This window comes from Streptacidiphilus fuscans (assembly GCF_015690355.1).
Lineage (GTDB): Bacteria > Actinomycetota > Actinomycetes > Streptomycetales > Streptomycetaceae > Streptacidiphilus > Streptacidiphilus fuscans.
In genome coordinates this window covers 189,031-304,373 of sequence record NZ_JADPRT010000009.1, presented here as the reverse complement: position 1 = coordinate 304,373, position 115,343 = coordinate 189,031, and the positions used below count along the sequence as shown (strand labels likewise).

The 115,343-nt window shown below is 70.9% G+C and carries 96 protein-coding genes, 6 tRNA genes, 1 other RNA gene and 3 pseudogenes (1 of these 106 running past the window's edge); 62 read left to right on the top strand and 44 right to left on the bottom strand.

The annotated features are described in order from the left end of the window. Nucleotides 1-539 carry the 5' portion of a glycerophosphodiester phosphodiesterase gene (locus tag I2501_RS22645; protein WP_196195972.1) on the bottom strand. It extends 286 nt beyond the left edge of the window, so the window shows 539 of its 825 coding nt (coding positions 1-539); its start codon is at nt 537-539; its stop codon lies off the left edge, out of view. 78 nt (nt 540-617) lie between these two features. Beyond that, nucleotides 618-2,072, bottom strand: coding sequence for a purine-cytosine permease family protein (locus tag I2501_RS22640; protein ID WP_196195971.1), 1,455 nt, complete (start codon nt 2,070-2,072; stop codon nt 618-620). Between the two features lie 460 nt (nt 2,073-2,532). Here I2501_RS22640 and I2501_RS22635 point away from each other — a divergent pair, with 460 nt between their 5' ends. The 3 genes from I2501_RS22635 (at nt 2,533) to I2501_RS22625 (ending at nt 5,586) form a co-directional block, all read left to right on the top strand. Then, a complete protein-coding gene (locus I2501_RS22635; RefSeq protein ID WP_328806534.1) occupies nt 2,533-4,119 on the top strand; it encodes a S1C family serine protease in 1,587 nt (528 codons plus the stop codon). A 66-nt stretch (nt 4,120-4,185) separates the two neighbouring features. Beyond that, a tRNA-Ser gene (locus I2501_RS22630) sits at nt 4,186-4,272 on the top strand. A 246-nt stretch (nt 4,273-4,518) separates the two neighbouring features. Further along, entirely contained in the window at nt 4,519-5,586 is a 1,068-nt protein-coding gene (locus I2501_RS22625) for a hypothetical protein (protein WP_196195970.1), read from the top strand. 191 nt (nt 5,587-5,777) lie between these two features. Here I2501_RS22625 and I2501_RS22620 read toward each other — a convergent pair whose 3' ends face one another. Further along, nucleotides 5,778-7,496 carry a DEAD/DEAH box helicase gene (locus I2501_RS22620; RefSeq protein ID WP_196195969.1) on the bottom strand — a complete coding sequence of 573 codons (1,719 nt, stop codon included), beginning with the start codon at nt 7,494-7,496 and terminating at the stop codon, nt 5,778-5,780. Nucleotides 7,497-7,821: 325 nt separating this feature from the next. On the opposite strand from I2501_RS22620, the gene I2501_RS22615 reads away from it, so the two are divergent. The 7 genes from I2501_RS22615 to I2501_RS22585 all read left to right on the top strand — a co-directional run bounded on the left by I2501_RS22615 (nt 7,822) and on the right by I2501_RS22585 (nt 16,139). Continuing rightward, a complete protein-coding gene (locus I2501_RS22615) occupies nt 7,822-8,124 on the top strand; it encodes a hypothetical protein (protein ID WP_196195968.1) in 303 nt (100 codons plus the stop codon). Nucleotides 8,125-8,262: 138 nt separating this feature from the next. After that, complete coding sequence (locus I2501_RS40680) at nt 8,263-9,642, top strand: OB-fold domain-containing protein (RefSeq protein WP_328806533.1); 1,380 nt, start codon at nt 8,263-8,265, stop codon at nt 9,640-9,642. Continuing rightward, nucleotides 9,639-10,823, top strand: a complete 1,185-nt coding sequence (locus I2501_RS22605) for a lipid-transfer protein (RefSeq protein WP_196195967.1) — start codon at nt 9,639-9,641, stop codon at nt 10,821-10,823. Before I2501_RS40680 ends, I2501_RS22605 begins: the two co-directional genes overlap by 4 nt. Before the next feature lie 114 nt (nt 10,824-10,937). Next, the gene (locus tag I2501_RS40310) at nt 10,938-12,020 is read left to right on the top strand and encodes a GNAT family N-acetyltransferase (protein WP_196195966.1); all 1,083 of its coding nucleotides are present in this window, start codon (nt 10,938-10,940) and stop codon (nt 12,018-12,020) included. Nucleotides 12,021-12,141: 121 nt separating this feature from the next. Continuing rightward, the gene (locus I2501_RS22595; protein WP_328806532.1) at nt 12,142-12,999 is read left to right on the top strand and encodes a DUF1906 domain-containing protein; all 858 of its coding nucleotides are present in this window, start codon (nt 12,142-12,144) and stop codon (nt 12,997-12,999) included. Between the two features lie 277 nt (nt 13,000-13,276). Continuing rightward, entirely contained in the window at nt 13,277-14,965 is a 1,689-nt protein-coding gene (locus tag I2501_RS22590) for a long-chain fatty acid--CoA ligase (protein ID WP_196195965.1), read from the top strand. A gap of 217 nt (nt 14,966-15,182) precedes the next feature. Continuing rightward, nucleotides 15,183-16,139 carry a TolB-like translocation protein gene (locus I2501_RS22585; RefSeq protein ID WP_196195964.1) on the top strand — a complete coding sequence of 319 codons (957 nt, stop codon included), beginning with the start codon at nt 15,183-15,185 and terminating at the stop codon, nt 16,137-16,139. Nucleotides 16,140-16,226: 87 nt separating this feature from the next. On the opposite strand, the gene I2501_RS22580 is transcribed toward I2501_RS22585, so the two are convergent. Then, nucleotides 16,227-20,135, bottom strand: a complete 3,909-nt coding sequence (locus tag I2501_RS22580; protein WP_196195963.1) for a PAS domain-containing protein — start codon at nt 20,133-20,135, stop codon at nt 16,227-16,229. A 231-nt stretch (nt 20,136-20,366) separates the two neighbouring features. On the opposite strand from I2501_RS22580, the gene I2501_RS22575 reads away from it, so the two are divergent. The 6 genes from I2501_RS22575 to I2501_RS22550 all read left to right on the top strand — a co-directional run bounded on the left by I2501_RS22575 (nt 20,367) and on the right by I2501_RS22550 (nt 25,297). Beyond that, nucleotides 20,367-20,457: transfer RNA gene (locus I2501_RS22575), tRNA-Ser, on the top strand. A gap of 376 nt (nt 20,458-20,833) precedes the next feature. Beyond that, nucleotides 20,834-20,906, top strand: a tRNA-Arg gene (locus I2501_RS22570). Nucleotides 20,907-21,199: 293 nt separating this feature from the next. Next, a complete protein-coding gene (locus tag I2501_RS22565; RefSeq protein WP_196195962.1) occupies nt 21,200-23,452 on the top strand; it encodes an eCIS core domain-containing protein in 2,253 nt (750 codons plus the stop codon). Between the two features lie 89 nt (nt 23,453-23,541). After that, nucleotides 23,542-23,617: transfer RNA gene (locus tag I2501_RS22560), tRNA-Arg, on the top strand. Between the two features lie 94 nt (nt 23,618-23,711). Then, nucleotides 23,712-24,674 (top strand): aminoglycoside phosphotransferase family protein, encoded by a 963-nt coding sequence (locus I2501_RS22555; protein WP_196195961.1) that lies wholly within the window; start codon nt 23,712-23,714, stop codon nt 24,672-24,674. 65 nt (nt 24,675-24,739) lie between these two features. Next, nucleotides 24,740-25,297: a DUF4240 domain-containing protein gene (locus I2501_RS22550; protein WP_196195960.1), complete on the top strand. Its 558-nt coding sequence runs from the start codon at nt 24,740-24,742 to the stop codon at nt 25,295-25,297. Nucleotides 25,298-25,412: 115 nt separating this feature from the next. On the opposite strand, the gene I2501_RS22545 is transcribed toward I2501_RS22550, so the two are convergent. After that, complete coding sequence (locus I2501_RS22545; RefSeq protein WP_196195959.1) at nt 25,413-26,921, bottom strand: S53 family peptidase; 1,509 nt, start codon at nt 26,919-26,921, stop codon at nt 25,413-25,415. A 310-nt stretch (nt 26,922-27,231) separates the two neighbouring features. Between I2501_RS22545 and I2501_RS22540 the strand changes: the two genes are divergently transcribed. From I2501_RS22540 to mscL, 3 genes and pseudogenes are all read left to right on the top strand, one after another. Continuing rightward, nucleotides 27,232-27,807, top strand: a complete 576-nt coding sequence (locus I2501_RS22540) for a MarR family winged helix-turn-helix transcriptional regulator (protein ID WP_196195958.1) — start codon at nt 27,232-27,234, stop codon at nt 27,805-27,807. 35 nt (nt 27,808-27,842) lie between these two features. After that, nucleotides 27,843-29,441: pseudogene (locus I2501_RS22535) on the top strand (MDR family MFS transporter); the annotation flags it as partial. Between the two features lie 118 nt (nt 29,442-29,559). Continuing rightward, the gene (gene mscL / locus I2501_RS22530) at nt 29,560-30,000 is read left to right on the top strand and encodes a large conductance mechanosensitive channel protein MscL (RefSeq protein ID WP_196195957.1); all 441 of its coding nucleotides are present in this window, start codon (nt 29,560-29,562) and stop codon (nt 29,998-30,000) included. A 42-nt stretch (nt 30,001-30,042) separates the two neighbouring features. Here the strand turns inward: mscL and I2501_RS22525 are convergent, their stop codons facing one another. The 3 genes from I2501_RS22525 to I2501_RS22515 all read right to left on the bottom strand — a co-directional run bounded on the left by I2501_RS22525 (nt 30,043) and on the right by I2501_RS22515 (nt 32,482). Then, the gene (locus I2501_RS22525) at nt 30,043-30,696 is read right to left on the bottom strand and encodes a nucleoside/nucleotide kinase family protein (RefSeq protein ID WP_196195956.1); all 654 of its coding nucleotides are present in this window, start codon (nt 30,694-30,696) and stop codon (nt 30,043-30,045) included. A gap of 16 nt (nt 30,697-30,712) precedes the next feature. Beyond that, entirely contained in the window at nt 30,713-31,663 is a 951-nt protein-coding gene (locus I2501_RS22520; protein WP_196196043.1) for an aldo/keto reductase, read from the bottom strand. A gap of 168 nt (nt 31,664-31,831) precedes the next feature. Continuing rightward, the gene (locus I2501_RS22515; RefSeq protein ID WP_196195955.1) at nt 31,832-32,482 is read right to left on the bottom strand and encodes a bifunctional 4-hydroxy-2-oxoglutarate aldolase/2-dehydro-3-deoxy-phosphogluconate aldolase; all 651 of its coding nucleotides are present in this window, start codon (nt 32,480-32,482) and stop codon (nt 31,832-31,834) included. A 221-nt stretch (nt 32,483-32,703) separates the two neighbouring features. Between I2501_RS22515 and I2501_RS22510 the strand changes: the two genes are divergently transcribed. Continuing rightward, on the top strand, nt 32,704-32,901 hold the full coding sequence (locus I2501_RS22510) for a hypothetical protein (RefSeq protein ID WP_196195954.1): 198 nt from the start codon (nt 32,704-32,706) through the stop codon (nt 32,899-32,901). Nucleotides 32,902-32,955: 54 nt separating this feature from the next. Here I2501_RS22510 and I2501_RS22505 read toward each other — a convergent pair whose 3' ends face one another. Next, the gene (locus I2501_RS22505; protein WP_196195953.1) at nt 32,956-33,744 is read right to left on the bottom strand and encodes a hypothetical protein; all 789 of its coding nucleotides are present in this window, start codon (nt 33,742-33,744) and stop codon (nt 32,956-32,958) included. Between the two features lie 177 nt (nt 33,745-33,921). Here I2501_RS22505 and I2501_RS22500 point away from each other — a divergent pair, with 177 nt between their 5' ends. Then, nucleotides 33,922-34,764, top strand: coding sequence for a tyrosine-protein phosphatase (locus tag I2501_RS22500; protein ID WP_196195952.1), 843 nt, complete (start codon nt 33,922-33,924; stop codon nt 34,762-34,764). 155 nt (nt 34,765-34,919) lie between these two features. Here I2501_RS22500 and I2501_RS22495 read toward each other — a convergent pair whose 3' ends face one another. The 4 genes from I2501_RS22495 to I2501_RS22480 all read right to left on the bottom strand — a co-directional run bounded on the left by I2501_RS22495 (nt 34,920) and on the right by I2501_RS22480 (nt 37,609). Further along, nucleotides 34,920-35,723 (bottom strand): RNA polymerase sigma factor SigF, encoded by an 804-nt coding sequence (locus I2501_RS22495; protein WP_328806543.1) that lies wholly within the window; start codon nt 35,721-35,723, stop codon nt 34,920-34,922. Nucleotides 35,724-36,005: 282 nt separating this feature from the next. Continuing rightward, the gene (locus tag I2501_RS22490; protein WP_196196042.1) at nt 36,006-36,845 is read right to left on the bottom strand and encodes an RNA polymerase sigma factor SigF; all 840 of its coding nucleotides are present in this window, start codon (nt 36,843-36,845) and stop codon (nt 36,006-36,008) included. Nucleotides 36,846-37,041: 196 nt separating this feature from the next. Continuing rightward, complete coding sequence (locus tag I2501_RS22485; protein ID WP_196195950.1) at nt 37,042-37,335, bottom strand: Dabb family protein; 294 nt, start codon at nt 37,333-37,335, stop codon at nt 37,042-37,044. Nucleotides 37,336-37,444: 109 nt separating this feature from the next. Continuing rightward, entirely contained in the window at nt 37,445-37,609 is a 165-nt protein-coding gene (locus I2501_RS22480; RefSeq protein WP_196195949.1) for a hypothetical protein, read from the bottom strand. Between the two features lie 516 nt (nt 37,610-38,125). Here I2501_RS22480 and I2501_RS22475 point away from each other — a divergent pair. The 3 genes from I2501_RS22475 (at nt 38,126) to I2501_RS22465 (ending at nt 41,486) form a co-directional block, all read left to right on the top strand. After that, nucleotides 38,126-39,043, top strand: a complete 918-nt coding sequence (locus tag I2501_RS22475; protein ID WP_196195948.1) for a pentapeptide repeat-containing protein — start codon at nt 38,126-38,128, stop codon at nt 39,041-39,043. A 71-nt stretch (nt 39,044-39,114) separates the two neighbouring features. Beyond that, the gene (locus I2501_RS22470) at nt 39,115-40,494 is read left to right on the top strand and encodes an acyltransferase family protein (protein WP_196195947.1); all 1,380 of its coding nucleotides are present in this window, start codon (nt 39,115-39,117) and stop codon (nt 40,492-40,494) included. Nucleotides 40,495-40,505: 11 nt separating this feature from the next. After that, a complete protein-coding gene (locus I2501_RS22465) occupies nt 40,506-41,486 on the top strand; it encodes a transaldolase family protein (protein WP_196195946.1) in 981 nt (326 codons plus the stop codon). Here I2501_RS22465 and pabB read toward each other — a convergent pair. Continuing rightward, nucleotides 41,437-43,557 carry an aminodeoxychorismate synthase component I gene (gene pabB / locus I2501_RS22460; protein WP_196195945.1) on the bottom strand — a complete coding sequence of 707 codons (2,121 nt, stop codon included), beginning with the start codon at nt 43,555-43,557 and terminating at the stop codon, nt 41,437-41,439. The genes I2501_RS22465 and pabB overlap by 50 nt on opposite strands. Nucleotides 43,558-43,578: 21 nt before the next feature. After that, nucleotides 43,579-44,277, bottom strand: coding sequence for a methyltransferase domain-containing protein (locus tag I2501_RS22455; protein ID WP_236046907.1), 699 nt, complete (start codon nt 44,275-44,277; stop codon nt 43,579-43,581). Between the two features lie 371 nt (nt 44,278-44,648). Here I2501_RS22455 and I2501_RS22450 point away from each other — a divergent pair, with 371 nt between their 5' ends. The 7 genes from I2501_RS22450 (at nt 44,649) to I2501_RS22420 (ending at nt 53,364) form a co-directional block, all read left to right on the top strand. Next, nucleotides 44,649-46,523, top strand: coding sequence for a helix-turn-helix domain-containing protein (locus tag I2501_RS22450; protein ID WP_236046904.1), 1,875 nt, complete (start codon nt 44,649-44,651; stop codon nt 46,521-46,523). Between the two features lie 227 nt (nt 46,524-46,750). Beyond that, nucleotides 46,751-48,094: a sugar phosphate nucleotidyltransferase gene (locus I2501_RS22445; RefSeq protein ID WP_196195942.1), complete on the top strand. Its 1,344-nt coding sequence runs from the start codon at nt 46,751-46,753 to the stop codon at nt 48,092-48,094. Nucleotides 48,095-48,119: 25 nt separating this feature from the next. Continuing rightward, complete coding sequence (locus tag I2501_RS22440) at nt 48,120-48,821, top strand: SDR family oxidoreductase (RefSeq protein WP_196195941.1); 702 nt, start codon at nt 48,120-48,122, stop codon at nt 48,819-48,821. Nucleotides 48,822-49,006: 185 nt separating this feature from the next. Then, entirely contained in the window at nt 49,007-50,164 is a 1,158-nt protein-coding gene (locus I2501_RS22435) for an IS701 family transposase (RefSeq protein WP_196195940.1), read from the top strand. Beyond that, nucleotides 50,161-51,612, top strand: a complete 1,452-nt coding sequence (locus I2501_RS22430) for a maltokinase N-terminal cap-like domain-containing protein (RefSeq protein ID WP_196195939.1) — start codon at nt 50,161-50,163, stop codon at nt 51,610-51,612. Before I2501_RS22435 ends, I2501_RS22430 begins: the two co-directional genes overlap by 4 nt. A gap of 109 nt (nt 51,613-51,721) precedes the next feature. Continuing rightward, entirely contained in the window at nt 51,722-52,411 is a 690-nt protein-coding gene (locus I2501_RS22425; RefSeq protein WP_196195938.1) for a mycothiol-dependent nitroreductase Rv2466c family protein, read from the top strand. Nucleotides 52,412-52,440: 29 nt separating this feature from the next. Next, complete coding sequence (locus tag I2501_RS22420) at nt 52,441-53,364, top strand: NAD(P)/FAD-dependent oxidoreductase (protein WP_196195937.1); 924 nt, start codon at nt 52,441-52,443, stop codon at nt 53,362-53,364. A gap of 109 nt (nt 53,365-53,473) precedes the next feature. On the opposite strand, the gene glgA is transcribed toward I2501_RS22420, so the two are convergent. The 6 genes from glgA to I2501_RS22390 are packed head-to-tail and all read right to left on the bottom strand — an operon-like array spanning nt 53,474 to nt 60,666. Further along, nucleotides 53,474-54,664 carry a glycogen synthase gene (gene glgA, locus I2501_RS22415; protein WP_196195936.1) on the bottom strand — a complete coding sequence of 397 codons (1,191 nt, stop codon included), beginning with the start codon at nt 54,662-54,664 and terminating at the stop codon, nt 53,474-53,476. 47 nt (nt 54,665-54,711) lie between these two features. Continuing rightward, entirely contained in the window at nt 54,712-55,680 is a 969-nt protein-coding gene (locus I2501_RS22410) for an aldo/keto reductase (protein WP_196195935.1), read from the bottom strand. Nucleotides 55,681-55,683: 3 nt separating this feature from the next. Next, nucleotides 55,684-57,309, bottom strand: a complete 1,626-nt coding sequence (locus tag I2501_RS22405) for an MFS transporter (RefSeq protein ID WP_196195934.1) — start codon at nt 57,307-57,309, stop codon at nt 55,684-55,686. Continuing rightward, a complete protein-coding gene (locus tag I2501_RS22400) occupies nt 57,309-57,992 on the bottom strand; it encodes a type 1 glutamine amidotransferase domain-containing protein (RefSeq protein WP_196195933.1) in 684 nt (227 codons plus the stop codon). The genes I2501_RS22405 and I2501_RS22400 overlap by 1 nt, the downstream gene beginning before the upstream one ends. A 57-nt stretch (nt 57,993-58,049) precedes the next feature. Next, on the bottom strand, nt 58,050-59,222 hold the full coding sequence (locus tag I2501_RS22395; protein ID WP_196195932.1) for a ferritin-like protein: 1,173 nt from the start codon (nt 59,220-59,222) through the stop codon (nt 58,050-58,052). 49 nt (nt 59,223-59,271) lie between these two features. After that, entirely contained in the window at nt 59,272-60,666 is a 1,395-nt protein-coding gene (locus tag I2501_RS22390) for an MFS transporter (RefSeq protein ID WP_196195931.1), read from the bottom strand. A gap of 213 nt (nt 60,667-60,879) precedes the next feature. On the opposite strand from I2501_RS22390, the gene I2501_RS22385 reads away from it, so the two are divergent. The 17 genes from I2501_RS22385 to glgB all read left to right on the top strand — a co-directional run bounded on the left by I2501_RS22385 (nt 60,880) and on the right by glgB (nt 78,514). After that, complete coding sequence (locus I2501_RS22385) at nt 60,880-61,587, top strand: DJ-1/PfpI family protein (RefSeq protein WP_196195930.1); 708 nt, start codon at nt 60,880-60,882, stop codon at nt 61,585-61,587. Nucleotides 61,588-61,617: 30 nt separating this feature from the next. Continuing rightward, complete coding sequence (locus I2501_RS22380) at nt 61,618-61,959, top strand: putative quinol monooxygenase (RefSeq protein ID WP_196195929.1); 342 nt, start codon at nt 61,618-61,620, stop codon at nt 61,957-61,959. Beyond that, nucleotides 61,956-62,453 (top strand): VOC family protein, encoded by a 498-nt coding sequence (locus I2501_RS22375; protein WP_196195928.1) that lies wholly within the window; start codon nt 61,956-61,958, stop codon nt 62,451-62,453. The genes I2501_RS22380 and I2501_RS22375 overlap by 4 nt, the downstream gene beginning before the upstream one ends. Further along, nucleotides 62,450-63,958 carry a mycofactocin dehydrogenase MftG gene (gene mftG / locus I2501_RS22370; protein WP_196195927.1) on the top strand — a complete coding sequence of 503 codons (1,509 nt, stop codon included), beginning with the start codon at nt 62,450-62,452 and terminating at the stop codon, nt 63,956-63,958. Before I2501_RS22375 ends, mftG begins: the two co-directional genes overlap by 4 nt. A 157-nt stretch (nt 63,959-64,115) precedes the next feature. After that, nucleotides 64,116-64,532 (top strand): ester cyclase, encoded by a 417-nt coding sequence (locus I2501_RS22365; RefSeq protein ID WP_196195926.1) that lies wholly within the window; start codon nt 64,116-64,118, stop codon nt 64,530-64,532. Between the two features lie 4 nt (nt 64,533-64,536). Next, on the top strand, nt 64,537-65,154 hold the full coding sequence (locus I2501_RS22360; protein ID WP_196195925.1) for a DJ-1/PfpI family protein: 618 nt from the start codon (nt 64,537-64,539) through the stop codon (nt 65,152-65,154). A 35-nt stretch (nt 65,155-65,189) separates the two neighbouring features. Continuing rightward, on the top strand, nt 65,190-65,573 hold the full coding sequence (locus I2501_RS22355) for an SgcJ/EcaC family oxidoreductase (protein WP_196195924.1): 384 nt from the start codon (nt 65,190-65,192) through the stop codon (nt 65,571-65,573). A 5-nt stretch (nt 65,574-65,578) separates the two neighbouring features. After that, entirely contained in the window at nt 65,579-66,808 is a 1,230-nt protein-coding gene (locus I2501_RS22350) for a low temperature requirement protein A (RefSeq protein WP_196195923.1), read from the top strand. Nucleotides 66,809-66,851: 43 nt separating this feature from the next. After that, on the top strand, nt 66,852-68,690 hold the full coding sequence (locus I2501_RS22345; protein WP_196195922.1) for an AGE family epimerase/isomerase: 1,839 nt from the start codon (nt 66,852-66,854) through the stop codon (nt 68,688-68,690). Continuing rightward, the gene (locus tag I2501_RS22340) at nt 68,687-69,028 is read left to right on the top strand and encodes an STAS domain-containing protein (protein WP_196195921.1); all 342 of its coding nucleotides are present in this window, start codon (nt 68,687-68,689) and stop codon (nt 69,026-69,028) included. Before I2501_RS22345 ends, I2501_RS22340 begins: the two co-directional genes overlap by 4 nt. After that, on the top strand, nt 69,025-71,220 hold the full coding sequence (glgX, locus tag I2501_RS22335) for a glycogen debranching protein GlgX (protein ID WP_236046902.1): 2,196 nt from the start codon (nt 69,025-69,027) through the stop codon (nt 71,218-71,220). The genes I2501_RS22340 and glgX overlap by 4 nt, the downstream gene beginning before the upstream one ends. 85 nt (nt 71,221-71,305) lie before the next feature. After that, a complete protein-coding gene (locus I2501_RS22330; protein WP_196195920.1) occupies nt 71,306-71,617 on the top strand; it encodes an STAS domain-containing protein in 312 nt (103 codons plus the stop codon). A gap of 100 nt (nt 71,618-71,717) precedes the next feature. After that, nucleotides 71,718-72,152 (top strand): ATP-binding protein, encoded by a 435-nt coding sequence (locus I2501_RS22325; RefSeq protein WP_328806529.1) that lies wholly within the window; start codon nt 71,718-71,720, stop codon nt 72,150-72,152. Next, entirely contained in the window at nt 72,145-73,386 is a 1,242-nt protein-coding gene (locus I2501_RS22320; protein ID WP_196195919.1) for a PP2C family protein-serine/threonine phosphatase, read from the top strand. Before I2501_RS22325 ends, I2501_RS22320 begins: the two co-directional genes overlap by 8 nt. Nucleotides 73,387-73,458: 72 nt before the next feature. Beyond that, on the top strand, nt 73,459-74,226 hold the full coding sequence (locus I2501_RS22315; RefSeq protein ID WP_196195918.1) for a MinD/ParA family ATP-binding protein: 768 nt from the start codon (nt 73,459-73,461) through the stop codon (nt 74,224-74,226). 197 nt (nt 74,227-74,423) lie between these two features. After that, the gene (locus I2501_RS22310; protein WP_196195917.1) at nt 74,424-76,577 is read left to right on the top strand and encodes an alpha-1,4-glucan--maltose-1-phosphate maltosyltransferase; all 2,154 of its coding nucleotides are present in this window, start codon (nt 74,424-74,426) and stop codon (nt 76,575-76,577) included. Then, a complete protein-coding gene (gene glgB / locus I2501_RS22305) occupies nt 76,460-78,514 on the top strand; it encodes a 1,4-alpha-glucan branching protein GlgB (protein ID WP_196196039.1) in 2,055 nt (684 codons plus the stop codon). Before I2501_RS22310 ends, glgB begins: the two co-directional genes overlap by 118 nt. A gap of 109 nt (nt 78,515-78,623) precedes the next feature. Here glgB and I2501_RS22300 read toward each other — a convergent pair. From I2501_RS22300 to I2501_RS22285, 4 genes are all read right to left on the bottom strand, one after another. Next, nucleotides 78,624-78,710, bottom strand: a tRNA-Ser gene (locus I2501_RS22300). A 74-nt stretch (nt 78,711-78,784) separates the two neighbouring features. Beyond that, nucleotides 78,785-79,390, bottom strand: a complete 606-nt coding sequence (locus I2501_RS22295; RefSeq protein ID WP_196195916.1) for a nucleoside deaminase — start codon at nt 79,388-79,390, stop codon at nt 78,785-78,787. A 109-nt stretch (nt 79,391-79,499) separates the two neighbouring features. Then, nucleotides 79,500-80,069, bottom strand: a complete 570-nt coding sequence (locus tag I2501_RS22290) for a tRNA adenosine deaminase-associated protein (protein WP_328806542.1) — start codon at nt 80,067-80,069, stop codon at nt 79,500-79,502. A 226-nt stretch (nt 80,070-80,295) separates the two neighbouring features. Then, complete coding sequence (locus tag I2501_RS22285) at nt 80,296-80,589, bottom strand: hypothetical protein (RefSeq protein ID WP_196196052.1); 294 nt, start codon at nt 80,587-80,589, stop codon at nt 80,296-80,298. Nucleotides 80,590-80,729: 140 nt separating this feature from the next. Here I2501_RS22285 and upp point away from each other — a divergent pair, with 140 nt between their 5' ends. Further along, complete coding sequence (upp, locus tag I2501_RS22280) at nt 80,730-81,368, top strand: uracil phosphoribosyltransferase (protein ID WP_196195914.1); 639 nt, start codon at nt 80,730-80,732, stop codon at nt 81,366-81,368. Between the two features lie 103 nt (nt 81,369-81,471). Here the strand turns inward: upp and I2501_RS22275 are convergent, their stop codons facing one another. From I2501_RS22275 to I2501_RS22260, 4 genes are all read right to left on the bottom strand, one after another. Beyond that, on the bottom strand, nt 81,472-82,230 hold the full coding sequence (locus tag I2501_RS22275; protein ID WP_196195913.1) for a LytR C-terminal domain-containing protein: 759 nt from the start codon (nt 82,228-82,230) through the stop codon (nt 81,472-81,474). Between the two features lie 128 nt (nt 82,231-82,358). Then, nucleotides 82,359-82,655, bottom strand: coding sequence for a type II toxin-antitoxin system VapB family antitoxin (locus I2501_RS22270; RefSeq protein ID WP_030253738.1), 297 nt, complete (start codon nt 82,653-82,655; stop codon nt 82,359-82,361). Nucleotides 82,656-82,670: 15 nt separating this feature from the next. Next, nucleotides 82,671-83,864, bottom strand: a complete 1,194-nt coding sequence (locus I2501_RS22265; RefSeq protein WP_196195912.1) for a hypothetical protein — start codon at nt 83,862-83,864, stop codon at nt 82,671-82,673. Between the two features lie 127 nt (nt 83,865-83,991). Then, entirely contained in the window at nt 83,992-84,243 is a 252-nt protein-coding gene (locus I2501_RS22260) for a hypothetical protein (RefSeq protein WP_196195911.1), read from the bottom strand. A 184-nt stretch (nt 84,244-84,427) separates the two neighbouring features. Between I2501_RS22260 and I2501_RS22255 the strand changes: the two genes are divergently transcribed. Continuing rightward, nucleotides 84,428-85,900 carry an MFS transporter gene (locus I2501_RS22255; RefSeq protein WP_236046900.1) on the top strand — a complete coding sequence of 491 codons (1,473 nt, stop codon included), beginning with the start codon at nt 84,428-84,430 and terminating at the stop codon, nt 85,898-85,900. 60 nt (nt 85,901-85,960) lie between these two features. Beyond that, entirely contained in the window at nt 85,961-87,835 is a 1,875-nt protein-coding gene (locus I2501_RS22250; protein WP_196195910.1) for a S9 family peptidase, read from the top strand. 258 nt (nt 87,836-88,093) lie between these two features. On the opposite strand, the gene I2501_RS22245 is transcribed toward I2501_RS22250, so the two are convergent. From I2501_RS22245 to ffs, 10 genes are all read right to left on the bottom strand, one after another. Next, complete coding sequence (locus I2501_RS22245; protein ID WP_196195909.1) at nt 88,094-88,894, bottom strand: SURF1 family protein; 801 nt, start codon at nt 88,892-88,894, stop codon at nt 88,094-88,096. A 20-nt stretch (nt 88,895-88,914) separates the two neighbouring features. Next, entirely contained in the window at nt 88,915-90,390 is a 1,476-nt protein-coding gene (locus tag I2501_RS22240) for a hypothetical protein (protein WP_196195908.1), read from the bottom strand. Next, entirely contained in the window at nt 90,387-91,031 is a 645-nt protein-coding gene (locus I2501_RS22235) for a SigE family RNA polymerase sigma factor (RefSeq protein WP_196195907.1), read from the bottom strand. The genes I2501_RS22240 and I2501_RS22235 overlap by 4 nt, the downstream gene beginning before the upstream one ends. A gap of 185 nt (nt 91,032-91,216) precedes the next feature. Then, a complete protein-coding gene (locus I2501_RS22230) occupies nt 91,217-92,302 on the bottom strand; it encodes an aspartate-semialdehyde dehydrogenase (RefSeq protein WP_196195906.1) in 1,086 nt (361 codons plus the stop codon). Continuing rightward, nucleotides 92,299-93,585 (bottom strand): aspartate kinase, encoded by a 1,287-nt coding sequence (locus tag I2501_RS22225; RefSeq protein ID WP_196195905.1) that lies wholly within the window; start codon nt 93,583-93,585, stop codon nt 92,299-92,301. The genes I2501_RS22230 and I2501_RS22225 overlap by 4 nt, the downstream gene beginning before the upstream one ends. A gap of 517 nt (nt 93,586-94,102) precedes the next feature. Continuing rightward, the gene (locus I2501_RS22220; RefSeq protein WP_196195904.1) at nt 94,103-94,807 is read right to left on the bottom strand and encodes a DUF5063 domain-containing protein; all 705 of its coding nucleotides are present in this window, start codon (nt 94,805-94,807) and stop codon (nt 94,103-94,105) included. After that, complete coding sequence (gene recR / locus I2501_RS22215) at nt 94,800-95,399, bottom strand: recombination mediator RecR (RefSeq protein WP_196195903.1); 600 nt, start codon at nt 95,397-95,399, stop codon at nt 94,800-94,802. Before recR ends, I2501_RS22220 begins: the two co-directional genes overlap by 8 nt. A gap of 250 nt (nt 95,400-95,649) precedes the next feature. Continuing rightward, entirely contained in the window at nt 95,650-95,991 is a 342-nt protein-coding gene (locus I2501_RS22210; protein WP_196195902.1) for a YbaB/EbfC family nucleoid-associated protein, read from the bottom strand. A 193-nt stretch (nt 95,992-96,184) separates the two neighbouring features. Then, nucleotides 96,185-98,434, bottom strand: coding sequence for a DNA polymerase III subunit gamma and tau (locus I2501_RS22205; protein WP_196195901.1), 2,250 nt, complete (start codon nt 98,432-98,434; stop codon nt 96,185-96,187). Between the two features lie 45 nt (nt 98,435-98,479). Then, nucleotides 98,480-98,576: signal recognition particle sRNA small type (gene ffs, locus I2501_RS22200), an RNA gene on the bottom strand. A 120-nt stretch (nt 98,577-98,696) separates the two neighbouring features. On the opposite strand from ffs, the gene I2501_RS22195 reads away from it, so the two are divergent. Beyond that, a tRNA-Ser gene (locus I2501_RS22195) sits at nt 98,697-98,781 on the top strand. Between the two features lie 365 nt (nt 98,782-99,146). Further along, nucleotides 99,147-99,980, top strand: coding sequence for a hypothetical protein (locus I2501_RS22190; RefSeq protein WP_196195900.1), 834 nt, complete (start codon nt 99,147-99,149; stop codon nt 99,978-99,980). Between the two features lie 86 nt (nt 99,981-100,066). Here I2501_RS22190 and I2501_RS22185 read toward each other — a convergent pair. Then, a pseudogene (locus tag I2501_RS22185) lies at nt 100,067-101,324 on the bottom strand (tyrosine-type recombinase/integrase). A gap of 200 nt (nt 101,325-101,524) precedes the next feature. On the opposite strand from I2501_RS22185, the pseudogene I2501_RS22180 reads away from it, so the two are divergent. Then, nucleotides 101,525-102,184 (top strand): annotated as a pseudogene (locus I2501_RS22180) (Dyp-type peroxidase); the annotation flags it as partial. Nucleotides 102,185-102,222: 38 nt separating this feature from the next. On the opposite strand, the gene I2501_RS22175 reads toward I2501_RS22180, so the two are convergent. The 3 genes from I2501_RS22175 to I2501_RS22165 form a co-directional block, all read right to left on the bottom strand. Further along, the gene (locus I2501_RS22175; protein ID WP_196196037.1) at nt 102,223-103,467 is read right to left on the bottom strand and encodes a vWA domain-containing protein; all 1,245 of its coding nucleotides are present in this window, start codon (nt 103,465-103,467) and stop codon (nt 102,223-102,225) included. 131 nt (nt 103,468-103,598) lie between these two features. Beyond that, nucleotides 103,599-104,906, bottom strand: coding sequence for an AAA family ATPase (locus tag I2501_RS22170; RefSeq protein ID WP_196195899.1), 1,308 nt, complete (start codon nt 104,904-104,906; stop codon nt 103,599-103,601). Nucleotides 104,907-105,036: 130 nt separating this feature from the next. Then, nucleotides 105,037-106,608 (bottom strand): hypothetical protein, encoded by a 1,572-nt coding sequence (locus I2501_RS22165; RefSeq protein WP_196195898.1) that lies wholly within the window; start codon nt 106,606-106,608, stop codon nt 105,037-105,039. A gap of 180 nt (nt 106,609-106,788) precedes the next feature. Between I2501_RS22165 and I2501_RS22160 the strand changes: the two genes are divergently transcribed. The 3 genes from I2501_RS22160 (at nt 106,789) to I2501_RS22150 (ending at nt 109,937) form a co-directional block, all read left to right on the top strand. Further along, nucleotides 106,789-107,325 carry a hypothetical protein gene (locus I2501_RS22160; RefSeq protein ID WP_328806525.1) on the top strand — a complete coding sequence of 179 codons (537 nt, stop codon included), beginning with the start codon at nt 106,789-106,791 and terminating at the stop codon, nt 107,323-107,325. Beyond that, nucleotides 107,322-107,864 (top strand): SMI1/KNR4 family protein, encoded by a 543-nt coding sequence (locus I2501_RS22155; protein WP_196195897.1) that lies wholly within the window; start codon nt 107,322-107,324, stop codon nt 107,862-107,864. Before I2501_RS22160 ends, I2501_RS22155 begins: the two co-directional genes overlap by 4 nt. 507 nt (nt 107,865-108,371) lie before the next feature. Then, a complete protein-coding gene (locus I2501_RS22150) occupies nt 108,372-109,937 on the top strand; it encodes an ABC transporter substrate-binding protein (protein WP_196195896.1) in 1,566 nt (521 codons plus the stop codon). A 71-nt stretch (nt 109,938-110,008) separates the two neighbouring features. Here I2501_RS22150 and I2501_RS22145 read toward each other — a convergent pair whose 3' ends face one another. Continuing rightward, complete coding sequence (locus I2501_RS22145) at nt 110,009-110,317, bottom strand: hypothetical protein (RefSeq protein ID WP_196195895.1); 309 nt, start codon at nt 110,315-110,317, stop codon at nt 110,009-110,011. Between the two features lie 305 nt (nt 110,318-110,622). Here I2501_RS22145 and I2501_RS22140 point away from each other — a divergent pair, with 305 nt between their 5' ends. The 5 genes from I2501_RS22140 to I2501_RS22120 all read left to right on the top strand — a co-directional run bounded on the left by I2501_RS22140 (nt 110,623) and on the right by I2501_RS22120 (nt 115,224). Continuing rightward, nucleotides 110,623-112,443: an alkaline phosphatase family protein gene (locus I2501_RS22140; RefSeq protein WP_196195894.1), complete on the top strand. Its 1,821-nt coding sequence runs from the start codon at nt 110,623-110,625 to the stop codon at nt 112,441-112,443. Between the two features lie 116 nt (nt 112,444-112,559). Next, nucleotides 112,560-113,207 carry a sigma-70 family RNA polymerase sigma factor gene (locus I2501_RS22135; RefSeq protein WP_236046897.1) on the top strand — a complete coding sequence of 216 codons (648 nt, stop codon included), beginning with the start codon at nt 112,560-112,562 and terminating at the stop codon, nt 113,205-113,207. Next, nucleotides 113,204-113,434 carry a hypothetical protein gene (locus I2501_RS22130; protein ID WP_196195893.1) on the top strand — a complete coding sequence of 77 codons (231 nt, stop codon included), beginning with the start codon at nt 113,204-113,206 and terminating at the stop codon, nt 113,432-113,434. The genes I2501_RS22135 and I2501_RS22130 overlap by 4 nt, the downstream gene beginning before the upstream one ends. 99 nt (nt 113,435-113,533) lie before the next feature. Beyond that, nucleotides 113,534-114,682: a lactonase family protein gene (locus tag I2501_RS22125; RefSeq protein ID WP_196195892.1), complete on the top strand. Its 1,149-nt coding sequence runs from the start codon at nt 113,534-113,536 to the stop codon at nt 114,680-114,682. A 71-nt stretch (nt 114,683-114,753) separates the two neighbouring features. Further along, the gene (locus I2501_RS22120; RefSeq protein ID WP_196195891.1) at nt 114,754-115,224 is read left to right on the top strand and encodes a redoxin domain-containing protein; all 471 of its coding nucleotides are present in this window, start codon (nt 114,754-114,756) and stop codon (nt 115,222-115,224) included. Nucleotides 115,225-115,343 lie beyond the last annotated feature (119 nt).

Sequence of the window (115,343 nt, the reverse complement as noted above, 5' to 3'; positions counted from 1 at the left end):
CGCAGTGAGAGCTGCGAGAAGCTCATCACCCGTACCGGGGACGGACCTTCGCCCTTGTGGGGGACGAGTCCGAACCGGCGCAGCAGCTCCATCAGCCGCTTCTCGACCAGCCCGGCGTAGCGGGTCGGGTGCTTCGTCTCGATCGCCAGCTCGATGGGACGGCCCGCGTCGGCGTGGAGTTCGAGCAGGCGCTCCAGGGTGAGCACCGACGTGTGGTCGGCCGTCGTCCAGTCGGTCTCCTCGACCTCGCCCGCCTTCCAGCCGCCGAAGTCGAGCTCGGACAGCTGCGCGAGTTCGAGCGTGGAGACGACGCCGCGCCCGTTCGACGTCCGGTTGACGGTGCGGTCGTGGACGCAGACGAGGTGACCGTCGGCGGTCAGCCGGACGTCGCACTCCAGTCCGTCCGCACCCTGCTCGATCGCCAGCTTGTACGCGGCAAGCGTGTGCTCGGCGTAGGTGCCGGAGGCGCCGCGGTGGGCGATGACGCGGGTGGTGGACCGGTTGGGGACGGACGCGGTCGGGCCTGGCTGGGGATGCACGCCCCCACCATAGGTGGCGTGCGTGTACCCCAGGTGAACGCGGTCGGCGTCCCCTCCCGCGTCACGCCCTTCCGCGTCTCACGCCTCCGTCGCGGCATCCCCGGCCGTCGGGTCCCCCGCCGTCGGGTCCTTCGGCGGCGCGTCCTTCGACGCGACCGCCTCCGCGTTGGACCGCTTCCGCAGCACCGGGGTCAGTGCCAGCGTCACCGCGCCCGCCGCGAGGAAGGAGAAGAGCGAGGCCGAGGTCCAGAACGTCGGGTGGATGTGAGTGTCCGTCTGCGCGTCCGCCCAGAAGTTGGTCCACCACGACCACGGGAACGCGGCGGGCGAGATCAGCTCGTAGAGCAGGAAGCCGATCGCCCACGGCAGCAGCACCAGCCAGCGCGTCGGCGCCTGCTCGGACATGTCCCAGCCGTCCCGGCCGCGGCCGAGGAAGAAGTCGACCGCCAGCACCGCGAGCAGCGGCACGAAGACCGCGCCGATCAGGCCGAGGAAGGTCTGGTAGTTCGCACCGAGCGTGGTCACCTTGAGCGCGACCGCCGTGACCAGCACGCCGATCCCGCCGGCCAGCCAGCGCCGGTCCACCCTCGGGAAGAGGTTGTGCAGCGACATCGCGGTCGAGTAGACGTTCGCGAAGGACTGGTCGGCCTCACGCAGCACCAGCACCAGGAAGAAGACCCACCCGGCGGTCAGCCCGGTGAAGGTCGAGAAGATCTTGTTCGGGTCGCCGCCGACCTGGGTCAACGCGATCGCTCCGACGATGTAGCACCAGATCTGCGCGACCGTGTAGCCGGTGAAGGTGCCCCAGAACGAGCCCTTCACGGTCCGCGAGTGCCGGGTGTAGTCGGCGGCCAGCGGCACGAAGGAGATCGAGACCGCGATCACGTAGTCGGTCGCGGAGAGGAAGCCGTTCCAGTTGTTCCCACCGGGGTTGTGCACACCGTGGCGGACCAGTTGGACGGTGAAGAAGAGCATCGAGACGCCGACCGCGATTGCCACGTAGCGGCGCAGCACCGCGATCGAGCCCAGCGGACGGATCGTCATCGCGGTCGTCAGCGCCCCGGCGGCCAGCACGTAGACCCAGCGCGGCACGCCGCCGTAGAGCGCCTGCGCGCCCTGGGTGATCACGGTCAGCTCGTAGACGCCCCAGCCCACGCACTGGACGATGTTCAGCACGGTGGGGACGTAGGACAGCCTGGTCCCGAACAGCCCGCGCAGCACGGCCATGGCGGGTGCGCCGGTCCGCGTGCCGATGATCGCCGCCAGCGCCAGCATCAGCGTGCCGATGACCGTGCCGACGATGATCGCGGTGAACGAGGCGGCCAGCGCCAGGTCCTTGTTGCTGGAGTTGACCATCACCGTCGCGGCGCTGGAGAAGCCGATCAGGCTGACGCCCAGGTTGGCCCAGAACGCGCCCTGCTCGCGGAAGCCGAGGGTGCGGGGCGGGGCGGTGTCGAGGACCAACGGCGCCTCGGCGGCGTGCGCGGACGCGGCGCCCAGGTGGTCGGGGTCGTGCTGAAGGGTTGCGGACATGGCCGTCTGCAGAGCTCCCTACGCCGGCATTACCCGGTCAGGTTCAGGCGGTCGGCTGCCCTGCCGCCTGCCGGCGGCCTGCTGCCCTCTCAGCCTGGAATGAGGTCCAAGCTCCCGCGCGCGTGATTGCGTGTGACTGCGTATGAATATGGTGCAGGTTCAGCACCCGTCGCCGCGTGCTGGTACGTGCTGGTACGTGTTTTCGAGGAATGGTACGGCCTGTACGGTGACCGTCCAAGGGCTGTCCAGGGGCTGGGCGTCCGGTGGGGACGCCGGTCAGGCCGGGCCGCAGCCGGTTCGGGCTCTCCCGGTCAGCGCGGAACACGGCGCGAACAGCCCGGGAACAAGGCGGTCGCCGCCGTGGGGCCGGGGTGCCAGGCGCACGGCTGGGACTTACGATGCCCCGACAGCGTCTGCGGAATGCTAGGGCCCGTTGGTCCGGTATCAAGGAGGTCGATTCGTGAGCACCGAGCACGAGGGTGGGCCCGACGGGTCGGAACGCCCCGCCCCCGATGCGACTCCGGCGGATCGTCCGGCGGAGCAGGCGCCCGCGAGCGGCCCGGTCGCTCCCCCGGTCGACCCCGACCTCGCCGGCTTCCCCGCGCCCCCGGCGCGCCCGCCGGTCGCGGACGCGCCGCCGACGGCTCCGGCCGAGCCTGAGGCACCCACCGCGCCGCTGCCGCCGTTCGTCGAGCCGCCCGCGCCGCCGGCTGCTCCGCCCGTTGCTCCGGCACCCGCGCCGGCTGCGGCTCCGGCTCCCGCCCCTGCCGCTGCCCCTGCCCCTGCGCCGATGGCCCAGGCTCCCGCCGGGCCGCCGCAGCCTCCGCAGCAGCCGCCGATCTGGCAGGCCGCGCCCATGCCTCCGCTCCCGGAGGCCCCGGTCGGTCCCTTCGGCGCAGGTCAGATCGTCGAGAAGCCGAAGTCGGCGGGCAGCCGTCGTGGCGTCTTCATCGCGCTGCTCGCTGCCACGGCTATCGTCGCGGGCGCGGTCGGCGGTGGCATCGGCTCCTGGCTGGAGGGCCGCAACACCGCGGGCTCCTCCAGCACCACGGTGACGGCCGCCAGCAACCCGAACGGCCTCAGCCGACCGGCGGGCTCCATCGCCGCGATCGCGGCCAAGGCGCTGCCGAGCGTGGTCACCATCGAGGCGAGCGGTTCCTCCGAGTCCGGCACGGGGACGGGCTTCGTCTTCGACACCCAGGGCCACATCCTCACCAACAACCACGTGGTCGCCCCCTCGATCGGCGGCGGCAAGCTGACGGTGAAGTTCGCCGACGGCTCCAGCTACAACGCGTCGGTGGTGGGTCGCGCCCAGGGTTACGACGTCGCGGTGATCAAGCTCGACTCGGTCCCCAAGGAAAAGCTGGTCCCGCTCCCGCTCGGCGACTCCGACGCGGTCCAGGTTGGCGACACGACCATCGCGATCGGCGCACCGTTCGGGCTCTCCGGCACGGTCACCTCGGGCATCGTCAGCGCCAAGAACCGCCCGGTCGCCTCGGGCGACCAGTCGACCTCGCAGACGTCCTACATGAACGCGCTGCAGACGGACGCGTCGATCAACCCGGGCAACTCCGGCGGGCCGCTGATGAACGCTTCGGGCCAGGTCATCGGCATCGACTCGGCGATCCAGTCCACCAGTTCCAGCACGAGCGGCGGCCAGTCCGGCAGCATCGGCCTGGGCTTCGCGATCCCGATCAACCAGGCCAAGTGGGTCGCCGCCCAGCTGATCCAGACGGGCGTCCCGACCTACCCGATCCTCGGCGTCCTCCGCGACGACAGCTACCAGGGCGACGGCGCGAAGATCTCCTCCACCCCGGTCCAGGGCACCCCGGCCGTCACCCCCGGCGGCCCTGCCGACCAGGCCGGCCTCAAGCCGGGCGACGTGATCACCCAGCTCGACGGAGTCCTGATCGACTCCGGCCCGACCCTGGTCAGCGAGATCTGGGCCCACCACCCGGGCGACAAGGTCGCCGTCGTCTACACCCGCAACGGCCAGTCCCACACGACCACGGTCACCCTGGGCAAGCGGGTCGGCGACAACCAGTAATCATCGCCACACCGCGCCGAAGTCGTGAGAAGATCCCTGGCGTGGACGACAAGCTCGCCCACACCAGGAGTCTTGCCCGAGCGGCCTAAGGGAACGGTCTTGAAAACCGTCGTGGCAGCGATGTCACCGTGGGTTCAAATCCCACAGACTCCGCAATAGAACAGCCCCCGACCAGCAGCAACGGTCGGGGGCTGTGTCATGTCTGTGTGCGGTGCCGGTTGGGAGGGGTGCGGTTGGGACGGAGCCCGGCAGGGGTCCGTGCCGAGGTCCGCAAATGGGGCAAACACGCTGCTGGTCAGCGGCTTTACACCCTCGGAAATTCGAGGATGCGTGGCGATCTTCGAGCGTATGGTGATCGCCGATCGGGACCGTTCGGTCCCCAACAAGAGAGTTGGCTTCGTGGATTCTGCCTTCACTCCTCGGCCGAGCATCACACGCACCCTCGCGACCACCGCGGCACTCGGCATGCTGGTCGCCGTCGCCGGCGTCGTGCAGCCCGTCGCTGCCTCCGCGGCACCGCTGGCACCGGCTGCCGGCGTTCGCAGCGCCGCCGGAACGTCAGCGACGTCGGCTCCCGACCTCACCGACGGGGACCTCACCGGTGACGGCATACCGGACCTGGTCACGGTCGGTGCGCAGAACGGCCTGCCCTCGGGTCTGTGGCTGGCGCCGGGAACAGGCAACGGGCACGCGGCCGTGTCGCCCATCGACATCGGCGTCAACGGCGCCGGGTTCAACAGCACCGGCTCGCCGTCCGACTTCGACGGGGCGACCGCGATCACGGGACGCTTCACCGGCGGCGCGAACCAGGACGTCCTGATCTACTACCCCGCCGGGATCCACGCGGGGGGCGGCGTGATCCTTGCCGGCAACGGCAACACCTCCCCGCTCGCCGCCGGTGGGAACCTCCTGATGGGCGGGTCGCTTGCGAACCTCAACGGCGACAACCCCACCCAGGTCGCCAACGGCGGCAACACCTCCGGCCTGAACACCGGCATCCCGGATCTGCTCGGCGTCCTGGGGGACAGCACCAACGGGTACGGGCTCAACATCTACACGGCGAACGTTCCCGCCGGGTACGGGCTTCCGGTCACGCTGAACGTCAACACGCCCGACGGCACGGCCGACTGGAACAACTGGACCATCGCCACCACGCAGTTGCCGGTCACCGGCGGTGGCGCCACCACTGCGATGTTCCTGTGGAAGCAGTCCACCGGCGAGCTGGACCTGTGGGAGAACCTCCAGGCCAACACCACCACGGGTGCGCTCACCTACACCGCGTACCCGGTCGCCACCCGGTGGAACACGGGCGCGACCCTCACCCTGCAGGCAGCCGACATCAACGGCGACGGAGTGCCGGACCTGTGGACGGTCGGCGCGAACCGGAAGGTCACCGCCAACCTCTTCAGCCACCTCTCGACGACCAAGGCGGCCACGCTGGCCAAGGTCACGGAGACGCTCAACTGAGTCCTGCACGGTCATCGGACAGACGGACGAAGCGGTGACAGAGCGGTGCCGGCAGGCTCGTAAGTAGAGCCCGCCGAGCGACGGGGTCGCCCGCACGGCACGCACGGTGAAGGACGGCCCCGGGGTGCGGGAGGGGCCGTCTGCCCCGTAGTCACCGTCCTACCCTTCGAGCGGCCCGCCGCGGGCGGCGGTCAGCGGTTCTGGTCCCGTTCGCGGCGGACGTTGGCCTTGCGGCCCTTGATGGTGGTGCCGCGCAGGGCGCGGATCACGGATTCGGCGGCGTTCTCGGGGACCTCGACCAGGGAGAAGCGGTCGGCGATCTCGATCGAGCCGATCTCGCGTCCGCTCAGCCGGGACTCCCCGGCGATCGCTCCGACCAGGTCCTGCGGGCGGATGCCCGCGCTGCGGCCGGCGGCGACGAACAGGCGGGTCATGCCCTGGGAGGGGCGGCCGCCGCCCTTGCGGCCGCGCGGGGCGCGTTCGCGGCCGCGGTCCATCGGCGCGACCTCGGGGATCTCCTCCTCGTCGAAGGCGGCGCCGCCCGACTCGTGGGCCAGCTTCACCGCGGCGAGCGCGACATCCATGATGTCGAACTCGTCCGCCAGGCTCTCCACCACGACGCGGAACCGGTCCAGATCCTCGTCCTCAAGGACGCTCTCGTAGAGCGCGGCCCGGGTCAACTCCAGTCGCCTGGCCCGGAGATCAGCCACCGAGGGGACCTTCTCCACCGGGATCCTGCGCCCGGTCGCCCGCTCGATCGCCTTGAGCATCCGGTGCTCGCGCGGTTCTGCCAGCGTGACGGCCACGCCCTCCCGGCCCGCGCGGCCGACCCGGCCGATCCGGTGCACGTACGACTCCGTGGCGGAGGGCACGTCGTAGTTGATCACGTGGGTGAGGTGCTCGATGTCGATGCCGCGCGCGGCGACGTCGGTGGCGACCAGCAGGTCCGCGGTCCCGCCGCGCAGCCGCGCCATCACCCGGTCCCGCTGCTCCTGGCTCAGGCCGCCGTGCAGCGCCTCGGCCCGGTAGCCGCGTCCGTTGAGGCTCTCGGTGAGCTGGTCGACCTGCTCGCGGGTCCGGCAGAACACGATGGCCGCCTCCGGCGCCTCCACGTCCAGAATCCTGCCGAGCGCGGCGGCCTTCTGCGGCCGGGCCACCACGAAGGCGGTCTCCCTGACGCTCGGGGCCTCGCCCGGGGCCGGGGCCTCCCGCTCGATCTGCACCCTTACCGGGTTGCGGAGATGACGCCGCGCCATGGAGTCGATGCGGGAGGGCATCGTCGCGGAGAACAGCACGGTCTGGCGCTCCTCGGGCGCGCTCTCCAGGATGGCGGTGATGTCCTCGGCGAAGCCCATGTCGAGCATTTCGTCGGCCTCGTCGAGGACGACGGTCTCGACGTCGTCGAGGCGCAGGGTCCCACGGGAGATGTGGTCGAGCGCCCGGCCCGGGGTCGCCACGACCACGTCGACCCCCTGCCCCAGGGCGCGCAGCTGCCGACCGATGGGCTGGCCGCCGTAGACGGGCAGGACGCGGGTGCCCAGCTCGCTGCCGTAGCGGTGCACGGCCTCGGACACCTGGATGGCCAGCTCCCTGGTGGGCACGAGCACCAGGGCGGCCGGGCCGGACCGTTTGCGGTCCCGCCCGGAGAGGCGCTGCAGTATCGGCAGGGCGAAGGCGGCGGTCTTCCCGGTGCCGGTGGCGGCCTGGCCCAGCAGATCGCTGCCCTCCAGCAGGGGAGGAACGGCCTCGCGCTGGATCGGCGTCGGCTCCTCGTAGCCCAGCGCGGAGAGCGCCCGCAGGAGCTGCGGAGCGAGGCCCAGGGCGGCGAAGTCGACCTCTTCGGCACCGGCTGGGGTGTCGGCTTCCGTACTCGCGTCGGTGCTGGCACGGGGACTGGCGCCTGTCGTCATCGTGGTTCCTCCGGACTCATGCAGACTCATGCAGAGGGGACATGCGACCCGCCAATTGTCCCTCTTACGGCCCGGCGGCACATTCCGACCGGGGGTGCGACGGGTGTCGGGAACGGCCCCCGGAGCCCGGAGGATTCGGCGGCCGGGAACGGGGCAGGTGGCCCGCTCGGACACCGTTCATGCATCGACTTCCGCAGTCCACACCATAGGGCGAAATGGGCCTGGAGGTCTGGTTCTTTGTCGATTCATTGAGGAATTCTGATGGTGCGACGTCGCAGTCCGCACTCGGAAGTCCGCAGTAGTCAGCAGCACTCAGGAGGACCGCATGTCCCGTATCCGCACCGCTCTCGTCGCTGTTCCGCTCGCTGCCGCCGCGCTGGTCATCGGGGCCGGGGTGGCGTCCGCCGACTCCAACGGGGCCTTTGCGGGTGGTGGGTCGAACAGCAGCATCGTGAACGACAACGGCACCGGCAACCTCTCCGGCTGGGTCGACGGGAACTCGAACTGGACCCAGCAGACGGCCACCGGTTCGGGCGCCTCGAACGCGAACAACACGCTGGGGGTGAAGGACAACAGCGGAGCGGTCTTCGCCGACCAGTCGAACACGAACGTCCGCATCATTTTCTGAACCGCTTTCTGATGATACGTCACTCATGAGCGCCGACAAGGCGTAGCACGGCAGCGCAGGGCCCCGGGGATCGCGCCGACCCGGGGCCTTGCCCCGTTGTCTTGACAGTCACAACGGATCTGACGCAGTGTCAGATCCGTGAACCCTCAGGATTGGACCGGGCTTCCCTCGGTGAGCGGCGGTGTCGCACCCGACCCCGTCAACGCGCCGATGATCCGCCACTGGTGCGAGGCGATGGGTGATGCCAACCCCGCCTACACCGGCGCCGACGCCGTCGCTCCGCCCGCCATGCTGCAGGCGTGGACGCTGCCGGGACTGGGTCTGCGCTCCGGCGGTGGCAGTGGCGGACGCAGCGAGCACTTCGACGCGTTGATGGCCGCGGTGGAGGCGGACGGCTGCACCTCCGTCGTCGCGACCGACTGCGAGCAGGAGTACCTGCGTCCGCTGTGGATCGGGGAGCGAGTGCTCTTCGACGCGGTGATCGAGTCCGTCTCGGACGAGAAGCGCACCGCCCTCGGCGCCGGCCGCTTCGTCACCACCCGCATGGACCTGCGCGCCTACGACGAGGCCGCCGGCGAGAAGCCCGGGGACGCGACGCCGCTGGGCTCGCACCGGTTCCGGATCCTGAAGTTCAGCCCGGTCGCGCGGGCGGACAGGCCCGAGCGGGCTGACAAGCCTGAGCAGAGCGAGCCGGAGGGCACGAAGGCGAAGCCGCTGCACCCCCGTCCCGTGGTCAACCGCGACAACGCCGGGTTCTGGGACGGTGTGGCCGCCGGAGAGCTGCGGTTCCAGCGGTGCGACGACTGCGATACGGCGCGCTTTCCCTGGCTGCCGGGATGCAACGCCTGCGGCGGCGACCGCTGGCACGCCGAGGCCGCGTCCGGTGACGGCGTCGTCTACTCCAAGGTCACCGTGCACCACCCCATGCCCGCCGCGTTCGGCGCGCCCTACGCTGTCGCGCTGGTCGAACTCGCCGAGGGCGTACGGGTCGTGAGCAATGTGGTGGACGTCCCGCCGGAGCGGGTCGCGATCGGGATGCCGGTGCGGCTCGGATTCCGGCGATTCGACGACGAGTTGGCGCTGCCGGTCTTCCACCCCGCCGGTCCCGACCGGCTGCCGCCGCTGCGGGTGCCGATCACGCGGACGCTGGTCGTCGCCGGTGCCATCGCCTCGCGGGACTACCAGGACGTCCACCACGACGCCGAGTTGGCGCGTGCCAAGGGCGCACCGGACATCTTCATGAACATCCTGACCACCAACGGCCTGGTCGGCCGGTACGTCACCGACTGGGCCGGGCCCGACTCCCGTATCGAGGCGATCGCGATCCGGCTCGGAGTCCCCGCCTATCCCGGCGACGAGCTGCGGTTCAGCGGCGAGGTGACCGAACGCGCTGAGGACGGACGGCATCTGGTGCTCGCGATACGCGGGAGGAACCGGCTCGGCGTGCACGTCAGCGGAACGGTGCGGCTGCTGCTCGAAGAAGGCCACGGACGACGGGACCAGGAGGGGCGCGCATGAGTCTGCACCGGGCCGACAGCCTCGGCGGACGGGCCGCGATCGTCGGGATCGGGGCGACCGAGTTCTCCAAGGCCTCCGGCCGCAGTGAGTTGAAGCTCGCGGTCGAGGCCGTCCAGGCCGCACTCGACGATGCCGGGCTGACACCCGCCGACGTCGACGGGATGGTCAGCTTCACCATGGACACCAACCCCGAGATCACCGTCGCCCAGGCGGCCGGGATCGGGGAGCTGTCCTTCTTCAGCCGCATCCACTACGGCGGTGGGGCCGCCTGCGCGACCGTGCAGCAGGCGGCCATGGCGGTGGCGACCGGGGTGGCCGAGGTCGTGGTCTGCTACCGCGCGTTCAACGAGCGCTCGGGGCACCGGTTCGGCTCCGGGCTGCAGGCGCGGCAGCCGTCGGCCGAGGGCGTGGCGATGGGCTGGACGATGCCGTTCGGGCTGCTCACCCCGGCCTCCTGGGTCGCCCTGCACGCCGCCCGCTACCTGCACACGTACGGGCTGACGCCGGACGCGTTCGGCCCGGTCGCCGTCGCGGACCGGCGGCACGCGGCGACGAACCCGGCCGCGTACTTCTACGAGCGGCCGATCACCCTGGAGGAGCACGCCGCGTCCCGCTGGATCGTCGAACCGCTGCGGCTGTTGGACTGCTGCCAGGAGACGGACGGCGGGCAGGCGATCGTGGTCACCTCCGTGGAGCGCGCCCGGGACCTGCCGCATCCGCCCGCCGTCGTCGCGGCGGCGGCCCAGGGCGCGGGCCGGGCGCAGGAGGCGATGACCAGCTTCTACCGCGACGACCTCACCGGACTTCCCGAAATGGGCGTGGTGGCATGGCAGTTGTGGCGGACCAGCGGACTGCGGCCGGACGAGGTCGACACCGCCGTGCTCTACGACCACTTCACCCCGTTCGTGCTGATGCAGCTGGAGGAGTTCGGCTTCTGCGGCAAGGGCGAGGCCGCCGACTTCGCCGCCGGGGGCGCGCTGGAGCTGGGCGGACGGCTGCCGGTCAACACCCACGGCGGACAGCTGGGGGAGGCGTACCTCCACGGGATGAACGGCATCGCGGAGGGCGTCCGGCAGGTGCGCGGCAGCTCGGTCAACCAGGTCGTGGGCGCGGAGAAGGTGCTGGTCACGGCGGGGACCGGGGTGCCGACCTCGGGGCTGGTGCTGACAGCGGACAGGTGAGCGGGCCGGTGGGCGGACCGATCAGCGGCGGGTGGGTGGACCGGTGGCGTGTACCGACGCGGCCGGCCTGTAAATCCTTTGCTGTGCCCACGGCCGAGGGCAACAATCCGAAGCATGAGCGCTGACCGGGAAGCTGACCGTACGGGCGAGGACCCGAGCCGCTACGTCTGGCGTCCGATCGAGACCACCGACGTGGCTGCCTGGGTGCGGCTGATCGACGCGATCGAGGCGGACCAGGGGACCGACGACAACTCCTCGGAGCAGGGCCTGCTGGAGGAGTTCGACAGCCCCAACCAGGACTTCCCGCGCGGCAGCATGGGCGTTTGGGACGGCGACCGCATGGTCGGCTGCGCCGTGCTTGTGGCCAGAAGCGCGACCAACCCGCTGCACGAGTCCCGGCAGCGGGGCGGCGTCGACCCGGAGTACCGGGGCCAGGGCATCGGTGCGGGTTTGCTGCGCTGGGCGGAGCGGGCGGTGCTGCCGCTGCACGAGGAGCGCTTCCCGGGGCAGGGGTTGGCGCTGAACACGGGCTGCCCGGTCGACATGGAGCCGGCCATGGCGTTGTTCCAGGAGCTCGGTTACCAGCAGATCCGGTGGTTCTACGACATGAGGGTCGCCGACCTGGCCGGGGCCGTCGCCGAGTTGTCCCCGATGCCCGCACCGCGCGGTGTCGTGGTCCGGCAGTTCACGTCGGAGCGGTCGGCGGACGCCCGGCAGGTACGCAACGACTCCTTCCGCGACCACTTCGACTACACACCCATGGACCTGGACAGCTGGCGCCGCTTCGTCGAGGGTTCCGCGTTCCGCCCGCAGTACAGCGTCATCGCCTACGACGAGGTCAGCGGGGCGCCGCTGGGGATCGTGCTCGCCGAGGAGTTCGAGAAGCACCGGGAGGTCACCGGCAAGCGCGACCTCTATGTCGCGCTCGTCGGCACGGCGCGCGCGGGCCGCAAGCGCGGCATCGCCTCGGCGCTGCTGGGGCACGTGCTGCGGATCGCGCAGGCGGACGGATTCGACACCGCGTCGCTCGGCGTCGACGCGGACTCGCCGACTGGCGCGCCCTCCGTCTACCAGCGGCTCGGCTTCCGGCCCGCGAAGACGTGGGTGGCCCAGCGCAAGCTGATCAAGGAAGCCGAGGGGTCCGCGTCGGAGGGGTCCGCGTTGGAGGGGTCCGCGGCGGAGGACGCGGAGGGCTGAACGCCCACGACGTCGCGGGCGGTCGCGCGCGACACATACGGGTAAGGAGTGTCTGAACGGCAATGTCCTTACCCGGGCGTGGCATATCGTCAGATAACGGACAATCAGCTCACGATCGAATGTGACCAAACCGCGAACCGCTCTGCGCTCTCTTCTCTGCACGATGCTCGCGCTGCTCTCCGTACCGGCGCTGGCATCCCCGACCCAGGCCGCCGTGCCCGTGTACCGAGGACCACAGGTCTTCCACGGGCAGGCCTTCGACACCTGCTCGGCGCCCGCTCTCTCCCTGCTCCGCGCCTGGCGGAGATCCTCGCCCTACGGAGCGCTCGGCATCTACATCGGCGGCACCAATCGCGGCTGCTCGCAGCCCCGGCTCAACCGCGCGTACGTGCAGCAGGCCACCGCGATGGGCTGGCGGCTGCTCCCGCTCTACGTGGGCGCGCAGGCCCCGTGCGTCGCGAGCCCGCACGGCCGCGGCGAGCGGATCGGTTACTGGTCCGGTTTCACCCAGGGGCAGAACGAGGGCGCCGACGCGGTCAGGGCGGCCCGCGCGCTCGGGCTTGGCGCGTCGAGCCCGGTCTACCTGGACATGGAGGCGTACGTCCGCGACCGGGGCAGGTGCAGCCTGGCCGTGCTCCGCTACACCACGGCGTGGTCCCGCATCGTCCACTCCGGCGGCTACCTGGCCGGCTTCTACAGCTCCGCGAGCTCCGGCGTGGCGGACCTGGCCTCGCTCTCCGCCTACCGGGAGGCGGCGCTGACCAGCACCGCCCAGCAGAACGGCCTGCCGGACGTGATCTGGTACGCGCGCTGGGACCGGCGCGACTCGACGGACGGCTACCGCGCGCTCGGCGCGGGCCAGTGGTCCGGGCACCGACGGCTGCACCAGTACCTCGCCAACCACGTCGAGGACCACGGCGGTCAGGGCCTGCTGATCGACCGCAACGCGGTCGACGCCCCGGTCGCCGTCGTCGGCTGAGGTCGCTCGTCGGCTGAGACCGCCCGGCCGTCGCCCGAACCACCTCGTTGCCCCCGTTGCGACCTGCCGCAGCGGCGGCACTGTGCGGGTGCACTCGTATCCGGGCCGATGTCCGGCGTTCCGGCCATTGCCTGGGACCTGGGCCGGGACGAGAATCTTCCGGTACGCCCCTACTCGCCAGTAGGACGCGCGGTCGAGGCCGCCCGGACCACCATGGTGGGAGGAGGGGGAGCCGGCTCCGACCAGCTCAGGCGTGGTCAGGTCAAGGAGGACCCAGGTGCTCAGCACGATGCAGGACGTTCCGCTCACGGTAGGCCGGATCCTGGCCCACGGTTCGACCTTCCACGGCGGATCGACCGTGGCCACCTGGAACGGCGAGAGCGCCGAGAGCCGGACCTTCGCCGAGGTCGGGGCCCGTGCCGCACAGCTCGCCCACGCGCTCCGCGACGAGCTGGGCGTCACCGGCGACCAGCGCGTCGCCACCCTGATGTGGAACAACACCGAGCACCAGGAGATCTACCTGGCGGTGCCCTCCATGGGCGCGGTCCTGCACACCCTCAACCTGCGCCTGCCCGCCGCCCAGCTCTCCTACATCATCAACCACGCCGGCGACCACGCGATCTTCGTCAACGGCACCCTGCTGCCGATGCTGGCCCCGCTGCTGCCGCAGCTCGAACCGACGCTGCGTCATGTCGTGGTCGTGGGACCGGCGAGCGCCGAGAGCACGGCCCTGCTCGACGCCTTCACGGCGCGCGGGATCGCGGTCCACACCTACGAAGAGCTGATCGCGGACCGGCCGACCAGCTACCCCTTCCCGACCGACCTGGACGAGCGCACCGCCGCCGCGATGTGCTACACCTCCGGGACCACCGGCGACCCCAAGGGCGTCGTCTACAGCCACCGGTCGATCTACCTGCACTGCCTCCAGGTCATCTCCGCCGAGGACTTCGCCATCACCTCGGCCGACAAGGCGCTGCCCGTCGTTCCGATGTTCCACGTCAACGCCTGGGGCCTGCCCCACGCCGCGTTCATGGTCGGCACCTCGCTGCTGATGCCGGACCGCTTCCTGCAGCCCGAGCCGCTGGCGCGGATGATCCAGGCGGAACGCCCCACCGTCAGCGCGGCGGTGCCGACCATCTGGACCGGTCTGCTGGGCGAGCTGGACGCGCACGACTACGACACCTCGTCGCTGCGCCGCGTCGTGATCGGCGGCTCCGCCTGTCCGCCGTCGCTGATGAAGGCGTTCGAGGAGCGCCACCGGATCACCCTGGTCCACGCCTGGGGCATGACCGAGACGTCCCCGCTGGGCTCCTTCGCCCTCCCGCCGGGCGGTCTGACGCCCGAGGAGGAGTGGCCCTACCGCCTCACCCAGGGCCGCTTCCCCGCCTCCGTCGAGCCGCGCATCATCGGCCCCGACGGCACCCCGGCCCCGCACGACGGCGTCGCCACCGGCGAGTTGGAGGTCCGCGGCCCGTGGATCGCCGGGTCCTACTACGGCGACGAGCAGCTCTCCTCGGACAAGTTCAGCGACGACGGCTGGCTCCGCACCGGCGACGTCGGCACCATCAGCCCCGACGGCTTCCTGACCCTGACCGACCGCGCCAAGGACGTCATCAAGTCCGGCGGCGAGTGGATCTCCAGCGTCGAGCTGGAGAACCACCTGATGGCCCACCCTGACGTCCTGGAGGCCGCCGTCGTCGCCGTCCCGGACGACAGGTGGGGCGAGCGCCCCCTCGCCACCGTCGTCCTCCGCCCGGACGCCCACGTCGGCTTCGCCGACCTCCGCGCCTTCCTCGCGGAGCGCGTCGCCTCCTGGCAGCTCCCGGAGCGGTGGTCGGTGATCGAGTCGGTGCCGAAGACCAGCGTCGGCAAGTTCGACAAGAAGGTCATCCGGGCCGAGTACGCGGCTGGTGAACTGGACGTGACCTGGGAGGACAGCAAGCCCGCCAAGAACGGGCAGGCCTGAGGCGCTGAGGCGCTGAGGCGCGCTGAGCTCCTGAGGTACGGAACACCGGGAGACGCCTGCCGGCGCCGGGGACGGTGGACAACGCGCCGGCTGTTGCAAGCCGGTGACGTCAGCCTCACAGTTCCACGGTCATTCGCTGACAGGATTCTCTTGTCGCAGTGAGCGACTCCCGCGGTTTCCGCATCGCGACGACCGCCGTACCAGGGGAGGCAGAGCCATGTCTGTTCGTCATCGCCGCACCGCAGCCGCCGTCGTGATCGCCGCTGCCGCCGTCGCCGGTGCGTTTGCGCCCACCGTCGCCGACGCGGCCTCGCGCGGGATGTCCACCGCGGCCCCGACGTTCTTCGTCGGTGCCGCGAGCAGCGGCGTGAGTGGTGCCAGCGGACTGACCGTCAGCGACGGTTCGCCGTGGGTGCTGATCAACGGCACCTGGGTCGACTTCGGTACCGACGTCCGCGACCTCGCCTGGAACCCGAGCGGCACCAAGGCTGCGTTCGTCGACAGCTCGGGCAACCTGGACGTCGCGAACCCGAACGGGAGCGGCCGCGTCGTCGTGGCCAAGAACCCCGGTGGGCAGACCTGGTCCCACCCCACCTGGCAGGTCGCGAAGGCGGACACGGCGGACGGGATCCCCGCCAAGGACAACCTGGTCTTCGTCGCCTCCAAGAGCGGCACCGCGCGTCTGGAGACCGTCGCCGCCACCGCACACAACGGCACGCCCGCCCTGCTGCGGCTGGAGCCGTACGCCGGGGATCCGGCCCTGCCCACGACCAGCAACAACTGGCCGAACGCGGGCGGTGCCTACGGATCGATGGTGTACGACAACACCCACACCGGCGACGTCTACATCCGCGACGACTACATCCGCCAGCAGGGCAGCGCGGTCGTCCAGGGCTCCGAGCCCGCGCTCTCGCCCAACGGCGACGAGATCGTCTTCGTCCGCTCGGTGGGCGGCCACGACCACATCTTCGAGGCCACCTTCACCACGTCGAAGCCCGTCGTCCAGGACCTGACGCCGCACGCCACGACCGACTACACCGAGCCGACCTTCTCGGCGAACGGCGCCGACATCGCCTTCCGTACCCCGACCGGCATCGACGTCATGCTTGACCACGGCCGCAGCGCACCGGTCAGGGCCACCACCCACGTCGGCCTTCCGGCTTTCCGGGGCTGACGGACCGATCTGAGCTGCTCCCGACCGGGACTGATGCGCCTCGCATCGGTCCCGGTTCGTTTTCATGCACCGTGAACTGACGATTCGTCAGGCCTCGCCCAGGGAGCCGATCCTGCCGAGCAGGTCGACGATCCGGGCCTGGACCTCCGGGGAGGTGGAGCGTTCGGCGAGGAAGAGGACGGTCTCGCCCGAGCGCAGGCCCGCGCGCTGTTCCGCGCCGTCCACGGAGGTGTAGACGACGAGGGGCGTGCGCTGGAGCCGGTTGTTGCTGCGCAGCCAGTCGACGATGCCCATCCGGCGACGGCGGATCAGCATCAGGTCCATCACGACCAGGTTGGGCTGGACGCTTGCGGCACGCGAGACCGCGTCGCTCTCCGACGCCGCGTGCTCGACGTGCATGCCGCGACGTTCCAGCGTCGCCGTGAAGGCGGCGGTGATGTGCGGGTCCTGCTCGACCAGCAGCACGCGGGGTGCGTGACGCTCGCTGTCGCGCGGCGCGAGGGCGCGCAGCAGGATCGCCGGGTCCGCGCCGTAGGCGGCCTCCGGGGTGGCCTGGCCGAGTCCGGCGGTGACCAGCACCGGGACGTTGGCGTCCCCGGCGGCCGTGCGCAGGGACTGCAGCGCGGTCCGGGTGATCGGCCCGGTCAGCGGGTCGACGAAGAGCGCCGCCGGATAGCCGGTGACCTGCGCGTCCACCTCCTCGCGGGAGCGGACGATGACGGGCCGGTAGCCGCGGTCCTGGAGCGCCTGACGCGTCGACGGGTCCGGCTCGGGCCAGACCAGCAGCCGACGCGGGTGGCCGTCGGACGCGGGGGTGACCATGGTCGGGTAGTCGGCCCCGGCGATGAACTCCGGTCCGTTCTCGGGGCTCTGCCCCTCGTTGCCCTGCGGCTGCTGCTGGTTGCCCTGAGGCCCCTGCTGCTGCGGGAGGTGGGACTGCGGCGGGCCGCCGTACGGGTCGGCCTGACTCTGACTGTTCGTCAGTTGCGTTCCCCGGGGCGGGGTCTGCACCGACTGGAGCGGCGACTGGGACAGGCTCATCACGCCCGTGTTGCCGCCGAGCGTGCCTCCGCCGCCGGGCGGCAGGGGGATCGGGACGCCGCCGTGCGTGCCGTTGCCGCGCTGGCGGGCCTGCGACGGCACGCCCGGCCCGAGGGCGAGCGGGCCGCGTTGCTGGCCGCCCGACATCTGCGCGTCGGCCTGTGTCTGTCCCTGTCCCTGCGGCTGCGCCTGCTGCGCGGCGTGCGCGCGACGGCGCTGCGCCGGGGCCTGGTTCGGGTGCTGGCTCGCGCCCTGGCCCTGGCCGTTCGCCCCGTTCTGGCCGTTCATGGAGTTGACGCCGTTGCCCTGGTGCTCCGGCTGCTGTTGCTGTTGCGGCTGCTGGCCGAAGCGCCCGCCGAACGGCTCCGGCAGTGCGGGGTCGGCGGCGTGCGGGAGGTCGCTGTCCGGCGACATGTCCGGCAGGCCCATCTGCTGCACCGGCTCCAGCGCGGGTGAGGCGGAGGCGGGCGTCGCGTCACCGGTCGCCGGGCCGAGGGCCAGACGCCGACGGCGGCCGTTGCCGTTGTTGGCCGGGCGGCGCGGTTCGGGCTGGACCATGCTCCCGGCGGGCGGCAGCGCGTGCTCCAGGCCCGGGTAGACGGGACCGCCGATCAGCCCTGGGAAGTCGCCGGAGCCGGAGCCGGACCCGGAGCCGTCGCCGGAGCCTTGCGCCCGTGCCTCGCCGCGTGCTTCGGCCGCAGCGGCCGCCGCGAGCTCCGCCTCTGCCTCGGCTTCGGCCTGCGCCTGAGCGGCGGAACGCGGCGGGCGGACCACCTCGGGCGCGGGCAGGCGGTTGCGTCGGCGCGACCGGTCGGTGCCCTGGGAGGGCGTGGCCGTGGTCGGGACCTCCGCAGGTCCGCCTGCGGCTCCGTCCGCGAGGTCCGCCCGCTCCGACGCGGGGCCGTTGTCGTGGGACGACGGTCCAGGGGGCAGCGCGGGCAGCCCGGCTCCGTCCGAGGCGGCGTCCGACGCCGTCGTGCCCGCCGACTCGGCGCGGCCGCCGGCGTTCGCGGCGCGCGCAGCCTGAGCGGCCTGCGCGGCGTCGGCGGACTTCCCGGCCCTGGCCGCGGCGCGGCCCGTCCGGCCCTCGCGACCTTCAGCGCCCTCGCCGGTGCCGTGTTCGCGGGCTTCGCGGCCCTGCTGGCCCTCGTGGCTCGCGTGGCCCTCGCCGATGGCGGCGAGCTCCGGCGGCAGGTCCGGCAGGATCGCCGTCGCGTTCTCGCCGGGCGCGGGCAGCGGGCGGGTCACGGCCACGTTGTCCGGGTCCAGCGGGAGCTCGACCACGTAGGTCAGCCCCTCGCGCCCGGGGAGTTCGTACGACTGCAGCACACCGCCGTGGTGCTCCACCACGCCGCGTGCGATGGGCAGGTGGGCCGCCGCGCCGCCGATGCCAGGGCCGCGGATCTCGATCCGGGCCACCTCGCCGCGCTGCGCCGCCGCTATCACCACGGCCGTCTCGGGCCCGTTGCCCCGGTGACGTCGCCCGGAGAGCCCGGACGCCATGCCGACCGCCATGCCGAACAGGTCGCCGCCGCGGCCGTTGCTGCCACGCCCACCCGCGCCGCGTCCGCCGCCGTTCCGGCCGGCGCTGCCACGGTGGCCGGAGCCGCCGTTGCCGTCCTCCCCGCCCGCCGACGCCGAGTCCGGCGGCAGGGCCACGTCCGCGATCAGGTGGGCGATCGCGGACGCGAGGCGCTTCTCGTCCACCTCGACCTCGACCGGCGAGGGGTGCACCGAGAACTCGACCCGGCCCTCGCCCAGCAGCGTCGTGGCCTCGGAGATCGCCTCGGTGAGCACCTTCTCCAGCGCGACCGGCTCCCGCTGCAGCTGCTCCCGGCCCGCGTCCAGCGCGGCGTCGAAGCGCTGGTACTCCAGCACCCCGTCCAGCATCTGCGAGGTGCGACGGCACTCGTCGGCGAGGCGGCGCAGCACCCAGTTCGCCTCCGGCCACAGCTGGCCGGCGGGGTCGCGGGCCAGCTGCTCCAGCGTCTCGTTGAGCCGGTCCAGCGGGCTGCGCAGCTCCTGCTCCATCACGGCGGTCAGGTGCTCGTGGCGGGCTTCGAGCGCCAGGTACGCGGTCCGGTCGGTGAACGTCATCACCGCGCCGACGAACTGCTCCCCGTCCCGCACCGGGGCGGTGGACAGCTCGACCGTGACCGGCTTGCCGTCCTTGCGCCACAGCGTCGCCTCGCGGACCCGGTGCCGACGGCCCGAGTTCAGCGTGTCCGACAGCGGCGACTCCTCGGGCGGCAGCGGCGAGCCGTCCGCGCGCGAGTGCATCACCAGCGGCAGCAGCTCCTGGCCGCCCAGCTCACCGGCCCGGTGGCCGAGGATGTGCGCGGCGGCGGGGTTGACCAGCACCACCCGGCCGTCGGTGTCGACGCCGACGACGCCCTCGGCCGCGGCGCGCAGGATCATCTCGGTCTGCTTGTGCTGACGGCGCAGCTCCGCCTCGACCTCGAGCCGGGGCTGGAGGTCGCGCACCACGATCAGCAGCAGTTCGCGTTCGCTCGGCGAGGCGATGGTCACGGTCGCGCCGTAGTAGCCGCCGCCTCCGCCGAGGCTGCTGCTCCCGAGGCCGCCGCCGGTGCCGCCGCCGGACGCGTAGGTCCGTCCGTCGTCCTCGAACTCGGCCGCCTGCACCTCGACCGGGAACGCCGACCCGTCCGTGCGCCGCGCGGTCATCCGCACGGGTGCGTCGTCGTCCACGTCCGACCCGTCGCGGCTCTTGCCTCGCGGGCGCATCGAGCCGGGGATCCGACTGGGGTCGAAGTCCGGGAGTAGGTCCAGCACGCCCCGGCCGACCAGCGACGTCCCGGGGGCCTGCATGCTCTGCACCGCTGCGTCGTTGGCGTCGACGACGGTGCCGTTGCTGTTCACCAGCAACAAGGCGTCGGGGAGGGCGTCGAGTATCGCGGCGAGGCGAGCAGTGCCTCGGGTCGGCCTGCTGCTCACGACGGGAGGTCCTCCTAGCTCGCATCCGTGCTGCCTTGCTGGCTGGTTCCCGGACGAGCGGGCACCGGACGGGTCCGACGCCGGGATTCGGCCAGCTAGCACTATCGCATTGTTTTTGCGATCGCGGCGACCCGCCTAGTAACGTTGTCGAGGGTTAGCCGCGACCCCCCGGGTTGTGGCATCATCCATGCAGACGGACGTGATCGCCAGTCGGCGGACACGACTGCCTGAGGAGGCTTCGCCTAGTCCGGTCTATGGCGCCGCACTGCTAATGCGGTTTGGGCCTTAAAGCCCATCGAGGGTTCAAATCCCTCAGCCTCCGCTCCCTGAGCAGGGCCCCGACCTCACCGAGGTCGGGGCCCTGCTGCTTTCCGCGGCGCTTCTCCGCCGGGTTCCTCCTCCGAGTCCTCCCATTTCCTCTCCCATACCTCCCCTGAATGCGAACCGGGTCCGGGCGTGGTGCGCCGCGTCACTCGCCGACAACCTCCGCGCCGACGGGCGCGCCTTGACGGCCTCCCTCGGTGGCGGGGCCGGGCCTGGCGATCGATCGCCAGGTGTAAGCCGCAGGTGGGGGCGGGTGACGGGGGAGCGAAAACTCGATTTCGTCTCGGGCTGGCGGTCGTGTAATGTTCTTCCCGTGAGGCCGCGAGGGGCGGACGAGAGAAAGCCCTGAGGGACCGAGCAGAACAACAGAACATGCGCTCGTAGCTCAACGGATAGAGCATTTGACTACGGATCAAAAGGTTGCAGGTTCGAATCCTGCCGAGCGCACAAGATCAGAAGGCCCGCACTGAAGAGTGCGGGCCTTCTGCGTTTCCTCGGTGTTCTCGGGCGGGATCCCCGGCCGTGGGGTGTGTCGTGCGTCTCACCTGCGGGGCCGCAGACGGGTGTTCCTGCCCGGTCGGCCCCCGTACCTGATCGGGCATCAACTATGTGCCCGTTCCGTCCTTCCGGCGTGCCCGAGCGCGGTGCTGCCCGTCCTTGTGCGGCCCCGAAGGCGCAACTACGGTGAAGAGAGCCCCTGTCGGTACAGCGCCTCGGACCAAGGGATCACAAGGATCACGATGAGCACGTACGAGGAGAGTCGCGCCAACAGGCAGCGCGCAGCCCAGCAGGGACGAGCGCCGCAGCCGTCGTCGCCCGCACCGTCGACCTGGGTGGGCTCGTTGCAGGGCGCGGCCGGGAACGCCGCCGTGGTCCAGATGCTTCAGCGCTCCGGGCGTCTCGCCGAGCCGGACGCCGTGCAGGAGGTGGCGCCCGAGCCGGACGCCGGGGCGGCGATCCGAGACGTGACGTCCAGGAGCGGGGCGCCCCTGGATCCGGTGCTTCGCCAGAAGGCCGAGTCGGTGTTCCAGGAGGACTTCTCCGACGTGCGGCTGCACACCGACGTGGTGGCCCAGCGGTCCGCCGAGAGCGTGGGGGCGCGCGCGTACACCGTGGGCAACGCCATCGTCTCCGGTACCAGCACGGTCGATAACCGCACGCTGTTCCACGAGTTGACCCACGTCTCGCAGCAGCGCAAGGGGCCCGTCGCGGGTGCCGACCGCGGCGACGGCGTCCGCGTCTCGGACCCCGGGGACCCCTTCGAACGGGCGGCGAGCGCCAACGAGCGTCTGGCGGATGCGACCGCGCCCGCTCCCGTGTCCACGCCTGCGGCCGCATCCGCCTCCGACGGCGCGGTGCAGCGCAGTACCGCCCAACGCAGCGCGGCGGGGACGGCCACCGTCCAGCGCGTGCGGCGGAACGGCGACGACGCGGAGGACGCGGCCGCAGGCCCCCGTCGCAAGGTGCTGGTGGTCTGCGACGAGAGCGGGCTGGGTCTCGGCGGCGTTCCGGTCTTCAACATGGAGCTGGTCAAGGGGCTCAACCACGACCACGACGTCACCCTGCTCACGGTCGACAACCACGAGGACTACGACCACGGGAAGATGACCCGCCAGCACGGCGGCGCGAGGATCGTCAACGCCTCCGTCCCCGGCGTGGAGGAGGGGCGTGACCGGCTCGACGTCCTGGCGAAGGGCACTCCGGCCGACCACGGCCTGCCCGCCGCGCGGGACGCGTTCGACATCATCGTCGGCCACTCCCGTTTCTCCGGTCCCGCCGCGCAGAAGATCCGCGAGAGCTGGTACCCGGGCGCCCGGGTGGTGCACTTCCTGCACACCAGCCCGGCGCGGCTGGACAAGATCAAGCGTCAGCCGGAGAAGGGGGCCAAGAAGGCCACCACGGAACGCAGGTTGATGCACAAGGCCGACCTCGTGGCGGGCGTGGGCCCGCTGCTGGCCAAGGAGGCCGAGCGGCTCTCGGAGCAGATCCTGCGGGTTCCCGCACTGCACGGTTTCGTGCCGGGGACCGAGATCGGGACGCCGGTCGAGCCGTCGATGCTCAACAAGACCAAGTACCTGCTGCACCTCCCGAGGAAGCTGAAGCTGCTGCTCCCCGGACGCGCGACGGACGAGATCAAGGGCGTCGAGGCGGCGGTCCAGGCCGTCGGCATCCTGCGCCGGCCGCGGGCCAAGGGCGGCCACGGCCTCGACGTCCGCCTGACAATCCGCGGCGGACCGGACCCGGAGAAGAACGCGGCCGAGCACGCCAAGTGGATGGGCATCATCGCCGCGCATGGCGAGGGCGGCGTCACCATGCTCCCCTTCAGCAAGAACCCGGCGGACCTGGAGCAGGACCGGGAGCGCACCCACGCGCTGATCATGCCGTCGCTGCACGAAGGCTTCGGCCTGGTCGCCACCGAGGCGGCGGGCCGCAGCATCCCCGTCCTGGTCAACGGGGAGAGCGGCGCGGCGCAGTTCCTGAAGCAGGTGACCGACTACAGCGACGGCATGACCGTCGACGCGCCGTTCAACATCGACTCCGCGAGCGGCAACGAGGCCGACGGCGGCAGCGACCAGCGGGCGCAGGCGTGGGCCGCGGCGATCGCGACGCTGCACCGCAGGCTGCCGGCCGCGCGCGGCGACGCCGATCGGCTCTACGAGGTCCTGAAGAGCTTCACCTGGCGGCATGCCGCCCAGGCGCTGGTGACCGCGACCATGGACACGGCCGCGCCGCTGCAGTCCGGCGAGAACCCCGAGGACCACCCCCACCACGGTGCGGTCACCCAACAGGCCCCGGGCGGCCGCGTGGAGAAGCTGAGGAGCCGCGGCGACTGGCAGGCCCACGACTTCTGGGACGGCTCGACCCCGGAGCCGACCACCGGCCTCTGGAGCGAGGCGGAGCAACTCGCCCGGCTGTCGGAGCTGGCGGGCGTCCTGGACCTGAGCGGAGCGCCTACCGCACCGTCCTCGCTCGAACGGCGGTCGACGCGGTAGGGCTGGGCGGTCGTGTAAAGTTCTCTCCGTAAGGCCGCAAGGGACGGACGCGAGAAAGCCCCGGGCAGCCGAGCGGAACAACAGAACACGCGCTCGTAGCTCAACGGATAGAGCATTTGACTACGGATCAAAAGGTTGCAGGTTCGAATCCTGCCGAGCGCACCAGCCCTGAGGCCCCTCCCGATTCGCCCGGGAGGGGCCTCAGGCGTTTCCTGCCCGGGGGCCGGACGGCCGCCACCGCCAACTATCGTGGTCGCGCATGACGGTGAGCGAGACCGAGATCACAGCCGAGCTGGTCGGGGCACTGCTCCGCGACCAACACCCCGACCTGGCCGACCGGCCCGTGAGGCTCGGCGCCCGTGGGTGGGACAACCAGCTGTGGCGGCTCGGGGACGATCTCGCCGTGCGACTGCCCTGGGCGACGGAGACCGCGGACGCGTTGTTGCGCAAGGAGTACGCGTGCCTGCCCGCTCTCGCTCCGCGCCTGCCGCTGCCGGTACCCGTGCCGCAGCGGCTCGGTGAGCCGTCCGCACGGTTTCCGCGACCGTGGATCGTCACCACCTGGGTGCCGGGCGAGCCCGCCGACCGGGTCCCCGCGACCCGCGCGGCGGAGGCGGCGGACGCGCTTTCCGGTTTCCTGACGGCTCTTCACCGGCCGGCTCCCGTCGGAGCGCCTCTCGGCCGCGACCGTGGTGGGCCGTTGGCTGAGCACGACGAGGGGTTCGTCGAGGGGCTCTCCCACGCCGCCGGGCTGGGCTTGATCCCGGACCCGGCCGCCGTCCGCGCCGTCTGGGACGACGCGGTCGCCGCGCCGGCGTGGGCGGGTCCGCCGCTGTGGCTCCACGGCGACCTGCACCCGGCCAACGTCCTCACCGCCGACGGCACGTTCTGCGGCGTGATCGACTTCGGCGACCTGTGCGCGGGCGACCCCGCCTGGGACCTCGCCTCGGCGTGGCTGCTGCTGCCGGACGGCGGCGTCGACCGCTTCCTCGCCGGATACGGGCGGACCTCGGGCGCAGGGACCCTCGACCCGGGAACCCCCGTCGCGGGAACCCTCGACGCGGCGACTGTGCGCCGTGCCCGGGGCTGCGCGGCGGGGAAGGCCCTCGCCTGCATCCTCATCGGAGACGCCGGTGACCACGGCCGCCCCGGCGGCAAGCCCACCTGGGGCCCTCCCGGCCACGCCGCGCTGCGACGGCTGACGGCAACGGCCCACCGCTGACGGCTGACCGCTCACCGCTGGGCCGGGGCCCCGGGATTGTCAGTGGTGCGTGCCATGCTCCGGATATGGAGTCGCGGGAAGCGTGGTGGCAGCTCATCGACGAGGCGCGGGCGCGGGTGGCCGGCGCGGGGGTGGACGAGATCGCGGGGGCGGCGACGCGGTTGCTGGCCGAGCGGGGCGTGGGGCAGATAGTCGCCGCGCAGCGTGAGCTGTGGTCGTTGATGGCCGAGTCGTACCGGAGCCCGCTGTGGGCGGCGGCGTATCTGATCAACGGGGGGTGTTCCGACGACGGGTTCGACTACTTCCGGGGGTGGTTGATCCTGCAGGGGCGGGAGGTGTTCGAGCGTGCGGTTGCGGCGCCGGACACTCTCGCTCAGCTCCCGGCGGTCCAGGCCGCTGCGCGCCACCGGGAGGAGCTGGACGGCGAGGAGGCGCTCGGCATCGCCTGGCGGGCTCATCTCGCCGCGACCGGTGAGGAGTTGCCGCCCGGTTCGTTCAGCGTGCGCTTTCCGGAGCTGGACCAGGCGTGGAACTTCGACTTCGACGACCTCGGCGAGATGCGCCGCCGCCTGCCGCGGCTGACGGCGCTCTACGCGGGCGAGGAGCGGGAGGCGGCGGTCTGAGCGACCGCCGGAGCGATCGGCGGGTGATCGGCGGGTGACCGCCGCATGCGCGCGCCCCCGGCCGGGGGGACGGGGGCGCGCTGGGGGGAGGGAACAGGTGGAGGCAGGGCCGCCGTCAGTGCGAGGCGGCGACCAGGTCGGGCAGCAGCAGCGCCGCGTTCGGGGTGCCGAGGCCGGTGACCGGGTCCCAGCCGGTCGACGCCGGGTAGCCGGGGACGGTGGTGCTGGTGGTGTTGTTGCCGACGGTGATGTCGTTGAAGTCGGCCGCGTACTGCGTCGGGTTGGCGGCGACCTTGTACAGCGCCGGGTTGATCGGGCCCAGCCCGCCGCCGTTGATCTGGTCCGCGATGGCGACCAGGCCCGCCCACTGCGGGCATGCCAGCGAGGTGCCGCCGATGTCGTACCAGCCGCTGCTGCACGGCGTGGAGCCGCAGCTCAGGCCGCTGCTGCCGTCCGGCGGGAGGGAGACGTAGACCAGCCCGCCGGTGGAGGAGCTGGCCTGGAGCGAGATGTCGGGGACGCCGCGCATCGCGCCGATCGCGGTGCTGCCCGCCGGGAGGGTGTCCTGGTAGGACGGGCGGCTGAAGATCGCGCTGTAGCCGCCGCCGGAGTCCGTCCAACCGACCTCCGCCTGACCGACGTTGGTCTGGCAGGCGGCCGGGTTGCTGGTGCTGTCGACGGTGCGTCCGCTGGTCGCGGTCGCGTCCGTGCAGAGGTAGGTGCCGCCGACGCCGGTGACCAGCGGGTCGGAGGCGGGCCACTCCACGCTCGGGTAGGGGATGGGCGTGCCGCCCTTCTTCACCGGGCTCTTGGTGGAGTCCGAGGTCCCGTTGTCGCCGGAGGACCCGAGCACGGTGACGCCGTTGGCCGCCGCGTCCTGGAACGCGTAGCGGAGGTTCTGCAGCGCCGCCGTGCTGCTGAACGCGCCCTCGGCGGAGGCGAAGGACTGCGAGATCACGTTGGCCAGGTGGTGCTGCACCACGTAGTCCTCGGCGGCCATCATCTGCGGCATTCCCTGGACGCCCAGGGTCTCCGCGGTCGGTGTGGTCACCAGCAGGATGTTGGCGCCGGGGGCCATCGCGTGCGCGGTCTCGACGTCGAGGGAGACCTCCAGGTCCCAGCCGGCCTTGTTCTCCTGGCCGGTGCCCTTGCTCTGCGGCGGCGGGGCGACGGTCGCGGGCGAGCCCTGGAGACTGAGCTGGCTGAAGGTCGGCATGCCGGAGGCGCAGCTGACGGACTCCTCGCCGCACATCGGGGCGACGCCGAAGGCCTGGTCGTAGACGTGCAGGTCGTGGGCGATGGTGTCGCTGCCGTAGGAGTCGACGATGGCGATGGTCATCCCGCGACCGTCGTAGCCGGCCGCGGTGAGCGGGCCGGTGTTGTACGCGGCGTGCACGGACGCCGGGTCGAAGCAGCGGCGACCGGCCGAGGAGCACTGGGCCTCCGTCGGCGGGGTGGTGCCGGTGGTCATCTGCGTGTACTCGGCGACCGTCGGCCGGAGCAGGGGATACGCGGCCGGGCCGGCCGCCGACGCGGCGGTGCCCGCACCGATGCCTGCGCTCGGAACGGCCAGGGTGAGGCCGCCGACGACCACCGCCAGCAGGCGGCGCACGGGTGGAACCATGGAGAACCCTCCAGAGGGGTGTGAGGGAGCATCAGGTTCGTGCGGGCCAACGGTAGAGGCGGCCGGGGACGTCTGGGTCGTAGATGTCAGAGATGACACAGGAGCTGACACAGACGTGCAACACGCCCGTTCGATCGCTCCCCGTCCCTCGTCATCACTCCCAATCACTCCCGATCACTCCCGCCCCAGGGCAGCACAACGCGCCGTGGTGGCACTCCTTGATCCTTTGGCTTATTGGGTTTGCCAACCGAAAGATGTGGAGTACATTTACTTGCTAGGAACAAGCAACTAAGCACCTGAGGGGGTCGGCATGGCCGCGCAGCAGACGCAGCAGACCGCCACCGCCGACGAGGCCGCGGCGCAGCTCGGTGAGCAGCTCGGACGGTTCTTCCGTCTGATCGCCGCCTGGAAGCACCGCTCGCGCGACGAGCAGGGCGGCGACCGCCTGCTGCTCGCCACGCTGGTGCGCTGCGGGCCCAAGCGCGCCACTGATCTCGCCGCCGAGACCTATCTGGACCTCTCCACCGTCAGCCGTCAGATCCGCTCGCTCGTGGACCGCGGCCTGGTGGAGCGCACGCCCGACCCGGAGGACCGCCGCGGCGTCGTGCTGTCGGTCTCGCCCGAGGGCCTGGCGGCCTTCGAGGGCTACCGGGACCAGCGCAACGACGAACTGGCCGGGATGCTCCAGGAATGGCCGGGGGAGGACCGCCACGACCTGGTGCGCCTCTTCACCCGCCTGAACGACGACTTCGCCCGTCACCACGACGAGTACTTCAGCCAGCACCACCCCCAGCACCACCACTCGCACCATGGCCAGCAGCACGCGAGCGCGCACCCCGCGACCAGCTCTGCCGGAGCCCAGGGAGCCAAGGGAGCAGCCCAGTGAGCAACAGCAGTACGGCCGCGGCACCAGAGCGGTCCATATCCGACGACGCCGCCAAGAACGGCCTGACCCATCGCCAGATCCTGACGATCCTGTCGGGTCTGATGATGGGCATGTTCCTGGCCTCGCTCGACCAGACCATCGTCAGCACCGCGATCCGGACCATCGCCGACGACCTGCACGGTCTGAGCGAGCAGGCGTGGACCACCACCGCGTACCTGATCACCTCGACCATCGCGACGCCGCTCTACGGCAAGCTGTCCGACATCTACGGACGCAAGCCGTTCTTCCTCGCCGCGATCAGCATCTTCGTGGTCGGCTCGATCGCCTGTACCTTCTCGACCTCGATGATCGAGCTGTCCGCGTTCCGTGCCTTCCAGGGCATCGGCGCCGGTGGTCTGATGTCGCTGGCTCTGGCGATCATCGGCGACATCGTGCCGCCGCGTGAGCGGGCCCGCTACCAGGGCTACATCCTCTCGGTCTTCGCCACCTCGACGGTGCTCGGCCCGCTGGTGGGCGGCTTCCTCGCCGGTCAGGGCAGCATCCTCGGGATCACCGGCTGGCGCTGGGTCTTCCTGGTCAACGTGCCGATCGGCCTGGCCGCGCTGTTCGTCGTCTCCAAGGTGCTCAACGTCCCCCACAACCGCCGCGAGCAGCGGATCGACTGGTGGGGCGCGGTGACCATCGCCATCGGTGTGGTGCCGCTGCTGCTCGTCGCCGAGCAGGGGCAGACGTGGGGCTGGTTCTCCGCCAGGTCGCTGGCCTGCTACGGCATCGGCGTCGTCGGCACGCTCGCCTGGATCCTCGTCGAGCGCCGGATGGGCGATGCGGCGCTGATCCCGATGCGCCTCTTCTCCAACAAGGTCTTCAGCCAGACCAGCCTGCTGTCCGTGCTCGTCGGTATGGCCATGTTCGGCGCGATGCTGATGATCCCGCAGTACCTGCAGATCGTGAAGGGCGCGAGCCCGACCAAGTCCGGTCTGATGATGCTGCCGCTGATGCTCGGCATGATGATCACCTCGATCGTCGTCGGCCGAACGATCGCCCGGACCGGTCACTACAAGGTCTTCCCCGTCGTCGGCACCGCCGTGATGATCGTCGCGATGCTGCTCTTCCACTTCGAGGTGCAGTGGAACACTCCGCTCGCCCCGACCATGGCCTACATGGCGCTCTTCGGCATCGGCCTCGGCTGCGTGATGCAGACGCTGACGCTGTCGGTGCAGAACGCCGTCCCGGCGCAGGACATGGGTGTGGCGACGGCCTCGTCGACCTTCTTCCGTCAGCTCGGCTCGACCGCCGGTACCGCGGTCTTCCTCTCGGTGCTCTTCAGCACGGTCGGCGGCAAGATCACCTCGGCCTTCAAGACGGCTGAGACCACCCCGGCCTTCCAGCACGCGGTGGCGCAGAACCCGCACGCGCTCGCGGGAGCCAACTCGTCCTCGGTGCTGAGCGACTCCTCGTTCATCCAGAAGCTGCCCGACGCGCTGGCCGCGCCGTTCAAGATGGGCTTCGCGGACTCGATGCACCTGGTCTTCCTGCTGGCCGCGGGCATCGCGGTGGTCGCCTTCCTGCTGACGCTGATCATCAAGGAGGTGCCGCTCCGCAAGGTGTCCGGCATCCAGGCCCAGGCTGCGGCGGCCGAATCGGAAATGATCTGACAGACCGAACAAATGCCGCATTGATGGCAAGTGTGGATCACTCGACCGTGGTCGGACGCCCCTGTCTGGTCACGGTCGAGTGGTACGGTGACGCGCCATGAAGGGTTTCCGGAAGTTCCTCCTCCGCGGCAATGTGGTCGATCTGGCCGTCGGTATCGTCATCGGTGCGGCGTTCACCGCAGTGGTGAATGGTTTCGTCACCGCGTTCCTGACGCCGATCATCGGCCTGGTCACCCGGCAGTCGGGCAACTTCAACAACGCCGTGTTCAACGTCAACGGCGTGAAGTTCCCCTACGGGGCGTTCATCGGTGCGGCCATCAGCTTTGTGATCGTCGCGGCGGTCGTCTACTTCTGCGTGGTGCTGCCCGTCAACAAGCTGACGGAGAAGTTCACCCCCGCGTCCGAGGACGTCGAGGCGCCGAAGAAGGACTGCCCCGAGTGCCTCAGCTCCATCCCGGTCGCCGCCACCCGCTGCTCCTTCTGCACGGTCGAGCTGGCCGAGGCGCGGCAGCCCGCCGTGAGCCTGCCCAAGCAGTAACCAGCACGAACGAGAGCAAGCGCGGGCTGGAACCGGCCCGGATCACGCCCTGACCACGAGTGCGGGTCGACGAGGATCGTCGGCCCGCACCGTCATGTCCGCGGCCTGTTCGGGCTGGACCTCCGCGTCGTAGCGGGCGAGCGCGGGCAGGGTCCAGTGCTCGTCGGCAGCGGTCCGCCGCTCCAACGCGGCGGCGGAGAGCCGCAGATGGACCGTCAGGTCCAGCGGGAACCAGCGGCCCAGCAGCATCGGCCCGTCCAGCAGCACCACGCCGCCCGGCGGCAGCGCGAGCCGGGCGGCGCGGGTGGCCCGGTCGGCGACCGGGTCCCACAGGGACGGCAGGACCTCGCCGCTGCCGCCCGGCTCGGTCGGGTCGAAGACCTCGCGGAAGAGCGCGCCCGCGTCCAGCCAGCGGTCCAGGTAGGCGTCGGGGTCCCGGTGGCCGAACTCGAAGCGCAGCGAGGCCGGGCGCAGGAAGTCCCGCGCCCGGATCCGCTGCACCGGCCGCCCGCGCAGCCGCAGCGGCTCGACCAGCGCGTCGGCCAGCTCGCCCGGACGCGCGGCGTCCGCGCCGTCGACCGCCACGCGCAGCCACGACGGCTCGCCGTGGTTCCCCTCGGACGCGGCTCCCAGAGTGTCGATCCGCTCCGCCAACTCCTCGGCGAGCAGCTCGGGTGTCAGCGGGCGGACCTGCATGGGCGGGACCTCCCGCTCAGGCGGACGCGGCGGTCAGCGCGGCCAGCTCGTCGGCAGTCAGGGCCAGCTCCGGGAACGAGACCAGGGCGGGCAGCTGCTCGACCGTGCGGGCCGAGGCGATCGGCGCGGCGATGGTCGGCTGTGCGGCCAGCCACGCCAGCGCGACGGTGGCCTGCTGGACACCGTGCGCCGAGGCGACCGTGTCCAGTGCGGCCAGGACCTTGCGGCCGCGCTCGGTCTCCAGGTGCTTGGCCGCTCCGCCGGCCCGGACGCTGTCGACCGCCGGGCCGTCCGCGCGGTACTTGCCCGTCAGGAAGCCGGCGGCCAGCGCGAAGTAGGGGACGGCGGACAGCCCGTACTCGGCGGCGACGGCGGCCAGTTCGCCCTCGTAGGTGTCCCGCGAGACCAGGTTGTAGTGCGGCTGAAGCGCGACGTAGGAGGCGAGCCCCTCGGCCTTGGCGAACTCCAGCGAGGCGCGCAGACGCGCGGGCGAGATGTTGGACGCCGCGATCTCGCGGACCTTGCCCTGGCGGACCAGCCCGTCGAGGGCGGTCATGATCTCCTCGACCGGCGTCGACTCGTCGTCGAAGTGCGTGTACAGCAGGTCGATCTGCTCGACTCCGAGGCGCTTGAGCGACTGCTCGGTGGCGGCCTTGATGTTCTCCGCCTTGAGGCCCTTGAACTCCGGGTGATGGCCGACCTTTGTCGCCACCACGACCTCGTCGCGGTTGTCGCGGGCGGCCAGCCAGGCGCCGATCACGGTCTCGGACTCGCCGCCGGAGTTGCCCGGCGCCCAGGCCGAGTAGACGTCCGCGGTGTCGACGAAGTTGCCGCCCGCGGCGACGTAGGCGTCCAGGACGGCGAAGGACTGCTCCTGGTCGGCGCTCCAGCCGAAGACGTTGCCGCCGAGGGCGAGCGGGAAGACGGACAGGTCGGAACTGCCGAGCGTGGTGCGGGGAAAGGTCATGTAGGGGTGCAACTTCATGGCGGGGACGGCTGATTCCCGGAACTGGCCAAGATCGTCAAATGTCACACGCGTGACAGTTGGTGATCTTGGTTCGGCGGTGCTGAGCTGCGCAGACGCGGCCCGCTCGGCTGGGCCGCCGCCGCCCCAGGACCGCCGTCACCGCTCCGCTCATCGGCGGATCGCCCGGGGGCGGGCGGACGCGAGGTAGTCGCGGGCACGGCGGGCGAGGCCGTCCTGCGCCTCCCAGCCGGTGTCCCCGGCCGCCGGGCCGAGCAGCGGCGAGCCGACGCCGACCGCGAGCGCGCCCGCGTCCAGGTACTGCGGTACGTCGGTCAGTTCCACGCCGCCGATGGCGATGAACTCGGTCCCCGGGAAGGGCGCGCGCAGATCGCGCAGGTAGCGCGGGCCGCCCATGGCGCTGATCGGGAAGACCTTGACCGCGGCCGCGCCCAACCGCACCGCCGCCATCACCTCGGTCGGCGTCAGCGCCCCGCACAGCACCGGAACGTCCAGCGCCCGCCCGACCGCCAGCACCTCCTCCGCCACGCCGGGCGTGACCAGAAAGCGCGCACCCGCCTCGACGGCTGCCTGAGCCTGCGCGCCGTCGAGGACGGTGCCCGCACCGAGCAGCACCTCGCCGGCGAGCTCGGCGTTGCAACGACGCAGCGCGTCGAGTCCTGCTGGGCTGGAGAGAGTGAGTTCCACCACTCGGACGCCGGAGTCGGCGAGGACGGACGCGCAGGACACCAGCGCGTCGGCATCGGTACCGCGCAGGACGGCCAGCAGCCGGTCCTCGCGGAGGAGTTCGAGTATCGGCACGCTCGGCACCCTACGGCCGAGCCGGGGATTGGTACAGACCTCCTGCGTGCGCTGCGGGCTCGAACGGCCCGCGCGTCCACGGCACTTCTGCAGTTCGTCCCCTGCTCGTCCACGCGTCGTCCGCCGGACGTTCCCACCGGTTCCCTCAGCCGGGCGGCTATTACAGATCTGGGACAGACGGGGGTCCAGGTTCCGGGTCGGATTGGCTAGAGTCAGGCCCCATGTCGAACTACCAGAACTTCCCGCCTGCCAACGAGGACGGCGCCGCGAGCACCCAGATGTTCCGCGCCTTCGTCGACGAGCCCGCCGCGCAGCCGCCGACGGCGCCGAACGAGGGCCGTCGTACCGGCGTGATCGCGCTGTCCGTGATCATCGCCCTGGTCGTCGTGGCCGGTGTCGTCTACCTGGCGATGAAGTAGTCACTCGCACGAGATCATTTCGCGGTCGCTCGGGGGTCAGCGGTCGCTTCGGGGTCAGCTGAGCGTGGCCGCCTCGGTGTCCAGGTGCATGCCCGCCGGGACGCGCCAGGAGTCCAGGCAGACGGTCCAGGTCTCGTCGACCGTGGCGTGCCCGGGAACGGGCGCGGTCAGCGCCTGGCTGGTCTGGTAGGTCCACCAGTCGATCCCCAGCAGGCCGATGACGTGGGTGGCGAAGGTCACCGTCGTGCCGGTCGCGGGGGCGGTCAATCCTCCGCTGTTCACCAGTTGCAGCGTCACCCGCTGGCACCACCGGTCGGCGGTCGCCGCCGTGCTCAGCTTGGCGACCGCGAGGTTGGCCGGCGACTGCGGCGTGGACGAGCTGGGCGGCGCGGACGGCGGCGGGCTGCCGCCGGTACGCCCGTTGCCGCCGCCGGAGCCGCTGCCGTTGCCCGAGCCGCCGGAGCCGGTGCCTGCGGGCGGCGGTGTCGTCGGCGCCGCGCCCCCCGCACTTCCCGTGCTGCCCGTGCTGCCGGTTCCGCCGGAGGCGCCGTTCGGCGCGCCTCCGGCTTGAGTGGTCCCCGTGCCGCCGCTGCCGGTCGTGGTGCCCGAGGATCCTGAAGATCCGGAGGGCGCAGCGGATCCCGAGGGCGCCGACGGGTCCAGGGGGACGAACACCACGCCCTTGCCGGACGGCGTGGACGCGACCGGAGCTGGCGTGCCGCCCCCGACCGCGATGGTCCCGCCGCCGTCGGCGGCACAGGCGGTGAGCCCCAGCAGGGAGGCTCCCAGCAGTCCGCCGACGAGCATGCGCCCGACGAGCAGGCCGGTCACGGGACGCGCCATCGTCGGTCACCCTCCCCAGGAGTCCGGCCCCGGAAGTCCGGGGTCCGTCCGATGTCCGATGGCCCAGTTTACTGATGGGTCGTCAGATGAGAAGAGTCACCGTTGGCCCAGCTCGGCACCGGCCTAGACTTGCGAACGCACGTCCGAGCCCGCCCGAGCCCGCGTTGAGGAGTCCACGTGATCGACCAGGACCGCGTCGCCGACCGCACTCCCGACCGTGCTCCTGGTCGCAGCCTGGGCCTGCAGGGGGCGGTGAACGCCCGTGACCTGGGCGGATACCGCACTGCCGACGGCCGCACCCTCCGCTTCGGCGTCGCCCTGCGCGGCGACGCGCTGCACCGCGCGACGGACGAGGACATAGCCGTCCTGGAGTCGCTCGGCGTCCGCACGGTGGTCGACCTGCGCGGCGGCAACGAGATCGCCGAGAACGGCGCCGACCGCGTGCCCTCCGGCGCGGAGTTCGAGGCCCAGCCGGTCTACGCGACCGACCACGACATCTACGGCGCCCTCCGCGACAGCCTGGCCGGCAAGAACGCGGAGCAGCAGCACGCGCTGCTGGCGGACGGCGGCGCGGAGCGCCTGATGATCGACATGTACCGCTGGTTCGTCGACGAGCCGGAGATCCGTGCCCGCTTCGCCGCGACGGTCAAGGCGCTGTGTCGCCCGGAGCGCGTACCGGTCTTCTTCCACTGCACGGCGGGCAAGGACCGCACGGGCTGGACGGCGGCGATCGTGCTCACCGCACTCGGGGTGGACCGCGAGACGGTCTACAAGGACTACCTGCTCACCAACCCCCGCACGGCGGACCTGATCGACCGGATCCTCGACGCGATGCGCACCCAGGAGATCATGCGCGAGCCCGAACTCATGCTCCCGATCATGCGCGCCGACCGCCGCTACCTCGACGCGGCGTTCGCCGCGGTGGCGGCCGGCTGGCCGAGCTTCGACGCGTTCCTCGCAGACGGCCTGGGTCTCACCGACGCCGACCTCGAAGGCCTGCGCAAGAACCTTCTCGTCTGAGCGCGTGTGGCCTGTGCTCCCGCGGCTGGTTGCACTGTCCAGGGGCGCGAGGAACTGCGCGACAAGCCACCGGCGTGCGGTTGGTCCTCAACGTGCAGGGCCATCCGCGCAGGGTGGTTTCTCGCGCAGTTCCTCGCGCCCCTGGCGAAGTGCAACTAGCTCTCCGAGATCAGCCCTTCCCGGAGGGTGGACAGCGTCCGGGTCAGGAGTCGGGAGACGTGCATCTGCGAGATGCCGATCTCCTCGCCGATCTGGGACTGCGTCATGTTCCCGAAGAACCTGAGCATGATGATCCGCCGCTCCCGGGCGGGCAGTCGGGCCAGCAGGGGCTTGAGGGACTCGCGGTACTCGACGCCCTCCATCGCCGCGTCCTCGTAGCCCAGGCGCTCGGCCAGCGGGCCCTCGCCGTCCTCCTCGGCGGGCGCGCTGTCCAGCGAGGACGCCGTGTACGCGTTGCCGACGGCCAGGCCCTCGACGACGTCCTCCTCGCTGACGCCCAGGCACTCGGCCAGCTCGGCGACGGTGGGGGAGCGGTCCAGGCGCTGGGAGAGCTCGTCGCCCGCCTTGGTCAGCGCCAGGCGCAGCTCCTGGAGGCGGCGCGGGACGCGGACCGACCAGCTGGTGTCGCGGAAGAAGCGCTTGATCTCACCGATGATCGTCGGCATCGCGAAGGTCGGGAACTCGACGCCGCGCTCGGAGTCGAACCGGTCGATCGCCTTGATCAGGCCGATCGTGCCGACCTGGACGATGTCCTCCATCGGCTCGTTGCGGCTGCGGAAGCGCGCCGCCGCGTAGCGGACGAGCGGCAGGTTCAGTTCGATCAGCGTGTTGCGGACGTAGGCGTAGTCCGGGTGCGCCGGCTCCAGCTCCGCGAACCGCAGAAAGAGTGAGCGCGAGAGGGTGCGGGTGTCGAGCCCGTCCTCCTCCGCGCCGGCCGCCCGAGGGGCGGGGAGGACCACAGCGCTGTGGACGCGAGCATCGGACACGCTCGTACCCCCTTCAGCTCAGCCGACGCGCTATGCAGCTCGGCGTACCTGCCATCGATGAGTCGACATGGCGACGACTCCGTACCTCCACTGGGATACCGGCGCAGCAACCCCGGCAAACCCCGCGAGGGGCAGATGTCACGGAGTGGAAACCCACTGTCACGAGCAACCAGGGGCTTTGATTTGTCCGACAATTAGTGCAATTGACGGACTGTCGACTACGCACAGCGACAGGGCCGTTGACGGCCCGTCGGGTCAGTTCTCCCAGTGGTTGCCGCTGCGCAGGCGGGCGAAGATCCGTGCGAGCAAACGGGAGACGTGCATCTGTGACATGCCGAGCTCGGTGGAGATCTGCGACTGCGTGAGATTGCCGAAGAAGCGCAACATCACGATCTGTCGCTCCCGGTCCGGGAGCTGGACCAGCAGATGCCGGACCATGTCCCGATGCTCCACATGGGTGAGGGCGGAGTCCTCGTAGCCGAGGCGGTCGAGCAGGGCCAGGCCGCCGTCGTGCTCCTGCTGTGCCTCCAGCGAGGTGGCGTTGTAGGCGCGGCCGGCGTCCAGGCAGGCGCGCACGTCCTCCTCGGGGATCCGCAGCGACGCGGCGATCTCCGGGACCTTGGGCTGGCGGCCGTGGACGACCGTCAGCTCCTCCATGGCGCCGCTGACCTGGACCCACAGCTCCTGCAACCGCCGCGGCACGTGCATGGTGCGGACGTTGTCGCGGAAGTAGCGCTTGATCTCGCCGAGGATGGTCGGCAGCGCGTAGGTGGGGAACTGGACGCCGCGGCTGAGGTCGAACCGGTCGATGGCGTTGATCAGCCCGATGGTGCCGACCTGGACGACGTCCTCCATCGGCTCGTTCCGGCCGCGGAAGCGTGCGGCCGCGTAGCGGACCAGCGGCAGGTTGACCTCGATCAGCGCCGCGCGCACCCGCTCGTGCTCCGGTGAACCGGCCGGGAGTTCGGCCAGCCGCTCGAACAGGACCCGGGTGAGTGCGCGTACGTCCACCCGGGACTGCTCGATCGCGGTGGGCAGCGTCAGTGGCTCCCCGGGCGGTTCGGGCGAACTGCCCTGCGTGCCCTGTGCCTGCATCGCCACGCCGCCCCTCGTGTGCTCCTGCGAGCCAGTCCGGTGCCAGTCCCATATCTGGCAAAACTGGTCATAGCATCACAAGCCGGTACGGATGCGGGCAAGCACCAGCCTTACGCGTGTTGGTGGAATCAGTGCTTCCGCTAAGCCACCGGAGGGAATGTCACCTCCAATGGCCCTGCGTATCGGTGACGTCTGATCAGACCTCGAAGTCCGCGATCACCCAGGTGGCGAACTCGCGCCACAGACCGGCGGCGGTCTGGTGGTCGGGGTGGGCCAGGTAGACCTGGAGCGCCTCACGGTCGTCGACCAGGCTGTTGATGGCGAAGTCGTAGGCGATGTCGCGGTCGGTGATGTTCCAGCCGAGCTGCCACTCGCGCAGCTCCTTGACGGTCTCGCCGACCTTGTCGAAGGCGGCGACGGCGGCCGGGACGCGCGGATCGTCCTTGGTGACGCCGTCGTTCAGCTTGAAAAGGACCAGGTGGCGGATCATCGCGGCACTCCTTGTCGGTTCGAGTGCCCCGAGGGTACTTCACCTGCGGTGTTGCCCGACCGGGCCGCCCAGCAGGTGGCCGGAGAGGCGGCCGGGCGGGCCGACCGGCTCACTTGATGAGGCTGGTCATGAACGTGCCGACGGCCTTCGCCGCGTTGGAGATGCCGGTGAAGCCGACCTGGACCAGATCGGCGGCACGCGTCGGCGACGTGATGATCGTGTAGAACACGAAGATCACCAAGGCCCAGGTGATGATCCTCCTGGCCTGTCCCATGGTGCCCCGCCCTCCCGTGCCGATGCCTTGCTCTCGCCGATCCCGTGCCTGCGGTCGTGCGCCGCCCATGTGCCCGTGTCCCGCGCGCCTGCGCACACCTGATGGACATTCACTCTTATGGCCGAAGCCTAGCGCTGTCGACGGCCCCGGCCGGGTTGCGCCACCTAATTGCCGCGTCAACTCGAAGGGACCTAGGTCCCTTCACAACAGGTCCAACGCTGCATGCGTCCGGCCGCGTTCCGGAGCAGAGTGGAAGACGTACCGAGCAGGTCTGGCAGGAACCGCACGGTGCGTGGATCCGGAGCCCCCGCTGTGGGATCGGTCGACGTGTCTCCCCCGGCGCGTCACCGATTGTGGGGCTCCGCCGGGGGAGCGGCCGTCCCCCTTGCTGCTCCCCCTTCTTCGTGGAGGCCCTGCTCGCGGACCTGGGTGGTCAAGACCGCGAGCAGGGCCTTTCCTCTGCCCGGGCCGGAAAACCGGGGCCTGCGGCTTCCCGGCTCTGGAAAAATCGTCCGTATGCCCGCCGAACCGCCCACCCCCGCGCCCGCACCCGAGCCGACTCCCGAGCCCGCTCCCGCTCCGGGCGCCGACCCGCTGCGCTCCGACTGCGGCAGCTGCTTCGGTCTCTGCTGCGTCGCGCTGCCCTTCGCCAAGTCCGCGGACTTCGCCGTCGACAAGCGCGCCGGGACGCCGTGCGCCAACCTGCTCGACGACTTCGGCTGCGGCATCCACGCGCGACTGCGCGACTCCGGCTACCCCGGCTGCACGGTCTTCGACTGCTTCGGTGCGGGACAGAAGGTCTCCCATGTCACCTTCGGCGGCGTGGACTGGCGGCGTGACCCCGACTCCGCACCCGCGATGTTCGCGGCCTTCCCGGTCATGCGACAGCTGCACGAACTCCTGCGCCACCTGCGGGAGGCGCTCGCCCTTGCCGCGGAGACCCCGCTGCACCCCCGCGTACGCCGCGCATACGACGACGTCGACGCGCTCACGCGCGGGGACGCGGCGGCGCTGGCCGCGCTGGACGTCGCCGCCGTGCGCGGGGGCGTGAGCGAGCTGCTGCTGGAGGTGAGCGAACTGGTTCGCGCCCGCGTGCCGGGCCGCAAGCGCAACCACCGCGGCGCGGACCTGATCGGCGCCAAGCTCGCCGGTGCCGTGCTGCGAGGCGCGAACCTGCGCGGGGCGTACCTGATCGCGGCGGATCTGCGCGGTGCCGACCTGCGCCGGGCCGATCTCGTCGGCGCGGACCTCCGCAACGCCGACCTGCGGGGCGCGGATCTCACCGACGCGCTCTTCCTCACCCAGCCTCAGCTGGACGCGGCCCGGGGTGACGCGGCCACCCGCATCCCGTCCGACCTCGCACGTCCCGCGCACTGGGCGGAGACGGACACCTTCACAGGCGGCGCACAAGTACCTGCGCGTAAGAGAAAATAGGGAGAACAGTCACTCGGACGATCGGTTTGCACGGGTTCCTCGGCAAAACGCCGCTGGGGTAGGTTCTCGGTGTGAATATCACCGGAGCGCCGCCCAAGCCCGCAAGCCGACTGGGGTGGCTGGACGTGGTCCGGGGTATCGCCGCGATCGCCGTGGTGTTCCAGCACCTCGGCTTCACGATGCTGGTGAAGCCTTCCGCCGCCGTGCACCGCCACTTCGACCTCGGCATCTACGGCGTGATGACCTTCTTCCTGGTCAGCGGGTACATCGTCCCCGCCTCGCTGGAGCGTCGGGGCGACGTCCGCGAGTTCTGGATCGGCCGCCTGTTCCGGCTCTATCCGCTCTGCATCCTCGTCTACGTGACGGCGGTCGTGTTCCTCGGCCCGTTCCACGCCGGTGGGGTCGGGCCCGCCGTCTACTCACAGCCGCTGCTCAGCTCGCTCGGCAACGCCACGATGCTGGAGGACCTGCTCGGCAGCTACAACGGTCTCTCGGTGATGTGGACGCTCACCTACGAGATGCTCTTCTACTACCTGGTCACCGCGCTCTTCGTGTTCGGCCTGCAGCGCCGCAGCGCGCCGATCGCGACCGGGCTCGGGGTCGCCGGACTGCTGCTCGGCCCGATCCTGCCGCTGGGATACCTGATCACACGGACCGGCGCGATGACGCTGACCGTGATCACCCTGGTGGTGATCGCGCTCGGCCTGACCGGCCTGCTCAGCGGACGCCGGCTGCCGACCCGGGCGGGGGCCGCGCTGCTCGGCGGCTACGCGCTGGTCCTGGTCTTCCTCAACAGCCGCTCGACCGGCTGGGAGACGCTCTTCATCCTGGCGACGATGTTCTCCGGCACCGCGATCTACCGCGCCGAGCAGCGTCAGATCCACCGTGGCTGGGCCGCTCTCGCGGTCGGCACGGTCCTGGTCTGCGGCGTGGCGGCGGGTGCCCTCTACAACACGGGCGCGAGCGTCAACCGCACCTGGACCTACGGTCCGATGTCCTGGTACCTGGCGTTCGCCGCGGCGTGGCTCACCTTCGGAGCGGGGATGCTGCTGCGCAAGCGGCGGATGCCCGCCGTGCTCACCTGGCTCGGCCGGATCAGCTACTCCAGCTACCTGATCCACGTGCCGCTGATAGCCGCTCTCTGGCTGGTGATCGCGCACTTCGGCCGTCCGCACAGCCTGCTGCAGGAACTCCCGTGGTTCTTCGCGTTCTTCGCGATCCTGCTGACCCTCAGTCAGCTGACCTACCGCTACGTCGAACTCCCGATGCAGAACCTCGGCCGCCGCGTCGCCCGCTCCCGCCGCGGCCCGTCGTCCGGCGACCCCGGCCGCCTCCCGGTCCCGCGCGCTGCGGGAGATGCGGACCGCGTCTCCGGGCCAGATCCGGTCACACCGGTCCCGACCTCACAAAGCACAAACGGAATGTCGGCAGCGGGCTTCGGGTCTCCCTAGTCTTCGTAGTCATGATGAGTCAGGAGGCCAGAGCGCTGCTCGGGCGGCTTGCCGCCGAAGGAGTCTCGCCCTGGCTGTCCGACGGCGGGGGCTCACGGACGTCGGCCGAACTGCTGCGTTCGCTGGCCGAAGAGCCCGGATTACTCGGGTTGTTCGCCGGATCGGCCGCCTCCCGGTCCGATGTCCGGGCGTTCTGCGACGCGCTGCGCGCGGTGTTCGATCTGACCGGCGGCAAGGACGGATGGGTCTCGACGGGGTTGGGGGCGCACCTCACGGATGACGCCGCGACGCTGGTCGCCGCAGCCGAGCAGGTGTGGTCCGAGGTGGACCGTCCGAACGTCCAGGTGCGGATGCCGGCGACGCCGGAAGGACAGCGGGCCCTCACGCTGTGTCTGGCCCGGGGGATCAGTGTGGAGTCCACCCCCATCCTTTCGGTGGGCCGGCTCGGCGACGTCCTGGACGCCTATGTGGAGGGTATGGAGCGCGCGTTGGCGAACGGCGTGCGCCTGGAACGGCTCGCCTTCACCGCGTCGCTGCCGATCGGACTGCTGGACGTGGCGGTCAACGCCCGCCTGGGGCGGCTGCCGGTGGGCTCCGGCGGCTCGCCCCAGGCCGACGTGGCGGCGCTCGCGGTGGCGAGGCTGGCCTATCGGGCGCGCGAGAAGCGGCTGGACGACCGCTGGTGGAGCGTGCTGCGGCGGGCCGGTGCCGCCTCGCCGCGGCTGGCGTGGATGGGCCTCAGGTTTCGGCACATCAACTCGGTCGTGGGCTGGAACACCGTCCAGGAGGTCTCCGTGGAGTCCCTGGAAGCGGCGGCTCGGGAGCACGCCCTGCGGGGGGACACCCTGCTGAACGCCTCCGGTGACGGACATCGCGCCCTGGTGGCCCTGAAGCGGCACGGGATCGACGTGGCGGAGGTCGCGTCGGCGCTGGAGTCGACTCTCACGGAGTCGTCACCGGCCGGACGAGACCCGGGAAGCACGCCCCGGTGAGGGTCAGCAGCGGCGCCGCCTTGACCCGGGTCTCCTCGAACTCCGCAGCGGGGTCGGACAGCGCCACGATGGCTCCGCCGATCCCGTAGCGGACCTGCCCCCGCGCGACCACGGCGGTGCGGATCGCGATGCTCAGGTCGGCCGCGCCGGAGAGTGAGAGATAGCCGATGGCCCCGGAGTAGACCCCGCGCGGGCCGGACTCGAGGTCGTCGATGATCTGCATCGTCCGGAGCTTCGGCGCGCCGGTCATCGAGCCGCCGGGAAAGGCTGCGCGGACGCAGTCCACGGCGCTGAGCCCCTCGCGCAGCTGGGCGCGCACCGTGCTCACCAGTTGGTGGACCGTGGCATAGCTCTCCACGTCGAAGAGCTGCTTCGCCTCGACCGTGCCGGGAACCGCGCACCGGCCCAGGTCGTGCCGGACCAGATCGACGACCATCAGGTTCTCCGAGCGGTCCTTCTCGTCGTGGCCGAGCTCCGCGGCCAGCGCGGCGTCCTGCTCCGGGGTCGCTCCGCGGGGACGGGTCCCCTTGATCGGCCGGGACTCGGCCACGCCGTCCGCGGAGACCTGGAGGAAGCGCTCGGGCGAGGTGCTGAGCACCGAGAGCTCCTCGAACTGGAGCAGGGCCGCGAAGGGGACCGGGTGCGCGCGGCGCAGTCGGCGATAGCCCTGCCAGGGATCGAGGTCGTGCTCGGCCTCGGCCATGTTGGTCAGGCAGACCTCGTAGCTCTCGCCCGCGGTGATCTCCTCGTGGCAGCGGTCGATCAGTCGCAGGTACTGTTCGCGCGGATGCCGCAGCCCGATGTCCGCCGAAGGCGTCGCAGCGACAGCGCCGGGTTCGCTCCTGAGCACTCCGGTCAGTCCGGCGAGCGCCGCCGTGGCGTCGTCCAGCCAGGCCGTGGCCTGCTCCTTCTCGTCGTCCTCGGCCAGCGCGAGCAGATGGGTCGTGCCGGCGAAGTGGTCGACGACCAGGGCCCGGTCCGCGAAGACCAGGACCGCGTCCGGCTCGGACGACCGGTGCCGCAGCTCGCCGCCGCACTGCGCCTTCAGCTCGTAGCCCAGGTAGCCGACCCAGCCCAGGGCGAAGTCGAAGGGCAGGGCCGGCAGGTCCGTCCGGATGCGGCGCAGGTCCTGGTCGAGCCAGTCCAGCAGGTCCGCGGCGACGACCTCGGTGGCGTCGACGGATTCCACGGTCACGGTCCCGCTCCAGACGTCCGCTCGCACGGTCCTGGCGAGCGGACCTGAGGCGTCGCCCATGACCGAGAACCGGCCCTGGACCGGGTCCGGACGGCTGCTGTCGAGCCAGTAGGAGTTCTTTCCGCCTCGGAACAGCCGGTCGTAGGCGACTTCGGCGTCCCACCGGGTGGGCAGCTGCCTGGTGAGCACCCGGAGCCGCCGACGGACCGGGGCCGGCGCGACGGCAGCGGTGGCAGCGGTGGCGACGTCAGCAGCGGCGGCTGCGACGGGACGGCGGCGACCACGGGTCCGTGACGCCCGCCACCGGGCAGTCAACTCGGCGAAGTTGGCCAGCAGGTCGTGTCCGTACTGGGTGCAGATCGACTCGGGGTGGAACTGCACGCCCCACATCGGTCGCTCCCGATGCCGCAGTCCCATCAGCACCCCGTCCGGGGTCCAGGCCGTGGCCTCCAGCACGTCCGGCAGGTCGGAGACGGCCAGGGAGTGGTACCGGACCGCCTCGAAAGGGGAGGGGAGGCCGGCGAAGAGGCCCTCCCCGTCGTGCAGGACCGGCGACGTGCGCCCGTGCCGCGGCTCGGGAGCGAGCCCGACCGTGGCCCCGTGTGCCAGGCCGATCCCCTGGAAGCCGAGGCAGATGCCGAGCACCGGCAGGTCGGCCCGCTCCAGGATCTCGCGGCAGATGCCGAAGTCCGCGGCGCGCCCCGGAGTGCCCGGTCCCGGGGAGATGACGACGCTGTCGTACTCCTCCAGGTGTTCCGTCCGCCAGGTGGGGGCGTCGTTCCTGACCACCTCCGGCTCGTGGCCGGTCACTTCGGTGAGTTGGTGGAAGAGGTTGTAGGTGAACGAGTCGTAGTTGTCGATGAGCAACGTGCGCATGCTGTTCCCCCCGGGGCATGCTCAGTCGGCGACGGCCGAGATCTCCAGCAGCAGGTGCTCGACGACGTGGTCGCCGTACTCGGACTCGCGCGCCTGGATGGACTTCAGGGTGCGCAGCTCGCGCCCGCAGTCCGCCGCCAGGCGGTGCAGTTCGGCGAGGTCCCCTCGACTGCTGAAGTGGAGCAGCGCTGATCCACCGTCAGTCGTCCGCTTCGGCGCCTCGGTCAGGTAGACGCGGTGGGCCCGGTAGTCGGCGTCCACGTAGGCGGCTTCGTGCAGGCTCTTGTAGACGTAGTCCTTGGGCGCGCGGACGTAGTTGGAGCTCCAGAAGACGGTGTCGAACCGCTCGCCGTCGGCCAGTTCGGAGAAGAGGTCTCCCTGGAGCACGGTGACCCGGTCCTGGACGCCGTGGCGCGCGGCGTTCAGCCGGGTGTTGGCCACGGCCTGCGGATTGATGTCCGAGCCGACCACCCGCCCCTCGCCGGTCAACGCGGCCATCACCACGGCGACGCCGGCTCCGCAGCCGATTTCCAGAAGGGAACCATTTCGTCCGGATGTCGAAATGTCCGTCAATCCGAGGAATTCCAGCGAAACTCCGGTCGACGGCGAGTACACCGGGGCGAAGACCTCGTCGAGGAGGTCCCACTCGCGATCGCACATCTCGAAGACCTTCGGCCGGTCCTCGCGGGTCAAGGAGAGGTTGCTTCTCTCCAGGGACAACTCAAAACTCTGGACCAGTGACATTTTCCCCCCAGCATCCTGTGTCCCTCGCTCCTGTGGTGTTGGGCGCCACGTGCGTCGGGACACCGGAACCCTGCCACGGCCGATGAAGCGCCAGAAAGGTGCCCCGGCAACAAAGCTCTACCGCGCAATAGTGGCCGCAGCACAATTTGGCCCCCCTGACCAGCCAGTTCTTCGTGCGGGGAACAGTTGACCACGTCATGTGGGGCCGCCTACGTTGGCTTCGACGGGGAGTGCAACTAGGTGCAGAAGGCAAGGAGATTGACGGGATGCCTCGCGTGAACCCGAGTTCGGAGGACGGGGCGCTCCGATTCCTTCAGTTTCTCGCCGAAGACGCTCCTCTGACGGATATGGAGGAGTTTGTCAGAACTGCTCGAGCGGCCGACACGCCGCCGCAGACGTTGGCGCGGCTCACCCGGGCCGAGGAGTTGGCCCAGCAGATCAACAGCAAATTCACACACCGTCAGCAACGCGAGGCGAGCCTTTCCACACTTCTGGACACGGCCCGTGAGCTCGCCCTCCGCTCCGACCTCGACAGCCTCCTCAACGTCGTGACCCGACGCACCCGGCTGCTGCTGAATCTGGGGATGTCCTGGGTCGCGTTCCACGACGTCGAGGACGGCAACTCGTACGTACGCGCTGTGGACGGGCACGCCTCCTCGATCACGGTCGGGTTCCGCATTCCCGACGCGGGCGGGCTCGGCAACACGGCGGTCAACCAGGGGGCTCCGGTCTGGTCGTCCGACTACCTCTCCGACGAGCAGTTCCCCCACTCCGGGGTGATCGACGGTGTCGTCAGGGCGGAGGGGCTCCGATCGCTCATCGCGATCCCCCTGGTCACCGAGCGGAGCCGGATCGGCGTCCTCTACGGCTCGGACCGCAACGTCCGGCACTTCAGCCCGGAGGAGATCGCGCTGATGTCGGCGCTGAGCGACCTCGCCTCCGTGGCCATCGAGCAGGTCCGGATGACCGACCAGGTCCGGTCGAAGGCCGCCGAGCTCGAGTTCAGCACCGACCAGGCCATGCGCGCGTACACCTCCGCCCGGCAGGACCTCGAGTTCCACGGCCGGATGACCGACCTGCTGCTGGGCGGCTGCAGTCTGTCCACCCTGCTCGCTGAGGCAGCGAACCAGCTGGACGCAGCGCTGGTGGTCCGTGACCCGATGGGCCGGGACCTCGCCTCGACGGCGGACCTCTCCGGCGCCGACGAGGCCGATCTCGCCGACGCCACGCTGGACGCGCTGGCGAGCGGCGAACTGGTCCGGGCCGGCGACCGGCTCTGGGTGCACCCGATCAACGCCGACCAGGAGCGACTGGGCACACTGATCCTGCGCGCCGACTCCAGCCCGGCCGGCCACCAGTTGGGGCTGCTGCCCTCCACTGCCCGGACCGTGGCGGTGCTGCTGCTGATGCAGCGGAGCACCACCGCGGCCGAAGGCCAGGTCAGGGACGACTTCCTGAGGGATCTGCTGAGCGCGTCGGCAAGCCCCGAGCAACTGGAGGAGCGGGGTCGCCGGCTCTCCGTCGACCTGGCGCAGCCCCACGTCGTGGTGGTGGTCCGACCCGAGGGCGGCACCCAGGGGCGGGCCGTGGTGTGGGCGTCGGCCCATGCCAACCGACTGTCCGGGCTGACCCACGTCGTCGGAGGCTGCATCGTGCTGCTGCTGCCGGGGACGGATGCCGACGCCGCCGCACAGGCCATCGTCAAGGAGCTGACGACGGTGCTCGGACACCCGGTCACCGCGGGCTCCGCGGGGCCGATGACCGGGGCCGGGGCGGTCCAGCGCACCTACCAGGAGGCGCGGCGCTGCCTGGAGGCGCTCACCGTGCTCGGCTGCACCGGAACCGCCGGCTCGAAACGGAAGTTGGGCTTCCTCGGCCTGCTGCTCTCCGACAACTGTGACGTCACCAGCTTCATCCAGGACACCCTGGGGTCGGTCCTGGACTACGACGTCCAGCAGGGCACCGACCTGCTGCGCACCCTCAACGCCTACTTCGCCGCGGGCAACAGCCCCACCCGTGCGGCCGAGGCCCTGCACGTGCACACGAACACCGTCGCGAGACGGTTGGAGCGGATCAGCGAACTGCTGGACGGCGACTGGCAGGAGCCGGGCCGGGCGCTGGAGATCCAACTGGCCCTGCGGCTGCACCGGGTGAGGCACATCCTGCGGCCGAAGAACCCGACGGAGCCGCCGAAGCGCCCCGCCGAGCGCGGCGGGAAGTAAGCGCCGGGAAGTAGCGGCGGCACTTCCGGCGGTTCCGCCCGCACACCCTGTGTCGCTCACCGTGTGCGGTGATCTTTCTCGACATGCCCCAGGTGCCGCCAGCACCGCCGCGCCGACGAACGCTGTGCTCGGCGCACCTGCCTGTCACGCCCTCGAACCCGCAGTGTTGATGAGGTCAACCGGTCCTTGAACGGACCAGGAGACTGACTCAACTCGAAGGGGACGTGATGAGTTCAGGCGAGGACGAGATCGTCGGCATCATTCTTGCCGGGGGGCGGGGCGAGCGCGCCAAGCCGATCACCCTGAAGTCTGCGGACTACATCCGCAGCAAGGCGCTCATCCCGTTCGCAGGGCGACGGTTGATCGAGTGGGTGCTCGACGCCTGTCGGGAGCAGGGGCTTCGCCGGTTCTACGTGGTGACCCACGGCCTGGAGAACCGCAACCAGATCAAGTTGCTGCTCGGTCACGGGGAACGGTACGGCGTGGAGATCAGGTACTCCCGCTCCCGCTTCGACCGCTACAACGTCGGCTCCGCCGGAGCCACGCTGCACAACCTCGAGCACTGGGACCTGCAGGGGCGCGCGTTGATCCTGCCGGTCGACTCCCTCTTCGACTTCGATGTCGCCGAACTGGCCGAGACCCACCGGGCGTCCCAGGCCCTGGTGACTCTGGCGACGGTGGAACGGACCGCGGCGGAGGTCGTCGGCAAGTACGGGGTGATGCAGACCGACGAGCGGGGGCTGGTGACCGGCTTCGTCGAGAAGCCCGACGAGGAACGCCTGCGCGCGCTGTTCCCCCGGAGCGTCGAAGAGGCCGGGGCCACCCTTCCCACGAACGCCGGGATGTACCTCGTGGACTGCGGCCGGCTGCGGTTGCTGGCCCGCGAGCCGGAACTGCTGAGGCAGTCCCACCAGCGGCTCGACTGGGGCGGCGACCTGTTGCCGCGGCTGGTCGCGCGCGGCGAGGCGGTGGCTCTGCACACCATCAACCGGCTCGGCGACCTGGGCAACGTCCCGGACTACCTGGGCACCCTGCAGCACGTCCTGGACGGCGAGTACAGCCAGATGAACCGGCTGATGGACGCGCCGGACGAGCCCGGCGCCCGCAGTTGGATCCACCGGAGCACGTTGCTGGCCAAGGACGACGTCACCGGCACCACCCTCGCCCAGAAGATCGACGAGGGCTCGGTGGTGATCGGCCCGGGAGTGCGGATCGGCCGCGAGGTGGAGATCGGCCCGCGGGTGCGGCTGGAGCATGCGGACATAGGCGACGGAGCCGACGTCCGGGAGGGCAGCACCCTGCTGCGGACGGCGTGCGGGGAGTCCGCGCTCATCGGGCCCTACGCGCAGATCAGCGACAGCTACATCGGCCCGATGGTGGAGATCCGCTCCGACCTGCACCATCCGGCCACGCTCGAAGGCTATTCGGCCGTGGGCGACGGCGCGGTGGTGTCCGCCGGGTCGCGATTCCACGGAGTCACCGTCTATCCCGGCCTCCGGGTGCCCGCACTGGCCGGGCTGCCCGCCGAGACCCAACTCAGAACCGCCGACGACATCCTCCGCTGGATGTGAACGGCAGACCTACGGGAGGCAATCGATGAACAGCCCACTCGCCGTCATCGGCGGCGCCGGCCGGGTCGGCGGCCTGGTGGCCAGGCGGCTCGCGGAGGAGGGCGCCCGGGTGCGCGTCGTGAGCCGCAACCCGCGGCACGCCCCGCAACGGGTGCCGTCGGGCGTGGAGGTCTTCGAGGCGGACGTCCGTGAGGCCGACACCCTGCGCGTCGCCCTGCGAGGCTGCGCCGGAGTGGTCTTCAGCGTGGAGCCCGGCACCGCCGAGTCGGGCCCGGACAGCCCGGAGTCCACGATGTACGACGGGGTCCGCAATGTGCTCGCGGCGGCCACGGCGGAGGGGGAGCGTCCCTACTTCGTCCTGGTCAGCCAGATCTTCGTGACCCGCAGGGAACACCCGATGAACGCCTACGGCAGGTTGCTCGACTGGCGGTTGCGCGGCGAGGACGCGGTGCGTGAGTCGGGTCTGCCCTACACGGTCGTCCGCCCGAGCTGGCTCACCGACGAGCACTTCGCCGGTGAGCGCGTCCGGCTGGAGCAGGGCGACTCCGGCCAGGGATGGGTCAGCCGGGCCGACGTCGCGGAGGCCTGCGTCCAGGCGCTCCGCAGTCCCACGGCGGAGAACCGCACCTTCGAGCTCTACAACGAGCCCGGCGCCGTCTCCGAGGACTGGACCGGAAGGTTCGCCAGACTCGCGCCCGACCGGGTGCTGACCCGGGCGGCCTACTGAGGCCCGAAGGCCTCCCGCCCGCCCGCCCGAATCCTGTGTGTTTCTCCTCGGCATCACCGTCACAGTGACCTTCGTGTACGAAGTCTGACCTTCGTTCACGAAGTCCCTGCTGCCACCGGCCGGATGCCCTCCAACAGATGTGAAAGGCAGGGCCAATGGCCGGCGACCAGCACAAGAGAACACGTGTGTCGTCCCTGGATGTGGTCGACGAGGTCATCGAGAAGACGCTCGCCTCCATTCCGCGTAGTGACCAACGCCGCTGGGGCGACATGTACGTCCGCGGGCTGCTCGCCGCCGAAGGTAAGAAGACGGTGCGCTCCCTGGCGAACTGGGCGGGTCGGAGCTTCGAGCAGAATCTCCACCAGTTCATCAGCAAGTCACCGTGGGACAGCGGCTCGGTAAGAATGGCGCTGGCCCACCATATGCACCGGGCCGCCCTTCCCCGGGCCTGGGTGGTGCAGCCGCTGGTGCTGACCAAGATGGGGCGGCATTCCGTCGGCGTCGACCGGCAATTCGTCGCCGAATTCGGAAGGGTGGTGAACTGCCAGCAGGGGGTGGGTGTCTGGCTCGCCAACGAGCAGGTGAGCTGCCCGGTGGACTGGCGCATTTCGCTGCCCGCAGGCTGGATCGAGGAGCCGGATCTGCGGCAGCGGGCCGCCATTCCCGAATTCGCGTGTTCGGACACGCTGGAGCAGTGCGCCGTCAAGGCCGTGGTGCGGATGGCCGTCGAATGGGACCTGCCGCGCCGCCCGGTGGTCATGGACCTGCGCGAGGGCGACCCGCGGCTGACCTGCCAGATACTGACGGATCATCAGATCCCTTTCGTGGTGCGCGTCGACGACCCCGAGAGGCTTGTCGCGGCCAGCTCCCGAGGGCTGCGCTCCGACCACGGCTACGGCGCCCACCACGCCGACCCGGCCACCACGCTGATCTCCATGGTGCGGCAGCAGCGGCGGCCTGTGGAGTGGCGGAACCACGGCGCCGACACGATCCACAGGACGGCCGTGGGCTCCGTCGCGGTCCGGCCGCTGAGCCGTCGGTCGCAGACGTCCCGATCGCACGAGGAGGATCTGGTCCTGCTCGGCGCCTGGGCCAATCCCGCGGACCGTCGCCCCCACGAGTTCTGGCTCAGCAACCTGCCCCGTCTCCCGCTCGGGACGCTCTACCGCACGGCGATGCTGAGCCGACGGGTCGAGCGGGACCTGGCCGAGGTGAGTGATCCGCTGGGCGTGCGCGACTTCGAGGGGCGCTCCTACCCCGGCTGGCACCACCACATGACCATGGTCTCCCTCGCCCACGCCATCACCGTGCTCTGCGGCAGCGCCCAGGCGTCCGCCGCATGAGCGTCCGACCGCCCGGCGGAGCGGAGTTCCGCGAGGATCTGCGGCTGCTGCTGCCGCCGTGGCTGGTCCGGCAGCGATGGTTCGCCGGCAAGCAACAACAGGCCCTGCCCACGCTGGACCAGGTGCACGTCACCGCGCTCGGACCGGGACACCCGGCGCTGTTCCAGGTCACGGTCGGCTGCGGCCCCGGCGAGTGGTACCAACTGCTGGTCGGCGTCGGCGACATGCCGCCCGGAGTGCCCACGGAAGCGCGCATCGGCCGGGGCGCGGGTCCGCTGACGGGGGAGTTCGACTACTACGAGGCCACGGCCGACCCGGAACTGATGGGGCGTCTGCTGGAACTGCTGGCCGGCGCCGACGGGCAGGGGCCGGTCGAGCTGAGGCGGACGCCGGGGTGCGTGATCCCGCTCGGTCTGACCGCCGAGGTCAGCCGTGCGGAACAGAGCAACACCTCGGTCATGTTCGGCCGCACCCTGGTGCTCAAGGTGCTGCGTCGGCTGGTTGTCGGGGACAGCCCCGAACTGGAGCTGCTCGGCGCGCTGCACCGGGCGGAGGGGGTGCGCAGCGCCGATCTGATGGCCTGGATGCAGCTGTCGTCCGACGTGTTGGGGGCACCGGTCACCCTCGCGATCCTGCAGGAGTTCATCCCTTCCCGGGGCGACGGCTGGGGCATGGCGGTCGAGCAGGCCCGCGACTGGATCACCGCCACGCCGCGTCCGGACCGACCCGGCCTTCCGTTCACCACGGAGTCACGCGGTCTGGGCCGGGCGACCGCCGAGGTCCACGCGGCGCTGGCCGCGCAGCTGTCCACCCGGACGCCGACCGCCGCGGAGGCCGACGACCTCGTCGCCTCGGCCGTCGCCCGGCTGGAGTCCGCACTGGCGGATGTCCCGCAACTGCGGCCCTACGAGCAGCGGTTGCGGGCGATCCAGCGGGATCTCGGCGAGGCCGTCCGGCATCCCGGGGCGCTGCCGGTGCAGCGGGTGCACGGTGACCTCCACCTGGGGCAGGCACTTCGGGCGGAGAGCGGCTGGGTGCTCATCGACTTCGAGGGCGAACCGGGCCGGACGCCGGAGGAGCGGCGACGGCTCCACCCCGCGCTTCGCGACGTGGCCTCCATGCTGCGCTCCTTCGACTACGCCGCACAGCAGGCGATGGCGGCGGGTCCGGCGACCGGTCCGAGCCGCGAGGCCCAGGAGCGCCGTGCCGCCGACTGGGTCGGGCGCAACCGCCGGGCCTTCTGCGCCGGCTACACCGCGGCGCGCGGGGCGGACCCCGAACGCCATCCGGCCGTGGTCAGGGCGTTCGAGGCGGACAAGGCGGTCTACGAGGCGGTGTACGAGGCCCACAACCGTCCCGCCTGGCTGCCGATCCCGCTGCGGGCCATCGACCGGCTCACCGCGTCACCGCTCGCGGGCCCGACGCTCACCGGCGCGGGTCGTCCCTGAGACCCGTTTCGCCACCCTTTCGACTCCGACCGACTCGACATCGCCCGACTCGACATCGCCCGACTCGACATCGACCGACTCCGACCGACTACGACGACGAACGGACACCATGAACAGGTTCTCTGGACAGCAGACCTTGAACCCGGCGGCGAACCCAGCGGTGAATCCGCCGGAGCGTCTGGTCGCGGAGTTCTGGTTCGACCCGATCTGCCCCTGGTCCTGGCAGACCTCGCGCTGGATCCTCGAGGTCGAGCGGCTGCGCCCGATCACCATCCACTGGAACGTGATGAGTCTGGCGCTGCTCCAGGACAGCCCCCGGCTGCCGCAGGCCTACCGGCAGAGCCTGTTCGAGGCCCGGGCCCTGGCGCGGGTCTGCGTCGCCGCGCAGGCCGAGCACGGGGACAAGGTCCTCGGCCCGCTCTACACGGCGCTCGGCACCCGGCTGCACGACCGGCGCGTCCAGCCGACCGTGGCCATGGTGAGCAGCGCCCTGCGGCAGGCCGGACTTCCGCAGGCGCTGGCCGACGCGTTGGAGTCGGCGGAGTACGAGGAGGCCCTGCGCGCCTCGCACGGAACCGCGGTCGCCCTGGCCGGCGAGGGGCTCGGCACTCCCGTCATCGCGCTGCACGCGCCGGAGGACTCCGGCGCCGCGCCGGTCGCGTTCTTCGGCCCGGTCGTGAGCCCGGTCCCGCGCGGCGAGGCCGCAGCGCGGCTCTGGGACGGGCTGGCCCTGGTCGCCTCCGTCCCCGGGTTCACCGAACTCAAGCGGACCCGGGCGCACATGACGGCCCTCAGCTGAGGACGGTCCCGAGAGGAAAGGCGGAATCCTTGCCACAGAACACAGTTGACGCGGCCGTCATCGGCGGCGGGCCCGCGGGACTGTCCGCGGCGATCTATCTGGCCCGGTACAACCGCGAGGTACTGGTCTTCGACACCGGGCACGGCCGCTCCACCCATCACCAGGTCAACCACAACTACCTGGGCTTCCCTGACGGGATCGCCACGGTCGACCTCCGGAAGCTGGCCGAGGAGCAGTTGGCCCGCTACCCGAACGCCGGCATCGCGCACCACCGGATCACCGACGTCCGTGGCGACGCCGAGCGGGGATTCACTCTGTACGCGCAGGGCGGCAGTTGGCGTGCCCGCACGCTGTTGCTGGCCACCGGGGTGCTGGACCACTTCCCGCACTTCCCGGGTTGGGAGGCCTACGTCGGGCGCTCGATGTTCTGGTGCATCACCTGCGACGGCTACGAGAACCGCGGTCGCCGGATCCTGGTGGTGGGCCACACCGACGCCGCCGCCGGTGAGGCCATGCAGCTGCACGCCCTCACCGACCGCGTGCAGCTGTTGACGAACAGCCGGGCCGACGGGATCAGCCCGCGGTTCCGCCGTCGTCTGGAGTCCGCGGGGATTCCGGTGATCCACGACCGGATTCTGGGCCACGAGGGCGATGACGGCCTGCTTCGGGCGATCACCACCCACGGCGGTCTGCGGCTCGAACTCGACGCGCTGTTCAGCATCCAGGGGGCCACCCCGGAGACCGTGCTGGCCGGCAAGCTCGGGGTTCGGCTGGCCGACACCGGCTACGTGGCCGTCGACACCGAGCAGAAGACCTCGGTGGCCGGCGTCTACGCGGCCGGGGACATCACCGCGCTGCACTCGCACCAGGTCACCGCGGCGGTCCACGAGGGGGCGCAGGCGGCGTCGGCCGCCAATTACTTCCTCTATCCTCCGGAGCTCAAGGCCGACTGACCGTCGGCAGGAACGGCCCTCGACAGGAACGGCCGCCGACGGGAACGGCAGTGGGGGTGACGCCAGGCGCGTCACCCCCACTGCCGTCCGTGCCGGGTCCCGGCTGTACTCAGTCCCGGCCGAGCACGGACCGGTAGATCTCGTGCGTGCGCTCCGCGGCCCGGCGCCAGCTGAACTGCTCCACCGCCCGGGAGCGGCCGGCCGCACCCATCGTGCGGACCAGCTCCGGGTCGCCGAGCAGGGTGTTGACGGCCGCCGCGAGATCCTTGGTGAAGCGCTCCGGGTCCAGCGGGGTGCCGCTGCCGTCCTGCTCCTGCTCGATCGGGACGAGCAGACCGGTCACGCCGTCCTCGACGACCTCCGGGATCCCGCCGGTCGCGGTGGCGACCACGGCCGTCCCGCAGGCCATCGCCTCCAGGTTGACGATGCCCATCGGCTCGTAGAGCGAGGGACAGACGAAGATCGTGGCCCAGGTCATCAACTGGCGCACCAGGGTCGGCTCCAGCATGCCGTCGATCCGGAAGACCCCGCTGCGGGTCCGGCTGAGCTCCGCCACCAGGGCGGCGGTCTCCTCGGCGATCTCCGGGGTGTCCGGCTGCCCGCAGCAGAGCACCAGCTGCGCCGCCGGGTCCAGCTCGAAGGCGGCGCGCATCAGCTGCGGCAGGCCCTTCTGCCGGGTCACGCGTCCGACGAAGAGCACGATCGGCCTGGCCGGGTCGATGCCGAACCGGTCCAGCGCCTCGGTGCCCCGGTCCGGCCGGTACGCCGTGGGGTCGATCCCGTTGTGCACCACCCGCACCCGGTCCGGATCGACCGTCGGATAGACCGTCAGGACGTCCCTGCGCATTCCCTCCGACACCGCGATCACCGCGTCCGCGGACTCGACCGCGGCCCGCTCCACCAGCGAGGAGAGCGCGTATCCGCCGCCCAACTGCTCCGCCTTCCACGGCCGGAGCGGTTCCAGGCTGTGCAGGGTCACCACGTGCGGGGTGCCGTGGAGCACCTTCGCCAGATGACCCGCCGCGTTCGCGTACCAGGTGTGGCTGTGCACGACGTCGGCGCCCGCGCAGTCGGCGGCCATCTCGACGTTGGCCCCGAGCGCCCGCAGCGCCGGGTTGGCTCCGGCGGCCAGCACGGGCTCCCGGTAGGCGGTCACGCCCGCCTCGTCCCTGGGCTCGCCGAAGCAGCGCACCCGCAGGTCCAGCCGGGGGCGCAACTCCCGTGCCAACTCCCTGGCATGGACGCCCGCTCCGCCGTACACCTCCGGCGGGTACTCCTTGGTGAGCAGATCGACCCGCATGGCAGCCCCCTCCTGGTCGGACGTCAGCTCGGACTTCGATGGGGACGTCAACGACGAGCGCCGACGGTGCGGCCCGCCACGGTGTCGAGCCGCTCCAGGTCCGCCGGGGACAGCACCAGTTCGGCCGCTGCGGCGTTCTGCTCCAGGTAGGCGACGCGCTTGGTGCCGGGGATCGGGACGATGTCGTCGCCCTGGGCGTGGACCCAGGCCAGTGCGACCTGCCCGGGCAGGACCTCCTTCTCGGCGGCGACCGAGCGGATGGTCTCGACGATCGCCTGGTTCGCGTCGAAGGCGTCCTCGTGGAAGCGGGGCATCCCACGGCGCATGTCGTTGTCGGCGAAGGAGCCCGTCGAGGTGATCGCGCCGGTCAGGAAGCCGCGTCCGAGCGGGGAGAAGGGCACCAGCCCGATGCCGAGCCGGCGGGCCGTCGGCAGCACCGACTCCTCGACGCCCCGGGTCCACAGCGAGTACTCGCTCTGCACCGCCGAGACCGGGTGCACGGCGTGCGCCCGCTCCAACTCGTCCGCGGTCACCTCGGAGACGCCGATGTAGCGGACCTTGCCGGCCTTGACCAGGTCGGCCAGGGCGCCGACCGACTCCTCGATCGGCGTCCTCGGGTCCACCCGGTGCAGGTAGTAGAGGTCGAGGTGGTCGACGCCGAGCCGGTTCAGCGACTCGTCGCAGCAGCGTCGCACGTAGTCGGGGTCCGCGCGCAGCTCCATGCCCGATCCCGGGCGGACGTCCACGATGCCGCACTTGCTGGCCAGCACCACCTCGTCCCTGCGGCCCCGGATCGCGTGGCCGATGAGCTTCTCGTTCGCGCCGACGCCGTACAGCCCGGTGGCGCCGTAGACGTTGGCGGTGTCCAGCAGGGTGATGCCGAGGTCGAGCGCCCGGTGCACCGTCTCGATGGACGTGATGTCGTTGGCGACGCCGTAGGACTGGCTCATCCCCATGCAGCCGAGGCCTTGTGCGGAGACCCGCAGTCCCTGACGTCCCAGGTCGCGCTGAAGCATCTCTCAGTTCCTTCCGTCGAGGACCGGTTCCGGAAGGTCCAGCGCCTGGGCTGCCTCCGGCGGACGGTCGTGGTGATGGGTCCAGCGGTGCAGCAGGTGAGCCACATGGCCGCCGGTCAGGTGGTAGAGCGCGTGGGCGGCGCCGGTGCGCCGACCGTGTGCCGCCCAGTGGACGTGGTGTTCGGCGTCGGAAGCCGACGGCAGCAGCGACACCAGCGCGAGGCAGACCAGGGCGAGGCAGGCCAGCAGCACCAGGGCGGTGCGGTAGGCGGAGCGGTAGTGCTCCGCCTGCTGCACGGCCCCGGGCACCGCGCCCAGCAGCGTGAACAGCGTGCCGACGCCGGCCACGCCGAGCGCCTGGCCGAGCTGGAACGCCGTGGTCAACGCCCCCGCCGCCGCGCCGCGGTCATGCGGCCTGATACCGGCAAGGACGCTGCCGATGAGCGGTGACATGGCGCAGCCCTGGCCCGCTCCGACGACGAGCAGGGGGAGCAGCAGGGTCCCGCCCGAGGTGTCGGCACCCGCCGACGAGACGGACAGGTAGACCGCCGCCAGGCCCGCGGCCAGCAGCGCGCAGCCCAGGGTCAGTACGCTGCGCCCGCCGTGGCGCAGCACCAACCTCGGTGCGAGCAGGGAGGCGAGGAAGAAGGCGACGCCCACCGGCGCGTAGGCCAGGCCGGCCTGCATCGGCACCAGGCCCATGCCCAGTTGGAGGGTCAGCGTGGTGTAGACCGTGAAGCCGACCACGGTGACGAAGAAGATGACGCCGATCAGCATGCCGACGGAGAAGGAGCGTTGGCGGAACAGCGCCGGATCGACCAGGGGGGTGCGACCGTCGGAGGCCAGCACCCGCTCGTGCCGCAGCAGCAGGGCGAAGGCGGGACCGGTGGCGGCCAGCATCGCCCAGCTCCACCAGGGCCAGCCGAGGTCGGGGCCGACGAGCAGCGGCAGCACCAGGCAGAACAGCGCGGTGGCGATCAGCGCGATGCCGGAGTAGTCGATCCGCAACTCCGCGCCCGGTGGCCGCTCGTCGCGCATCGCCAACTTGCCGGTCAGCAGCGCGGCCAGCCCGACGGGGACGAGCACCAGGAGCGCCGGCCGCCAGGTCTGCCCGAACAGCGCGAGCTCGATCAGCCCGCCGCCGATCAACTGCCCGGACACGATGGCGACCCCGATCGACGCGCCGAACAGCCCCAGGGCGAAGGTGCGTTCGCGTCCGGTGAAGGTGTCGTCGATGACCGACAGGACCTGCGGGTAGATCAGCGCCGCACCGAACCCCTGCACCAGCCGGGCGGCGATGAGCAGTTGGGCGTCCGGAGCGAGGCCGCCGGCCGTCAAGGCCGCGACGAACACGGCCAGTCCGGTCAGCAGCACCCGCTTGCGTCCGAGCAGGTCGCCGAGCCGACCGCCGGTGGTCAGGAAGACCGCGTAGACCAGTCCGTAGCCCGCGACCGCGAACATGACCTCGGCGAAACCCGCGTGCAGGGAGTCCTGGATCGAGGGGATCGCCAGGTTCATCAGGGAGACCCCGCCGATGACCAGGAAGGTACTGGTCAACACCACCCCCAGGACCACCCAGCGGCGTGGGTCGGCGGATCCGCGCTCCGCCTCGGCGGGGTCGGCTCGCATCAGCGTCCGGCCAGCACGCCGACCACGGCCTCGGCGGTGCCGAAGGCCGACGCCGGGTTCTGGCCGGTGACCAGGCGGCCGTCGACGACCACGTGGGCGAGGTAGTCGCCGACGCCCTCGTGCTTGGCCCCGATCTGCTCCAGCGCGGTCTGCAACGGGAAGGGGACCACGTCGGTCAGTCCGGCCGCGGCCTCCTCGCTGTTGGTGAACCCGGTGACCCGCTTGCCCTCGACCAGGCGGGTTCCGTCGGACAGCGTGATGTCGAGCAGCCCGGCCGGGCCGTGGCAGACGGCGGCGACCACGCCGCCGTTCTCGTAGACGTCGCGGGCGATCCCGGCCAGGGCGGCGTTGCCGGGGAAGTCCCACATGGTGCCGTGTCCGCCGACGTAGAAGACCACGTCGTAGTCGGCCGGGTCGATCTCCTCCGGCCGCAGCGTGGCGGCCAGCTTGCGACCGGCCTCCGCGTCGTCCAGGAACGCCTGCTGGATCGGGTCCTGCGGGTCGGTTCCGTACGCCGGGGGTCGGCCGCCCTGCGGCGAGACCAGGTCGACGTGGTAGCCGGCGGATCCGAACACGCTCCAGGGGTGGGCGAGTTCGGGCAGGTAGTAGCCGGTGGGGCGGCCGGTGTCGCCCAGCCGGTCATGGCTGGAGAGCACCATGAGGATCTTGGGGGTGCGGTTCATCGTGGCTCCTGGGTAGAGGCTGCCCGACAGGCCCTCGGGCAGCTGTCCGGCGGGGCGTTACTTCCGGTTGTCGGCTGCGAGGTTGCGGAAGCGCGGACCGTAGAAGACGGGCTGGTCCAGGTCGGTGTAGGTGCGCAGGAAGCCGAACTCGGTGGGATACAGCCGGGGCAGGTCGTCCACCAGCGCGCGGGGGACCTCGCGCCGCATGAGGGTGAAGCAGGACAGCACCCGGAACTTGGCCATGTGCTCGACGGCCTCGCCGAAGGTCGCCCACTGGGTCATCGGGTCGCTCGACCCGTTCCACAGCTCGTCCAGCTTCCCCATCATCGCGGTGTAGCCCTGGTCGAACATGTCGAGTTCGGCCGCGGCGGCCTCGCCGTCCGGGTCCTCCGCGAGCAACCGGTCGTAGCCGTCCGCCGGCACCGCCAGGGTGTTGACGACCGCGGGCCAGTCGATCCGGTCCCCCTGGAAGTAGACCGCCTCGGACTCCCGGGTCAGCTCCACCACGGGGTTCGGCTGCCGGTACTGGTGCCCGTACCAGAGTTCGGCGAACTTGCCGTAGTGCGACTCCTCGTGCTGGAAGGCGGCGCCGGCCTGGATCAGCCCGCTGGAGGCGCCCTCGCCCTGCTCCAGGATCTCGTCGATGCCCTCCAGCAGCTGGTCGATCGGGTCGACGCCGGGCGTCGGCACGATCGTCTTGAAGCCGATGTTGTCGCCGACCTGGTTGGCGATCCGGCCGCCGGTCACCGCGGCGCGCAGCTCCGCCGCGTTGTCGACGATCGCGGCGCGGATCTCGCCGTAGAGCTTGCCGATGGTCGGGTAGCTCTCGTGGGAGAACTCCGGCGGCAGCAGGAAGAGCGGTGACTCCAGGCGCATGAAGTTCTGCAACTGGGCCTTGGAGAGCTTGGCCAGACCGATGTGCAGATCGGGCTCGACGCCGCCGGGAAGCCCCTTGGAGGGGAAGACGTGCGAGATGTTCTTGATCCGCGGTCGCCCGCCGATCGCGGCGAGCATGTTGGCGGCGATGGACATGTGCACCATCTCCTCCATCAGCACGCTGCGGATGGAGTTGTAGCTGGTGTAGTTCTGCACCTCGAGCGAGAGCATCGCGGCGGTGTAGAGCGGCAGTGTCGAGTGCTCCAACTCGATGGCACGTTGCAGTGCCTGACGGATCCACACGATGTCCCTGACGACCGGGGCCTCGGTGGCGTCCTCGATGGCGGTGGCCATGACGGTCTTCCTTTCGTGAGCCGTGCGTGGGGACCCGGGAGGTGCCGGGTCAGGCCGCGGGGTGGGCCCGGTGGGTGAGGACGACGACCACCAGCGTGACGACGGCGAACGCGGTGACCGCGAGCCCGATGTCGTGCATGGTCGCCAGCGTCCCGAGGACGGCGACGCCGAGCGCCGATCCGGCCTGACGGGAGGCGTTCAGCGCGCCCTGGGCGGTGGCGGCCAGGTCCTTGGGCGCGGCCATCGACAGGTCGGCGGTGGCCGCGGGGATCGCCGTCGCGCTCGCGAACGCCAGCACCACCTGCGCGACGACGATCAGCGCGAACGAGGCGTGGGCGCCCGCGCCGGCCAGGATCGCGCCGGACAGGCCGCCGGCGGTGATGCCGAAGAAGATCAGTGGCCGGGTGCCGATCCTGGCCACCAGACGGCCGGTGAAGATCGGCAGCACGGCCAGCGGCAGGGTCATCGGCAGGAAGGCCAGGCCCGCCTGGAAGGGGGACAGGTGCCGCTCGTTGACCATCCACTGGGTCATCGAGAAGAGCAGGCCGTAGAAGATCAGCGACGCCACCCCGCCCGCGACCAGGTCCGAGCGCACCCGGGTCATCGCCAGCAGCGTCGGCGGCAGCGCGGGGAAGGCGACCCGGCGCTCGACCAGGAAGAGGGCCGCGAAGGCGACGACGGACAGGCCGATCGAGACGGCAGGAACAGGACGGCCCCATCCGGAGACTCCCGCGTCGACCAGACCGAAGGTCAGCGCGCCCAGGCCCAGGATGGAGAGCAGCAGCCCCCAGCCGTCGACCGGCCGGTGGTTCGCGGGCTTGTCGGTGTGGAAGACCCGGGCCGCGAAGAACGCGGCGAACGCGATCGGCGGGTTCACCAGGAAGACCAGCTTCCAGCCGCCCAGGGCGACCAGCGCCCCGCCGACGACCGGGCCGGCGACCAGTCCGAGGCCGCTGAGCGCGGCCCAGCTGCCGACCGCGCGGGCGCGACGTGAGGGGTCCGGGTACAGCCCGGCCAGCAGCGCCAGTGACGCGGGCACCAGACCGGCCGCCGCCACGCCGAGCAGGGCCCGGCCGGCGATCAGCATGCCGGTCGCGGTGGCGCCCGCGCAGAGCAGCGAGATGACGCCGAAGACGGCAAGTGAGGTGCGGTAGACCCGTCGTGGCCCCCAGCGGTCCGCCACCGAGCCGGACGCCAGCATCAGGCCCGCGAACACGACCGTGTACGCGTCGACGGTCCACGGCAGCGATCCCGCGGACGCGTGCAGGTCGTGACGGACCGACGGAAGGGCGACGTTCAGGATCGAGGCGTCCATGAGGACCATGAAGTTCCCGACGACGACCGTGCCGAAGCGGATGGCGGTCCGGGGCTTCTCGGGCGGCTGTGGGGCCGGAACGCTCGGCCCTGCGGCCAGCACGGTCCTGCCGGTGCTCTCTGTTGTCATGCCTGTGAGGATCTGCTGTCCGCAGGGCCCAGGACAAAGAACCCGCAGATACTTTGTGACTTCGGCTCCGGGCGGTCGCCCGGCCCCGGTACGGACGTCATAAAGTCTGAACAATGCCCGTGGGGCCTTCCGGCCGGCTGGGCTAACTTTTCTCCGAACCCGGTGTCCCATTCCATTTCAGCCGGGAAGTCCAGCGGAGGGGAATACACAGGCATGACCGACATCAAAACCATCGGAGTTCTCGCCTACCACCGGTGCAGCGAATCGGACACGATCATTCCGTGGGAGATCCTGACCGGCGTCGCGGTCTACCTGAAGAACACGACGGGCGAGCAGCTGGACGTCAAGCTGGTGGCGCTCGACGAGGGCAGCATCGAGATGCAGATGGGCGCCCGGGTCGAGCCGCACGCGGTGCTGAAGAACGGCGACCTCTACGACGTCCTCTACGTCCCCGGCGGCAACGGATCCGGTGAGGCCACCAAGGACGAGCGGGTCCTCGACACGATCCGGCACCACTACGTCAACGGCAAGTTCATCGGCTCCAACTGCGTCGGCGTGGGCATCCTGCAGCGCGCCGGCGTGCTCGGCAACACCCCTGTCACCTGCAGTCCGCCGATCACCCGGCGGCTGAAGGAGGAGGGCGCCAACGTCGTCGAGCCCCGCCGGATGTGGCTGGGCGCTCCTGACCAGCGGATCTGGACCACGGCCGGCGCCAGCTCGATCAACGCGGGCACGGTCGCGATGGTCAACTACCTCTTCGGTGAGGAGATCGGCCGCGAGATGTCGATGTGGTTCGACACGCTCGGCGCGGTCGGCGCGGACCTCTTCAAGAACGACGGCCCGGAGTACTACGCGTACCCCGAGGCCGAGGCCGCGCTCCAGGACGCCACGGCCGACGTGCTGCTGCCCCCTCTTCGCTGACCGCCTGCGGTCAAGAAAGCAAGGGATCCCGTGATCACCTGCACCACGGTGCTGAATGTGAATGAGGGTTCGGAGGAGCCCTTCGAGAAACTCCTCGGGGAATTGGTGGCGAACGTCCTGGCCAATGAGCCGGGCACGCCGTTGTTCCAGTTCGTCCGGTCCCTTACCGTGCCCCGTCGATATCTCGTGGTCGAGCAGTACGTGGACGAAGAGGCGCTTGCGCGGCATTCCGCGACCGAGTACCTGAAGGTCTTCGTCCCGGCCATGCTTCCCCTTCTCGCGGCGGACCCGGAACTCCACTCGTACGTTCCGGTTCCGGCGGGGGACCCGACTCGGAAAACCACCGACAACCAGGACAGGGGGCTGACGTGACGGCGCCGACGTACTTCCACATCGGGGTGGTCGTCCCGGATCTCGACCGGGCCATCGAGGAGTTCTCCCGGATCCTGGGCGTGACCTTCACCAAGCCCGCCTGGGTGACCAACCCCCGGCTGGAGGACCCCGAGCCGCACGAGCAGGTCGTCCATGTGGCCTTCTCGAAGGAGGGCCCGCCCTACTACGAGCTGATCGAGGCGCACGGCGACGGCATCTTCTCGGCCGAGAAGGAGGGTCAGATCCTCTACCTGGGCCTGTGGGAGCCGGACATGGCCACCCGGATCAAGACGCTCGAGGCCCAGGGCATTGGGATCGACGCGGCGTCCAGGAGTGCCGAAGGCGCCACTCCCGACTGGATCATCACCAAGCCGGACCTGCTGGGCATCCGGCTCGAGTACGTGGATGTCGCAGAGCAGGAGGCCATCGAATCGTGGATCGAGACCGGCGAGTTCCCCGGCCTCGCTCCCGACCCCGGAAAGGGAGAGCGATGATTTACGACCACATCGTCGTCGGGGCCGGCTCCTCGGGGGCCGTCCTGGCGAGCAAGCTGTCGGAGAACCCCGACTGCACCGTCCTGCTGCTCGAGGCCGGCCCGTTCTGGGGCGAGGTCGCGCAGACGCCCGAGGACATCACCAACGCGCTGACCGTGTCCGTGGAGGACCACGACTGGGGCTACACCGCCGAGGCGGTGCCCGGCCGGTCCCTGACCTACGCCCGCGGCAAGGTCGCCGGCGGCTGCTCCTCGGTCAACGGCGCCATCGCGCTGCGCGGGATCCCCGCGGACTACGACGAGTGGGCCGGACTCGGCAACGACGAGTGGTCCTGGGACCAGGTGCTCCCGTACTTCGTCAAGCAGGAGAACGACCAGGACTTCCAGGGTCCGCTGCACGGGCAGAACGGCCCCACGCCGATCGTCCGTTGGAAGCGCGACGAGCTGGTGCCGTTCCAGGCGGCCTACCTGGAGGCCTGCCTGGACCAGGGATTCGGCTACGTGCCGGACCACAACGACCCGCAGGCCAGCGGCGTCGGCCCGATCCCGATGAACCGGGACGGCAATCTGCGGGTGTCCACCTCGGTCGCCTACCTGTCCGTGGCCCAGCACCGTCCCAACCTCACCATCCGGGCGCTGACGCAGGTCAACCGGGTGCTGTTCGAGGGCACCCGGGCCACCGGAGTGGAGATCGTGTCGGACGGCCGGACCGAGACGGTCCAGGCCAGGCACGTCACGCTGTCGGCGGGCGCGCTGAACTCGCCGGCCATCCTGCTGCGTTCCGGCGTCGGTCCCAAGGAGCAGCTGCGCGGCCTGGGCATCGACGTGGTCCTGGACCAGCCGAACGTCGGCGAGAACCTGATCGAGCACCAGCAGATCACCGTCGGCCTGCTCCCCAAGGAGGGAGTCACCGACCCGAACGATCCCGACGTGCAGGTCCTGGCGCGCTACACGGCCCCCGGGACCGACCAGTTCAACAACATGCAGCTGTACTTCGTCAGCCGCTACGCGCCGGCCACCCATCGGCCGATCAGCGTGATGAGCGTGCTCCAGAAGCCGCTGTGCCGAGGCCGGGTGTCGCTGCGCAGCGCCGACCCCACGGTCCAGCCCGACATCTTCCTCAACTCCTACGGCGAGGAGGCGGACCGGAAGATCGCCCTGGACGGGGTCAGGCTCTCCTGGGAGATCGCCAACTCCAAGCAGATCCAGGACCTGTCCACCGGGCTGAGCGAGAACCTGACCCAGCGTCAGGTCGACAGCGACGCCGCGCTGCTCGACTACGTGCGGGAGAACTCCGCCACCCTGTGGCACCCGGTCGGCACCGCCAGGATGGGCTCCGCCGAGGACCAGGGCGCCGTGGTGGACCAGCGGCTGCGGGTGCACGGCGTGGAGAACCTGAGCGTCGTCGACGCGTCGGTCATGCCCACGCACGTCAGCGGCAACCCCAACCTCACCTGCTACGTCATCGGCGAGCGGGCGGCCGAGTGGTTCCTGCGCAGCGCCTGACCCGGTTCGGCCGGCTCCCGTGCGTCACCGGGGAGCCGGCCGTCGGGCCCCGCGCCGACGAAGCGCGACGCAGGCGACGAAGTGCGACGCACGCGACGCACACGACACACGCGACGCAGCCAAGAAGACCCCACCAACCCACGGAAGCGAGATGGTCATGGCCGACACAGGGGCGGAGCTCGTCCGCCGGTACTACGAGGAGTTCCTCACCAGTCCCGGGAACCTTCAGCTCGCTGACAGCCTGATGGCTCCGGACGTGGTCTTCGAGAACCCGATCTCTCCGGACGGCATCCACGGCCTGGCCGCCTACAAGGAGTTCGCGCTGCGCTGGTACGGCGGGTTCCCGGACCGGGTGTTCACCGTCGACGACCTCCTGGAGCAGGACGACAAGGTCGCCGCCGCGTTCACCATCACCGGCACCCACCAGGGCGTGTTCATGGGAGCGGCCCCGACCCACGAGCGGATCACGGTCCGGGGGATGAACATCTTCCGGATCGAGGACGGCCGGATCAAGGAGGTCACCGCCTACTTCGACCCCGGCCAGCTGCTGACGCCGCTGGGCCTCGGTGGGTGATCCGATGCCGGCGACCAAGGGCGTGATCGGCGTTCTGATCGAGGACCACTTCGACTCGACCGAGTTCCGGGCCTTCAACGAGTACTTCCCCGCGCAGGGTTACCAGGTGGAGTACCTGTCCCACCTGTGGGGACAGCCGGAGCTGACCTTCGGCAGCAACCCGGACGACGGAACCGTCGACGACCACGTCACGGTGACCACCGACGTCCTGCACGTCGACCCGAGCGACTACGCGGGAATCATCTGCATCGGCGCCTACGCCATGGACCGGTTGCGCTACCAGCCGGAGGTGTCCGGGCCGAACGCCAGGAACACGGCACCCGCTGTGGAGTTCGTCCGGGCGGCGATGGCCGCTCCGGGCGTCCTGGTCGGCGCGATCTGCCACTCGCTGTGGCTGCTGTGCGCCGCCCCGGAGCTGCTGCGGGGCCGACAGGTGACCTGCGCCCACAACATCGTCTGCGACGTCGAGAGCGCCGGCGCCGAGGTGGTCTACGCCGGGTCCGGTACCGCGGACCTGGTCGTCGACGGGGAGCTGGTCACGGCCAAGCACCCGGAGGTCACCGGACGGTTCATGAGCACGTTCCTGGAGGAGATCGGCGCGAGGGCGCTCGCGTCCCGCTGACCGACCCGACCGCAACGCCCACAAGGAGAGAGACCATGCCGCAGGAGCAGCAGATCCGTGACACCGTCACGGCCTACGTCGACAGCTTCAACACCCAGGACCGGGAGCGGTTCGTCGCCCTGTTCGCCGAGGACGTCGTGCAGATCGACCCGGTCGGCTCGACGCCCAACCGCGGCGTCCAGGCGCTGGCCGCCTTCTGGGACGGCCTGTTCGCGTCCGTGGAGAAGGTGGACTTCCAGATCACCGACCTGATCGTGTCCGGCGACGAGGCCGCCCTGAGTTTCCACATCGTCCAGACCAAGCCGGACGCGCAGGTCGTGGTCGACGGCATCGACGTGTTCCGGCTGGACGAGTCCGGCCGGATCGTCGAGGTCAAGGGCTACGTGGACCAGGGGCACATCCGGGTCAGCGAGAGCTGACCGCCATGACCGCCCTGGACACGCTGGACAGCGCCACGCGGGACGCTCCGCGCGCCGGCGGGCCGCGGTCGGACCGGATCCGGCTGCGGCTGCGCAAGGCCGACGCCGCGCACGACCGGAGCACGTCTCCGCTGGAGATGTTCTTCGACCTGGTCTTCATGGTCGCCGTCGCCGAGCTCGTCTCGGTCCTGCTGCACGATCCGACCTGGGCGGGCGCGGCCCGCTACACGGCCCTGTTCGTTCCGGTCTGGTGGTCCTGGGTGTCCTACACCTTCTACTCCGATCGCTTCGACAACGACGACCGGGCCTACCGGCTGATCGTGATCGCCGCGATGGCGGCCATCCTGTTCATGTCGATGGCGATCCCGGGGGCGTTCAGCGGCTCCACCGGGGCGGCCAGGATGGCCCTCAGCTACGCCGCCAGCCGACTGATCCTGGTCGGTCTCTACGCCAGGGCGCACCGTCACGCGCACGAGGCCAGGCCGCTGACCCGGCGTTACCTCCTCGGCTTCGGAACGGGTGCGGCGGTCTGGCTGGTGTCGGTGTTCGTGCCGCCGCCCGTCTGCTACGTGCTGTGGGCCGTCGGGCTCGCGGTGGACATGCTGACGCCGCTGCTGTCCGCCGCGGCGATCGCCAGGGTGCCGTTCGACATGTCGCACATCCCGGAGCGCTTCGGGCTGTTCACCATCATCGTGCTCGGTGAGGTGGTGGCGCTCAACGCAGCCGGCATCACCTCCAGCCGGCTCCAGCCGATGGCGCTGGCGGCGGTCGCCGGCGCCTTCCTGGTCGCGGCGGCGCAGTGGTGGCTCTGCTTCGACTTCGTGGACGCCTCTCCGCTGCGGCAGTGGCGGCTGACCGGCCAGGCGTACGTCTACGGGCACCTGGTGATCCACGCCGGGATCGCCGCGACCGGGGTGGGCGGCCTGCTGGCCACCGAGGCGGCCAACACCGGCCGCCAGACCGGCGCTTGGCAGACGGTGCTCTGCTGGGGGGTGGCCGCCTTCCTGCTCGGCATCGGCACGATCCACCAGCTCAACATGCGGCCCTGGGGCGATCCCCGGGCCTGGTGCCGACTGGGCCTCGGCACCGCGTTCCTGGTGCTCGGCACGCTGGACGTCCCGATGCGTCCACCGGTGCTCGAACTGATCCTCATCTGCGGCCTGGCCGGGCAGATCCTTGTGGAGAGCCGGGTCGCCGGCCCGGTCCCGGCCGCGGCGGCCCACCCCCACGAGTAGCCGGCCCGAGGCTCCACCGACCGACCCGTCACTGGGAGGACCCATGTCCAACTCAATCGACTTCAGCTTCTCCGACACGATCGCGGGACACGTCGTGGCCGTCGACCGCGAGCACGACGTCTTCACCCTGGAGACCGCGGACGGCCGCCTCTTCGAGGTCTCCGTCGCAGGCGACCCGAGCGCCGAGCTGCTGCGCAATCTCGACGAACCGTACGTGGACGCCGGCGGGCACGTGGGCGCGATGGTCGAACCGGGGAGATACCTCTTCGTCCAGGGCGTCTTCTACCCGGAGGGCGGGGGGGCCAGGTTCGACGCGAAGCACCTGCTCTTCGTCGGCCGCAACGCCGAGGACCACCGGTTCGAGGAGCACGCTTGGTGGGTCCGGCAGTTGGAGAGCATCGCCCGGTTCTACCGGCGGGCGCAGTTCGGCGACGAGCCGGTCGACTTCCGCCGCTACCGCACCGAGATCCGACTGGGCGGCGACAAGACCGCCAGCCACGTCCAGGAGACCGACACCATCTCCCGCCTGGTCTACGGCATGGCCTCGGCGTACATGCTGACCGGCAACGAGGACTACCTCGACGTGGCCGAGCGCGGCACCGAGTACCTGCGTGAGCAGATGCGGTTCGTGGACAGCGAGAACGACGTCGTCTACTGGTACCACGGCGTCAACATCGACGGGGACATCAAGAAGAAGCTCTTCACGTCGGAGTTCTCTGACGACTACGACGCGCTGCCGATGTACGAGCAGATCTACGCCCTGGCCGGCCCGGTCCAGACCTACCGGGTGACCGGCGACCCGCGGATCCTCAGCGACGCCGACGCGACCATCCGGCTGTTCGACCGCTTCTACCGCGACCCCGAGTTCGGCGGCTACTACTCGCACATCGACCCGATCCTGCTGAGCCCCGACCACGAGTCCCTGGGCCCCAACCGGTCCCGCAAGAACTGGAACTCGGTCGGCGACCACGCCCCGGCCTACCTGATCAACCTCTACCTGGCCACCGGCGACCCGGCCTACGCCGACTTCCTTGAGTCCACCTTCGACACCATCGTCGAGCACTTCCCCGACACCAAGAACAGCCCCTTCGTCCAGGAGCGGTTCCACCAGGACTGGACCCACGACACCGAGCACGGCTGGCAGCAGAACCGGGCGGTCGTCGGCCACAACCTCAAGATCGCCTGGAACCTGATGCGGATGCACGCCCTGCGTCCCAAGGACGCCTACCTCGACACCGCGCAGCGCATCGGCGAGACCATGCCCGAGGTCGGCAGCGACCGGCAGCGCGGCGGCTGGTACGACGTGGTCGAGCGGCTCCGGGCGGACGGCGAGGGGCAGCACCGCTTCGCCTGGCACGACCGCAAGGCCTGGTGGCAGCAGGAGCAGGCGATCCTGGCCTACCTGATCCTCAGCGGCAGCACCGGTCGGGGTCTGTTCCAGGACGAGGCCCGCAGCGCCCAGTCCTTCTACAACGCCTTCTTCCTCGACCACGACGAGGGGGCGGTCTACTTCAACGTCCTGGCCGGCGGCCTGCCGTACCTGCTCGGTACCGAACGCCTCAAGGGCAGCCACTCGATGAGCATGTACCACTCCGCGGAGCTGTGCTTCCTCGGCGCGGTCTACAACAACCTGCTGATCAACGGGAATCCGATGGACTTCCACTTCAAGCCCGACCCCGCGCAGCTGCCGGACCGTGTCCTGCGGGTCTCCCCGGACCTGCTGCCGCCGGGTTCGGTGCGCATCGCCGGGGTCCTGGTCGACGGCGAGCCCCACGAGGACTTCGACGCCGACGCGCTCACGGTGCGCCTCCCGGAGACCTCGGGCCGGGTCACCGTCAAGGTCCGGCTGGAGCCGGCCGTCCGGAAGGGGGAGGCAGCATGACCGTCCAGCTCACCGCGTCGACCGCGGGGGACGTCCTCACCATCACGCTGGAGGGGGAGATCAACAGCATCACCTCCGCCAGACTCCAGAGCCAGCTGCTGCCGTACGTCAGCGAGGGGGCCAAGCTCCTGATCGACCTGACCGAGGTGTCCTACATCTCCAGCGCGGGCCTGCGCACCCTGCTGATCGTGCATCGCCAGGCGCAGCAGCGCGACGCGGCCATCACCCTGGTCGGGCTGAGCGACGAGGTCAGGTTCGTCATGTCCGCCACCGGGTTCCTGGACTTCTTCACCATCGGAGCCGACCCGGTGGCCGAGCGGAACCGTGCCGGCCGATGACGGACATGGAGGTCCAGACCCGGGTCGACGGGTTCCCCACCCACCGGATCGGCCGGTACCGGGTGCGGGCAGGCCGGGCCTTCCCCTACGGCGCGGTCACCGTGCCCGGCGGCGTCAACTTCTCGGTGTACTCGGACCGCGCCACCTCGATGCGGCTGGTGCTGTTCGAGAACGGTTCGGCCGAACCGACCGGGGAGTTGGAGTTCCCCGAGGAGTTCCGGGTGGGCAGCGTCTACGCGATGACGGTCTTCGGACTCGACCTGGAGACCCTGCGGTACGGCTTCCGTGCCGACGGCCCCTTCGACCCGGCGCGCGGTGACCGGTTCGACGCCGAGCGCATCCTGCTCGACCCGCACGCCCGCGGCGTCTCGGGCCGCGACCAGTGGGGCCGGGAGCCGGACTGGGAGGACCCGTACCCCTACCGCGCCCAGGTCGTCAACGACGACTTCGACTGGGGGGACGACACCCCGCTGCAACTGCCGTACGAGAGCCTGGTCATCTACGAGACGCACGTGCGCGGGTTCACCCGGCACCCCTCGTCGGGGGTGTCCGCTCCGGGCACGTACGCGGGGCTGCGCGAGAAGATCCCGTATCTCCAGCAACTCGGCGTCAACTGCGTCGAGCTGCTCCCCGTCTTCGAGTTCGACGAGTTCGACAACCCCAGGACGGACCCGGCCACCGGCCGGCGTCTCCACAACTACTGGGGCTACAACACGGTGTCCTTCTTCGCGCCCAAGGCGGGGTACGCGGCCACCGGTCCGCTCGGGATGCAGGCGGACGAGTTCAAGACGCTGGTCAAGGCGCTGCACCGGGCCGGTATCGAGGTGATCCTCGACGTCGTCTTCAACCACACGGCCGAGGGCAACGAGCACGGTCCGACCCTGTCGTTCCGCGGCCTGGACAACGCCACCTACTACATGCTGACTCCGCAGGGGGAGTACTTCAACTTCAGCGGCACCGGCAACACGGTCAACTGCAACCACCCGGTGGTCCGCGACTTCGTGCTCAACTGCCTCAGGTACTGGGTCTCCGAGTACCACATCGACGGATTCCGCTTCGATCTGGCGGCCATCCTCGACCGTGACACCGACGGCACGCCCCTGCCGAACCCCCCGCTGCTCCAGCAACTCGCCTTCGATCCGGTGCTGCGGCACACCAAGCTGATCGCCGAGGCCTGGGACGCGGGCGGCCTCTACCAGGTGGGGCACTTTCCCAACTACGGCCGCTGGTCCGAGTGGAACGGCAAGTTCCGGGACGTCGTCCGGCGCTTCACCAAGGGCGAGCCGGGCCTGGTCGGCGAGTTGGCGACCCGGATGGCGGGCTCGCCGGACCTGTACGAGGGGCGCTCCTCCACCGCTTCGATCAACTTCATCACGGCCCACGACGGGTTCACCCTCAACGACCTGGTCTCGTACAACGACAAGCACAACGAGGCCAACGGGGAGGGCAACAACGACGGCGCCAACGACAACCACAGCTGGAACTGCGGCGTGGAGGGTCCCACCGACTCGCCGCACATCCGGGAGCTGCGGCTGCGTCAGATGAAGAACATGCTGCTGATCCTGCTGACCAGCCAGGGCGTGCCGATGCTGCTCGCCGGCGACGAGGTCGGCCGCACCCAGCAGGGCAACAACAACACCTACTGCCAGGACAACGAGCTCTCCTGGTTCGACTGGAGCCTGGTGGAGACCAACGCGGAGCTCCTGGAGTTCACCCGCGGTCTGATCGCCTTCCGGCACGCCCACCCGGTGCTGCGCTCCGCCGAGCATCCGCGCGGGCACCTCGTCCCCAGCGGCTTCCCCGACGTCAGCTGGCACGGGACCAGGGCATGGGAACCGGACTGGGCCCACCACGTCCGGGTGCTCGCCATGCTGCGCGGCGGTCGCGGCCTGAAGCGCGGCCAGGTCGCCGACGACCACGTCTACGTGGCGGTGAACGCCCACTGGGAGGCGCACGACCTGGAGTTGCCGAGCCTGCCGCCCGGCGAGTCCTGGCACCTGTTCACCGACACCGGGGCCACCGCGCCGCACGGGCTGCATCGGCCGGGCGCGGAGCCGACCTTGGAGCACCCCGGCCGGTACCGCCTCGGACCGCACTCCGCGGTGATCCTGGTCGGCCGCCCGCCGGCCGACGCCGCGGGGCAGGGCTGTGCCTGCGCCCGCCCGGACCGTCAGCCCGCACGGTCCACCTGACCGGTCGATCTGCCCGAACCCGCCTGCCCGAACCCGCCTGCCCGAACCCACCTGCCCGACCAACTCGAACACGAGGAGAACTGTCATGGCTTTCGCCGCCGTCCTGGAGCTCGCGGGCGACACCGCGACGATCGAGATCAGCGGAGAGCTCGACGCCTCCACCGCGACCCACTTCCACGACGTCATCGACGACGCCGCGGGGAGCGGTGCCAGCCATCTGGAGATCAAGGCCGACCGACTCAGCTACATGTCCAGCGCCGGACTGCGGTCCCTGGTCTTCGCCCGTCAGAAGATGGGCGAGGAGGTCCGGATCGTGATCACCGGCGCCACCGAGACGGTGGCGCGCACCATCCGGCTGGCCGGTTTCGACCACAGCATCGAACTCGTCAGCGCCTGAGAGGGGGCGAGGTGGCATGATGACCGACTCTGGCAGCGCAGACCCGCACCCTCGTCCGTGCGCACTCCCCTGCGCCGCCGAACCAGCATCCGACCGTTCCGTGTCCACGCTGAGCATCGCGGCCTCCCTCGACTCCCTCGACCAGGTCGCCGAGTTCGTCGTCCGCCTCGCCGAGCGGGCCGGCCTGCCCGACGACGCCTGCTACCGACTCCGGCTCGCGGCGGACGAGTTGGCGACCAACATCGTCATGCACGGATACCGAGGAGCCGAAGGGCGGATGGCCGTCGCCGGCGAGATCGGAGGCGGGCGGGTGCAGGTGCGTTTCGAGGACGACGCCCCCGCCTTCAACCCGAGGGACGGGATGCGCACCCCCGACCTCAAGGCCCCGCTCGCCGAACGGGGCATCGGCGGGCTCGGTGTCTTCCTCGCTCTCACCGCTGTGGACTCCTTCGGATACGAGCGGGTGAGCGGCCGGAACGTCAGCACCCTGGTGATGCATGTGGCTGACAGCGGACAAATGGGATGCCATGTCTGAGAATGAGATTCTGATCCTGCACGGGCCCAGCGAGGTGCCTCGGGAACTCCTGGCCGCGCTCAGGAAGCTCGGCGCCGCCGTGGACATCCTCACCCCGGAGGAGGTGCTGCTGGCCGAGCCCGACCGGTACGCCGAGCACAACGTGCTGCTCGTCGCCGCCGAACTGCCCGCCACCACCGTACGGATCGTCGCCCGGCGGCTGGAGGCCAACGGGCGCGGCCCGACCGTGGTCGCCTTCGCCGACCACGACCTGCACATGCTCGACCAGCATGTGAACGCGGGCTGGGAGTACCTGGTCCCGCCCTTCAACCCCGAGCTGGTCCGCACCAGGCTGCGGGACTGCCGACACCGGGCAAGCTTCAGCCGGACCGTCGAGGACGTCGCCGCGCACGCCGAACTCCTCAGCTACGAAAGGGAGCTGGAGATCGGCCGGGAGATCCAGCGGGGATTCCTGCCCGGTTCGCTGCCCAAGCCCAACGGCTGGGAGATCGACGTCCGGTTCCGCCCGGCCAAGACCGTCGCCGGGGACTTCTACGACGCCTTCGAGATCGTCAACCGGCGTCGCCTGGCCCTGGTCGTCGCGGACGTCTGCGACAAGGGCGTGGGTGCGGCGCTGTTCATGGCGCTGATCCGCAGTCTGCTGCGGCACACCGCCGAGCAGAGCGGCCTGCAGAACCTGATCGCCGCCGACCTGCTCGGCGAGGAGGCGGCCTGGCAGGAGCAGAGCCGGGCCATCCCGGTCGTCGGCGCGACCCCGCTGCTCAACGCGGTGGTGGGGACCAACAACTACCTGATCCGCAACCACATCCGGCAGGGATACTTCGCCACCATGTTCTTCGGGGTCCTGGACCCCGCGACCGGGAACCTGGTCTACATCAACGGCGGGCACAACCCCCCGGTCCTGGTCAGCGGGAACGGCAGCGAGCCGGTCATGCTCGAACCCACCGGTCCCGCGGTGGGGGTCATTCCCGACAGCAACTTCTCCCTGGGCTACGCACAGATCAGCCCGGGGGACACGCTCTTCGTCTACACCGACGGGGTGACCGAGGCCCGTTCCCCGACAGGGGAGTTCTTCGGCGAGGAGCGGATGCTCGACCTGCTCAAGGGCGGGACGGACACGGGCAAGGATCTGCTCCAGCACATGGACGAGGCCCTGTGCGCGTTCGTGGGCTCCGCCGAGCAGTTCGACGACATCACCATGATGGCCGCGCATTGGCCGGTCGCCGAGGCGTGAACCCAGTTCCCAGGCCGACGGTCCCAGGACGACGGTCGGATCTGCCGACCAAGAAGACGAGCGGGGAGTGCCATGTCGCGCATCATCACCGTGCACTCCTACCGAGGAGGCACCGGGAAGTCCAGCACGGCGGCGAACCTGGCCCTGTTGCTCGCGGCGAAGGGCCGCCGGATCGCGGTGGTGGACACCGACATCCAGACGCCGACGCTTGACGTCATGTTCGATCTCGGCGAGCCGCCGCTGCGCCGGTCTCTGACGGACTATCTGATCGGCCGTTGCGAGATCGAGGACGCCGCCTACCCGGCCCGCACCGACATCGGCAACGACGGTCTCTTCCTGGTGCCGGCGAGAAGCCGCACGGCCGGCATCAGCGAGATCATGGGGCGGGGCTACGACGTCGGGCTGCTCCGTGAGGGTTTCGACCGGCTGGTCGACTCGCTCGCCCTCGACCTGCTGCTGCTGGACACCCACGCGGGCTTCAACAACGAGACGGTCACCGCGATGGCGAGCTCCGACTGCCTGGTGATCATGACCAGGGCCGACCGGCTCGATCTCGCGGGCGCCCGGGAGACCACCGCGCTGGCCGACCGGCTCGGCTGCGGTCCGCGCAGCATCGTGGTCAACATGGCCCCGGACGGAGTGGTCCAGGACCGGATCCGGGCCGAGGCCGAGGCCGCGTACGGCTGTCCCGTCACCGCGGTGCTGCCCTACGCGCCGGAGATGGCCGCTCTGGCCGGCGAACGCCTGATCACCACCGCCTATCCGCAGCACCGACTGGTGGCCGGCTACCGCGCGGTGCTCGCGGCGATCACCGACGAGAACAGAACTGTCCGTCGCTGAGCGGGCCCCGACCTCCGAGAGTCCCGACCTCTGAGAGTCCCGAGCTCCGAGAGTCCCGACCTCGGAAAGTTCCGAGAGTCCCCGACCTCTGAAAGTGCAGTCGCGTACCTCCGGCCTGTCGGGCCCCGGCAGCGATGCTGGGGCCCGTCCGGTTCCGTCGATCCCAGCAACCGCACTCCGGTGCGAGGAGGCAACAGATGAAAGGCCAGACGGCGCAGCGCAGCGCAGCGCGCCGCCAGCAGTCGGCACTGTCCGGCTCCCCGGCCCCGAGCCGGACGTCCCCGGCGCCGGAACCGCCCCGCCGCCCCGTCGCCGTCCCGGGCGTCGGCCGGATCCCGGTGGTCGACGTGCGCCCCTGTGTGGACGGCGGAGCCCGCCCCGCGCGAGCGGTGCCCGGCGAGGTCTTCGCGGTCTCCGCGACGGTCTTCCGCGAGGGCCATGGCGCGGTCGCCGCGAACGTCGTGCTGACCGACCCGGACGGCCGGACCGGGGGCTGGTTCCCGATGCGTCTGCTCGCCCCCGGCACCGACCGCTTCTCGGCGTCGGTCTCCGCCGACCGGGAGGGCGACTGGACCTACCGGGTCGAGGCGTGGGCCGACCCGTTCGCCACCTGGCGGCACGCGGCCGAGACGAAGATCCCGCTCGGCATCGACCAGGAGCTGGTGCTGGAGGAGGGCGCCCGGCTGCTCGAGCGGGCGGCCGAGGCCCGCCCGGCGCAGGACCCGGCGCGACCGCTGTTCACCGGCCTGGCCGAGCTGGTCCGCGACAGCCGGCTGTCCGGGGGCGAGCGGCTGGCCGCAGTGCTCGCCCCCGAGGTGCTCGACCGTCTCGACGCCCAGCCGCTACGCGACCTGGTCACACTCTCGGCGGAGCTGCCGCTGCGGGTGGACCGCGAACGGGCGCTGTACGGCGCCTGGTACGAGTTCTTCCCGCGTTCCGAGGGGGCGGTCCCCGGCCGGGAGCCCGACGACGGCGACGAGGGCGCCGAGCCGCGCTCCGGCACCCTGCGCACCGCCGCGGAACGGCTCGGAGCGATCGCCGACATGGGCTTCGACGTGGTCTACCTGCCGCCGGTGCACCCGATCGGCAGAAGCCACCGCAAGGGCGCGGGCAACGCGCTGACCGCCGGCCCGCACGACCCGGGCTCGCCCTGGGCGGTGGGTTCCGAGGCCGGAGGCCACGACGCGATCCATCCGGACCTCGGCACCCTCGACGACTTCGACTTCTTCGTCGGGCGCGCCGCGGAGCACGGCCTCGAAGTGGCGCTCGACTTCGCCCTGCAGTGCTCGCCGGACCACCCCTGGGTGACCGAGCACCCGGAGTGGTTCTCACACCGGCCGGACGGGACGATCGCCTACGCGGAGAACCCGCCGAAGAAGTACCAGGACATCTACCCGATCGACTTCGACGCCGACCCCGAGGGCCTGCTGGCCGAGTGCCTGCGACTGCTGCGGCACTGGATGGCGCACGGTGTGCGGATCTTCCGGGTGGACAACCCGCACACCAAGCCGGTCGCCTTCTGGGAGCGGCTGATCGCCGAGATCCACGCCACCGACCCCGACGTGCTCTTCCTGGCCGAGGCGTTCACCCGGCCGGCCATGCTCAAGTCCCTGGCCAGGGTCGGTTTCCACCAGTCCTACACCTACTTCACCTGGCGCAACTCCAAGGACGAGGTCGAGTCCTACCTCGGCGAACTGGCGGGCCTTACCGGCACGGAGAGCGCGGCCTACCTGCGGCCCAACCTGTTCGTGAACACTCCGGACATCCTCAACGCCTACCTCCAGTACGGCGGGCGGCCGGCCTTCGAGATCCGGGCGGTGCTGGCCGCCATGGCCGCACCGACCTGGGGGCTCTACTCGGGCTTCGAGCTCTGCGAGAACCTGGCGGCCGGGCCCGGCAGCGAGGAGTACCTGAACTCCGAGAAGTACGCCTACCGGCCCAGGGACTGGGCCGGAGCGGAGGCGGCAGGGCGCTCCCTGGCCCCGCTCGTGCGCACTCTCAACCAGCTGCGCCGCGCCCACCCGGCCCTGCACCAGCTGCGGAACCTGAGGTTCCATCGGACCGACAACGACGCCGTCGTCTGCTTCTCCAAGTTCTCCCGGGTCCCCACACCCGGTGGCGGCGAGAAGACGGACTGGGTGCTCGTCGTGCTCAACCTCGACCCCCACAGCGTCCGCGAGGCGACGGTCTTCCTTGACCTGCCCGAACTGGGGCTGGAACGGACCGAGACCCTCTGGGTCCGCGACGAACTGACCGGCGAGAGCTACCAGTGGGGACGGGACAACTACGTCCGTCTCGACCCCCGGCACCAGGTCGCCCACATCCTCACCGAAAGGGGCGTGCCGGCGTGACGACCCGCACCGCACCGGCGCCGGACGCGCTGCTCGGCGAACTCGACCTGCACCTGCTCCGGGAGGGGCGGCACGAGCAGTTGTGGCGCGTGCTCGGCGCCAACCGCCGTGGTCACGTGCCCGGGACCGGCGAGTCCGTGTCCGGCGAGTCCGGCACCGGCGAGGTCGGCACCGCCGACGTCCAGGGCGTCTCGTTCGCCGTCTGGGCGCCCAACGCCCGTGCGGTGCGAGTGGTCGGCGACTTCAACGACTGGGACGGCAGCGCCCATCCGCTGCGCCTGCTCGGGGACGGCGGGGTCTGGGCGGGCTTCGTCCCGGGCGTGCCCGACGGCTGCCGCTACAAGTACGAGATCCTCACCCGGCAGGGCCGTTGGATCCAGAAGGCGGATCCGCTGGCCGCGCACGCGGAGTCCGCCCCGGGCACCGCATCCCGGGTCTTCACCTCCGACTACGCCTGGGGGGACGCGGACTGGATGGCCGAGCGAGGGCGGCACTCCGCGGAGCGCGCCCCGATGAGCGTCTACGAGCTGCATCTGGCGTCCTGGCGCCCGGGCCTGAGCTACCGTCGGCTGGCCGAGGAACTCCCGGCCTACGTCAAGGCGCTGGGCTTCACGCACGTCGAACTGCTGCCGATCGCCGAGCACCCCTTCGGCGGCTCCTGGGGCTACCAGGTCTCCTCCTACTACGCGCCGATGTCCCGTCTGGGCGACCCGGACGACTTCCGGTTCCTGGTGGACAGCCTGCACCAGGCCGGCATCGGCGTGATCCTGGACTGGGTGCCGGCCCACTTCCCCAAGGACGACTGGGCGTTGGCCCGCTTCGACGGCACCCCCCTGTACGAGCACCCCGATCCGCGGCGAGGCGAGCACCCTGACTGGGGCACGCTGATCTTCGACTTCGGACGCCCCGAGGTCCGGAACTTCCTGGTGGCCAACGCGGTCTACTGGTGCCAGGAGTTCCACGTCGACGGCCTGCGCGTGGACGCCGTGGCCTCCATGCTCTACCTCGACTACTCGCGCGGCGAGGGCCAGTGGCAGCCGAACGCGCACGGCGGCCGCGAGAACCTGGAGGCGCGGGCCTTCCTCCAGGAGATGAACGCGACCGTCTACCGACGCTGCCCCGGCGTGGTGACCATCGCGGAGGAGTCCACGGCCTGGGACGGGGTGACCCGCCCTACCGACCACGGCGGCCTGGGATTCGGGCTCAAGTGGAACATGGGGTGGATGCACGACACCCTCGGATACATGGCCGAGGACCCGGTCAACCGGCAGTACCACCACCACGCCATGACCTTTCCCATGGTCTACGCCTACTCCGAGAACTACGCCCTGCCGATCAGCCACGACGAGGTGGTGCACGGAAAGGGCTCGCTGCTGGGAAAGATGCCCGGCGACCGATGGCAGCGCTTCGCCAACCTGCGCGCCTACCTGGCCTTCATGTGGGCCTTCCCGGGCAAGCAACTGCTCTTCATGGGACAGGAGTTCGCCCAGGAGTCGGAGTGGTCCCACGACCTGGGCCCGGACTGGGCGGCGCTCCAGGACGCCGCGCACGCGGCGGTCCGCCGCCTGGTACAGGACCTGAACCGGCAGTACCAGGCACTGCCCGCGCTGTGGAGCCAGGACAGCGACGCGGCGGGTTTCCGCTGGATCGACGCGGACGCGGTCCAGGAGAACACCTACTCCTTCATCCGGTACGACCAGGACGGTGAGCCGCTGGTCTGCGTCTTCAACTTCCAGCCCAGCGCTCGTCCCGGGTTCCGGCTGGCGCTGCCCGAGTCCCTGGCGGGCAGCAGGTGGGTCGAGGTCCTCAACACCGACGCAGCCGCGTACGGGGGCAGCGGCGCGGTCAACCCGGGCCCGCTGCACGGCGACGGCGCGTCGCTCTCGCTTCTGCTGCCCCCGCTGGGAGCGGTCTGGCTCCGCCCCGACCGCTCCTGAGCCTGCCTCAGATGGGCCCGCCGAAGGGCTACTGAGACCAGAACTGGGACCGTGACGACGAAGGGCCCCGACCGCATCGGTCGGGGCCCTTCGTTCTTACTGCTCAGAGCGGTAGCGGTGGGATTCGAACCCACGGTGAAGTTGCCCCCACACACGCTTTCGAGGCGTGCTCCTTTGGCCGCTCGGACACGCTACCGTGGGACAGCCTACCGGACGTCGCGCTGTGCTCCTAAACGGGTTTCGGGCCGCGCCACGGGTGGGTGACGCAGGTCACTCGCGGTGGGTCTCGAAGAAGGCGCGGAGCTGCTCGGAGCAGGTGTCGGCGAGGACGTCCGAGATGACCTCGGGGCGGTGGTTGAGGCGTCGGTCGCGGATCACGTCCCAGAGCGAGCCTGCGGCGCCCGCCTTCGGGTCGAGGGCGCCGTAGACGACGCGGTCGAGCCGGGAGAGGACGATCGCCCCCGCACACATCGTGCAGGGCTCCAGGGTGACCACCAGCGTGCAGCCGGAGAGGCGCCAGCTGTCCTCGCCCGGCGTTCCGCCCGTCGGCTCCCCGCCGCGCGCCGCGGCCTGGCGGGCTGCGGCGGCCTCGCGGATGGCGAGGACCTCCGCGTGGGCCGTCGGATCGCCCACGGCCTCGCGGGCGTTGTGGCCGCGGCCGATGACCGCCCCGGACGGGTCGAGGATCAGCGCGCCGACCGGGACGTCGCCGGTCGCCGGAGCCAGCGCGGCCTCGTCGATGGCGAGGCGCATCGCCGGCTCCCAGCGGTCCCGTACCGGGTCGGGCCGACGGCGCGGCGCTGCCGGGGGCAGCGCCGACCACGGCGAGGGCGGGACGGACGGGACGGGGACGGGCGGCTGCGGCTGACCGGGCATGCGACCAGTCTGACCGAACCGCCCACCGTGCCGAACCGCAGAGCTCCCGAACCGCCCGCCGTTCCGAACCGCAGAGCTATCGAACCGCCCGCCGTTCCGAACCGCAGAGCTACCGGACGGCCTCCAGCACCTCGCCGCAGCCCAGGGCGTCGGCGATCTCCGTGAGGGCCTCGCCCGGCACCGAGCCCTCGGCGGCCAGGTCCATCAGCTCCTTGGCGCCGACGCCGAACTCGATCAGCAGGCCCACGTCGCCCAGCGGGGCGTTCGGGATGGCCTCGCGATCATCGGCGTCGTCGTCCTCGTCCTCGTCGCCGTCCTCGGCGGAGTCGGTCGCGGCGTCCTCGTCGTCCAGGTCCACCACCAGGTGGTCCAGGTCGTCGAGGTCGTCGTCGCCGTCACGGCCCAACAGCTCCTCGGTCAGGATCAGCTCCCCGTAGGCGCTGCGTGAGGCGGCGGCCGCGTCGGAGACGAAGACGCGCGGGTCCTCCTCGCCGTCCACGCGGACGACGGCGAACCAGGCGTCCTCCTGTTCGATGAAGACCAGCACGGTCTCCTCGTCCCCGGCGGCCCCACGTGCCAGGTCGGCCAGGTCGGCGAGGGTTTCGACGTCGTCGAGATCGGTCTCGCTCACGTCCCACCCGTCCTCGGTGCGAGCGAGCAATGCAGCGAAGTACGCCACCAGCGACTCTCCCAGGTCATTGGCCGTCAGGACCGGCAAGCGGTCCGGGGCGACCAGGAAGGGACGCCCTATCGGCATCGTGACAGAAAGGAGCGCCGCGCGGGGAGTGTTCGGGTGCGCGTCTTCGCTGGTCGTGTCGAGGAGTTGGGAACTTGTGACGAAGATCCGAGCAGTGCTCGCTGTTGGTGGAAGGTCTCTTTACCGGTGAGTTGCGGTCCGTGACGAGCTAGAAACGGAACGTGCGCATCCGAGCGGCCTGCCGCATCCGCGCTGCTTTGGTCCGTCGCGGGTGCACCCGCTCGCGCAGTTCGCGCGCCTCGGCGAGCTCGCGGAGGAAGACCGCGCGCCGCCGACGCCGCTCGGCCGGGGTCTCCGGCTTCGACTCCGGTTCGGCCTCAGGCGTGTCGTCGTCCTTCTCCGCTGAGGTGGGCGACCCGGACGACGCGGCCTGGGCACGCCGCTTGCGCGCCGGACGGGCGCGCTGCTGCTCCGTCTCGGCGGAGCGCTTCGGCTTGGCCATCGTCGGTCGGCCCCTCGGGTCGCTCGGGTCGTCCTGGTGCTCGGGTCGCTCGGGGAGAACGTCCTACCTACTCTCCCTCGCCGATCTGGCCTACACCACTCCGTCGCCGGGCCCCCGCCGCTCGGGATAATGTCCTGTCTATGCGGATTCATGTCCTGGACCACCCCCTGGTCGCGCACAAGCTGTCCACGCTGCGCGACGAGCGCACCGACTCACCGACCTTCCGTCGTCTGACGGACGAGCTGGTGACGCTGCTGGCCTACGAGGCAACCCGGGACGTGCGGACCGAGCAGGTGGAGATCACCACCCCGGTCGCGGTCACCACCGGCGTCAAGCTCAGCCACCCGCGTCCCCTGGTCGTGCCGATCCTGCGTGCCGGGCTCGGCATGCTGGACGGGATGACCCGGCTGCTGCCCACCGCCGAGGTCGGCTTCCTCGGCATGGTGCGCAACGAGCAGACGCTGGAGGCGTCCACCTACGCCACCCGGATGCCCGACGACCTGTCGGGTCGCCAGGTCTACGTGCTCGACCCGATGCTGGCCACCGGCGGCACGCTGGTGGCGGCGATCCGGCTGCTGATCGAGCGTGGCGCGGACGACGTCACCGCCATCTGCCTGCTGGCCGCGCCGGAGGGCGTGGCGGTGCTGGAGAAGGAGCTGGCCGGACTGCCGGTCACCATCGTCACCGCGGCGGTCGACGACCACCTGAACGAGCACGGCTACATCGTCCCGGGCCTGGGCGACGCGGGCGACCGCCTCTACGGCACCGCCGGAGACTGAGGGCCCGTAGGTAGAAGCCGCGTAGGAACGCTGTAGACGCCAGGAACGCAGTGAGGGCCGGTCCGTTCGGACCGGCCCTCACGCGTGAGCGTTCAGCGGCGGCTCAGCAGTGCGCGCCCGCCGTCGGGGACGGGGAGGCGGCGACCGCGAGGGCCTGTGCGGCCTGAGCCGGAGTCACCAGCGCGGTGAAGCCGTTGCCGATGTAGAGGTCGACGCTGCCGTCGGCGCGGGTGTCGTGCGTCGCCGTCGCGCCGGAGAGCTCGGAGCCGAGCAGGGTCATCGCGTTCTTGCCGCCGGTGCCGCCGGTGATCTGCGCGCTACCGGTGATCTTGTTCTCCAGCGTGGCCGGAGCGTTGCCGATCTTGCCGATGGTGAAGCCGCGCTGCTTGAGGGAGGCCGCCGTCTGCGCCGCCAGACCGGCGTGGCCGGTGGCGTTGTAGACGTTCACCGTGAAGGCGCTCAGCTGCGGGAAGCCGTTCGGCACCACGAGCGGCACGGCCGACGCCGACGCGCTTGCGGCGCCTGAGGCGCCCGTGCCGGCCGACGCACTCGCGCCGGGGCTCGCCGCGCCGCTGGCCGAGGGGTGCGCGGACGCCGACGCGCCCGGCTTGGCCGCGTCCCCTCCGCCCGCCGCCGCGGCGGTGTTGGCATGGGTGCAGTTGCTGCCCGCGGCCTCGGGTTTCTTCTTCGCGCCGAAGACGGTGACCAACTGGACCGTGCCCCAACCGACCAGGGCCACCGCGACGACCGCTGCGACGATCTGCAGCACCCGGCGGCGCTTCTGTCCCGGCCGGGACAGCCGTGGGTAGGCCTTCCCGCTGATGCGGTACTGCTTTCCCTTGAGGCCTGGGGGAGTCAACATGCTCACAGCGGGTGGCCCCCTTGTGCGCTGGGCTGTGATTGCCGTCTTACGGGTGTTGAGCTCACAGTAGACCGCGCGACCCGCACTTTGCCTGCGCAGGAGTACTAACGGATGATCAGTGAACCCGTTCAGTCCATTTCCAGCACGCGGGCGTGCAGGACCTGACGCTGTTGCAGGGCCGCTCGGACGGCTCGGTGGAGGCCGTCCTCCAGGTACAGGTCGCCCTGCCACTTGACCACGTGGGCGAAGAGGTCGCCGTAGAAGGTGGAGTCCTCCGCGAGGAGGGTCTCCAGGTCGAGCTGGCCCTTGGTGGTGACCAGTTGGTCAAGTCGGACCGGACGCGGTGCGACGTCCGCCCACTGGCGGGTGCTGACCCGGCCGTGGTCGGGGTACGGCCGCCCGTTGCCGATGCGCTTGAAGATCACACGGAAAGCCTACCGTTAAAGGCCAAGCGCCGCGCCGATCCGGTCGAGTGAGGACAGCCGCATCAGCCCGTAGTGGTAGAACTCGACCTCCGGGACGCCGAGATCGCGCAGGATCGCGACCTTGGCGGCCAGGTTCTCGGCGCTGTCGCAGTCCTCCGCCATGGGGCGCAGGATCACGGCCAGCGCGCCGGGCTTCACGCCGTGCAGCGCGAACGCGGAGACCTTCTCCCGCACCTGTTCCGGCGTCGGCGCGTAGCCGAGCGTCTCCACCTGCGGGACCACGGCCGCGAGTGACGGCAGGTCGATCCCGGACAGCCAGCCCTTGCCCGGTCCGTCGCCGTCCATGAAGGTGAGCCGCATGCCGAGCCCTTCGGCGGTCTCAGCCGCCTCCTTGGCGAGCGAGGTGACGGTCGCGGCCGAGGCGTCGACGTAGGCGGCGACCGCTCCGTCGGCGAGCTCGTCCAGGCGGCACGGTTCGCACGCGACCCGCTCGTCGGTCAGCCGGGCGCGGATCTCGGCGCGCACCTGCTCGCGCACCGCATCGGCGGGAACGCCTGCGGTCTGCGCGGCCGCCCGGCAGTGCGCGCAGAAGCAGAGGCCGAGCAGGGCCTCCGCGACCGGGCCGAGATGCTCGAAATAACGTTCGTGGTGGTAACCGTGACGCAGTCCGTGGAAGTGCAGCGACTCCGCCCGGATCGCGTCCACGCCGTAGCGGGCGTGCTCGGCGACGAGCGTCGTCACGTACTCGCGCACCTCCGGGTTGGCCGGGCAGAGCTCGGTGAGGTGGCGGTCGCCGAAGGCGTTCTCCGGCGCGCAGTCGGGGTGCTGGAAGCCGAGCCGGTCGTTGTGCAGGAAGACCGTCCAGGCGTGCAGCTTCATTCCGCGTGCCTGCGCCTCGGCCGCGGCGAGTGCGAACGGGTCGAGGCCGTCGCCGTCGCCGGCGGCGCCCGCGTCGTCGAGCGCCGTGGACGGGGTGGGCCGCAGCCGGCGTCCGGCCCAGGCCGCCGGGTCCGGGCGGAAGTAGGCGGCGCCGGGTTCGAGGTAGCGCAGCACCCGGCGCGGGTTGTGCGGGAAGACGTCACGGGCCTCGTGGTAGACGGAGGCCAGGGTCACCCCGCCGACGCCGGCGCGGTCGGCCAGGTTGCCGAAGAAGGCGTCGGGCCCCTCGTCCAGCAGGTCGGTGGCGAAGGCGAGGACGGACGACTCCACGGCGGTGCTCCCAGCGTTCCGGTGTTGCCGCGTTCGGGACGCGGTGCCACGCGGCACGGCCGTGCGCGATGGTCACCGCGCGGTGCGGGCGGACGGCCCCACGCTAGCGAGCGGCACGGCGGTTGGTCTAGACCTGAGCCGTCGCGTGGGCCGATCCGATTGGGGTGGGGGTCGGACGCTCCTGGGCCTGCGCCGGATTGGGCAGCAGCGCCGTGGCGGCGGCCAGCCCCGCGGTCACCAGCACGGCCGCGACGACGCCCGCCCGGCGACGCGTGCGGGGGTCGAGCGCGTGATGTCCGGTGTGCGTCGTGTCCGTGCGCGCCGTGTCGGTGTCCGGGGCGTCGGTGTCTGTTCCGGCCTTGGTGCGGCTCTCGTTCATCTGCGTCTCGCCTCCATGGTGACCAGGCTCCCGCGCCGAGCTCGTGGTTCGGTGCGGCATCGGTCACAGCTGCGCTACAGCGCCCCAGCTCACGGCGTCGGGGACGGGTGCGAGGCAGGCGTCCCAGCAGTCGGACGGTTGCATCCCCTTCCGAATATGTCTGCCGCAGAGATAAAATGAAGGTATGGCCCCCAGCGAAACGCCCCAGCTCCCGCTCCCGCGGGTGATGCCGCGCGGGTGGGCGCTGCTGACCCAGGAGCGCCCGCGACCCGGGCGGATACGCGACCACGCGTGGGCGTGGCGGCTCGCGGTGGCCACCGTCTGCTTCGGCGCGTTCATGGGCCAGCTCGACGCCACCATCGTCACGCTCACCTACCAGGCGCTCGGCAGGCAGTTCCACGCCGGGCCCGCCGCCGTCGAGTGGGTGTCGCTGGCCTATCTGCTGACCCTGGTCGCCCTGCTGGTGCCGGTCGGGCGGTTCTCCGACGCGCACGGCCGGAAGCTGATGTACCTCTACGGCTTCGGGGTCTTCACCCTCGCCTCGGCGGCCTGCGGGCTCGCCCCGACCCTCGCCGCGCTGGTCGCCTTCCGCGTGGTCCAGGCCGTCGGCGCGGCGCTGATGCAGGCCAACAGCGTCGCCCTGGTCACCACCAGCGCCCCGCGCGAGCGGATGCGGACCGCCCTCGGCATGCAGGCCGCCGGTCAGGCCATCGGGCTGGCGCTCGGCCCGACTGTGGGCGGCGCGCTGGTCGCCACGCTGGGCTGGCGCTGGGTCTTCCTGGTCAACGTCCCGGTCGGGATCGTCTCCCTGATCGCCGGGCACTACCTGCTGCCGCGCACCCGGCAGCGCCGGACCGGCACGCGGGTCGACGGCGTCGGCGTGCTGCTGCTGGCGCTGACCAGCACCAGCCTGATGCTCGGCCTGTCGGTCTTCTCCGGCCTGGGCTGGCCGCTCTGGTCGGCTGCCGTGCTGGCCGTCGCCACCGTCCTCGCCGGCTGGCTGCTGATCCGCCGTCAGCGGACCAGCGCCCAGCCCCTGGTCGACCTTTCGCTGCTGCGCTCCCGGCCGGGGCGGCCGGGGATCGGCCTCGGCCTGCTCAGCGGACTCTGCGGGTACCTGGTGCTGTTCGGCCCGCTGGTGCTGGTGCCGGTGGTGCTGTCCCGGCAGGGCGTCGGCGTGATGACCTCCGGGGTGGTGCTGACCGCGCTGCCGCTCGGCTTCGCGCTCGCCGCGACCACCGCCGACCGGCTGCTGCCACGCGGCCTCGACGACCACCGCCGGGCGTTCCTCGGCACCGCGCTGACCGTCGCCGCGCTGGCGCTGCTGACCGTGCTGCCGATGACGACGACGGTGCTGCCGCTCGTCCTGGTCCTGCTGGGCCTGGGCCTCGGGGTCTTCACGCCCGCCAACAACACCCTGGTGATGGGCGCGATCCCGGCCGAGTCGGCGGGCACCGGCGGCGGCATGGTCAACATGGGCCGCGGTCTCGGCACCGCGCTCGGTGTGGCCGCGGTGACCCTGATGCTGCACGTGGTCCCCGGGATGTCGGGCGAACGCGCGGCGGCCGCGGTGCTGCTGGCCTTCGGCCTGCTGATGATCCCTGCGGGCCGGATCGGCGGGAAGTCGGGCGCACGATGGGTGCGGCGCAGCGCGTGAAGAAGGCAAAGGGCCGATGCGGGGGGTGACGTCGGCGGCTCGTGCCCGATGATGGTCGGCATGAGCAGCGACGTGAGCAGCGACGTGAAGCAGAGCAACGCGGCCGCGACGGCGGCGTTCGATTCCCTCCCTCCGTGGGAGCAGCGCTTCCGCGCCGCGAGAGTCGGGCTGCCGGAGTGGGCCGAGGACGCCCCCGAGCGGTCCCTGTTCGTCTCCAACGCCACCGGCACCTACGAGGTCTACGCCTGGAACCGCGCCGACGGCGCCCAGCGCCGGGTGACCGACCGCCCGCACGGTACGACCGAGGCGACGCTCACCCCGGACGGCGAGTGGATCTGGTGGTTCGACGACACCGACGGCGACGAGTTCGGCGTCTGGCGTCGTCAGCCGTTCGCGGGCCCGGCCCCGTCGGCAGGTGCCGAGCGGGACGAGGAGGCCGTGCCCGGTCTCGCCCCCTCCTACCCGGCCGGTCTGGCCCTGGGCCGTCGCGGGGAGGCCGTCGTCGGCCGCTCCACCGACGAGGAGGGGTCCACGCTGCACCTGGTCCGTCCGGGCCTTGCGCCGCTGGAGATCTACCGGCACCGCGAGTCCGCAGGCGTCGGCGACCTCTCCCACGACGGCGCGCTGATCGCCGTCGACCACACCGAGCACGGCGACGCCATGCACTCCGCGCTGCGCGTGCTGCGCATCAACCCCGCGGGCGACGGCGTGGACGTCGTCGCCGAACTGGACGACGCCACCGGCCGCGAGGAGGCACTGGGCCTGTCCTGCCTCGGCTTCGCGCCGCTGCCGGGCGACGCCCGGATGCTTGTCGCCCACCAGCGCCGAGGCCGCTGGGAGCCGCTGATCTGGGACACCGCGACCGGTGCGGAGCAGGAGATCGTGCTCGACCTCCCCGGCGACGTCACCGCCGAGTGGTACCCGGACGCGAGCGCGCTGCTGATCGAGCACACCTACCGCGCCCGCAGCGAGCTGCACCGCTACGACCTCGCCTCGGGTGAGCTCACCGCGCTGCCTACCTTGCCCGGCACGGTCTCCGGCGCGTCCGCCCGCCCGGACGGGACCGTCGAGTTCCTCTGGTCCTCCTCCGAGCAGCCCCCGGTGGTGCGGAGCACGACCGGCGAGGTCGTGCTGGCCGCGCCCGGCCCGCAGGCGCCGCCGTCGGTCGCGGTCGAGGACGTCTGGGTCGACGGCCCCGGCGGTCCCGTCCACGCCCTGGTCCAGCGCCCGGCCGACGCCCCGGCCGGTCCGCTGCCGTGCGTCTTCGAGATCCACGGCGGCCCCACCTGGCACGACAGCGACGCGTTCGCGGCGGGGCCGGCGGCCTGGGTCGACCACGGCTACGCCGTGGTGCGCGTCAACTACCGCGGATCCACCGGCTACGGCCGCGCCTGGACGGACGCGCTGCGGCACCGCGTCGGCCTGATCGAGCTGGAGGACATCGGCGCGGTCCGCGAGTGGGCGGTCTCCTCCGGCCTGGCCGACCCGGAGCGGATCATCCTCTCCGGCGGCAGCTGGGGCGGCTACCTCACCCTCCTCGGCCTCGGCACCCAGCCGGACGCCTGGGCGCTGGGCCTGGCGGCGGTCCCGGTCGCGGACTACGTCACGGCGTACCACGACGAGATGGAGGCCCTGAAGGCGATGGACCGCACGCTGGTCGGCGGCACGCCCGAGGAGGTCCCGGCCCGCTACGCGGCGTCCTCGCCGCTGACGTACGCGGCGGACCTCAAGGCGCCGGTCTACATCAGCGCGGGCGTGAACGACCCGCGCTGCCCGATCCGGCAGATCGAGAACTACGTCACCGAGCTGGAGAAGCTGGGCAAGCGCTTCGAGATCTACCGCTACGACGCCGGCCACGGCTCGCTGGAGGTCGAGGAACGGGTCAAGCAGCTCCGCCTTGAGCTCGATTTCGTCGCGCGCCACCTGCCTCGTTAAGGGCGACGGTCGCTGGTGCAGGTAGTTGCACTATCAGGGGCGCGGGGCTCTGCTGATGTGCGGCTCCGCCGCGTGGGCGCGACAAGCTCAGCTCTCGCTCCTGCAGGTAGTTGCACTGTCAGGGGCGCGGGGAACTGCGCGACAAGCCACCGACGTGCGGTTGGTCCTCACTGCGCAGGGCCCATTCGCACAGGGTGGTTGCTCGCGCAGTTCCCCGCGCCCCTGAGGTAAGTGCAACTTTCCCGTCTGCAAAAGGGTTCAGGACAGGCCCAGCTCGCGGTCCCTGATCTGCTCCGCCTCCCGGCGGACGAAGCGGAACCACATGAAGACCACGAACCCCGCGAAGACGAACCACTGCCCCACGTAGCCCAGGTTCTGTATCGCCGACAGGCTGAGGCTGGACCCGGTGTCCGACGCCGCCGTCTGGGAGACGGGGAGCGCGGTCAGTCCGGCCGTGCCGGACACGCCCGCGTCGAGGGAGACCCAGCCGTTCCAGACGGTGTACGGCAGGACGTTGACCAGGGTGGTGGGGGAGATCATGCCGAGCTCACCGCTCGGCAGCGTCCCGCTGGAGATCGCTCCCGTCGAGTCCTCGGTCTCCGCCGCCTGCAGGCGGCCCGTCACCGAGACCGTGCCGGTCGGCGCCGCGGGCGCGTGCGCGGGCGTGCCGGGCAGCCACCCCCGCACCACCGGCACGTACGTGGCCGAGCCCGCGCTGGAGGCGTCCAGCTTCAGCGGGGTGAGGATCAGCGAGCCGTTGCGCCCGTTCAGCTGGCGCTGCGGAACGACGAACTGGTGCGCCGCGTCGTAGGTGCCCGTGAACGAGACCCGCAGCCCGGCGTCGTTGCCGACGCCGTTCCGGTCGCCGGAGGCGATCATCGGGGCCAGGGCCGAGGGCGCCGCGTCGGCCGAGGCGAGCGCGGCCTGCTGCTTCTGCGCGTGGCTGTGCAGCTCGAAGCGGCTGAACTGCCACATGCCGAGGAGGATGCAGACCGGCACGGCGACGAGCGCCAGCAGCGTGAGGCCGAGCCAGCGCGGAGTCAGAAGGAACCGGTACACCCGACTACGGTAACCACCCGCTATCGCGGCGCGGCGAGCGGGTCCGTGCGGTAGACCGTGCCCGCACAGGCCCCGGACAGGGTTGTGCTGGCCGCCACCTGGCCGCCGCTCGTCGGCATGAGGGCGAGGACCACGCTGGGGCTGCCCGGGGTCCCGGTCGGGCCCCCGCCGGTACCGCCGGTGCCCGTGCTCGTGGGCGTGCCCGTCGGGCCGCCGCTGCCGCTCGTGCCTCCCGAACCCCCGGTGCCGCCCGAGCCGCCGGTGCTGCCGGACGCGCCACCGGTGGTGGAGGCCGTTTCCGGGGTCGGGCTGACGCTCGGACTGCCGGAGGGCACACTTGGGTCGGGCCCCGCGCAGGAGGCCGGAACCCAGGCGAAGTCGATCACGTAGGACTGGCCGGGCTCCAGGCTGACCGGGGGATGCTGCGGATCCGTGGCCGGCAGACCCGTGGCCGGGTCGCCCGAGGTGTGCGGCTGCACGCTGAACCGCGACGCCTCCGTGCCGACGGCGTCCTGCACCTGGATCACGCCGGGCTGGCTGACCTGGCACGGGCTGCCGGACGTGTTGCTGACCGCGAACGAGCCGTAGACGACACCGGAGGAGTCCGGCTGCGCCAGACCCGCCGCGCCCTGGCCGAGCTGGGAGCGGGCGCACTCCGGCAGCGTTCCCGTGCCCAGCTGGGTGTGCGTGGCGTCGTTCGTCGCGACGGAGGTCACACCGCCGGACGGCAGCGGGACCAGCACGCCGCCGGGCGTCTGCCCGGGCAGCAGCGTGGCGACGACCGAACCACCGGTCGTCGCGCCGCCGCTCGTACCGGAGGAGGGTCGGCCGGTCCGGTCGCCGCTCGGGCTCGGGGTAGCCGAGCCGGAGGCCTGGCCGCCGGCTGCGGACGTCTGGGTGGTGGTGACGTTGTCGACGCCGATCGAGTGCATCGCGGTCAGCCCGAACAGCGCGAGCGAGGCGGCCACGGCCGCGCCCCCGTACGCGCGCCTGCGCAGGGCGCGACGCTGGGGGACCGCGCGCCGCAGGTGCTCCAACGAGCCGGGGGCCGGGCGCAGGTCACCCACCGAACCGTGCAGGCGACTGCGCAGCGCGGCGCCGAAGGGGTCCTCGTCCAGTTCGAGCAGCCCCTTGTCGAGGTCGAACAGCTCGTCGTCGACCTGGCCGACGGCCGGCGAACTGGATGACTTCAGCGGCCCGGGCGACTCCAGCGGCCCGGAGGACTTCAGCGGCCCGGACGACCCGTGCGAGCGCAGCGGTCGCAGCGGACGCAACGGGCGCAGCGGTCCGAGCGGACGGAGCTGCCCGAGAGGGCGCAGTTGTTCCAGTGGACGGTGGAGCCAGAGAGGCGTTGCTCGTGGGGGCGCGACCGGAACCGGCGGCGTCGTCTCTGCCGACGCGACGGCTGCGTCGTCCGGACCCGTGGCACCGGCGGACTGACCGCCGGACCCGGGTCGAACCACGCGCAGGTAGCGCGAGCGCTTGTCCGCGCTCACGACTGCCTCCCCTCGCCGGTGCCCGGCATCTCGTTCCCGGCGTCCATCGTGACTCGCAGGGCGGCCAGCCCCCTCGAACCGTAGGCCTTGACCGAGCCTACGGAAATGCCGAGGGTGTCCGCGACCTGGGCCTCCGTCATGTCGGAGAAGTAACGCAGCACCAGCACCTCGCGTTGGCGGCGCTGCAGACCTCGCAGCGCCACGATGAGCTCGTCCCGCTCCAGCGCGTCGTAGGCGCCCTCCTCGGCGGAGGCCATGTCCGGCATCGGCTTCTGGAGCAGGCGCAGGCCGATGATGCGGCGGCGCAGCGTGGATCGGGAGAGGTTGACCACGGTCTGCCGCAGGTACGCCAACGTCTTGTCCGGATCGCGCAGCCGCCTCCTGGCGGAGTGGACCCGGATGAACGCCTCCTGCACGACGTCCTCGCAGGACGCGGTGTCGTCCAGCAGCAGGGCGGCGAGGCGGAGGAGGGACGCGTAGTGGGCCTGGTACGTCTCGGTCAGGTGGTCGACGGAGGCGCCGACGGCGACCGTCGTCGCATCGCCGGCCGGCAGTACGTCCTGTGTACGACCGGCACGCGTGTGTGTGAACGGTGCGGTCATCGGAAGCACCAGGCTTTGCGGCACGCCAGTTGGACGCATGACCCGCCCCGAGGGTTGTACGTCACCCGGTCCCTCCGTGACACCGTGTTCAGGGGCACTACGGTACGGGGCGTCCAACCGGCACGGAAGCTGGTTCCGGGGTCTGCACGAACTCCCCCTTAATCAGGCGAACACTGCACGCAACATCGTTACGGGGTTCGATCGCCGCTCAGGGGGAGTCGCACTCAGGCGTGTTGGGCCGACCCGGCGGGCTCCTGCGCGATCAGCTCGGCAATCTGCACGCAGTTCAGCGCGGCGCCCTTGCGGAGGTTGTCCCCGCACAGGAACAGCTCCAGTGCGTGCGGGTCGTCCAGGGAGCGGCGGACCCGGCCGACCCAGGTCGGGTCGGAGCCGACGACGTCCGCCGGGGTCGGGTACTCGCCCTTCGCCGGGTCGTCGTAGACGATGACACCCGCCGAGGAGTCCAGGATCTCCCGGATCCGGGCCACGTCCGGCTCGTTGTCGAAGACCGCGTGGACGGTCAGCGAGTGGCCGCTGACGACCGGGACGCGCAGGCAGGTCGCCGAGATCCGCAGCTCGGGCAGGCCGAGGATCTTGCGGGTCTCGTTGCGCAGGCCCAGCTCCTCGCTCGACCAGCCGTCCTCGCCGGCGTCGCCGGCCCAGGGCAGCAGGTTGAGCGCCAACGGGGCCTCGAACGGGTCGTCGTCCTGCTCGGAGACCGCGCGGCGCAGGTCGCCGGTGCGGGAGCCGACGGTCGGGTCGCCGGCGACCTCGGAGGTCTGGCGACGCAGGGTGTCGATGCCGATTCGGCCGCGGCCGGACGCGGCCAGCGCCGCGGTGACGACCAGCTCGCGCAGGCCGAACTCGGCGTGCAGCGCGGCCAGCGCGACCGTCAGCACCAGCGTCGAGCAGCGCGGAGCGGCGACGATGCCCAGGCGGCGCATCCGGGTCGCCGACGGGTTGATCTCCGGCACGACCAGCGGCACGTCCGCGTTGAGCCGGAACGCCGCGGAACCGTCCACGGCGACCGCGCCCGACTCGACCGCGAGCGGGGCCCAGATCCGGACGACGTCCTCGGGCGCCTCGAACAGGACCACGTCGACGCCCTCGAAGCAGCCAGGTTCGAGCACGCGGATCGGCTCGTCACGGCCGAGCACCGGGATCGTGGTGCCGACGGCGTCGGACGAGGCGAACAGCCGCACCTCGCCCCAGACGTCGGCTCGGGTGGCGAGCAGGTCCACCAGGACCCGCCCGACGGCGCCGGTGGCGCCGACGACGGCCAGCGTGGGCCGTCGTCCGGACGTGCTCATCGGCCGGTGCCTCCGTAGACGACTGCCTCGTCGTTCTCGCTGTCCAGACCGAAGGCGCTGTGCACCGCCTGCACGGCGGCGGTGACGTCCTCGGCGCGGGTGACCACGGAGATGCGGATCTCGGAGGTGGAGATCAGCTCGATGTTGACGCCGGAGGCCGACAGCGCCTCGAAGAAGGTCGCGGTGACGCCCGGGTGCGAGCGCATGCCTGCGCCGACCAGGGAGATCTTGCCGATCTGGTCGTCGTAGCGGAGCGATTCGAAGCCGATGCCCTCCTGGACCCGCTCCAGCGCCTCGATCGCCTTGCGGCCCTCGTTCTTCGGCGCCGTGAAGGAGATGTCGGTCAGACCGGTCGACGCGGCGGAGACGTTCTGGACCACCATGTCGATGTTGATCTCGGCGTCCGCGACTGCGCGGAAGATGCGGGCGGCCTCGCCCGGCTTGTCCGGGACGCCGACGACGGTGACCTTCGCCTCGGAGGTGTCGTGGGCCACACCGGAGATGATGGCCTGCTCCATGTCGGATTCGCCCCCTTCGGGCTTGGTCAGCTGCTTGTTGGAGACCCAGGTGCCGGTCAGCCCCGAGAAGGACGAGCGGACGTGGATCGGCATGTCGTAGCGTCGCGCGTACTCGACGCAGCGCGCAAGCAGCACCTTGGAACCGGACGAGGCCAGCTCCAGCATGTCGTCGAAGGCGATCCAGTCGATCTTGCGAGCCTTCTTCACCACGCGCGGGTCGGCGGTGAAGACGCCGTCCACGTCGGTGTAGATCTCGCAGACCTCGGCCTCAAGGGCGGCGGCCAGCGCGACGGCGGTGGTGTCGGAGCCGCCGCGGCCCAGCGTGGTGATGTCCTTGGAGTCCTGGGAGACGCCCTGGAAGCCGGCCACGATGGCGATGTTGCCGTGGTCGAGCGCGGCACGGATGCGGCCGGGCGTCACGTCGATGATGCGGGCCTTGTTGTGGACCGAGTCGGTGATGACACCGGCCTGGCTGCCGGTGAACGACTGGGCCTCGTGGCCCAGCGTCTTGATCGCCATCGCCAGCAGGGCCATGGAGATGCGCTCTCCGGAGGTCAGCAGCATGTCGAGCTCGCGGCCGGCCGGGAAGGGCGAGACCTGCTCCGCGAGATCGATGAGCTCGTCCGTCGTGTCGCCCATGGCGGACACCACGACGACGACCTCATGGCCGGCCTTCTTGGTGTCGACGATCCGCCTGGCGACCCGCTTGATGCCCTCGGCATCCGCTACGGATGAGCCGCCGTACTTCTGCACGACAAGGCCCACGTGCGCTCCTCGACTCTTGTGGTCCGGGCCCGGGCGAGGCGTTCCGCGGCGGGCCTGTGGTCGTTCGTCAGTCTAGCGAGCGCGATGGTGGGAAAGGGGTGTGTCCGAAGGCTGATACGGCTGTATCACACTGCGATCATCGCGAGTTCGGGTTGCGTTCGGGATGACGTGGGCCGCGGCGGAAGATTTTCCGGCGGCGGGGGAGGCATCTGCCGGATTTGCGGACGGAACGGGACGGAGCAGGTCGCGGGGTGGGCGGCTGTGCCTTTGGACACATTCTGCGCGGGCGGCGGACGCGGCGGCGGAGACGGCGGCGGATGCGGCGGGGTGCGCGGTCGAGGGTGGGGTGGGGTACGGAGGCACGGGCGGGGCGCGTGCCTCCGGCGGCGGCGCGCCGGAGACGCGGCTGACCCCGGCTCGGGCCGTGCCGGACGTCGGGACGAGGTGCGGCAGCGGTTAGCGATTGCTGGCCGGGGTCAGTGGGGGCGTAGGCGAGGCGTGCAGATAAACGTGCTGGTCAGAGGCCGAGTTCGGCGGCCATGAGGTCGCCCGCCTGCTGCTCCAGCTGTTCGTCTGTCAGGCCGTCGTGGTCCGTGTCCGTCCCGTCCACCGGAGCGGAGATCGGGCTGTCCATCCGGACGTGCGCGACCAGCGACTGCAGCGCGCGCAGCACGCTGGTGGCCGTGGACCCCCAGTTGGCGAGGTACGAGAACTGCCACCACCACAGCGCCTCGGAGACCCGGCCCTCGCGGAAGTGCACCATGCCGTGCCGCAGCTCGGTGACCACCTCGGCCAGGTCGTCCGAGATCCGGCACGGGACCGGCTTGTCCGGCGGCCCGTACGGGTCGAAGACCTCGTGGTAGACGTCGATCGGCGCGAGCAGCTGGGCCAGCCGCTGGCGCAGCTCGTCCTCGTCCGCGTCGGGCTCGGTGTCCGGCTCGTAGCGGTCCTCGGGGAGCACGTCCTCGATGGCGCCCAGGCGTCCGCCGGTCAGCAGCAGCTGGGAGACCTCAAGCAGCAGCAGACTGATCGCGCTGCCGGGCTCGTCGCCCTTGGCGATCTCCGGTACGGAGAGCAGGAAGCTCTGCACCGAGTCCGCGATCTGCACCGCGAACTCGTCGGGCAGGGCGTCGATGGGCAGCCCGTCGTCGTGCGCCGTCGGCGACTGCGCCGAGTGTGGCAACGGCAACGGCGTGGGCGGCGTGGCGCTGGCGTCAGACATCGAGAAGTCGTCTCCCTTCGAAGGCCCGCCCGAGGGTGACCTCGTCGGCGTACTCCAGGTCTCCCCCTACCGGCAGCCCGCTGGCAAGCCGGGTCACCTTGAGACCCATCGGCTTGAGCAGCCGGGCCAGATAGGTGGCGGTGGCCTCCCCCTCCAGGTTGGGGTCGGTGGCCAGGATCAGCTCGGTGACGGTTCCGTCCGCGAGCCGGGTCATCAGTTCGCGGATCCGCAGGTCGTCGGGCCCGACGCCCTCGATCGGGCTGATCGCCCCACCGAGCACGTGGTAGCGGCCGCGGAACTCGCGGGTCCGCTCGACCGCGACGACGTCCTTCGGCTCCTCGACGACGCAGATCAGCGACGGGTCGCGACGCGGATCCTGGCAGACGCGGCACAGCTCGGACTCCGAGACGTTGCCGCAGACGGTGCAGAACCGCACCTTCTCCTTGACCTCGGACAGGGCGTGCGCGAGCCTGCGCACGTCCACCGGATCGGCCTGCAGGATGTGGAAGGCGATCCGCTGCGCGCTCTTGGGCCCGACGCCGGGCAGTCTGCCCAACTCGTCGATCAGGTCCTGGACCACGCCCTCGTACACGCCGCGCTACCTCTGCTCTCGTGCTCTCGTCACCGTTTGTGCTGCTGCTTGTGCCTGCTCGTGCAGGCTGTGCTGCCCGTGCTGCCCGTGCTGCTCGGGTGTCTGCGGCGCTCGTCGCGCTGCGCCTTTTCGGGGCCCATCATCCTCCGGTTCGGACCCCTGTCACACCGTCGCGACACGCTCACTTCGGGCGCGCCCGGGTGCTGATTCTGCTCGGGCAGGTTCGGGCGGGCTCGGATGTTGCTTGGGTTCAGAAAGGCAGGCCGGGGATTCCGCCGCCGCCCAGGCCCTGTGCCAGCGGCCCGAGCTTCTCGGCGGCGGCACGCTGCGCGGCGGCCGTTGCGTCACGCACGGCGGCCAGCACCAGGTCGGACAGCGTCTCGGTGTCCTCGGGGTCGACCGCCTTCGGGTCGATGACCAGGGCCTTGAGCTCACCGGCACCGCTGACCGACGCCTTGACCAGGCCGCCGCCCGCCGACCCGTCGAACACCGCCGCGGCCAGGTCGGCCTGCGCACGGGCAAGCTGCTGCTGCATCTGCTGGGCCTGCTGAAGCAGGGCCTGCATGTCGGGCTGGCCACCACCGGGGAACATGGGCGCTCCTGTCGTGCCTCTGTCCGGGCTGCCGCACCTGAGTTGCCGCACCCGAGTTGCTGTACTTACTTGCTCTTGCTGTACGTGAAGGCGAGCCTACGTGGTCGCCGTGTCGGATCTGCGTCAGTCGCGTGGATGCCTGTGGCCGATCTCAACAGTTGCTTGTCAGCGGCTCGTCGTCAGTGGCTCGTTGTCAGCGGTTCCGTTCGATCTCCTCGATCACCGTCGCGCCGAGCTCACGGATGATCAGGTCAGGGCCGGAGACGGACGTGGTGGTGTACTCCGGGATGTCCTCGTCCGGGTCGAACGGGGGCGGCATGTCGTCGTCGTCCGGGCCGTCGTACGGGGGTGGCGCGGACGGCATGGGCGCGGAGGGTGCCGGTGCCATCTGGGCGGGGGCGCTCGGCCGTTGTGCCGGGGCCGGGGCCGGGGCCTGTGTCTGGGGCTGGATCGGTGCCGGTGCCGGTGCGTGCACCTGCGGGTTCGTCGGCGGCGACGACAGCGAGGACGCGGGGGCGGCCGGGCTCTGGCCCTGGACCTGTCCCTGGCTCTGGCCGAAGGGCGCGGGGGCTGCGGAGCGCGCGGTCTGCGCAGCCTGCGCGGCGGGCGGGAACGACCCGCCGCCACCACCGGCACGCGGCGGAACCCCGCCCCCTCCGCCGAAGCCACCGTTGCCGGTGGCACCGCCGCCGGAACCGCCGTTGGTCGGGCCGATCAGGCACTCGACCTTCCAGTTCACGCCGAGGGACTCCTGCAGCGCCTGGCGCAGGATCTCGTCATGGCCGCCGTTGACGAAGCCGTCCCGGGTGCCTGCGTGTTCGAACGCGAGTTGCAGCGCGCCACCGTCGAAGCCCGCGACCTGGGCCTGCTGCAGCAGCATCCAGGTGACCCGGCGGCGGCCCTTCACCGCGTCCAGGATCTGCGGCCACATCTGCCGGATCTGCGTGGCACTCGCGCCGGAGGCCTCGGGGGAGGGCGCGGCAGGAGCGGCCGGGGCAGCAGGCGTGGGGGCAGGGGCTGGGGTAGGTGCCGCAGCCGGGGTGGCAGGCGCGGGGGCCGGCTGAGGTGCGGCCTGGCCGAAGCTCGGCGTCACCGGCCAGGCCCCAGGCGTGTGGCCCGGCGCGGCGGCCGGAGCGGGTGCAACGACCGGGGGGCTCATCGGTGCAGGCGTGGTTGCGGGCACCGGCGCCGGGACGGCTGCCTCGGTGAACACGGGAGCGGGCGCCGTACCGGCGGTTCCCGCCACGCCGGTCCCACCGGCGACAGCCGCGACGCCGGCCGACAGCGTGGAGCGCCGCTCCAGCTTCTCCAACCGGGCCTGCGTCGACGTCTCGTCCGTGAACGCGCTCGGCAGCATCACGCGCGCGCAGATCAGTTCGAGCTGCAGCCTGGGCGAGGTCGCGCCGCGCATCTCGGTGAGACCGGTGTTGACGATGTCCGCGGCCCGGCTCAGCTCGGCCGAGCCGAAGCGCTGTGCCTGCTGTTCGAGGAGCGCGACTCGATCTGCGGGCGCGTCGATCAGGCCCTTCTCACCCGCGTCCGGCACGGCGGAGAGGATCACCAGATCCCGCAGCCGCTCCAGCAGATCGGCGACGAAACGTCGCGGGTCGTGGCCGCCCTCGATCACGCGGTCGACGATGCCGAAGACGGTGGCGCCGTCCTGCTGCGCGAAGGCGTCGACGATCTCGTCGAGCAGCGCGGCGTCCGTGTAGCCGAGCAGCGACGTGGCCATGGTGTACGTCACACCGCGCTCGTCGGCCCCGGCGAGCAGCTGATCCATGACGGACATCGAGTCACGCACGGAGCCCGCGCCAGCGCGGACGACCAGCGGATAGACGGAGTCCTCGACCTGGATGCTCTCGCGACCGCAGACGTCGGCGAGGTAGTCGCGCAGCACGCCCGGAGGCACCAGCCGGAAGGGGTAGTGGTGCGTGCGGGAGCGGATCGTCCCGATGACCTTCTCGGGCTCGGTGGTGGCGAAGATGAACTTCAGATGCTCCGGCGGCTCCTCGACGACCTTCAGCAGGGCGTTGAAGCCGGCCGTCGAGACCATGTGGGCCTCGTCGATGATGTAGATCTTGTAGCGGCTGGAGGCGGGCGCGAAGAACGCCTTCTCCCGCAGGTCACGCGTGTCGTCGACACCACCGTGCGAGGCGGCGTCGATCTCGATCACGTCGATCGACCCGGGCCCGCCACGGGCCAGGTCGACGCAGGACCGGCACTCGCCGCAGGGCGTCGGGGTGGGGCCCTGCTCACAGTTCAGGCACCGGGCGAGGATGCGCGCACTTGTCGTCTTGCCGCAGCCGCGCGGCCCGCTGAAGAGATAGGCGTGGTTGACCCGGTTGTTCCGCAGCGCCTGCTGGAGCGGCCCGGTCACGTGCTCCTGCCCGATGACCTCGGCGAAGGTCTCGGGTCGATACCGGCGATAAAGAGCGAGCGACACGACACCGACCCTAACGGTCCCCACCGACAAATCGGTGGCCTACAACGCAAGGACCCCCCGTGCACCCGCCAGAGCTCACCTACCCTTGCTGCCTTCCGGCCCTGGGGGGGTTCAGCGAGATAGCGCCACACGAGGGGCTGACCCCCACAGTACCGGATCCCGGCCCCACTCTTCACCGCCCCTCCGCCCCACGCCGGGCCGACCTCCCACCTGCGTCGACCGTGTGCACGAGCACTCCCAAACATCTAGTAAGCTCTCCCACGGAGGATTCGCCTAGAGGCCTAGGGCGCACGCTTGGAAAGCGTGTTGGGGGCAACCCCTCACGAGTTCGAATCTCGTATCCTCCGCACCCGCCCACCTGGGCAAACGAAGGCCCCGACTGCTGAGCAGTCGGGGCCTTCGCGATCTTCCGTCTCAGTTTCCGTCTCGGTTGTGCGGAGATGAAGCGCTGGACGAGCCTGCCTCAGGTAGGTCCAGCGCCGAGGGGCTGAGCCCCACAGCGGGCTGCGCTCCCGCTCGACCGTGTGTCGGCCCGTACCGGCAACGGAGCCAAGCTCATGGCCATTACGTGCACCGGGGCGCGTCGCCGTCGGCATGATGGACGTGACTGGGTGGCAGCTGAGCACACTTTGCCGGGACCGGTTGCCAGGCCTCGTTGATCGGCTTGTCAACGGGCGCATGATCGGCCAACGGCTACGGGGAGGGCAGGAACATGGGGGACAGCCCGAAGGACAAGGCCCACTCTTCTGGCGGGACGGTACGAATACGCCGAATGGGCCGGTACAGGCTGGAGTCCTTCTTCGTCTGGATCGACGACGTTCAGGTGGCCCGGCTGCGCCACGACACAGAAGCCACCATCCCAGTGCCACTCGGCGACCATCACATCCAACTGCGCTATGCGCCGCTGTTTGCAGGGATTTCCGCCCTCTTTGGCGACAAACCCAGCGAGATACTGCGCTTCCATGTAGAACCCCATCAGGTCATCCGCTTCGAGTCCCAACTCTCGGTCGGCCCAATCCTGTTGCGACGCCTCGACGACCCACCAGCTCCCGCACCTCCTGTTTCCGGGGATGGAGACGCCCGGGTCCTGGGGGTGACGGAGACGAAACGCATCGAGGAATGGCTGGGTGAGGACGTGCGGCTGATCGACAACAGCGCCAGTCCTGCCCCTGTCACCCGTAGCTTGAAGGCCAGTCGTGAGTGGACCCGAACCCTGACCCTGGGCGAAAGCCATAGCCAGACCGTCAGCGGTGAGGTGAGCGCCAGCCTTCTGTGGCTCTCGGCGAAGGGGAGCATTGAAGCCGAACTTCAGCGAACGCTCACCCACTCGATCGGCAGTACGCATTTGTTTGAGGAGGAAATTAGCGTCACGGTCCCCGAACGTGCCGCAGTGCGGATCGTGCTGGGTTGGAAGCGCATCTGGCAGTGCGGCGAAGCCAGCGTGTTGCTTCCAGAAGGATCGGTGCACAGAGTGCCGTACCGGGTTGTGGTGAGCGTGACCTTTGACCAGAAGATCCAGGATGTTACGGGCCACTCGGAGGGATAGACCCCTTTCGTATCCTCCGCACCCGCCCACCTGGGCGAACGAAGGCCCCGACCGCGCTGCGGGCGGGGCCTTCGTCATCTTCCGTCTCAGTTGGGGTCCGTGGCCCCCTTCTTCGAGCCTTCTCCGGCTTCCTCTCCCGGTGACTCGACCACACCCCAGAGGGCGTCACCGACCTGCTTGGCGACGTTCTTCAGCATCGGCCCGGTGATGTGCATGTAGCGGGCCCGCATCCCTGCCGAGCCGCCCGGCTCCCATCCCATGATCGCGTCCACAATGACGTCCGGAACCCCGAGCAGGAGGAGCACGGTCCCGGCAGTGTGCCGGGCGTCATGCAGCCGCCCGTCTCGTACACCCGCGTCCTCCAGCAGCCGCTTCCACTGGTGGTAGTCGGTGTTCGGGATGAGCGGGCCGCCCGTCGGCTGCGCGAAGACGTACCCCTTGTCCTCCCACGACTCTCCAGCTTCCTGCCGTTCCCGCCCCTGTTCTGCCCTGTGCTTGATGAGGAGCTTGATGAGCGGGTCCGGAAGCCCGATGGTGCGTCGGCCGGCACGGGACTTGGTGCTCTTGAACTCCCGCCGAATCTGCCTGCGGTCCGGGCAGTAACCAGGCTTTCGGCCGCAGGTGTTGCCGCACCCGTGCTCGTACTTCGGCCGCAGCCGGTTCTTCCGGATGCGGATGTACCCGGCGTCCAGGTAGATGTCTTCCCACATGAGCCCGAGCGCCAGCGCGATGACCCAGCGGGCGCTGTTGCGGAGCTTCGACGCCTCCACAAGGAGGCTCTGAATCTCCTCAATGCTGTACGGCTCGATCTCCTCCTCTTCGAGCCGCGGGGCCTTGGCGAACTCGGCAACGTTCTTCGCGACATGGCCACGCCGGACCGCTTCGCTGAGCGCGACCCGGATGGTTCGGTGGACGTGGTGAGCCGTCCCGGCTGCGCTGCCGTTCTTCTGCATCCGCTCGTAGAACTCCTCCAGGTGCTCCGGCTCCAGCCGCTCCAACTTGTGGGCCCCAATACCGGGCACGAGGTGGACCCTCACATCCACCTCGTAGCCGTCGTAACTGTCTGACGTACTTCTTGGCGATGTTGGTCACCCAGTGCTCAAGCCACGTCTTGACGGTCCACTGTTGGCCCGCCTTGCGTACGTTCCCGGCCTTGCGCTGACGCTCCAATTCGCGTACGGCTTCGGTGACTTCGGCACGGGTCTTCCGCTCGATATGACGGCGATCGGGCTTGCCGTCAGGGCGAACTCCGACTGTGACGCGGCCGTGCCACTTCCCGTCCTTGCCAAAGTAGATGGACGACGCGCCGTTGGGCTGCCGCGTACGCTTCTTGTCTTCCGCCACGGGCGGACTCCTTCGGATTGAGGCAGGGGGAAGCGGCCGGGACGCCACCCGGTGAGATGGCGTCCCGGCATGAGGTGATCAGGCGGCGCGCTGCTCAGCGCGGAAAATCGAGGCGGTGAGCATGGCGGCGCCGACTCCGGGGGCTGAGGCCTTTATCCGGGCGTGTGCCGCGTCCGGGCGGCGAGTCTGGATGGTGAGCACCGATCGTCGCTGCCGCGCTCCTGGCCCAGGCCGGCGGCCGGACAACCGAACGTTGGCGGCAGTCCGGACGCCGCGGTCCGAATATCTCGGTGGATCAGGGCCTCACCGCGCCACGAAACCTGCTCGGTTTCATCGACGGCATCGTGGGCCCGCACACGACCGCCGAAAAGCAGCAAGACCTGTGGCTGGCCGGGCCGTCCCCGGTCGCGGGCGGCACCATTGCCGTCGTACGGCGCATGGAACTCGACCTACCCCGGTTCGCCGCGCTGTCCGTCGCCGACCAGGAGGCGGTCTTCGGCCGACGCCGAGCCACCGGCATCCCCCTCTCCGGCGGCTCCATCGCCTCGGACCCCGACTTCGGCGCCAAGACACCGGACGGTCGCTACCTCATCCCGGCAGACGCCCACATTCGCAGAGCGGACGCCGAGGTGGTCGGCGTCGGCCTCATGCTCCGCCGCTCCTACAGCACCGACGAACCCACGCCCGGACTGCTCTTCATCAGCTTCCAGAACGACATACGAACGTTCACCAACACGCTGACCCACATGGATACTTCGGACGCACTGCTGCAATTCACCAGCACCACGGCCAGCGCAACCTTCCTGATACTCCCCGGCTTCGACCAGCAGCGGCTGCTCGGTGCCACGCTGTTCCACTGATGAGTCCGGTCGACGCGGTGCCGCGCCACCGCGCCTGCTCAGTTGATGGTGACGACGCGGGCCCAGGGTGGTGGGCTGTCCGGGGTGTAGTCGGGGTCTTCCTCGTCCACTGACCTCGCTGGGCGGGGAAACAGGCCGACGACGGTGCGGCAGGGCGGCTGGGCAGAGGGCCAAGGGGTTTGACCGTCCGTCAGGGCGACGATCACGTCCGGGCGGGGCCGGGAGCTGAGCGCCCGGGCGAAGCCGGAGCGTAGGTCCGTTCCTCCGCCACCGACCAGTTCGATGTTCTCGGCGCGGCAGAGGGGGACGGCGACCCGGGCCGCCGCGTCACAGGAGATGACCGACACCAGGTCGCGCCGCCCGCCCACCGCGCGCGAGATCGCTGCCACCTCCAGCAGCGCGCTGCCCAACTCGGCATCGCTCACCGACCCGGAAGTGTCGATCACGATGCAGACCCGGGGCGGCGTCCGGCGCAGGCTCGGCAGCAGCACCCCGGGGACACTGGCGGAGCGCCGGGACGGACGTCGGTAGCTGTGGTTCTCGCCCACTCCCGGCGCTCCCGCTGCCGAGCGGACCGCTGCTCCCAGCAGTTGCCGCCACGGTTGCGGCGGATGGAACGCCTCGTCCGCCCACCGGCGCCACCCCTGCGGCGCAGCGCCCGGTCGGCCCTTGATTCCCTCGGCGACCCGGAAGCGCACGGCGTCCCGCTCCTGCCTGCTCAGTCCGTGTGCCCCGTCGGGTCCCAGCTCCCACGGCCGGTCCTGCCCGTCGGCACCGCTGCCGCAGTCCAGCCACGCCAGGTCCGCGGCGAGTCCGGACATCGACGCAGTACGCAGGTACTCCTCCATGAGCAGCCCGTCGGGCAGCCCCAGCAGTGACGGCAGCACTGCCCCGGCAGGCAGCGGCAGACCGTCACCGTAGATGTCGTCGTTGATCTCGAAGTCGGCGGCGATGTTCCGCCGCAGTCTCTCCCAGCCTTCGGCCCGGGGGACCCCCATCTCGCTTCGCTCGCCCGGGCCGTGCTGCCCGTTCTCCCGCGCGTATCGCTCGCCCCGCGCGTGGTGGTCGCGGAGCAGGTGGGAGACCTCGTGCACCCAGACGCCCGCGAGTTCCTCCACCGGGGTGCGCGCCACGAAGCCGGGGGAGACGTAGCAGCGCCAGTACGCGTCCACCGCCATCGTGGGCACCGAACGGTCCGCCACCACCTGCAGCGCGAAGAGCGCGCTTGCCAGGTAAGGCCGGACCTTCACCGCGTGCAGTCGCGCGGCCAGCAACTTCTCCATGTCCAGCGGGACCCCGGGCGGGCCGTACGGCGTGCCGGAGTCGGACGGTGGCGTCGGAGGCGCGGCCCGAACCGGGCGCGGCAGCGAGCGCGGGGTCATCGGGCGCGGCATCGGGTACTTGGCGGTCTCCGTCATCGGCGCACCCCCGTCGCACGCCCGGACTCCGCCGACGCAGTGACCCGCCCCACCGACCGGTCTGCCCGCCGGGCGAGACCGATCACGCCGGCCAACCGCTCAACCGTCTCCGGTACCTCCCAGTCGTCGCGCCGCAGCGCGGCCAGCGCCGTCGCCGGGGCGACCAGCAGGTCCGGGGCGCCAGTTTCCAGGGCCCGAGCCAGTACCGCCCAGCCCGCCTCCCAGCGCTCCCGCCGTGGCTGTGCTCCCAGGGCGGCCACCACGGCCTCCAGCGCCGCCTGTCGTAGATCGCCTCGCACCGGCAACTCGGCCGAGGTCGGATCGGCCAACAGCGACTCGGGGTCCGGCAGGTCCATGCGGTCGAGATGGGAGAGGAGTTCGAGTCCTGGTCCGTCCCCCACCGCGCCCCGAACCAGCAGTGCCAACACCTCCCGGGAAACGGAGGCAGCCGTCCCGAAGGCCAGCAGGGTCATCGCGGCCTCCCAGCTCCGGGGTGAGGGCCAGGCGCCGCCGCGCCGTGTCTCGGTGCTCGGCAGCCGGTGGATCAGTGTGGGCCGGGCTTCGAGGAATCCGCAGACTGCGCGCCGGGCGTACGCCACCGCATCCGGCAGTTTCTCCGGCGCCAGTCGGGGCAACTCCGCCCGGGGCCAGACCCCGCCCAACCCGCGCACCACCACCTCCCGGTCGTGCACCCAGTACAGATGCACGAACCGGTTGGCCAGCGGCGGGCTCAGCTCCCATCCGTCCGCCGCCGAGGCGCGCGGATTGGCGGCGGCCACGATCCTTACCTCCGGGGGCAGTTGCAGCGCGCCGACTCTCCGCTCCAGGACGACCCTGAGCAGCGCAGCCTGGACGGCCGGGGTGGCGGTGGAGAGTTCGTCCAGGAAGAGCAGTCCCCGTCCGGCACGCACGAGCTCAACGGCCCACTGCGGCGGCGCCATCGGTACCCCCTGAACGGCAGGGTCATCGCCGACGACGGGCAACCCGGAGAAGTCGGTCGGTTCGTGGACGCTTGCGATCACGGTCGTCAGCGGCAGGTCGAGGGAGGCGGCGAGCTGCGTCAGGGCCGCGGTCTTGCCGATGCCTGGTTCGCCCCAGAGCAGCACGGGCAGGTCGGCCGCGACAGCCAGGGTGAGCGCCTCGAGCTGGTCGTCGGCGCGCGGTTCGGTGGTGGTCGTCCGAAGCAGGGCCAGGAGGCTTTCGGCGACGGCGAGTTGACTACTGGGGCCCGATGCTGGCGTGGGGGCGGGTGCGGGCGTACCGAGGGTCGGGACCGGGGTGGGCAGGAGGGTACTGGAAGTCATGAGCATCACCTGGGAATGAAGGAGGGGACAGGACAGCGCAGCCTGGAGACGCGGGCGTCGTGCGCCGTGGAAACGCGCAGTGTCAGCGCGGGATGCAGGTGGGGCAAGGCACTTGGTCAGGTTGTTGCGGTCAGGCCATGCCGGTACGGGGCCGTGCCCGAATGCTGCGCTTGAGGCGCATTGCGGCCGGTGTACGGCGATCGAGCCGGGGCCGGTGCTCCGGCTCCGCGTGTGCCGCACGGGGGGCGCTTTCGCCGCCGAGGGCACCGGCAGCGGGGTGTACGGCGAGCAGCCCTGAGCGGAAGAGCCCGTGGTCGAGGCGGCGGGCCGCAGCCGACTCCAATTCCTCCCGCAGAGGTCCGTCGCGCAGGACCGCTGCGGGACCGAGCAGACCCTTGACGACTGCCAGCGCCCCGGCGACGTCACCGTGGCCGAGTCGCTCCCGGACGGCGGGCAGTGCCTCCGGGCTGCGGTGCACCGCGTCGATCGCCCGCAAGCAGGGCAATGCGGGTCCCCCGAGCGCCACCAGCAGTTCCTCCCGGCGCAGTTGTGCCGGGTCGTGATCAATTGCCGTCAGCGTCCCGTCCCGCAGCGCGATCCGATGGACTTCGCCCCGGCACTCCACTCGGTGCGGGTCGCCGGGTAGACGAGCGGAGCCGGTCGCCGGTCCTGATCCCGACGCCGCCATCGCGCCGGACACCGCCACCGCGCCGGACACCGCCACCGCTCCGCACGCCGCCAATGCCGTGGCGACGAGCGGATGCAGCCGGTCACGGGCGACCAGCCCCGCCCGCAGCAACTCCAGATCCGGGAGGACCCGGGTCGCCGCCTCCGGCAGCACCGGAAGAGCCGCGATCACCTGCGGCGGCAGTGCTTCCCGAAGCGGCCGGAGCGTTGGTGCGTGGCTGTCGTCGGGTGCGACGAGTTCGAGCACGACGCGGCTCCGCGCAGCAAGCCGCACGGTGAAGGCACCGCGACGGCGACCCTCGGCTCCCAACAGCAGCTCGGCCTCGGCGGCCCAATGTGTCGACGCCCACGAGCAGTTGTCGGCATCGGACCGGTCGGACCGGTCGGACCGGTCTGACCGATCGGGCAGGTCCGCCCTGTTGGGCAGGCCGCCCGTACGGGGCTGGTCGGGCCGCGTCAGAGACGGTTCGCTGTCTGCACCGCAGCGCCATGCCAGTTCGCCGCACCGCTTCGAGTCCCAAAGATGCCGGTGCAGGTCGAGCCGGAAACGCCGGTCGGGATGCGGGTGGGGATGGTGCCTCGGGGCACCACCACCGGAGTCCTCCCAGAGGGTCAGGGACATCCGTTGACCGGCGTCCGCCCAGGCCGGCGGCGTCCGCACCACCAACTGCAACGGTGTGGCGCCGGAACCGCGGTAGCGGCTCAGGCAGACGGTCAGGCCCGGCCGGAGCCGTCCGTCGGGGGCAATGCGGGGCATGTGCCAACGAAGCAGATCCGGCGCCAGCCGACGCAGATCCGCACGAAGGCGGGTGACGAACTCGGTGCCGTGGCGGTCTCGCACGGCGCGCAGATCGAGATCGGTGTCGACCCGGGCAGCGGCGCACGCCCCCGCCCAGTCACCGACCGCACGTCGTGCGGTCGCGGTCTCGATCATGGACGGTGGCACGGCGTACTCGCGCACGCGCTGCCACATCAACAGGTGGGCGGGAATCCCGTTCGCGAAGTGATGTGCCATCAGCACTCACCTTGCGCGAACGATTCCCCCGATCTGTACGAGGAGTTGTTCTTCATCGCGGGCATCATAAGCATCAGGATGTGGATCTGTCAGTCCCCACGGCTGCCCGTCACTGCGCAGGCGGGCCCCAGCACGGCTCCAGTCTGTGGCCGTGTCGGTGCCTACCGCTACGTTCCTGCCGTGGCGAACTCCTACACGGTGTTGTGGACCAATGACCTTTGCCGCGAGTTGATGCGGGGCGGCTTCACGGGGCAGCGTCCGACCGTGCTGTTCGGCGGTCCCCACCAGTCCCGTCCGAGCTTCCGACGCGCCGGAGTGGTGGTCGGCGACCGGGTGTTCGCCGTTCGAGCCTGGCAAACCGCGCTGTATGTCGTCGCCGCGATGGAGGTTCGGCAAATTGTGGACTATGACCAGGAGGGTACGGAACTGGCCGATGAGGACTATCCCAAGCTCAGCCATTGGCGCCCGCTGAAGAGCGGCTGCATCTCGGAGGTCGTTCTCGGCGCTCCGGGAAGCCCGATCCGGTTCGACAAGCCCTTGCCGGGTGACCGCCTGGAGCAACTCACCTTCACTTCGCGCCGCGGCGAGCGGAAGCTCAAGTACGTCGAGGACGGACGCCTTCTGCGCGCTCTCAGCCTTCAGGGCATCTACCGGCTTGCCCCGAGCTCAGCGGACCTACTCACCCGACACCTCACCGATCAGGAGCCAGGAGCATGAGCGACCTTCCGGACTTGGTGCATCGAGTTCGTGAGCGCGCGGTCCAGCAGACGGAGGCCCTTCCGGCCCGCGTCACCGACCAGGAGATCGCCGATGTCGAGAGCCAACTCGGATTCGGACTGCCGCAGCTTCTGTCCCTGCTGTACCGGGACGTGGCCAATGGCGGTTTCGGCCCCGAGTACACCCTGCTCCCCCTCACGGGAGAGGGACGGACTGTCCTGTCCGAGTACGGAGGACTCAGGGCTGCTTCCTTCGAGTGCTGGCCGCATGGCGTGCTGCCGATCCTGGACTGGGGTTGCGGCATGTACGCCGCCGTGGACTGCCTCGATCCCGCCGCAGGCGTTCTGCTCTTCGAGCCGAATGCGGGCCCGGACGACTGGGCCGAAGCCTGGTTTCTCGACTCGCTATCCCTCGCGGTGTGGTTGACCGCCTGGCTGGAAGGAACGGGCTGGTGGGAGGAGGAGGTCATGATGGCTGACGACGCGCAGGAGCCCACGCCCTGGCCCGACGCCTCACAGCGTCTCGCGGCGGACCGCTGAGCGAGATACGGAGTGTTGACACCGCTGCCCACCGGTATCCGCGGCTCTTGGATCCCCGACGTCGGCCACTGAGTCGGGCGACCCTGCTCGCGCCGGTCGCGGGATCTGACCTGCACTCTGTCTTCCGGTTCGGGTTCGACCGCTCGGCCGACGCCGGAGGTCCGTACACGGGGGCGGCCCGGCACTCCACGGGGGAGGGTGCCGGGCGCCGGTACGGCACCCTCCCCGAGTCGCCGAGCCGGCCAAGTGCAGTGCCTGAGCCGACCATGCGCCGAGCGCCGTGCGGGGCAAGCGGAGCCGTGCCGCCCGTCTGACTGACCATGAGCCCCGATTTGGCTCTATGGGATTGCAGGGGCTCCGGCGCAGGGTGGATGCGTCTGTTCACGAACGGGGGTTCGCCTTGTCTGCTTTGGTTCTTGAATCTCAGTGGCTCGATGTCCGTGCTGCTGAACTGATGGATCGTCAGTTCAGCACTTCGTTGCCGATCACCGAACCGGTGCTTGAGCTATGAGGGAGGCCAGCGCACCGAGAAGCACCCTCAAGATCGGCATCGGCGCGCCGGAGTCCTTCGACCCGGCCATCTGCTTCGACCACGACGGAGCACTCGTCCTCGGCCTGCTGACGGACACGCTCGTGACCTGCGAACCCCGAAGCGGGGACCTGCGGCCCGGCGCTGCCGAGGAGTGGGAGGTCGCCCCGGACGGGAGACGGATCGTGCTGCGGCTCCGGCCCGGCGTCCGGTTCCACCACGGGAGGCTGGTCACGGCGGAGGACTACGTCTACTCGCTCTCCCGGGCGGTCCGGCCGTCGACCGGGTCGCAGATCGCCTATCTCCTCTCCCTGGTGGACGGTTTCGACGCGGTGCGCGAGGGGCGTGCGGAGGTCCTGAGCGGCGTCCGGACCTTGGCCGCCGACCGGCTGGAGATCTCCCTGTCCCGGCCGTTCCACGAGATCGCCGCGGTTCTCAGCCATCCGATCACCGCCGCGGTGCCCCGGGAACTGTGCGAGGCCGACCCGGCGCTGTTCCGTCGGAGCCCGGTCGGGACCGGGCCGTACCGCTTCTCCGAGGGGTCGGGTGCCGGGGACGCCGTGCTCGTACTGGAGCGCCGCGACGGCTACTACGGCGCGGGCGGCCCGGAGCGCGTGGAGTTCCACGTTCTCGACGACGCGGATGCCGCGTACCGGGCGTGGCAGTCGGGCCGGGTGGACATCGTCGAGGTCGCCGACGGCCGTGCCGAGGACGCCCGCCAGGCCCGCCGCGCCCGTCGAACGGAGGACGCCCGCCACGCCCGTCGCGCGCGGGACACGTACCGGGTCACCCGGTGCGCTTCGCTGACGTATCTGGCCTTCCCGGTTCAACACGCGCCCTTCGACGACCCGTTGGTCCGCCGGGCGGTGGCGATGGCCGTCGACCGGAGCCGGTTGTGCGAGATCGCCGGGCCAGGAGACGTGCTGCCGGCCGATTCGGTCATTCCGCCGAGACTTCTCCCCGGAGGGAGCGAGAGCTCTCTGCCGGGGTTGCCGTTCGATCCGGAAGCCGCGCGTCGGATTCTGGCCGGGCGCGGGGTCGAGCGGAGGCCGGTGCGCATCGTGCTCGACGGCGACCGGGGGCATGACCAGTGGGTCGCCGCCGCGGCCGGTCAGTTGGAGGCGAATCTGGGCTGGACGGTGAAGGTCGACGCGCTGCCGCGCGCCGACTACCTGCGTTGGTTGCAGCGGCCCGACGCACTCTTCCGGGCGACCTGGGTGAGTGACTACCCGTCGGTGGACACCGTGCTCTTCCCGCTCTTCCACTCCGACGCGGCCGAGGCCGGTGGCAACTACGCGGGTTACCGCAGCGCCCGCGTCGACGAGCTCGTCGATGCGGCCCGTGCCACAGCCGATCCGGTCACGAGGCTGCGACGCTACCGGGACGCCGAGGCGGTGGTCTGGGCCGAACTCCCGATCCTGCCGCTCTGGCACGGGACGATGCGGCACCTGGTCGCGCCGGGACCGTTCGAGGTCGACGGGGACGACCCGATCGACCTCTTCGGCGCCCCGTGCGCCCGACTCTTCCGGGAGGTGCATCGCTGAGGGCGTGCGACGCGAGCCGCAGCAGGGCCGTCGGCCCTCCTGCGGCAGCGTACCGTCGCCCGGCCGCGCTGTTACCAGGGGATGTACATGTGCGCGAACAGGAGATGCAGCGCCACGGTGATCAGCACTACGAGCAGCACGAGGCTTGCCTGGGCAAGGAATGTGCCTGCTGCGACGCACGCCCACCGCCGAAGCATCGGGCCCTGCCATCTGGACACAGCAGCACCGGCCGCGGCCCCGATGATGGTCATGAGCAGAAGCGCGCGACCGTTGTCGGAAGTCTTGGTCATGATCAGGACGTCCATCACCGTGATCAGTCCGGCGCACAGTATGAAGCCGACCAAGTCAGCCTTCCACGACCACTTCTGGGCAAGGCGCATCTCATCCCCCGTGCATGCGAGCCGCGATCAGGGCCCGAAACTACCCCAACCGATGTCCACGCCCATCCCTCCCGGGATGGAGAAGCGTCGAGGCGTCGGGAGTACGCGTGACCGATGCGCGCGTCTATCACGGCGGCGGGGAGACGGCCCCCGCGCGGCAACTTGTCTGATCAAGTCGGCGAACGTTGCAGTAACTTGTCCGATCAAGTTTGGCTTTCATTCTTCCCGTCGACAGCAGCAGCCTGTAGTTATGTCCCGTCCATGACGCCCATCGGGCACCACCCTCACGACTGGACGAGGTACACATGCGTATGCGCCGGAGCGCCCTGGGTGGGCTGCTCGCCCTGCTCGGCACGCTGATCGTCGCCACCCCGGCCCCTGCCCAGGCGGCCGGGAGTGCGGCGGGAAGCAGCGGCAACCTGATCGTCAACGGCGATGCGGAGGCCGGCGGCTTCTGCTCGAACGACTGGAGCGCGGCCACCACGGTGCCCGGCTGGACCGTGCAGTCCGGCGGCATCAACGTGATGTGCCAGTCGGTCGGGTCGTTCGGTTATCCGAGCGACGGCAACACGCCCGGCAAGGCCTTCTTCGCGCCGGGCAACTTCGGTGACGGTTCGATGAGCCAGAACGTCGACGTCTCCTCCGCGGCCACGGCGATCGACCGCGGTGGCGTGCACTACGACCTGTCCGGCTGGCTCGGCGGCTGGACGGTCTACGGCGGCTACGTCGCCGTGAGCCTGCACTTCCAGGACGCGAACGGCAACCCGGTCGGCGCGACCGCCAAGCTGCCGACCGTCTCCGCGACCGACCGTGGCCTGCTCACCAAGTTCCTCGCGCGCAGCGCCACCGGCTCCGTGCCCGTCGGCACCCGGCACATCCAGGTCGAGGTGCAGTTCCTCGACACGACCGACGAGACCGGCTACCTGGACAACCTCGCGCTGACCCTGGACACCCCGGTCGCCGCCCCGAAGCCGCTGGCCCCGCCGGTCTCCAAGGTGCCGGGCTACGACCACGTGTTCACCGTGATGATGGAGAACACGGACTACTCCGAGATCATGAACGACCCGGCGGACACGCCGTTCATCCACAGCCTGATGGCCAAGGGTGCGACGATGACCGACTCCCACGCGGTCTACCACCCCAGCGACGAGAACTACCTGGCCATCGCGGGCGGCGACACCTACACCAAGGGCGCCACCTACTGGCCGAACATCAACTCGCCCGAGCGGAACCTGGGCGACACGATCGAGGCCGCCGGCAAGACCTGGAAGGCGTACGAGCAGGGCATGGGCACCCCCTGCAACGCCAGCAAGGGCGGCGCGGACAGCTACTACGAGCCCGACGACGCGCCGTTCATCAACTACACCGACATCAGCGGCAACGCGTCCCGCTGCGCGGCGCACCTGTTCGACACCACGCAGCTGACCACCGACCTGAAGTCGGCCGCGACCACGCCGAACTTCTCCTGGATCGCCGCCGACGACTACTACGACGGCGAGTCCTCCGGCGACGGCAACGCCACCAGCCTGAAGACGCAGGACGGTTGGCTGCAGCAGACGCTCGCGCCGATCATGTCCTCGCCCGCCTGGACCAAGCAGCGTTCGCTGATCCTGCTCACCTGGGACGAGAGCGAGAACGAGGGCTACGACCACGTCGCCACCGTCGCGATCGGCTCGCAGGGCACCGTGCCCGCCGGCACCACCAGCCCGCTCCACTACGACCACTACAGCGTCGCCCGCACCATCGAGGGCGCCCTGGGTCTGCCCGGCCTGACCGCGAACGACACGTACGCGACCCCGCTGAACGCCGCGTTCGTCCCCTCGACCGCGAAGTCCCCGACGCTGACCGGTGATCTCAACGCGGTGAGCAACGGCGGCAACGTGACCTTCCGCTACTCGCTGCCCTCCACGGCGCAGGTGAACGCGGAGAACTGGGTCGGCATCTACCCGGCGGGGGTGAAGCCGGGCGCGCAGTCCTCGCTCACCTGGGCCTACACCCCGAACCAGAGCGGCGCGGTCACCCTCTCCACCGGCAAGCTGAACGGTGCGGGCAGCTACGACGTCTACTACCTGGCCGACAACGGCTACACCGTCCTGGCCGGACCGTTCCGGCTGACCGTCGGCTGACGGCGTCACGGCGTTCGTTGGGCAGTAGTCGCCCACCCGGCCGCGGTGGCCCTGTCACCGCGGCCGGTTACGATGAACCGCGTACCACGGCACCGGGACGCGACGGGGGGAGGGCCATGGCCATGGGCACGGCGTCGGAGGCGTTGGACAGTGCGTCCGCCGACTGGGTGCGGACGTTGAGCGAGGGGGGTCGCGAACGCGAGCGTGCGGCGGAGCGGCTGCACCAGCTGCTGCTGCGCGCCGCGCAGGCCGAGGTGCGTCGCCGCAGCGGGCTGCTGGGCATATCCGGGCCCGAGCTGGACGACCTCGCGCACCAGGCGGCGGCGGACGCGGTGGTCTCGGTCCTCGCGAAGGTCGCCGAGTTCCGTGGCGAGAGCCGGTTCACCACCTGGGCCTACCGGTTCGTGGTCCTGGAGGTGTCCAGCAAGATCGGACGGCACTTCTGGCGTCGCCCCCACGTCCCGCTGGATGCGGGGCAGTGGGAACGGCTGCCGGACCGGCTCGGCCTGGACCCGTCGCGGCAGTCCGAGCAGCGTGAGCTCATGGACGCCCTCCGGCGCGCGGTCCAGGACGACCTGACGGACCGTCAGCGCACGGTCTTCACCGCACTCGTCGTGGACGGCGTCCCGCTGGACGCGCTGGTGGTCCGGCTGGAGTCGTCCTGGAACGCGCTCTACAAGACGATGTTCGACGCACGTCGCAAGCTGCGGGCCAGCCTCGTCGCCGGTGGCTACCTGCCCGAGACCCCGAGGGGGAGCCGATGAGCAGCTGGCCGGGGCTGGACCGATTGCTCACCACGGATCCCCAGGACGCGGGTTGCGGCAAGGCGATGGAGCTGCTCCACGTCTACGCCGACCTGGCGGTCGCCGATCCCGACACGGCCGCGCGGCGCTATCCGGACGTTGCCGCGCACCTGCGCGGGTGCGGTCCGTGCGCCGAGGACCTGGAGGGGCTGCTCGCCCTCGTCCGGGCGGATCTTACGGAGATCTGAACGCGCGGAAATTCTGCGGGCGCGCGGTAAGAACCGGCGCGCGCCCGTCACCAATTCCTTGTCCGCACCACCGAGTCACCGACCCAAGGACAAGGACTCATGAAGATCTCACTGCGCGCAGCCGTGGTCGCAGCCGGTGCCACCCTCCTCGCCGGCCTGCTCGCCGGGACCGGACAGGCCAGCGCCGCACCCCAGCTCTCCCTCACGCGGGACGGATCGGCGGGTGTGGTGTTCGTGCAGACCGATGCCACCGACGGCAACGCGGTCGCCGTCTACGACCGCGGCGTCGACGGCGCGTTGACCCCGGCGGGCACGTACGCGACCGGCGGTCTCGGCGGCCAGCTGGGCGGGTCGGTCGTCGACCACCTCGCCTCGCAGGGCTCGCTGGCGTACGACCGGGCGAACGGCCTGCTCTACGCCGTCAACGCGGGCAGCAACACGATCACCGTCTTCTCCGTCCGTGGAGACAGGTTGACGCGGCGTCAGATCATCTCCTCCGGCGGCTACTTCCCGGTGAGCATCGCGTTCCACGGCGGCGCGCTCTACGTGCTGGACGCCCGGGACGGCGGAGCGGTCCAGGGCTACGTCCGCATAGGCGACGCGCTGGTCGAGATCCCCGCCTGGCACCGCGCTCTCGGGCTGAACGCCGCCCAGACGCCGGAGTTCACCAGCACGCCGGGACAGGTGGCCTTCTCCCCTGACGGGTCGAAGCTGGTCGTCACCACCAAGGGCAACGGCGACGACATCGACGTGTTCGGCGTCGGGCGCTTCGGGCGACTCTCGGCCGCTCCGGTCGTCACCCCGGACGCGGGCAACCTGCCCTTCGCCGTCAGCTTCGACGCGAGCGGGCACCTCGCCGTCGCCGAGCCCGGCGCGAACGCCGTGGCCACCTACACGCTGAACGCCGACGGCACGCTCACCCTGGTGGACCGGTCCGCGACCGGCCAGCGCGGCACCTGCTGGATCGTCACGGACGGCTCCACGCTGTTCGCGTCCAACGCGGGCAGCGGCACGCTCTCCGGCTACGCCGACGACGGCAGCGGCACGCTCCTGTCGACCGGCGACACGGCCACCGACGCCGGGACCGTCGACGCTGCCGTCACCCACGACGGGCGCTACCTCTACGTCCAGACCGGTGCGGCCGGAGTGGTGGACGGATACCGGGTCGGCGCGGACGGCTCGCTGACCGCGACCGGTTCCGTCACCGTCCCCGACGCGGTCGGCGCCGAGGGCATCGCCGCGTCCTGACGGGCCTGCCCGGGCCCGGCCGCCCCGGCCCGGCCGAAGCACCACCGATCAGACCGATCAGGAGGTATCCCATGCCGTTGTTGCACCCCGGAGACGTCTTCCCGGATCTCGCCCTCTCCCTGCCCGCGGGGCGATCCTTGTCCGTGCGGGAGGCGTTCGACGGACAGTACGGCGCGCTGTTGTTCTACCGGGGGTCCTGGTGCCCCTACTGCAACGCCCAGTTGCGTGCCTTCCAGCACGCCGGACCCGCGCTGGACGAGGCCGGAGTCCGGGTCGCCGCGCTGTCGGTGGATGACGAGGAGACCACCGCCGCGCTCGTCACCCGGCGAGGGCTCACCTTCCCGGTCGGCTTCGGCGCCGACGCGCCCGCCGTCGCGGCGGCCACCGGCGCGTTCACCAGCGCCGAGCAGGTGTACCTGCAGTCGACCGGCTTCGTCCTCGACCCGGAGGGCGCGGTGGTGGTCAGCGTCTACTCCAGCGGCGCGATCGGACGGCTGATGCCCGACGACGTCGCCGGGCTCGTCCGCTACATGCGCCGCTAGAACCGACGCACTGGCTGCTCTGCCCGCTCGACCCGCTCGCCCCGCCGTCGGTGACCGCGCGCAACGGTCACCCACGGCGGCGCAACATATGCAACACGGATGGCTTCCCTCGGACGCCG

What these genes read in the sequence shown, in the direction of transcription:
- I2501_RS22135 (WP_236046897.1), top strand. Translation starts at nt 112,560, where the DNA reads ATGGCCATGGGCACGGCGTCGGAGGCGTTGGACAGTGCGTCCGCCGAC.
- I2501_RS22170 (WP_196195899.1), bottom strand. Translation starts at nt 104,906, where the DNA reads ATGACTTCCAGTACCCTCCTGCCCACCCCGGTCCCGACCCTCGGTACG.
- I2501_RS22550 (WP_196195960.1), top strand. Translation starts at nt 24,740, where the DNA reads ATGGAGTCGCGGGAAGCGTGGTGGCAGCTCATCGACGAGGCGCGGGCG.
- I2501_RS22295 (WP_196195916.1), bottom strand. Translation starts at nt 79,390, where the DNA reads ATGCCCGGTCAGCCGCAGCCGCCCGTCCCCGTCCCGTCCGTCCCGCCC.
- glgX (WP_236046902.1), top strand. Translation starts at nt 69,025, where the DNA reads ATGACGGACATGGAGGTCCAGACCCGGGTCGACGGGTTCCCCACCCAC.
- I2501_RS22165 (WP_196195898.1), bottom strand. Translation starts at nt 106,608, where the DNA reads ATGGCACATCACTTCGCGAACGGGATTCCCGCCCACCTGTTGATGTGG.
- I2501_RS22510 (WP_196195954.1), top strand. Translation starts at nt 32,704, where the DNA reads ATGTCGAACTACCAGAACTTCCCGCCTGCCAACGAGGACGGCGCCGCG.
- I2501_RS22210 (WP_196195902.1), bottom strand. Translation starts at nt 95,991, where the DNA reads ATGTTCCCCGGTGGTGGCCAGCCCGACATGCAGGCCCTGCTTCAGCAG.
- I2501_RS22405 (WP_196195934.1), bottom strand. Translation starts at nt 57,309, where the DNA reads ATGCGAGCCGACCCCGCCGAGGCGGAGCGCGGATCCGCCGACCCACGC.
- I2501_RS22220 (WP_196195904.1), bottom strand. Translation starts at nt 94,807, where the DNA reads ATGTCTGACGCCAGCGCCACGCCGCCCACGCCGTTGCCGTTGCCACAC.
- I2501_RS22360 (WP_196195925.1), top strand. Translation starts at nt 64,537, where the DNA reads ATGCCGGCGACCAAGGGCGTGATCGGCGTTCTGATCGAGGACCACTTC.
- I2501_RS22605 (WP_196195967.1), top strand. Translation starts at nt 9,639, where the DNA reads ATGAGTCTGCACCGGGCCGACAGCCTCGGCGGACGGGCCGCGATCGTC.
- I2501_RS22545 (WP_196195959.1), bottom strand. Translation starts at nt 26,921, where the DNA reads ATGGTTCCACCCGTGCGCCGCCTGCTGGCGGTGGTCGTCGGCGGCCTC.
- I2501_RS22320 (WP_196195919.1), top strand. Translation starts at nt 72,145, where the DNA reads ATGTCTGAGAATGAGATTCTGATCCTGCACGGGCCCAGCGAGGTGCCT.
- I2501_RS22255 (WP_236046900.1), top strand. Translation starts at nt 84,428, where the DNA reads ATGGCCCCCAGCGAAACGCCCCAGCTCCCGCTCCCGCGGGTGATGCCG.
- I2501_RS22345 (WP_196195922.1), top strand. Translation starts at nt 66,852, where the DNA reads ATGTCCAACTCAATCGACTTCAGCTTCTCCGACACGATCGCGGGACAC.
- pabB (WP_196195945.1), bottom strand. Translation starts at nt 43,557, where the DNA reads ATGCGCACGTTGCTCATCGACAACTACGACTCGTTCACCTACAACCTC.
- I2501_RS22475 (WP_196195948.1), top strand. Translation starts at nt 38,126, where the DNA reads ATGCCCGCCGAACCGCCCACCCCCGCGCCCGCACCCGAGCCGACTCCC.
- I2501_RS22260 (WP_196195911.1), bottom strand. Translation starts at nt 84,243, where the DNA reads ATGAACGAGAGCCGCACCAAGGCCGGAACAGACACCGACGCCCCGGAC.
- I2501_RS22125 (WP_196195892.1), top strand. Translation starts at nt 113,534, where the DNA reads ATGAAGATCTCACTGCGCGCAGCCGTGGTCGCAGCCGGTGCCACCCTC.
- I2501_RS22355 (WP_196195924.1), top strand. Translation starts at nt 65,190, where the DNA reads ATGCCGCAGGAGCAGCAGATCCGTGACACCGTCACGGCCTACGTCGAC.
- I2501_RS22430 (WP_196195939.1), top strand. Translation starts at nt 50,161, where the DNA reads ATGAGCGTCCGACCGCCCGGCGGAGCGGAGTTCCGCGAGGATCTGCGG.
- I2501_RS22410 (WP_196195935.1), bottom strand. Translation starts at nt 55,680, where the DNA reads ATGCTTCAGCGCGACCTGGGACGTCAGGGACTGCGGGTCTCCGCACAA.
- upp (WP_196195914.1), top strand. Translation starts at nt 80,730, where the DNA reads ATGCGGATTCATGTCCTGGACCACCCCCTGGTCGCGCACAAGCTGTCC.
- I2501_RS22450 (WP_236046904.1), top strand. Translation starts at nt 44,649, where the DNA reads ATGGAGGAGTTTGTCAGAACTGCTCGAGCGGCCGACACGCCGCCGCAG.
- I2501_RS22350 (WP_196195923.1), top strand. Translation starts at nt 65,579, where the DNA reads ATGACCGCCCTGGACACGCTGGACAGCGCCACGCGGGACGCTCCGCGC.
- I2501_RS22175 (WP_196196037.1), bottom strand. Translation starts at nt 103,467, where the DNA reads ATGGAGAAGTTGCTGGCCGCGCGACTGCACGCGGTGAAGGTCCGGCCT.
- I2501_RS22485 (WP_196195950.1), bottom strand. Translation starts at nt 37,335, where the DNA reads ATGATCCGCCACCTGGTCCTTTTCAAGCTGAACGACGGCGTCACCAAG.
- I2501_RS22555 (WP_196195961.1), top strand. Translation starts at nt 23,712, where the DNA reads ATGACGGTGAGCGAGACCGAGATCACAGCCGAGCTGGTCGGGGCACTG.
- I2501_RS22120 (WP_196195891.1), top strand. Translation starts at nt 114,754, where the DNA reads ATGCCGTTGTTGCACCCCGGAGACGTCTTCCCGGATCTCGCCCTCTCC.
- I2501_RS22525 (WP_196195956.1), bottom strand. Translation starts at nt 30,696, where the DNA reads ATGCAGGTCCGCCCGCTGACACCCGAGCTGCTCGCCGAGGAGTTGGCG.
- I2501_RS22385 (WP_196195930.1), top strand. Translation starts at nt 60,880, where the DNA reads ATGACCGACATCAAAACCATCGGAGTTCTCGCCTACCACCGGTGCAGC.
- I2501_RS22395 (WP_196195932.1), bottom strand. Translation starts at nt 59,222, where the DNA reads ATGGCCACCGCCATCGAGGACGCCACCGAGGCCCCGGTCGTCAGGGAC.
- I2501_RS22445 (WP_196195942.1), top strand. Translation starts at nt 46,751, where the DNA reads ATGAGTTCAGGCGAGGACGAGATCGTCGGCATCATTCTTGCCGGGGGG.
- I2501_RS22440 (WP_196195941.1), top strand. Translation starts at nt 48,120, where the DNA reads ATGAACAGCCCACTCGCCGTCATCGGCGGCGCCGGCCGGGTCGGCGGC.
- I2501_RS22505 (WP_196195953.1), bottom strand. Translation starts at nt 33,744, where the DNA reads ATGGCGCGTCCCGTGACCGGCCTGCTCGTCGGGCGCATGCTCGTCGGC.
- I2501_RS22615 (WP_196195968.1), top strand. Translation starts at nt 7,822, where the DNA reads ATGTCCCGTATCCGCACCGCTCTCGTCGCTGTTCCGCTCGCTGCCGCC.
- I2501_RS22565 (WP_196195962.1), top strand. Translation starts at nt 21,200, where the DNA reads ATGAGCACGTACGAGGAGAGTCGCGCCAACAGGCAGCGCGCAGCCCAG.
- I2501_RS22130 (WP_196195893.1), top strand. Translation starts at nt 113,204, where the DNA reads ATGAGCAGCTGGCCGGGGCTGGACCGATTGCTCACCACGGATCCCCAG.
- I2501_RS22285 (WP_196196052.1), bottom strand. Translation starts at nt 80,589, where the DNA reads ATGGCCAAGCCGAAGCGCTCCGCCGAGACGGAGCAGCAGCGCGCCCGT.
- I2501_RS22250 (WP_196195910.1), top strand. Translation starts at nt 85,961, where the DNA reads ATGAGCAGCGACGTGAGCAGCGACGTGAAGCAGAGCAACGCGGCCGCG.
- I2501_RS22150 (WP_196195896.1), top strand. Translation starts at nt 108,372, where the DNA reads ATGAGGGAGGCCAGCGCACCGAGAAGCACCCTCAAGATCGGCATCGGC.
- I2501_RS22140 (WP_196195894.1), top strand. Translation starts at nt 110,623, where the DNA reads ATGCGTATGCGCCGGAGCGCCCTGGGTGGGCTGCTCGCCCTGCTCGGC.
- I2501_RS22145 (WP_196195895.1), bottom strand. Translation starts at nt 110,317, where the DNA reads ATGCGCCTTGCCCAGAAGTGGTCGTGGAAGGCTGACTTGGTCGGCTTC.
- I2501_RS22490 (WP_196196042.1), bottom strand. Translation starts at nt 36,845, where the DNA reads ATGCAGGCACAGGGCACGCAGGGCAGTTCGCCCGAACCGCCCGGGGAG.
- I2501_RS22425 (WP_196195938.1), top strand. Translation starts at nt 51,722, where the DNA reads ATGAACAGGTTCTCTGGACAGCAGACCTTGAACCCGGCGGCGAACCCA.
- I2501_RS22390 (WP_196195931.1), bottom strand. Translation starts at nt 60,666, where the DNA reads ATGACAACAGAGAGCACCGGCAGGACCGTGCTGGCCGCAGGGCCGAGC.
- I2501_RS22465 (WP_196195946.1), top strand. Translation starts at nt 40,506, where the DNA reads ATGATGAGTCAGGAGGCCAGAGCGCTGCTCGGGCGGCTTGCCGCCGAA.
- I2501_RS22585 (WP_196195964.1), top strand. Translation starts at nt 15,183, where the DNA reads ATGTCTGTTCGTCATCGCCGCACCGCAGCCGCCGTCGTGATCGCCGCT.
- I2501_RS22640 (WP_196195971.1), bottom strand. Translation starts at nt 2,072, where the DNA reads ATGTCCGCAACCCTTCAGCACGACCCCGACCACCTGGGCGCCGCGTCC.
- I2501_RS22235 (WP_196195907.1), bottom strand. Translation starts at nt 91,031, where the DNA reads ATGCGTCCAACTGGCGTGCCGCAAAGCCTGGTGCTTCCGATGACCGCA.
- I2501_RS22230 (WP_196195906.1), bottom strand. Translation starts at nt 92,302, where the DNA reads ATGAGCACGTCCGGACGACGGCCCACGCTGGCCGTCGTCGGCGCCACC.
- I2501_RS22480 (WP_196195949.1), bottom strand. Translation starts at nt 37,609, where the DNA reads ATGGGACAGGCCAGGAGGATCATCACCTGGGCCTTGGTGATCTTCGTG.
- I2501_RS22365 (WP_196195926.1), top strand. Translation starts at nt 64,116, where the DNA reads ATGGCCGACACAGGGGCGGAGCTCGTCCGCCGGTACTACGAGGAGTTC.
- mftG (WP_196195927.1), top strand. Translation starts at nt 62,450, where the DNA reads ATGATTTACGACCACATCGTCGTCGGGGCCGGCTCCTCGGGGGCCGTC.
- I2501_RS22540 (WP_196195958.1), top strand. Translation starts at nt 27,232, where the DNA reads ATGGCCGCGCAGCAGACGCAGCAGACCGCCACCGCCGACGAGGCCGCG.
- I2501_RS22190 (WP_196195900.1), top strand. Translation starts at nt 99,147, where the DNA reads ATGGGGGACAGCCCGAAGGACAAGGCCCACTCTTCTGGCGGGACGGTA.
- I2501_RS22315 (WP_196195918.1), top strand. Translation starts at nt 73,459, where the DNA reads ATGTCGCGCATCATCACCGTGCACTCCTACCGAGGAGGCACCGGGAAG.
- glgA (WP_196195936.1), bottom strand. Translation starts at nt 54,664, where the DNA reads ATGCGGGTCGATCTGCTCACCAAGGAGTACCCGCCGGAGGTGTACGGC.
- I2501_RS22520 (WP_196196043.1), bottom strand. Translation starts at nt 31,663, where the DNA reads ATGACCTTTCCCCGCACCACGCTCGGCAGTTCCGACCTGTCCGTCTTC.
- I2501_RS22155 (WP_196195897.1), top strand. Translation starts at nt 107,322, where the DNA reads ATGAGCGACCTTCCGGACTTGGTGCATCGAGTTCGTGAGCGCGCGGTC.
- mscL (WP_196195957.1), top strand. Translation starts at nt 29,560, where the DNA reads ATGAAGGGTTTCCGGAAGTTCCTCCTCCGCGGCAATGTGGTCGATCTG.
- I2501_RS22620 (WP_196195969.1), bottom strand. Translation starts at nt 7,496, where the DNA reads ATGACGACAGGCGCCAGTCCCCGTGCCAGCACCGACGCGAGTACGGAA.
- I2501_RS40310 (WP_196195966.1), top strand. Translation starts at nt 10,938, where the DNA reads ATGAGCGCTGACCGGGAAGCTGACCGTACGGGCGAGGACCCGAGCCGC.
- I2501_RS22400 (WP_196195933.1), bottom strand. Translation starts at nt 57,992, where the DNA reads ATGAACCGCACCCCCAAGATCCTCATGGTGCTCTCCAGCCATGACCGG.
- I2501_RS22275 (WP_196195913.1), bottom strand. Translation starts at nt 82,230, where the DNA reads ATGTTGACTCCCCCAGGCCTCAAGGGAAAGCAGTACCGCATCAGCGGG.
- I2501_RS22330 (WP_196195920.1), top strand. Translation starts at nt 71,306, where the DNA reads ATGGCTTTCGCCGCCGTCCTGGAGCTCGCGGGCGACACCGCGACGATC.
- I2501_RS22340 (WP_196195921.1), top strand. Translation starts at nt 68,687, where the DNA reads ATGACCGTCCAGCTCACCGCGTCGACCGCGGGGGACGTCCTCACCATC.
- I2501_RS22310 (WP_196195917.1), top strand. Translation starts at nt 74,424, where the DNA reads ATGAAAGGCCAGACGGCGCAGCGCAGCGCAGCGCGCCGCCAGCAGTCG.